General features: G+C 66.6%; 103 protein-coding genes and 3 pseudogenes (2 of these 106 running past the window's edge). 47 read left to right on the forward strand and 59 right to left on the reverse strand.

Translation table 11 applies throughout. The features are described from left to right. On the reverse strand, positions 1 to 715 hold the 5' portion of the coding sequence (locus tag CFB39_RS33180; protein ID WP_089476128.1) for a glycine betaine/L-proline ABC transporter ATP-binding protein. It extends 575 nt beyond the left edge of the window; 715 of the gene's 1,290 nt are visible here — the first part of the coding sequence; the start codon lies at positions 713 to 715; its stop codon lies beyond the left edge, outside the window. Positions 716 to 1,316: 601 nt separating this feature from the next. Between CFB39_RS33180 and CFB39_RS33185 the strand changes: the two genes are divergently transcribed. Further along, positions 1,317 to 1,907 carry a dimethylsulfonioproprionate lyase family protein gene (locus CFB39_RS33185; RefSeq protein ID WP_089476129.1) on the forward strand — a complete coding sequence of 197 codons (591 nt, stop codon included), beginning with the start codon at positions 1,317 to 1,319 and terminating at the stop codon, positions 1,905 to 1,907. Positions 1,908 to 1,924: 17 nt separating this feature from the next. Here the strand turns inward: CFB39_RS33185 and CFB39_RS33190 are convergent, their stop codons facing one another. The 3 genes from CFB39_RS33190 to CFB39_RS33200 are packed head-to-tail and all read right to left on the reverse strand — an operon-like array spanning position 1,925 to position 5,455. Continuing rightward, complete coding sequence (locus tag CFB39_RS33190) at positions 1,925 to 3,079, reverse strand: porin (RefSeq protein ID WP_089476130.1); 1,155 nt, start codon at positions 3,077 to 3,079, stop codon at positions 1,925 to 1,927. A 34-nt stretch (positions 3,080 to 3,113) separates the two neighbouring features. Then, positions 3,114 to 4,085, reverse strand: coding sequence for a sulfonate ABC transporter substrate-binding protein (locus CFB39_RS33195; protein ID WP_089476131.1), 972 nt, complete (start codon positions 4,083 to 4,085; stop codon positions 3,114 to 3,116). Positions 4,086 to 4,132: 47 nt separating this feature from the next. Next, entirely contained in the window at positions 4,133 to 5,455 is a 1,323-nt protein-coding gene (locus CFB39_RS33200) for an LLM class flavin-dependent oxidoreductase (protein WP_089476132.1), read from the reverse strand. A 143-nt stretch (positions 5,456 to 5,598) separates the two neighbouring features. Between CFB39_RS33200 and CFB39_RS33205 the strand changes: the two genes are divergently transcribed. Continuing rightward, entirely contained in the window at positions 5,599 to 6,651 is a 1,053-nt protein-coding gene (locus CFB39_RS33205; protein WP_089476133.1) for a LacI family DNA-binding transcriptional regulator, read from the forward strand. Positions 6,652 to 6,812: 161 nt separating this feature from the next. Here CFB39_RS33205 and CFB39_RS33210 read toward each other — a convergent pair whose 3' ends face one another. Further along, complete coding sequence (locus CFB39_RS33210) at positions 6,813 to 7,382, reverse strand: lipocalin family protein (protein ID WP_089476134.1); 570 nt, start codon at positions 7,380 to 7,382, stop codon at positions 6,813 to 6,815. Positions 7,383 to 7,631: 249 nt separating this feature from the next. Between CFB39_RS33210 and CFB39_RS33215 the strand changes: the two genes are divergently transcribed. From CFB39_RS33215 to CFB39_RS33275, 13 genes are all read left to right on the forward strand, one after another. Beyond that, positions 7,632 to 8,243, forward strand: coding sequence for a sigma-70 family RNA polymerase sigma factor (locus CFB39_RS33215; protein WP_089476135.1), 612 nt, complete (start codon positions 7,632 to 7,634; stop codon positions 8,241 to 8,243). After that, entirely contained in the window at positions 8,240 to 8,974 is a 735-nt protein-coding gene (locus tag CFB39_RS33220; RefSeq protein ID WP_089476136.1) for an anti-sigma factor domain-containing protein, read from the forward strand. The genes CFB39_RS33215 and CFB39_RS33220 overlap by 4 nt, the downstream gene beginning before the upstream one ends. A 151-nt stretch (positions 8,975 to 9,125) precedes the next feature. Next, the gene (locus CFB39_RS33225) at positions 9,126 to 9,959 is read left to right on the forward strand and encodes a DUF1295 domain-containing protein (protein WP_089476137.1); all 834 of its coding nucleotides are present in this window, start codon (positions 9,126 to 9,128) and stop codon (positions 9,957 to 9,959) included. Further along, a complete protein-coding gene (locus CFB39_RS33230) occupies positions 9,956 to 11,056 on the forward strand; it encodes a cyclopropane-fatty-acyl-phospholipid synthase family protein (protein WP_089476138.1) in 1,101 nt (366 codons plus the stop codon). Before CFB39_RS33225 ends, CFB39_RS33230 begins: the two co-directional genes overlap by 4 nt. After that, complete coding sequence (locus CFB39_RS33235; protein ID WP_089476139.1) at positions 11,053 to 11,673, forward strand: lipocalin family protein; 621 nt, start codon at positions 11,053 to 11,055, stop codon at positions 11,671 to 11,673. Before CFB39_RS33230 ends, CFB39_RS33235 begins: the two co-directional genes overlap by 4 nt. A 110-nt stretch (positions 11,674 to 11,783) precedes the next feature. Next, complete coding sequence (locus tag CFB39_RS33240; RefSeq protein ID WP_373452757.1) at positions 11,784 to 13,070, forward strand: NAD(P)/FAD-dependent oxidoreductase; 1,287 nt, start codon at positions 11,784 to 11,786, stop codon at positions 13,068 to 13,070. After that, entirely contained in the window at positions 13,067 to 13,921 is an 855-nt protein-coding gene (locus CFB39_RS33245) for a DUF1365 domain-containing protein (protein ID WP_089476141.1), read from the forward strand. Before CFB39_RS33240 ends, CFB39_RS33245 begins: the two co-directional genes overlap by 4 nt. Beyond that, positions 13,918 to 15,135 carry a cyclopropane-fatty-acyl-phospholipid synthase family protein gene (locus CFB39_RS33250; RefSeq protein ID WP_089476142.1) on the forward strand — a complete coding sequence of 406 codons (1,218 nt, stop codon included), beginning with the start codon at positions 13,918 to 13,920 and terminating at the stop codon, positions 15,133 to 15,135. The genes CFB39_RS33245 and CFB39_RS33250 overlap by 4 nt, the downstream gene beginning before the upstream one ends. A 1-nt stretch (position 15,136) precedes the next feature. After that, entirely contained in the window at positions 15,137 to 15,670 is a 534-nt protein-coding gene (locus tag CFB39_RS33255) for a chalcone isomerase family protein (RefSeq protein ID WP_089476143.1), read from the forward strand. A gap of 110 nt (positions 15,671 to 15,780) precedes the next feature. Further along, positions 15,781 to 15,939 carry a DUF2256 domain-containing protein gene (locus CFB39_RS33260; RefSeq protein ID WP_373452761.1) on the forward strand — a complete coding sequence of 53 codons (159 nt, stop codon included), beginning with the start codon at positions 15,781 to 15,783 and terminating at the stop codon, positions 15,937 to 15,939. Between the two features lie 519 nt (positions 15,940 to 16,458). Continuing rightward, positions 16,459 to 17,325, forward strand: coding sequence for a hypothetical protein (locus CFB39_RS33265; RefSeq protein WP_256991510.1), 867 nt, complete (start codon positions 16,459 to 16,461; stop codon positions 17,323 to 17,325). Positions 17,326 to 17,458: 133 nt separating this feature from the next. Continuing rightward, positions 17,459 to 18,190: a GTP cyclohydrolase I gene (folE, locus tag CFB39_RS33270; RefSeq protein WP_089444262.1), complete on the forward strand. Its 732-nt coding sequence runs from the start codon at positions 17,459 to 17,461 to the stop codon at positions 18,188 to 18,190. A 115-nt stretch (positions 18,191 to 18,305) separates the two neighbouring features. Further along, positions 18,306 to 19,010 carry a sigma-70 family RNA polymerase sigma factor gene (locus CFB39_RS33275; protein ID WP_089476146.1) on the forward strand — a complete coding sequence of 235 codons (705 nt, stop codon included), beginning with the start codon at positions 18,306 to 18,308 and terminating at the stop codon, positions 19,008 to 19,010. An 82-nt stretch (positions 19,011 to 19,092) separates the two neighbouring features. On the opposite strand, the pseudogene CFB39_RS40995 reads toward CFB39_RS33275, so the two are convergent. The 3 genes and pseudogenes from CFB39_RS40995 to CFB39_RS33285 all read right to left on the reverse strand — a co-directional run. Next, positions 19,093 to 19,176, reverse strand: a pseudogene (locus CFB39_RS40995) (succinate dehydrogenase, cytochrome b556 subunit); the annotation flags it as partial. Positions 19,177 to 19,231: 55 nt separating this feature from the next. Beyond that, positions 19,232 to 19,684 carry a DUF3429 domain-containing protein gene (locus CFB39_RS33280; protein ID WP_089476147.1) on the reverse strand — a complete coding sequence of 151 codons (453 nt, stop codon included), beginning with the start codon at positions 19,682 to 19,684 and terminating at the stop codon, positions 19,232 to 19,234. 1 nt (position 19,685) lies between these two features. Further along, positions 19,686 to 20,438, reverse strand: a complete 753-nt coding sequence (locus tag CFB39_RS33285; RefSeq protein ID WP_089444265.1) for an SDR family NAD(P)-dependent oxidoreductase — start codon at positions 20,436 to 20,438, stop codon at positions 19,686 to 19,688. A gap of 273 nt (positions 20,439 to 20,711) precedes the next feature. Between CFB39_RS33285 and CFB39_RS41205 the strand changes: the two are divergent. Further along, positions 20,712 to 20,876: pseudogene (locus tag CFB39_RS41205) on the forward strand (FAD-dependent oxidoreductase); the annotation flags it as partial. Positions 20,877 to 21,053: 177 nt separating this feature from the next. Then, positions 21,054 to 21,725 carry an NAD(P)/FAD-dependent oxidoreductase gene (locus CFB39_RS33290; RefSeq protein WP_306426947.1) on the forward strand — a complete coding sequence of 224 codons (672 nt, stop codon included), beginning with the start codon at positions 21,054 to 21,056 and terminating at the stop codon, positions 21,723 to 21,725. Positions 21,726 to 21,750: 25 nt separating this feature from the next. Here CFB39_RS33290 and CFB39_RS33295 read toward each other — a convergent pair whose 3' ends face one another. After that, on the reverse strand, positions 21,751 to 23,280 hold the full coding sequence (locus tag CFB39_RS33295; RefSeq protein WP_089476149.1) for a cryptochrome/photolyase family protein: 1,530 nt from the start codon (positions 23,278 to 23,280) through the stop codon (positions 21,751 to 21,753). A gap of 213 nt (positions 23,281 to 23,493) precedes the next feature. Between CFB39_RS33295 and CFB39_RS33300 the strand changes: the two genes are divergently transcribed. Beyond that, complete coding sequence (locus CFB39_RS33300; RefSeq protein WP_089444268.1) at positions 23,494 to 24,465, forward strand: MerR family transcriptional regulator; 972 nt, start codon at positions 23,494 to 23,496, stop codon at positions 24,463 to 24,465. An 84-nt stretch (positions 24,466 to 24,549) separates the two neighbouring features. Here CFB39_RS33300 and CFB39_RS33305 read toward each other — a convergent pair whose 3' ends face one another. Then, on the reverse strand, positions 24,550 to 25,509 hold the full coding sequence (locus tag CFB39_RS33305; protein ID WP_089476150.1) for an alpha/beta hydrolase: 960 nt from the start codon (positions 25,507 to 25,509) through the stop codon (positions 24,550 to 24,552). 354 nt (positions 25,510 to 25,863) lie between these two features. On the opposite strand from CFB39_RS33305, the gene CFB39_RS33310 reads away from it, so the two are divergent. Further along, positions 25,864 to 26,481 carry a DUF2878 domain-containing protein gene (locus CFB39_RS33310; RefSeq protein WP_089476151.1) on the forward strand — a complete coding sequence of 206 codons (618 nt, stop codon included), beginning with the start codon at positions 25,864 to 25,866 and terminating at the stop codon, positions 26,479 to 26,481. Between the two features lie 198 nt (positions 26,482 to 26,679). Here the strand turns inward: CFB39_RS33310 and CFB39_RS33315 are convergent, their stop codons facing one another. The 7 genes from CFB39_RS33315 to rhaM all read right to left on the reverse strand — a co-directional run bounded on the left by CFB39_RS33315 (position 26,680) and on the right by rhaM (position 35,358). Continuing rightward, a complete protein-coding gene (locus tag CFB39_RS33315) occupies positions 26,680 to 29,250 on the reverse strand; it encodes an alpha-L-rhamnosidase C-terminal domain-containing protein (RefSeq protein ID WP_089476152.1) in 2,571 nt (856 codons plus the stop codon). A gap of 149 nt (positions 29,251 to 29,399) precedes the next feature. Further along, on the reverse strand, positions 29,400 to 30,407 hold the full coding sequence (gene rhaS / locus CFB39_RS33320) for a rhamnose ABC transporter substrate-binding protein (RefSeq protein WP_089476153.1): 1,008 nt from the start codon (positions 30,405 to 30,407) through the stop codon (positions 29,400 to 29,402). An 81-nt stretch (positions 30,408 to 30,488) separates the two neighbouring features. Further along, entirely contained in the window at positions 30,489 to 31,490 is a 1,002-nt protein-coding gene (locus CFB39_RS33325; protein ID WP_089476154.1) for an ABC transporter permease, read from the reverse strand. Continuing rightward, positions 31,483 to 32,508, reverse strand: coding sequence for an ABC transporter permease (locus tag CFB39_RS33330; protein WP_241022725.1), 1,026 nt, complete (start codon positions 32,506 to 32,508; stop codon positions 31,483 to 31,485). Before CFB39_RS33330 ends, CFB39_RS33325 begins: the two co-directional genes overlap by 8 nt. Before the next feature lie 17 nt (positions 32,509 to 32,525). Then, positions 32,526 to 34,103 carry a sugar ABC transporter ATP-binding protein gene (locus tag CFB39_RS33335; protein WP_256991511.1) on the reverse strand — a complete coding sequence of 526 codons (1,578 nt, stop codon included), beginning with the start codon at positions 34,101 to 34,103 and terminating at the stop codon, positions 32,526 to 32,528. Between the two features lie 20 nt (positions 34,104 to 34,123). After that, on the reverse strand, positions 34,124 to 35,023 hold the full coding sequence (locus tag CFB39_RS33340; RefSeq protein WP_089476157.1) for an amidohydrolase: 900 nt from the start codon (positions 35,021 to 35,023) through the stop codon (positions 34,124 to 34,126). A 20-nt stretch (positions 35,024 to 35,043) separates the two neighbouring features. Further along, positions 35,044 to 35,358, reverse strand: a complete 315-nt coding sequence (rhaM, locus tag CFB39_RS33345) for an L-rhamnose mutarotase (protein WP_089476158.1) — start codon at positions 35,356 to 35,358, stop codon at positions 35,044 to 35,046. A 133-nt stretch (positions 35,359 to 35,491) separates the two neighbouring features. On the opposite strand from rhaM, the gene CFB39_RS33350 reads away from it, so the two are divergent. Further along, the gene (locus tag CFB39_RS33350) at positions 35,492 to 36,436 is read left to right on the forward strand and encodes a LysR family transcriptional regulator (RefSeq protein ID WP_089476159.1); all 945 of its coding nucleotides are present in this window, start codon (positions 35,492 to 35,494) and stop codon (positions 36,434 to 36,436) included. Positions 36,437 to 36,465: 29 nt separating this feature from the next. Here CFB39_RS33350 and CFB39_RS33355 read toward each other — a convergent pair whose 3' ends face one another. The 6 genes from CFB39_RS33355 to CFB39_RS33380 all read right to left on the reverse strand — a co-directional run bounded on the left by CFB39_RS33355 (position 36,466) and on the right by CFB39_RS33380 (position 41,897). Next, positions 36,466 to 37,248, reverse strand: a complete 783-nt coding sequence (locus CFB39_RS33355; protein WP_012363568.1) for an SDR family NAD(P)-dependent oxidoreductase — start codon at positions 37,246 to 37,248, stop codon at positions 36,466 to 36,468. A 20-nt stretch (positions 37,249 to 37,268) separates the two neighbouring features. Beyond that, a complete protein-coding gene (gene rhmD / locus CFB39_RS33360) occupies positions 37,269 to 38,447 on the reverse strand; it encodes an L-rhamnonate dehydratase (protein WP_089476160.1) in 1,179 nt (392 codons plus the stop codon). 30 nt (positions 38,448 to 38,477) lie between these two features. Next, a complete protein-coding gene (locus CFB39_RS33365; RefSeq protein ID WP_089476161.1) occupies positions 38,478 to 39,806 on the reverse strand; it encodes an MFS transporter in 1,329 nt (442 codons plus the stop codon). A 76-nt stretch (positions 39,807 to 39,882) separates the two neighbouring features. Continuing rightward, positions 39,883 to 40,635, reverse strand: coding sequence for an SDR family NAD(P)-dependent oxidoreductase (locus CFB39_RS33370; protein WP_089476162.1), 753 nt, complete (start codon positions 40,633 to 40,635; stop codon positions 39,883 to 39,885). Beyond that, positions 40,632 to 41,495, reverse strand: a complete 864-nt coding sequence (locus tag CFB39_RS33375) for a fumarylacetoacetate hydrolase family protein (protein WP_089476163.1) — start codon at positions 41,493 to 41,495, stop codon at positions 40,632 to 40,634. The genes CFB39_RS33370 and CFB39_RS33375 overlap by 4 nt, the downstream gene beginning before the upstream one ends. Before the next feature lie 240 nt (positions 41,496 to 41,735). Further along, positions 41,736 to 41,897: a hypothetical protein gene (locus CFB39_RS33380; protein WP_256991512.1), complete on the reverse strand. Its 162-nt coding sequence runs from the start codon at positions 41,895 to 41,897 to the stop codon at positions 41,736 to 41,738. Between the two features lie 200 nt (positions 41,898 to 42,097). On the opposite strand from CFB39_RS33380, the gene CFB39_RS33385 reads away from it, so the two are divergent. From CFB39_RS33385 to CFB39_RS41000, 4 genes and pseudogenes are all read left to right on the forward strand, one after another. Continuing rightward, complete coding sequence (locus CFB39_RS33385; protein ID WP_089476164.1) at positions 42,098 to 42,787, forward strand: hypothetical protein; 690 nt, start codon at positions 42,098 to 42,100, stop codon at positions 42,785 to 42,787. Further along, positions 42,775 to 43,476 carry a hypothetical protein gene (locus CFB39_RS33390; protein WP_089476165.1) on the forward strand — a complete coding sequence of 234 codons (702 nt, stop codon included), beginning with the start codon at positions 42,775 to 42,777 and terminating at the stop codon, positions 43,474 to 43,476. The genes CFB39_RS33385 and CFB39_RS33390 overlap by 13 nt, the downstream gene beginning before the upstream one ends. Before the next feature lie 180 nt (positions 43,477 to 43,656). Then, on the forward strand, positions 43,657 to 43,971 hold the full coding sequence (locus CFB39_RS33395; protein ID WP_046546935.1) for a hypothetical protein: 315 nt from the start codon (positions 43,657 to 43,659) through the stop codon (positions 43,969 to 43,971). Positions 43,972 to 44,047: 76 nt separating this feature from the next. After that, positions 44,048 to 44,253, forward strand: a pseudogene (locus CFB39_RS41000) (MFS transporter); the annotation flags it as partial. Between the two features lie 74 nt (positions 44,254 to 44,327). On the opposite strand, the gene CFB39_RS33405 reads toward CFB39_RS41000, so the two are convergent. The 3 genes from CFB39_RS33405 to CFB39_RS33415 all read right to left on the reverse strand — a co-directional run bounded on the left by CFB39_RS33405 (position 44,328) and on the right by CFB39_RS33415 (position 46,914). Next, the gene (locus tag CFB39_RS33405; RefSeq protein WP_256941368.1) at positions 44,328 to 44,567 is read right to left on the reverse strand and encodes a hypothetical protein; all 240 of its coding nucleotides are present in this window, start codon (positions 44,565 to 44,567) and stop codon (positions 44,328 to 44,330) included. 385 nt (positions 44,568 to 44,952) lie between these two features. Further along, positions 44,953 to 46,245: an NRAMP family divalent metal transporter gene (locus tag CFB39_RS33410; protein ID WP_089476515.1), complete on the reverse strand. Its 1,293-nt coding sequence runs from the start codon at positions 46,243 to 46,245 to the stop codon at positions 44,953 to 44,955. A 285-nt stretch (positions 46,246 to 46,530) separates the two neighbouring features. Continuing rightward, positions 46,531 to 46,914, reverse strand: a complete 384-nt coding sequence (locus CFB39_RS33415) for a hypothetical protein (protein WP_089429691.1) — start codon at positions 46,912 to 46,914, stop codon at positions 46,531 to 46,533. A gap of 255 nt (positions 46,915 to 47,169) precedes the next feature. On the opposite strand from CFB39_RS33415, the gene CFB39_RS33420 reads away from it, so the two are divergent. From CFB39_RS33420 to CFB39_RS33430, 3 genes are all read left to right on the forward strand, one after another. Then, complete coding sequence (locus CFB39_RS33420; RefSeq protein WP_089433695.1) at positions 47,170 to 47,610, forward strand: Hsp20/alpha crystallin family protein; 441 nt, start codon at positions 47,170 to 47,172, stop codon at positions 47,608 to 47,610. Between the two features lie 15 nt (positions 47,611 to 47,625). Next, positions 47,626 to 48,033 (forward strand): Hsp20/alpha crystallin family protein, encoded by a 408-nt coding sequence (locus tag CFB39_RS33425; RefSeq protein ID WP_089476166.1) that lies wholly within the window; start codon positions 47,626 to 47,628, stop codon positions 48,031 to 48,033. A 208-nt stretch (positions 48,034 to 48,241) separates the two neighbouring features. Next, positions 48,242 to 48,805 (forward strand): Hsp20/alpha crystallin family protein, encoded by a 564-nt coding sequence (locus CFB39_RS33430; protein ID WP_089476167.1) that lies wholly within the window; start codon positions 48,242 to 48,244, stop codon positions 48,803 to 48,805. A 101-nt stretch (positions 48,806 to 48,906) separates the two neighbouring features. Here CFB39_RS33430 and CFB39_RS33435 read toward each other — a convergent pair whose 3' ends face one another. The 7 genes from CFB39_RS33435 to CFB39_RS33460 all read right to left on the reverse strand — a co-directional run bounded on the left by CFB39_RS33435 (position 48,907) and on the right by CFB39_RS33460 (position 58,181). Beyond that, positions 48,907 to 49,161, reverse strand: a complete 255-nt coding sequence (locus tag CFB39_RS33435) for a hypothetical protein (RefSeq protein ID WP_089430122.1) — start codon at positions 49,159 to 49,161, stop codon at positions 48,907 to 48,909. 110 nt (positions 49,162 to 49,271) lie between these two features. Next, positions 49,272 to 50,894: a chaperonin GroEL gene (gene groL / locus CFB39_RS33440; protein WP_089476168.1), complete on the reverse strand. Its 1,623-nt coding sequence runs from the start codon at positions 50,892 to 50,894 to the stop codon at positions 49,272 to 49,274. A gap of 76 nt (positions 50,895 to 50,970) precedes the next feature. Next, entirely contained in the window at positions 50,971 to 51,288 is a 318-nt protein-coding gene (gene groES, locus CFB39_RS33445; protein WP_089476169.1) for a co-chaperone GroES, read from the reverse strand. 208 nt (positions 51,289 to 51,496) lie between these two features. After that, positions 51,497 to 53,827 (reverse strand): bifunctional diguanylate cyclase/phosphodiesterase, encoded by a 2,331-nt coding sequence (locus CFB39_RS33450; protein WP_089476170.1) that lies wholly within the window; start codon positions 53,825 to 53,827, stop codon positions 51,497 to 51,499. Positions 53,828 to 53,880: 53 nt separating this feature from the next. Then, a complete protein-coding gene (locus CFB39_RS33455) occupies positions 53,881 to 55,980 on the reverse strand; it encodes a bifunctional diguanylate cyclase/phosphodiesterase (protein ID WP_256991513.1) in 2,100 nt (699 codons plus the stop codon). A 78-nt stretch (positions 55,981 to 56,058) separates the two neighbouring features. After that, positions 56,059 to 56,370 (reverse strand): hypothetical protein, encoded by a 312-nt coding sequence (locus CFB39_RS39810; protein ID WP_144030352.1) that lies wholly within the window; start codon positions 56,368 to 56,370, stop codon positions 56,059 to 56,061. Between the two features lie 113 nt (positions 56,371 to 56,483). After that, positions 56,484 to 58,181, reverse strand: coding sequence for a M4 family metallopeptidase (locus CFB39_RS33460; protein ID WP_089476172.1), 1,698 nt, complete (start codon positions 58,179 to 58,181; stop codon positions 56,484 to 56,486). Positions 58,182 to 58,823: 642 nt separating this feature from the next. On the opposite strand from CFB39_RS33460, the gene CFB39_RS33465 reads away from it, so the two are divergent. Further along, a complete protein-coding gene (locus tag CFB39_RS33465) occupies positions 58,824 to 59,354 on the forward strand; it encodes a toxin (protein ID WP_089476173.1) in 531 nt (176 codons plus the stop codon). Between the two features lie 23 nt (positions 59,355 to 59,377). Here the strand turns inward: CFB39_RS33465 and CFB39_RS33470 are convergent, their stop codons facing one another. Both CFB39_RS33470 and CFB39_RS33475 read right to left on the reverse strand, forming a co-directional pair. Beyond that, positions 59,378 to 59,785, reverse strand: a complete 408-nt coding sequence (locus CFB39_RS33470; RefSeq protein ID WP_179257772.1) for a VOC family protein — start codon at positions 59,783 to 59,785, stop codon at positions 59,378 to 59,380. A 421-nt stretch (positions 59,786 to 60,206) separates the two neighbouring features. Beyond that, positions 60,207 to 63,821 carry a YadA family autotransporter adhesin gene (locus CFB39_RS33475; RefSeq protein WP_089476175.1) on the reverse strand — a complete coding sequence of 1,205 codons (3,615 nt, stop codon included), beginning with the start codon at positions 63,819 to 63,821 and terminating at the stop codon, positions 60,207 to 60,209. Between the two features lie 1,146 nt (positions 63,822 to 64,967). Between CFB39_RS33475 and CFB39_RS33480 the strand changes: the two genes are divergently transcribed. Further along, positions 64,968 to 65,774, forward strand: coding sequence for a response regulator (locus CFB39_RS33480; RefSeq protein WP_089476516.1), 807 nt, complete (start codon positions 64,968 to 64,970; stop codon positions 65,772 to 65,774). 21 nt (positions 65,775 to 65,795) lie between these two features. On the opposite strand, the gene CFB39_RS33485 is transcribed toward CFB39_RS33480, so the two are convergent. Next, positions 65,796 to 67,988, reverse strand: coding sequence for a TonB-dependent siderophore receptor (locus CFB39_RS33485; protein WP_089476176.1), 2,193 nt, complete (start codon positions 67,986 to 67,988; stop codon positions 65,796 to 65,798). 397 nt (positions 67,989 to 68,385) lie between these two features. On the opposite strand from CFB39_RS33485, the gene CFB39_RS33490 reads away from it, so the two are divergent. After that, positions 68,386 to 69,342 (forward strand): mannuronate-specific alginate lyase, encoded by a 957-nt coding sequence (locus CFB39_RS33490; protein ID WP_089476177.1) that lies wholly within the window; start codon positions 68,386 to 68,388, stop codon positions 69,340 to 69,342. 31 nt (positions 69,343 to 69,373) lie between these two features. Here the strand turns inward: CFB39_RS33490 and CFB39_RS33495 are convergent, their stop codons facing one another. Beyond that, a complete protein-coding gene (locus CFB39_RS33495; protein ID WP_089476178.1) occupies positions 69,374 to 70,399 on the reverse strand; it encodes an AraC family transcriptional regulator in 1,026 nt (341 codons plus the stop codon). A 353-nt stretch (positions 70,400 to 70,752) separates the two neighbouring features. Here CFB39_RS33495 and CFB39_RS33500 point away from each other — a divergent pair, with 353 nt between their 5' ends. The 5 genes from CFB39_RS33500 (at position 70,753) to CFB39_RS33520 (ending at position 75,665) form a co-directional block, all read left to right on the forward strand. Further along, positions 70,753 to 72,000, forward strand: a complete 1,248-nt coding sequence (locus tag CFB39_RS33500) for a dienelactone hydrolase family protein (RefSeq protein WP_089476179.1) — start codon at positions 70,753 to 70,755, stop codon at positions 71,998 to 72,000. A gap of 41 nt (positions 72,001 to 72,041) precedes the next feature. Then, positions 72,042 to 72,830: an SDR family oxidoreductase gene (locus CFB39_RS33505; RefSeq protein WP_089476180.1), complete on the forward strand. Its 789-nt coding sequence runs from the start codon at positions 72,042 to 72,044 to the stop codon at positions 72,828 to 72,830. A gap of 70 nt (positions 72,831 to 72,900) precedes the next feature. Continuing rightward, positions 72,901 to 74,139, forward strand: a complete 1,239-nt coding sequence (locus CFB39_RS33510) for a styrene monooxygenase/indole monooxygenase family protein (RefSeq protein ID WP_089476181.1) — start codon at positions 72,901 to 72,903, stop codon at positions 74,137 to 74,139. A 5-nt stretch (positions 74,140 to 74,144) separates the two neighbouring features. Next, positions 74,145 to 74,672, forward strand: a complete 528-nt coding sequence (locus CFB39_RS33515) for a flavin reductase family protein (protein ID WP_089476182.1) — start codon at positions 74,145 to 74,147, stop codon at positions 74,670 to 74,672. A 36-nt stretch (positions 74,673 to 74,708) separates the two neighbouring features. Further along, a complete protein-coding gene (locus CFB39_RS33520; protein WP_089476183.1) occupies positions 74,709 to 75,665 on the forward strand; it encodes a transporter in 957 nt (318 codons plus the stop codon). A gap of 49 nt (positions 75,666 to 75,714) precedes the next feature. Here CFB39_RS33520 and CFB39_RS33525 read toward each other — a convergent pair whose 3' ends face one another. The 18 genes from CFB39_RS33525 to CFB39_RS33615 form a co-directional block, all read right to left on the reverse strand. Further along, positions 75,715 to 76,689 (reverse strand): hypothetical protein, encoded by a 975-nt coding sequence (locus CFB39_RS33525; RefSeq protein WP_089476184.1) that lies wholly within the window; start codon positions 76,687 to 76,689, stop codon positions 75,715 to 75,717. Continuing rightward, complete coding sequence (locus tag CFB39_RS33530) at positions 76,686 to 77,204, reverse strand: (2Fe-2S)-binding protein (protein ID WP_089476185.1); 519 nt, start codon at positions 77,202 to 77,204, stop codon at positions 76,686 to 76,688. Before CFB39_RS33530 ends, CFB39_RS33525 begins: the two co-directional genes overlap by 4 nt. Beyond that, positions 77,201 to 79,936 carry a xanthine dehydrogenase family protein molybdopterin-binding subunit gene (locus CFB39_RS33535; protein ID WP_089476186.1) on the reverse strand — a complete coding sequence of 912 codons (2,736 nt, stop codon included), beginning with the start codon at positions 79,934 to 79,936 and terminating at the stop codon, positions 77,201 to 77,203. Before CFB39_RS33535 ends, CFB39_RS33530 begins: the two co-directional genes overlap by 4 nt. A gap of 833 nt (positions 79,937 to 80,769) precedes the next feature. Next, positions 80,770 to 81,750, reverse strand: a complete 981-nt coding sequence (locus CFB39_RS33545) for a type II secretion system F family protein (protein WP_089476188.1) — start codon at positions 81,748 to 81,750, stop codon at positions 80,770 to 80,772. Positions 81,751 to 81,786: 36 nt separating this feature from the next. Next, complete coding sequence (locus CFB39_RS33550; RefSeq protein WP_089476189.1) at positions 81,787 to 82,764, reverse strand: type II secretion system F family protein; 978 nt, start codon at positions 82,762 to 82,764, stop codon at positions 81,787 to 81,789. A gap of 33 nt (positions 82,765 to 82,797) precedes the next feature. Further along, positions 82,798 to 84,165, reverse strand: a complete 1,368-nt coding sequence (locus CFB39_RS33555) for a CpaF family protein (protein ID WP_089476190.1) — start codon at positions 84,163 to 84,165, stop codon at positions 82,798 to 82,800. A gap of 18 nt (positions 84,166 to 84,183) precedes the next feature. Beyond that, positions 84,184 to 85,392 carry an AAA family ATPase gene (locus tag CFB39_RS33560; RefSeq protein WP_089476191.1) on the reverse strand — a complete coding sequence of 403 codons (1,209 nt, stop codon included), beginning with the start codon at positions 85,390 to 85,392 and terminating at the stop codon, positions 84,184 to 84,186. A gap of 22 nt (positions 85,393 to 85,414) precedes the next feature. Next, positions 85,415 to 85,858, reverse strand: a complete 444-nt coding sequence (locus CFB39_RS33565) for a TadE/TadG family type IV pilus assembly protein (protein ID WP_089476192.1) — start codon at positions 85,856 to 85,858, stop codon at positions 85,415 to 85,417. After that, positions 85,855 to 86,388 carry a TadE/TadG family type IV pilus assembly protein gene (locus CFB39_RS33570; RefSeq protein ID WP_089476193.1) on the reverse strand — a complete coding sequence of 178 codons (534 nt, stop codon included), beginning with the start codon at positions 86,386 to 86,388 and terminating at the stop codon, positions 85,855 to 85,857. Before CFB39_RS33570 ends, CFB39_RS33565 begins: the two co-directional genes overlap by 4 nt. A gap of 13 nt (positions 86,389 to 86,401) precedes the next feature. After that, entirely contained in the window at positions 86,402 to 87,673 is a 1,272-nt protein-coding gene (locus tag CFB39_RS33575; protein ID WP_089476194.1) for a pilus assembly protein TadG-related protein, read from the reverse strand. A 25-nt stretch (positions 87,674 to 87,698) separates the two neighbouring features. Further along, entirely contained in the window at positions 87,699 to 88,001 is a 303-nt protein-coding gene (locus tag CFB39_RS33580; protein ID WP_089429724.1) for a hypothetical protein, read from the reverse strand. Positions 88,002 to 88,021: 20 nt separating this feature from the next. Beyond that, on the reverse strand, positions 88,022 to 89,950 hold the full coding sequence (locus CFB39_RS33585; protein ID WP_089476195.1) for a type II and III secretion system protein family protein: 1,929 nt from the start codon (positions 89,948 to 89,950) through the stop codon (positions 88,022 to 88,024). Positions 89,951 to 90,049: 99 nt separating this feature from the next. Next, positions 90,050 to 90,889 (reverse strand): Flp pilus assembly protein CpaB, encoded by an 840-nt coding sequence (gene cpaB, locus CFB39_RS33590; RefSeq protein WP_089476196.1) that lies wholly within the window; start codon positions 90,887 to 90,889, stop codon positions 90,050 to 90,052. 35 nt (positions 90,890 to 90,924) lie between these two features. After that, positions 90,925 to 92,325 carry an ATPase gene (locus CFB39_RS33595; protein WP_089476517.1) on the reverse strand — a complete coding sequence of 467 codons (1,401 nt, stop codon included), beginning with the start codon at positions 92,323 to 92,325 and terminating at the stop codon, positions 90,925 to 90,927. Positions 92,326 to 92,357: 32 nt separating this feature from the next. After that, positions 92,358 to 92,897 (reverse strand): prepilin peptidase, encoded by a 540-nt coding sequence (locus CFB39_RS33600; protein WP_089476197.1) that lies wholly within the window; start codon positions 92,895 to 92,897, stop codon positions 92,358 to 92,360. Between the two features lie 72 nt (positions 92,898 to 92,969). Further along, complete coding sequence (locus tag CFB39_RS33605; RefSeq protein WP_089429729.1) at positions 92,970 to 93,176, reverse strand: Flp family type IVb pilin; 207 nt, start codon at positions 93,174 to 93,176, stop codon at positions 92,970 to 92,972. A gap of 82 nt (positions 93,177 to 93,258) precedes the next feature. After that, entirely contained in the window at positions 93,259 to 93,450 is a 192-nt protein-coding gene (locus CFB39_RS33610) for a Flp family type IVb pilin (protein WP_089476198.1), read from the reverse strand. 141 nt (positions 93,451 to 93,591) lie between these two features. Beyond that, a complete protein-coding gene (locus CFB39_RS33615) occupies positions 93,592 to 93,783 on the reverse strand; it encodes a Flp family type IVb pilin (RefSeq protein WP_039355485.1) in 192 nt (63 codons plus the stop codon). Positions 93,784 to 94,835: 1,052 nt separating this feature from the next. Between CFB39_RS33615 and CFB39_RS33620 the strand changes: the two genes are divergently transcribed. From CFB39_RS33620 to CFB39_RS33645, 6 genes are all read left to right on the forward strand, one after another. Further along, on the forward strand, positions 94,836 to 96,074 hold the full coding sequence (locus CFB39_RS33620) for a glycosyltransferase family 87 protein (RefSeq protein ID WP_089476199.1): 1,239 nt from the start codon (positions 94,836 to 94,838) through the stop codon (positions 96,072 to 96,074). Then, positions 96,071 to 97,450, forward strand: a complete 1,380-nt coding sequence (locus tag CFB39_RS33625) for a glycosyltransferase family 87 protein (protein ID WP_089476200.1) — start codon at positions 96,071 to 96,073, stop codon at positions 97,448 to 97,450. Before CFB39_RS33620 ends, CFB39_RS33625 begins: the two co-directional genes overlap by 4 nt. A gap of 24 nt (positions 97,451 to 97,474) precedes the next feature. Beyond that, complete coding sequence (locus CFB39_RS33630) at positions 97,475 to 98,518, forward strand: glycosyltransferase family 2 protein (protein ID WP_089433738.1); 1,044 nt, start codon at positions 97,475 to 97,477, stop codon at positions 98,516 to 98,518. 15 nt (positions 98,519 to 98,533) lie between these two features. Beyond that, positions 98,534 to 98,917, forward strand: coding sequence for a GtrA family protein (locus CFB39_RS33635; protein WP_089476201.1), 384 nt, complete (start codon positions 98,534 to 98,536; stop codon positions 98,915 to 98,917). A gap of 301 nt (positions 98,918 to 99,218) precedes the next feature. Further along, the gene (locus tag CFB39_RS33640; protein ID WP_011349899.1) at positions 99,219 to 99,722 is read left to right on the forward strand and encodes an inclusion body family protein; all 504 of its coding nucleotides are present in this window, start codon (positions 99,219 to 99,221) and stop codon (positions 99,720 to 99,722) included. 65 nt (positions 99,723 to 99,787) lie between these two features. Further along, complete coding sequence (locus CFB39_RS33645; RefSeq protein WP_089476202.1) at positions 99,788 to 100,678, forward strand: AidA/PixA family protein; 891 nt, start codon at positions 99,788 to 99,790, stop codon at positions 100,676 to 100,678. A gap of 28 nt (positions 100,679 to 100,706) precedes the next feature. On the opposite strand, the gene CFB39_RS33650 is transcribed toward CFB39_RS33645, so the two are convergent. Further along, entirely contained in the window at positions 100,707 to 101,645 is a 939-nt protein-coding gene (locus CFB39_RS33650; RefSeq protein WP_089476203.1) for an ABC transporter substrate-binding protein, read from the reverse strand. Positions 101,646 to 101,744: 99 nt separating this feature from the next. Then, positions 101,745 to 102,863, reverse strand: coding sequence for a TauD/TfdA family dioxygenase (locus CFB39_RS33655; protein WP_089476204.1), 1,119 nt, complete (start codon positions 102,861 to 102,863; stop codon positions 101,745 to 101,747). A 435-nt stretch (positions 102,864 to 103,298) separates the two neighbouring features. Between CFB39_RS33655 and CFB39_RS33665 the strand changes: the two genes are divergently transcribed. Together CFB39_RS33665 and CFB39_RS33670 are read left to right on the forward strand one after the other, a co-directional pair. After that, on the forward strand, positions 103,299 to 104,744 hold the full coding sequence (locus CFB39_RS33665) for an MFS transporter (protein WP_089476205.1): 1,446 nt from the start codon (positions 103,299 to 103,301) through the stop codon (positions 104,742 to 104,744). A gap of 44 nt (positions 104,745 to 104,788) precedes the next feature. After that, a complete protein-coding gene (locus CFB39_RS33670; protein WP_089476206.1) occupies positions 104,789 to 106,057 on the forward strand; it encodes an ATP-grasp domain-containing protein in 1,269 nt (422 codons plus the stop codon). Between the two features lie 52 nt (positions 106,058 to 106,109). Here the strand turns inward: CFB39_RS33670 and CFB39_RS33675 are convergent, their stop codons facing one another. Then, positions 106,110 to 106,985: a LysR family transcriptional regulator gene (locus CFB39_RS33675; RefSeq protein ID WP_089476207.1), complete on the reverse strand. Its 876-nt coding sequence runs from the start codon at positions 106,983 to 106,985 to the stop codon at positions 106,110 to 106,112. Between the two features lie 167 nt (positions 106,986 to 107,152). Between CFB39_RS33675 and CFB39_RS33680 the strand changes: the two genes are divergently transcribed. Together CFB39_RS33680 and CFB39_RS33685 are read left to right on the forward strand one after the other, a co-directional pair. Next, positions 107,153 to 108,097, forward strand: coding sequence for a hypothetical protein (locus CFB39_RS33680; protein ID WP_089476208.1), 945 nt, complete (start codon positions 107,153 to 107,155; stop codon positions 108,095 to 108,097). A gap of 49 nt (positions 108,098 to 108,146) precedes the next feature. Beyond that, positions 108,147 to 109,370: an acetyl-CoA carboxylase biotin carboxylase subunit family protein gene (locus CFB39_RS33685; RefSeq protein WP_089476209.1), complete on the forward strand. Its 1,224-nt coding sequence runs from the start codon at positions 108,147 to 108,149 to the stop codon at positions 109,368 to 109,370. 67 nt (positions 109,371 to 109,437) lie between these two features. Here the strand turns inward: CFB39_RS33685 and CFB39_RS33690 are convergent, their stop codons facing one another. After that, the gene (locus CFB39_RS33690) at positions 109,438 to 109,962 is read right to left on the reverse strand and encodes a GNAT family N-acetyltransferase (RefSeq protein ID WP_089476518.1); all 525 of its coding nucleotides are present in this window, start codon (positions 109,960 to 109,962) and stop codon (positions 109,438 to 109,440) included. A 437-nt stretch (positions 109,963 to 110,399) separates the two neighbouring features. On the opposite strand from CFB39_RS33690, the gene CFB39_RS33695 reads away from it, so the two are divergent. Then, complete coding sequence (locus CFB39_RS33695; RefSeq protein WP_089476210.1) at positions 110,400 to 111,602, forward strand: AAA family ATPase; 1,203 nt, start codon at positions 110,400 to 110,402, stop codon at positions 111,600 to 111,602. A gap of 4 nt (positions 111,603 to 111,606) precedes the next feature. Beyond that, positions 111,607 to 113,272, forward strand: the 5' portion of a protein-coding gene (locus CFB39_RS33700; protein WP_089476211.1) for a cobalamin biosynthesis protein CobT. It continues 44 nt past the right edge of the window; the window shows 1,666 of its 1,710 coding nt (coding positions 1–1,666); its start codon is at positions 111,607 to 111,609; the stop codon falls past the right edge of the window.

The raw sequence follows: 113,272 nt of genomic DNA on the forward strand, positions 1-113,272 counted from the left end.
CGTTCTGCATTTCGAAGCGGATCAGCGGGTCGAGTGCGGAGAATGCCTCGTCCATCAGCAGCACCGACGGATTCACCGCCAGTGCGCGGGCGAGACCGACACGCTGCTGCATGCCGCCGGACAACTCGCTCGGCAGCAGTTTCTCGTACGAGCCGAGACCGACGCGCTCCAGCGCCGCGCGCGCGAGCTCGTAGCGCTGCGCCTTCCTGATCCCCGCGACTTCGAGCCCGTACGCGATGTTGTCGAGCACGGTGCGGTTCGGCAGCAGCGCGAACGACTGGAACACCATCGCCATCTTCTGGCGCCGGACGTCGCGCAGTTCCGGCGTCGACATCGGTGCGATGTCGCGGCCTTCGAGCACGACCTGCCCGGCCGTCGGCTCGATCAGCCGGTTCAGCAATCGGACGAGCGTCGACTTCCCCGAACCCGACAGCCCCATGATCACGAAGATCTCGCCGGCGCGCACGCTCAGGCTCACGTCGTTGACCGCGACCATGTTGCCGGTTTCCGCGAAGATCTCGTTGCGCCCGACGCCGCGCTTCATCATCTCGATCGCACGTTCGGGCTTCGGCCCGAAAATCTTCGACAGGTGCTTGACGGTCAGGATGTCCGCTCCGGTCGCGATACTTGACCGTGCAATCGACGGCGCATCGCCGGCGTGGATTGCTCCGGGGGGAAGTACGTCGCCCGGCGCAAACGTCATATTTGGAGCCATTCTGTCATCCCGACTGACTGGTAAGGGAAGCCGCGAACTTCGTCCGGGTCGTCATCGATCTCCCGCCTGGCGTGGGCCCGATGCCGCTCCTGCGTGGTTGACGGCGCTGATGCAGTGAATGCAGCGTATCAATCCAATTTCGTCGCTCCAGCTACATTTTCTGTGCGCTTTTCCATACCTTTGGTAATGCATCGTTTCGGGGCGAAAAGGCGTGATCGCCGCAAAACGGTGCGAAACAGGCGAAAAGCAATACCGGCGCGGCTGAGTGGCATTTTGCGGGGACGGCGGCCCAGCGGAGCGCGCAGCGCGCTCAAGCGTCCGCTAGGGGAAAATCCCGACGCGGGGACCTAAGGGAAACTACCGAGAAATCAGGCCAGCGACTTCGCGAGCCGCTTTGGATCATTCGTACATGACGAATTGCCCGCTGCCCCCTATCAGGGTGCCGGCGGCTGTCGATCGACTGCGCGCCTACCGCGCGGCAACCGCGGCACGCAGATGGCGGCCAATGCCAAGCCCGTCACGCTTTTTCGCTGCCCGCATCGACAGGTTTTGCCTAGACTTTCGCTGATTGGCCTACATCACTCAGGGAGCAGCAAGCAGCATGCATGAACGCCCGAAGCCCATCGCGGATTTCGTCCGGATCGCCGGCGAACTGTTCCAGTCGGAAAAGCTGCACGCCGCCGCGCGCGCGTTCGCGCCGCACGTCTTCACACGATTGCAGCAGCCGTCGGACAACGGCGTGCGCAACGCAGTGCGCTACCCCGCATGCGAATGGCTTGGCCCGGCGCTTCAGGCCGTCGCACGCGTGAACCCGACGTTCGCCGCCGTCGCGCGGCTGATCGTGTCGATGGAGCCGGTCGTCGGCTGGACGCGCCGTACATCAGGAAAGGACGGTAGCCCGAACTACATCGAAGGGCACGTGAACGGAATGATCTGCGGGCCCGGCGGCGCCGAAAGCCGCGACGACATTCAACTCGGCTTCTCGCTGATGATGCCCGGCGTGCGTTACCCCGATCACGGCCACGCGCCGGAGGAGGCCTACGTGCTGATGACCGCCGGCGAATTCCGGCAGCAGAACGGCGATTGGTTCGATCCCGGGATCGGCGGCGGCATCCACAACCCGCCCGGCGCGCTGCATGCGATGCGCTCCGGCGACGCGCCGCTCCTCGCGATCTGGTGCCTGCTGAATTGAACCGTCGATCGTCGCGATCAGAACGACGTTCGAATGCCAGCCGTCACCGCCCATGGGTCGAATCCCGGCGTCACAGTCGCCGCCGGGTTGTTCAGCAGCGCGAATCCTTGTGTCGAATGACTGTTGTTCAGGATCGTCGTCGCGAAACCGTACAGCTGCGTGCGCTTCGACAGGTAGTACACGTAGCCGACATCGCAAGCGATCGCGCGCGCATCGCCATTCTCGATACGCCGCGACACGCCGACGTTGATGTCGCCGAACCCGACGCGCACGCGGGCATTGAGCAACGCGGCGGACGCGAACCATCCCGTGCCGTCGGTACGCTTCGAATACACGTAATTCCCGCCCACCACCATGCGACCGAAATCGTATGCGGCGGTCAGTACATGCGTGAGCTGCGACGACGCGTCGGATGCCGTCGCGCTCGCGTAGTACTGGTAGCGGTTGAAGCCGTAGCCGACCAGCACGCCGTTCTTCGCGTACTGGAGGTTCGCGCCGACGTTGCGCGCGTTCAGCGTCTGCCCGGCAGGATCCTGCGCACCGAACGAATAGCCGATCTCGCTCGACCAGCCGCCGAGCGCTTCCGGCGTCCGGTAGCGCACCGCGTTCCGGTAGAACCCGCCGGTGCCGCTCGAACCGAGCGTCGTCGTGTGTTCGAGCGACATGATCGCGGCTGGATTCGCGAGCCCGTACGTGCCGACGTCGGAAGCGAGAAACACCCAGTAGATCGGCAGGTACAGATAGCCGGCGTCGACGCTGCCGAACGGCCCCGACAGCCCGACCGATGCGCCCCGATTGAACTCCGTCGCGCCGCCTCCCATCCCCGAGTCGATATTGAAGCCCGTCTCGAGCCGGAAATTCGCGCGATAGCCGCCGCCGAGATCTTCCTTGCCGAGCAGCCCGAAGCGCGATGCCTGCAGGTTGCCGCTGGCCGCCGACGCGGTCGTTCCAGTCGTGCTGTTGAAGCGGCCGTACTGCACGGCTGCATCGACGATGCCGTACATGACCAGCGTCGACTGCGCATGCCCGGCGTGGCTGGCGCAGGCGAGCGCGACGGCACCGGCGGTGCGCAGCCCGGTTTTCAGTCGGGGCGTGAAGCGAAGGCGCCAGCGCAATGCGGCGGCGCGGCGAACGGGACGGATGGCGGCGGTACGGGAAGCGAGTCGGTTCATGACAGCGGCTCTGCGAGGCGAGTGGAGTATCGAGTCAGCGGGTGAAGGAAACCGGGTGTGCAATATCAGCGACCTGGATCGCACGCGGAATGACGTTCGCTCGACGGAACGTATCCGCAACGCGTTGCTGTGCGCCGAGCACGGTCGAATTGACGGGCAGCAGCCCGAATGCGGATCGTGCGAGATAGCGCTCGACGACGGGCTGCGGCACCCCGATCTCGCGAGCAATCAACTGTGCGGCGTCGCTGCGATGAGCGGCCGTCCACGCGTCGCCTCGCGCGACCGCCGACAGCACGTCCGACAACACCTCGGGGTGGGCCTTCGCGAAATCCGGCGCACCGAGAAAGAAGCTGTACGGCTGCACGATGCCCGACGCATAGTCGGCGATCGTGCGCACGCCGAGCGTCTGCTGGACGACCGCGAGATACGGATCCCAGATGACCCACGCGTCAACCTTGCCGCCTTCGAAGGCCGCGCGTGCGTCGGCGGGCGACAAAAAGGCGGGCTTGATGTCCGCATAGGTCAGGCCGGCTTTTTCGAGCGCGGCGACGATCAGGTAGTTCGAACTCGACCCGCGGGCGAATGCCACCGTCCGCCCTTTCAGGTCGGCGACCGACTTGAGCGGCGAGCCGTCGAGCACGATGATGGCCTCGTTGTGCGGGCCGGCGGGTTCGGCCGCCAGGTAGACGATGCGGCTGCCCGCCGCCTGCGCGAAGATCGGCGGCGGCGAGCCCGTATAGCCGAGATCGATCGAGCCGGCATTCATCGCCTCGAGCAGCGGCGGCCCGGCCGGGAATTCGGTCCATGCGATGTCGAAGCCGCGCGCGGCGAGCGGCTTGTCGAGCGAGCGCTGCGCCTTCAGCAGCGTGAGCGGCGTGCCCTTCTGGTAGCCGATGCGCAGCGTGCGGCCGGTGTCGGCCTGCGCGCCGCCGGCGAATGGCCCAGCGAACGCGGCCACGGTTGCGGCCTGTGCGGTGCGGAGAAACGAACGTCGGGAAAACTTCATGATCGGAGATTCCTTATCGGATGGATTCGACGGGACGCATGGGTGCGCTACGCCCGCACCGGTCGCTGCAACCCCAGATGCTCGCGCAACGTGCGGCCGGTGTAGGCCGTGCGGAACAGCCCGCGCCGCTGCAACTCGGGCACGACGAGCGAACAGAACGCATCGAGGCCGCCCGGCAGTTCGGCCGGCATCACGTTGAAGCCGTCGGCCGCGTCGCGCTCGAACCACGTCTGCATCAGGTCGGCCACGGTTGTCGCACTGCCGACCACCGTCACGTGCCCGCGTCCCGCCGCGATGCGCAGCACCAGTTCGCGGATCGTCAGGCGCTCGTCGCCGGCCAGCGCGGTCAGGAGTGCCTGGCGGCTGCGCTGGCCGCTGTCCGTGAGCGGCAAATCCGGCAACGGACCGTCGAGCGGATAGCCGGACAGGTCGAAGTTGCCGAGCATCCGCGCCAGCATCGCGACGCCCGCGACCGGATCGACGAGCGCCTGCAGCGCGTCGAACCGCTCGCGCGCCTCGTCGTCGGTACGCGCGACGACGACCGACAGGCCCGGCATGATCTTCACGTCGCCCGGCGCGCGGCCCGCGGCAACCGCACGCGCCTTCATGTCGCGGTAGAACGCCTGCGCGGCATCCAGCCGTGCGTGCGCGGTGAACACGACGTCGGCCGTCTGCGCGGCGAGGTCGCGCCCCGCCTCCGACGAGCCCGCCTGCACGACGACGGGCCATCCCTGCACCGGGCGCGGCACGTTGAGCGGGCCCGCCACGGAGAAATGCGGGCCGCGATGATCGAGCACGCGCAGCGTGGACGCGTCGTAGTACACGCCGCTCGCCTTGTCGCGCACGAAGCTGTCGTCGGCCCAGCTGTCCCACAGGCCCGTCACGACGCGATGGAATTCCCGGGCGCGCGCATAGCGCTCGTCGTGACCGACGTGTTCGGCGCGGCCGAAGTTGTGCGCCTCCGCCGCGTTGTCGGACGTCACGAGATTCCAGCCGGCCCGCCCGCCGCTGATGTGGTCGAGCGACGCAAACTTGCGCGCGATGTGATACGGCTCGTTGTAGGTCGTCGTCGCCGTGGCGATCAGGCCGATGCGCTCCGTGACCGCCGCGAGCGCAGGCAGCAGCGTCAGCGGATCGAGCCGGTCGGAACGGGCCGATCGCGCGGCGCCGTCGCCCACGTTCGCGGCGACACTGTCCGCGACGAAGATCGCGTCGAAGCACGCGCGTTCCGCCGTGCTCGCCAGCGCCGCATACGCACGAAAATCCGTGCCGCCATCGGCCTGCACGTCCGGATGCCGCCACGCGGCTGCATGGTGTCCGGTCTCCATCAGAAAGGCCCCAAGGTGCATGAGGCGGGAAGCTGTCGTCATCCGATATCCTGTCGCGAAAGCAGCGCCTCACCACCGGGCCACGCATCGTTTCGTGCTGGCGACCGCGCTTGGTTAGCGCTAACATTGACAGGCAGTTTCCCGTGGCGAATGAGCCGCGTCAAATAACGAAATCAGCGGAACATATGTCCGATTCGACTAAAAGCGATGCGCGTCCCCGCCGCACGTCGGGACGCCTGACCCTGCGCGACGTGGCCGAGCACGTCGGCGTGTCGCAGATCAGCGTGTCGCGCTATTTCCAGGATCCGGCGCGGCTGTCCGCGCCGCTGCGCGAGCGGATCGCCGACGCGGTCGCTGAACTCGGCTACGTGCCGAATCTCGTCGCAGGCGGGCTCGCATCGGCGCGCAGCCGTGTCATCGGCATGGTGATTCCGAACATCTCGGGGCCCATCTTTGCGAACACGATCCAGAGCTTCAGCGACGAGGTCACGGCACACGGTTACCAGTTGCTGCTCGCATCGAGTTATTTCTCGACGGATCTCGAGGAGAATGCGGTGCGTGGATTGCTCGGGTGGTCGCCGGCGGCGCTCGTGCTCACGTCGCACTTCCATTCCCCGGGCACCGAGGAACTGATCGAACAGACGCAGGTGCCCGTGCTCGAAACGTGGGACTTCCAGCCACGGCGCAAACCGCTGCAGATCGGCTTCGTGCACCAGGAAGCCGGACGCATCGCGGCGCGTCATCTGGTGGAACGCGGCTATCGACGCATCGCGTTCGTGCTGAACAGCGCGGCGGGCGACGCAAGCGCGCGCGAGCGTTGCGATGGTTATACCGAGATCATGCGCGAGCATGGGCGTCAGCCGATCGTGTTTGCACCGACCGAAGCGCAACCGATGCACGCAGGGCGCGAGGCGCTGCTCGCGCTGTGTTCCGTACGCCGCACGGCCGACGCGATCATCTTCGCGAACGACAATCTCGCGTTCGGTGCGCTGCTGTCCGCGCCCGGCGCAGGCATTCGCGTTCCGGAGCAATGCGCGATCGTCGGCTTCGGCGACTATCCGATGGCGGAAATGCTGACGCCGGGCCTGACGACCGTGCGGCCACCCGCGCGTGAAATCGGCATCACGGCGGCCACGCGGATCTTCCAGCTTCTGCAGGCGGATCCGCCGGCGTTCGACACGCTTCGCAAAGGCCAGCGACCGATGTCGTGCCAACTGATTATCCGGGCGAGCAGTTAACTGCCGAAGGCAACGAACCGGATTTCGCGTTCAGCGACCGTAGGCCAAAGAGCATCATCCCGCCTTTCGCCGCCGCCATCAGCCACGGCCGCGCGCAACCGCGGCGCTCGGCTTTGCTCCCGGCCCGACGGCGCCGTACACGCATGCCGCACGCGGTCGCCCTAATGCACAGTGCGCCGCAACATCGTCGTGTCGTAACCGAGCGCCCGCACCCGTTCGACAAGCGCCGCGGCCTGTTCAGCGGAGGGCTTCGCATCGCGCGTCAGGATCCACAGGAACCGCCCCGACGGTTCACCGACGATCGACCATGCGTAGTCGTCGGCGCGATCGAGCACCCAGTAATCGCCGAAGAAGAACGGCCCGAAGAACGACACTTTCAGCTTTGCGCCGCCGCTGTCGGCCACGATCTTCGCGCGCCCGTCGGCGCTTCGCGCGCGGCCGTCCGGCCCGCCTTCGTGGCAAGTATTACGCACGCCGACAAGACCGTCTTCCCGCTTCGCATACTCGGCCGTCACGCCGTCGCATCCGCGCTCGAAGCGGTTTTCATACCGCGCGAACTCGTACCATCTGCCGACGTAGCGATCGAGATCGACGGATTTCGCGGGTTGCGGAACGTGTGCATTCCCGCTGGGCCCGCCGGCGAGGCCTGCACATCCCGCCAGCACCAGGGCGGCGCCCGCCACGATCACGCCCGCCGCCCACAGCGGTCGGCCCACGATACTTCGCTTCATTGAATCACGCTCCAGACACGAAACCCGGTCATTGTGCACTCAACGACGGTAGTCGGCCGCATTCGCCGCACGTTGCGGCTGCCTGCATCCGCGCGGACGCGTCGCTCGTATCTGGTTGAAGATTTCACGGCGGGCGTCGCGCTGCACAACGTGCAGCGGGCGCGCCGCCGATCGTTCGATCAGAGGCATCCGGGAGTGCTATATTTCGCTCGACATCCACATCATGGCGGTCCGCGCCATCCACTTCGCATGAGCGACACGCCAGGCGGTGCCAGCGGCTTCGATCAGTCAGCCCCTTCGCGCGATGCCGATGCGGATGCCGCGCGCCGCGAACATCTGAATCGGGTGATGCTTCAGGCAGCCGCCGGCGATCAGGCGGCTTTCGCGGAGTTGTATCAGCTGACCGCGTCGCGGGTGTTCGGGACAATCGTGCGCATGCTTCACGATCACGGCGAAGCCGAGGATATTCTCCAGGAGGTCTACACGACCGCATGGCGACGCATCGACACGTTCGACCCGGCGCGCGGCGGCGCGATGACGTGGCTGATCACGCTGGCACGCAACAAGGCGATCGACCGCTTGCGGCAGCATCGCGACGCGCAACTCGACGACGAACAGGCGCTTGAGCTTCCCGCCGATGATCCGACGCCCGCCGCGCTGGCGGAGGCCTCGCAGGAGCGCCAGCGCCTCGAGCGCTGCCTTGCGCAACTCGATCCGCAGCAGGGCCGCGCGGTGCGCGAGGCCTTCTTCAGCGGCGCGACCTACAGTGAGCTGGCAGCGCGACTGCGTGTGCCGCTCGGAACCATGAAGAGCTGGATCCGGCGCAGCCTGATGCAGCTGAAGGTGTGTCTGGAGCAATGAATACGCCGGCCGATCACGATCCCGAATTGCGCTGCGCGGAATACGCGCTCGGCGTGCTCGACGCAGACGCGCGCCGCGAGCTGGAGCAGTCCGCCGCTCGCGACCCGGCGTTGCAAGCCACGCTCGAGCGCTGGCAGCGCCGCCTCGCCCCGCTCGCGGACGACGTCACGCCCGTCGACCCGCCCGCGCGAACCTGGACGAGAATCCAGCACCAACTGGGCTTCATCCCGCCGCCGCGCACACGCGGCGCTGCGCCCTCCGCCGGATGGTGGAACAGCCTGCGACTGTGGCGCTGGGTCGGCATGGGCGCGAGCGTGGCAGCGCTCGGGCTGCTCACGGTCAACGTGATCCGGGTGGGCGAAGCGCCGCCGCGCCCCGCTGCCGAGGACAGCCACTACATGGCGGCCACGCTGGCACAAACGGATGGCGTCGCACGGTGGACCGCCACGGTCGACTTGCGGCGTGCCCGAATGGTCGTGGTGCCCGCGAACACGCCGCCGATCGCCGCGGACCGCTCGACGGAGCTCTGGCTGATTCCGCCGAATGCGAAGCCGATCTCGCTCGGCGTATTCGCGTCGAACGCCCCGGCGTCGATGACGCTGCCGCCAGCGATCGTCGCGCGACTCGATGCACGCGCGGTGCTCGCCGTATCGCTCGAGCCTCGCGGCGGCTCGCCGAGCGGTCAACCCACCGGGCCGGTGCTCGCCACCGGCGCGATGCACACCACTTGACGCGCGCAACGCGCGCTCGACCCGTCAAGCGCGGCGGCGTGCCGCCCGCCGCCGTCTCGCTCGACGGGATCACGCCGCATCTCGTCGCATCCGTCTGCATCCGTTCGGTCGCCGGCTCCGTATAAGGGGATATCGCGCCCTCGGAGCCCGTATGCCCGCCGTCGTCGTTGCCCTCCTCGCCTTCGTCGGACTGATCCTGTCCTTCACGGCGGTGTGGATTATCCAATTGCAATCCCGGAACGCCGGGATGATCGATCCGGTCTGGGCCGCGACGCTGGGCGGCGTAGCCGTGTTCGTCGCCGTGCTGGCGACCGGCCCGGAACTGAATCGTGCGCTCGTTGCCGCCGGCGGCGGCATCTGGGGGCTGCGACTCGCGCGGCACCTGTGGCGGCGCAATCGCGGGCAGCCGGAGGACCCGCGCTATCGAGAGTTCCGCCTGCAGTGGGGCGACGCCGCGCCGCGCAACATGTTCTGGCTGTTCCAGTTGCAGGCGCTGATCTCGATGCTGCTGTCGATCGCGTTCTTCATCCCCGCCTACAGCGCGGCAGCCCCGTCCCGGTTCGCGATTGCCGCGGCAGTCGCGATCTGGATCGCCGCCGTCGCCGGAGAGACGGCCTCCGACCGGCAACTCAAGCGGTTTCTCGCGGATCCCGACCACGGCGGCCAGGTCTGTCGCGCCGGCTGGTGGCGCTATTCGCGGCACCCCAACTATTTTTTCGAGTGCGTGCACTGGCTCGCCTACACGGCCCTGGCGATCGGCATGCCGTGGGGCTGGCTGACGCTGTTCCCGCCCGTCCTGATGGCATGGCTGCTGCTCAAGGTATCCGGCTTGCCGCTGCTCGAAGCGCGTCTGGTGCAAAACCGGCCGGGCTACCGCGAGTACATGCGCACGACCAGCGCCATCGTTCCGTGGCCTCCGAGGCCGGCGCCCGGCCCTTCCCCCACTCGATCCGATCACCCTGACGACCGGAGCACGCGATCATGACCGCTACCACCTCGCAACCGTCGCCGGCCTCGGCGGCGGCACCCCACGACACCTGGCTGATCCGCTGCTGCGAGCGCGGCTGGCTGCCGGACCGGCTGATCCGGGCCGGCATGCGCTCGCTCATGCGGCAACGCCTGCGCGCCGAACACGCGGATGACGGCGAGCAGCGCGCGGCGGCCCACGACACGCTGGTGCGCGAACTAAGCGCGAGCCCGATCGCAATCGAGACGCTCGCGGCGAACACGCAGCATTACGAAGTGCCCGGCAGCTTCTTCGAGGCCCATCTCGGCCCGCGGCTCAAATATTCGTGCGGCTATTACCCGCGTGGCGACGAAACGCTGTCGCAGGCGGAGGAGGCCATGCTGGCGTTGTACGCGCAGCGCGCAAGGCTGGCGGACGGCCAGCGCATGCTCGACCTCGGATGCGGCTGGGGTTCGCTGTCGCTCTGGCTCGCCGAGCGGTATCCGGCGGCGCAGATCGTCGGCCTGTCGAATTCGCACGGCCAACGCCACTTCATCGAGCGATGCGCGGCGCAGCGCGGGCTGACGAATCTGCACATCGTGACCGGCAACGTGGTGGAGTTCGACTTCGATCCCGCGGACGCCGGCTTCGACCGCGTGCTCTCGATCGAGATGTTCGAGCACATGAAGAACTACGGGCAATTGCTCGCCAAAATCGCGCGCTGGATGCACGACGACGGCAAGCTCTTCGTGCACATCTTCGCGCATAAGCTGCTCGCCTATCACTTCGCGGTGCGCGACGACACCGACTGGATGTCGCGCCATTTCTTCACGGGCGGGACGATGCCGTCGGCCGACCTGCTGCTGCGGTTCCAGGACGACGTGCGCATCGCGCGCCAATGGTGGCTCGACGGGACGCACTACGCCCGCACGGCCAATCAGTGGCTCGCGTCGCTCGATGCGGCGCGCCACCGGATCATGCCGATTTTCGAGACGGTCTACGGCGCCGACGCCCGCCTCTGGTTCCAGCGCTGGCGGATGTTCTACATGGCGGTCGCCGAGCTGTTCGGCTATGCCGACGGGCAGGAATGGGGCGTCGCCCACTACCTGTTCGACAAGCGCCCGGGTCTCGCGTGAGGGCCGCGATCCCGTACCGGGTTCTCCGCCGCGTCGCCGCCACGGTCGTGACGGCGCTCGCGATCGGGGCCGCCGGGTGCTCGGGCAGCCCGCCGAACCCGAATCCGCGCGCCGCCGTTCCGCTGTCGACCGTACCCGTCGACTTGCCGCGCTACATGGGCCGCTGGTACGTGATCGCGAACATCCCGTATTTCGCGGAACGCGGCTTCGTCGGCAGCCGCGCCGAGTGGCGCCTGCGTGACGACGGCCGGATCGACGACGCATTCGTCGGCCGCGACGGCGGCTTCGACCAGCCCGAGAAGCACTATCGGTTCGTCGACGCCGTCAAGCCCGGCAGCGGCGGTGGCGAATGGCGCGTGCGGCTGTTCTGGCCGGTATATGTCACGCAACTGACGCTCTACGTCGACCCCGACTACCGGTACACGATCCTCGGCTACCCGGGCAAGACGCTCGGCTGGATCTTCTCGCGCGCGCCGACGATGGACGAGGCCACCTATCGCTCGCTGCTCGCCCGGCTCGATGCAATGGGTTACGACACGTCGCGCTTCAGGCGGGTGCCGCAAACCCCGGACCAGCTCGGCAAGCCGGGCTTCGCGTCGCCCGGCGATCACGAATGACCACCGCCCCTGCATCCGCCGCGCGCGGTGCGTCGTATATCAGCACATGTGATTCCCGAACCTGCACTTGTGACTGACGGAGACCCTTCGCGATGCACCCGGAACTTTCAATGTCGCGGCCCGGCCGGCGGATCGCCGTCGTCGGCGCCGGCATCGCGGGCCTGGCCAGCGCGTACTTGCTGGCCCGCCGTCACCGCGTGACGCTGTTCGAGGCCGCCGACTATCTCGGCGGTCACACGCACACGGTCGACGTCGATCTCGACGGCGCGCGCCACCCCGTCGACACGGGCTTCCTCGTGTTCAACGACCGGACCTATCCGAACCTGGTCGCGCTGTTCGACGAACTGGGCGTGGCCGCCCATTCGACCGACATGTCGTTTTCGGTTTCGGTCGACGGCGGCCGGCTCGAATGGGCCGGCAGCAACCTGAACACGGTGTTCGCGCAACGCCGCAACCTGTTCTCGCCGACCTTTCTCGGGATGTTGCGCGACATCCTGCGCTTCAACGCGTCCGCGCACGATCACCTCGAATCGGCGAACCGGCAGCGCCTTTCGGTCGGGGAACTGCTCACGGCCGGCGGCTACGGCGCATCGTTCCAGCATCACTACCTGCTGCCGATGGCGGCCGCGATCTGGTCGAGCGCGGCCAACGACATCCTGCGGTTTCCGGCGGCGACGTTCCTGCGCTTCTGCCTGAATCACGCGTTGTTGCAGGTCAACAACCGGCCGACCTGGCGCACCGTCGCGGGCGGCGCGCGGCAGTACGTCGAGCGCATCGCCGCGACGCTCGACGACGTGCGGGTGAATACGCCGGTGCGCGCGATACGGCGCGACGACGCGGGCGTGACGGTGGCGACCGATGCAGCCGGTCCCGAGCGTTACGACGCGGTCGTGCTCGCGTGCCATGCGCCGACCAGCCTGCGGCTGCTCGCGGATGCGAGCAAGGCCGAGCGCGACGTGCTCGGCGCCGTGCGCTACCAGCACAACGTCGCGGTGCTTCATACCGATACGGCGTTGCTGCCGCGCCGGCGGCGCGTGTGGTCGGCGTGGAACTACCTGGGCGGTCGGCCGAGGCGCACGGGCGGCGAATCGCCCGTGTGCGTGAGCTACCTGCTCAACCAGTTGCAGCCGCTGCCGTTCCGCTCGCCGGTCGTCGTCACGTTGAATCCGGTCGACGAGCCCGCGCCCGACACCCTGCTCGGCCGCTACGATTACGCGCACCCGCTGCTCGACCTCGCGGCCGTGGATGCACAGCATCGTCTGCCGATGCTGCAGGGGCGGCGCAATACGTGGTATGCGGGAGCGTGGACAGGCTACGGGTTCCATGAGGATGGACTGAAATCGGCGTTGCGCGTCGCCCGCAGCTTCGGCGTCGCGCCGTCCTGGGCGCGCCCATGAACGCGCCCTTTGCCCGCGACGGCATGGCCGCCCGGCTGCTCGTCGGCACCGTGATGCATGAACGGTTGCGGCCGGTGCGCCATGCGTTCGCGTACCCGATATTCCAGGTCTGCTGCGACGTCGAGCGGCTGGACGAGATCGACACCGGCTGGTTCGGCATCGATCGCCGGGCCCCGCTCGCGCTCGCTTCCCGCGACTACGGCCCGCGCGACGGTCGCGCGCTCGGCCCGTGGATGCGCGAGGTCCTCGCGCGCGCCGGCATTCCCGCCGACGGCCCGATCTGGCTGCAGACGATCCCGCGCGTCTTCGGCTACGCATTCAATCCGGTGAGCTTCTGGTACTGCTACGACCGCGCGGGCCGGCTGCGCGCGCTGTACGCCGATGTGCGCAACACGTTCGGTGCGCACCACGGCTACCTGCTCAGCGCGATGCGTCATGCGCCGATCGACGCCGACACCGTGCTGGTCTGCCGCAAGACGTTTCATGTCTCGCCGTTTTGCGACATCGTCGGCGATTACGCGTTTCGCGTGCGTCAGTGCGGCGACCATCTGAGCGTGGCGATCGACTATCGCGACGACGACGGTCTGCTGCTGCGCACGGCGATCGGCATGCGGTCCGCGCCGCTGACGGCGGCACGCGCATGGCGCGCGCTGGCCCGGCAGCCGCTGAACGCGATCAACGTCGTCATTCGCATTCATTGGCAAGCGCTGCGGCTGTGGCTCGCGCGCGTGCCGTTCCACGGCAAGACGCCCCCCGGCCGTTCCGCCGCTGCCGATTCGCCATTGTCCCGTTCGCCGGGCGCGTCGCCACGCGGCCGCTCGGCGATGTCCGATCACGAGGCTCGACCATGACCTTGCTGCGCCTGCTGTCTTCCGCCTCGCAACCGGCGATGCCGCTCTCCGCCCGGTTGTTCATCGCGCTGCTCCGGCAAATCCACGACGGTCACCTGACGCTCGTGACGCCCGAAGGCGCGCAGCATGTGTTCGGCGATCCGCACCGCCAGCCGGCCGCGACTTTGCAAGTCCGCGACTGGCGAGCGTGCCGTGCGATCCTGCGCGCGGGCGACATCGGATTCGCGGAAGCGTATCGCGCCGGCTGGATCGACACGCCCGAGCTCGTCGCGCTGCTGCGCCTCGCGATCCGCAACCAGCCGGTGATCGCGAAGACGGTGACCGGCGGCCGCCTGGCACGCCTCTGGTACGCGCTGCGTCACCGGCTGAGGATGAATACGCGGGCCGGCAGCCGCCGCAACATCCACGCGCACTACGATCTCGGCAACGACTTTTACGGATTGTGGCTCGACGACACGTGGACGTATTCGAGCGCATGCTTCGACGGCGACGCGCAGCGTTCGCTCGCCGACGCGCAAACGGCGAAGTATCAGCGCATCGTCGATTCGCTCGGCCTGCGCGCCGGCATGCGCGTGCTCGAGATCGGCTGCGGCTGGGGCGGGTTCGCCGCGCATGCCGCACGGCAAGGCATCCGTGTGCATGGCGTCACCGTCTCGCAGGCGCAATACGCGCTGGCCCGCGAGCGCATGGCGCGCGACGGGCTGTCCGATCGCGTCACGCTCGAATTGCGCGACTATCGCGACGTCGACGGCCAATACGACGCGATCGTGTCGATCGAGATGTTCGAGGCCGTGGGCGAGACGTTCTGGCCGGTGTACTTCGATACGCTCAGGCAGCGCCTGAAGCCCGGTGCTCGCGCGCTGATTCAGTCGATCACGATCATCGAGTCGCTATTCGACGCGTATCGCACGTCGAGCGACTTCATTCGCGAGTTCATCTTTCCCGGCGGGATGCTGCCGAGCCCGGCGCGTTTCGTCGATGCCGCGCGGCGGGCCGGCCTGGCCGCCGAACCGGTGTTCGCGTTCGGTGACGACTACGCGCGCACGCTCCGCACCTGGCGCGCCGCGTTCGAGGCGCGCATCGACTCGGTGCGCGCGCAACGGTTCGACGAGACGTTCATTCGCACCTGGCGCCTCTATCTCGCCTATTGCGAAGCGGGATTTGCCGAGCGGCGGACCGACGTGATGCATTTCATCGTGTCGTCGGGCGGCTGACATGAGGTGCCGGCTTGCGATGCTCGCCGCGGCCGTGGCTGCCGCGCTGGCTGCCCCGTTGTCCGCCGGCGCGAGCTGCGTCGACGACATCGCATCGGCCCGACTGATCGGATCCGGCCGGTTCTGCATCCTGGGCATCTGTCTGTACGACGCCGAGCTGTGGGCGCCCCGGCCGCCGGGCGCGTTCGACACGCCGTTTGCGTTGTCGCTGGCCTACCGTCATGACGTGAAAGGCGAGCGGCTCGTCTCGACGGGCATGGACGAGATCGAGCGCCTCGCACCCGCGCCATTGCCGGCCGCGACGCTCGATGCATGGCGCCGCGATATCGAACGGGCGTTCACTGACGTATCGCGCGGCGACGTGCTGTGCGGCGTGTATGTGCCCGAGCACGGCGCACGTTTCTACACCAACGGCCGCCTCACGGCCGACGTGACCGACCCGGCGTTCGCGCGCGCCTTCTTCGCGATCTGGCTCGACCCGCGCACGCGGGCAAAGTCGTTGCGCCGTCAGTTGCTGGGCGACGATGCGCGCTGAGTCGACGGTGAGCGATGGCGACGGGTCCGGTGTATCGACGCGGCAACGTCGCTCGGCCGGGCAGTTCGTCAGAGATCCGTCTCGATGCGTGATTCGCCATGGTCGACAAGATGCACTTGCCTGAGAAGATCTGCGAGACCTGCGGCTTGCCTTTCAGCTGGAGAAAGAAATGGAAAGCCGCTTGGGACGAAGTCCGATATTGCTCGGAGCGTTGCCGTCGGAATCGGCGGCCGCCTGCCCGCATGAAGACAAACGCTGCGCGTCGTTGACTTCGCATTGGTGAGCCGGTCGCGAGCGGCGCGCGGGCCTGGATAGCGCTTCGCTTGAGCCGAGAACGGAATGCTCGCCCCTGTTTCGGGCAACCGGGATCGATCGGCACCGGTGCGCGCAGGCGCGCTCGCGAGAGAGCGCCCCCTTCCTCGCGGCCGTCTGGATTGCTGCATGCCCGGTTGCCTTCAGACGGCTCACTCCGCCCTGTCCAGTTGCCCGACGCCTGCGTAAACGCCCGGCCATGTTCGTTGGCGCGAACGGCCGCGGGCCGGATCCCATAGCATCGACTCACAAATGCGAGACACGATCGATTCATGCATCGAAATCGCACGCCTTCCGGCGTACTTCCCGGCCCATCTTGACCCACCCTGACCACCATCCCATTGACCCTGAAAGTCGTTTCGCATGCACCAAAGACACGCAAGACGCTTATAAAAATGAGCGTTTCCGTGCTGAAAACGCAATCTCCCGATACCGAAGCGGTAGTTGACGCATAAACTTCCGGTACAAATTATTTCATGAATCACTTTTCCGCTTCACTTTCCGGAAAATTTGCATACAATCCAGCTGTGACGCATGAATCGACCGAGGGAGGCCCCGTGCCAACACGCAATCACGACATCAAGCCGCGCCGGTTTCCGGCGTGTCCGGCTTCATTGGTGGTGCGCGTGTCCGTCGCCCCGGCACGCAGCCCGTCACACCACGCCGGTGCGGCGCCCGACCGGCCGATTGCAGCGCGCTTGCGGGTCGCCGCGCAACAGCGCGGCCAACGCTGCCGGCACCGCTCGCCACAGCTGACCGACCGGTGCGCAGGCGCCAGCCCGAATGGCGCACTGCCCGAACGGCAATCGAACCCCGTCGCGGCTCGTGCATGTCCGACGCTGCTCGTCACCGGCGGCCTGACCGCCTCCGACGAAACGATCGAGCAAGCCGGCCTGCACGTCAGCGAGCGCGTCGAATCGGTGTCGCGGGCGCTACGACAGCCCGGCCAGGCCGTCGACGCCTTGATCGCCGAGGTTTCGTCGTTGCAGATGAATCTGGCGATTCAATTCGTGTCGCTGGCACAGGCGCGCCGTGTCCGCGCGGCCGCGATCATCTATGAGTACGGCAGCGTGCAGGCCCTCGCGTTGATCCGCCTGGCAGGGTTCCACCTGTTTCGCTCGGTGGGCGGGCGCATCGACCACCCATTCGTCCTGACCACGTTGCAACAATCTGCCGCCGTCATGCTCGCAGCCACGCCGACAGCGAACGACCCCATGGCGCGGTTCCGCCGGGACGTCGGCGGCTGGGCCCCGGCAACGCCAGTGGGTCCGTCGTGCGGGATCCGGGCCGGATCTCCGGTGACGTTGCCGGACCGCCATGCACGCCCGCGCGCGCGCAGGTGAGCGTCATCCGGTCGACGCGTCGCCGAAATAGCGGCGGCGTTCGCCCGATTTTTACGCAACGAATACAGGCAAACCATCGCATCGCCTCAGTCGCGATCCATCGCATCCCCCTAACCTCGAGAAACGAACCGAAATGGGCAATCTGATCGACGCTCCCGAGCACACCTTGACTGCGATCGACGAGGGCATTCCTCTGTCGCACATCATCCGTCGTCGGCTCGAGAACGCGGGCGCGCGCTTCCATGCAAACGACAACATCGCCGCGCACCTGCGCGACGGGGAGCTGGATGCTCTGCAGAACGAAGTGGCGCAGGGAATGGAAGCCGTGCTGCGCTCGCTCGTGATCGATGTCGACAACGACCACAACACGCGGGAAACCGCGCGGCGCGTCGCGAAGATGTTCATCCGCGAAGTGTTCGCGGGCCGCTACGACGCGGCGCCGGCCGTCACCGAATTCCCGAACGTCGAGCGGCTGGACGAGCTGCTGATCGTCGGGCCGCTGCGCGTGCGCAGTGCCTGCTCGCATCATCTTTGCCCGATCATGGGCCGCATCTGGATTGGCGTGCTGCCGAGCGCCGCGTCGAATCTGATCGGCCTGTCGAAGTACGGAAGGCTGGTGAACTGGGTCATGACGCGCCCGCAGATCCAGGAAGAAGCGGTCAAGCAGATCGCCGACCTCCTCGAATCGCGTATCTCGCCCGATGGGCTTGCCGTCGTACTCGAGGCCGAGCACTTCTGCATGCATTGGCGCGGCACCAAGGACGACCAGGCAAAAATGACCAACAGCGTGATGCGCGGGAAATTTCTCGCGGATGCATCGCTTCGCCGGGAGTTTCTCGCGTTGTTGTCCGGAAAGCATGCGTAAAGCGCGCGACAGGCAATCGCGACGCATGGGCCGGCACCGTGCCCGGCCATGCGCCGCGCCGCTCGTCAGCGCGTGCGCGTAACAGCAGGAAGCGCAACGCCATACGGAGTTCCCGATGAACTGTTCGCACGACTCACTCCGCCCGTCTTCCGGCCAGGGTCGATCGACGCCGCCGCATTCAGGCAGGCAGCCGCGCCGGGGCGCGTCCCGCGCGCGGTCGCGCCCCGGCGGCAGAACCGAACTCACCGCCGATGCGGTCGTTCAGCACAACGAAGCACCCGACGCGCACGCGGAGCTCAACCAATTGCTGGCGCGCGTCGCCGCCGGCGACGAGCACGCGTTCGCGCAGCTGTATCGATTGACGGCGGCGCGGCTGTACGGCGCGATCGTCCGCATGATCCGCGACCGCCACGAAGCGGAAGACCTGCTTCAGGACGTGTTCACGACGGCGTGGCGTCGCGCCGATTCATTCGACGCCGGACGCGGCACGGCGATGACATGGCTGATGACGCTCGCACGCAATCGGACCATCGACCGGATCCGACAGCACCGCGAGCTTCCGCTCGACGACGAACTGGCGCTGTCGATCCCCGACGAAAACCCGACGCCCGATCTCGGTGCGCAGGCGAGCCAGGAGCACCTGCGTCTGGAGCGCGGGCTCGCACATCTGGGCGAGCGGCAGGCGTATGTGCTGCGGGAAGCGTTTCATGGCGGCGCGTCGTACGCGGAGCTGGCCGAACGCATGCAGGTGCCGCTCGGCACGATGAAGAGCTGGATTCGCCGCAGCCTGATGCGACTCAAGGTGTATCTCGAGCAATGAGCGCGCGAATCGCTTCGCGGTTCGATCGCGCTGCGCGGGTCGGTCCGCGCGGCCGTTGAATCGGCATGGGCTGCGGTGGCGGCAGCGCGCCGCCGGCTCGATGGAGAAGCGGCAGCATCGCGACCGCAGGCCCGCGATATTTCATCGTGACGTCGCCCAATCCGATGTTCCGGCACTCGGGTCGGCGAGCTGCTCGAAACGTCGTGACGGCAGAACCCGGATCACCCGATCATCGAAGGCGTGGCGGCGAGCAGCGAGAGACCTGCCACAGTCGTCAACAGGCACCGCAACGCGAAATACCAGGCCGGAATGAAATCCTTGCTCCACAGGACGCCGTCGACGGCCGCGCAGGCGACGAGCACGATCGCCATTCCCGTGAGCCGTGCGCCGACGCCCGGCATCATGAGCACGGCCCACGCCAACAATGCGGGAATCACGCTCCACCCGTAGAGAATTCGCTGGCGGGGCGGCGATTCGGGTGCGCGCAGCGCGACACCCCAATGCACGGCGCCGACGAACGACGCGATACACGCGGCGTAGTTCAGCAGCGCGCGCACGTAATCGTCATGGGCAGCCGACGCGTGGACACTCAGCCACGACAGCGCGACGAACGGCGCCAGCCCGGCCAGTGCCAACGCTGCGGGAACGCGATAACGATGCAGCGCCGCACGCATGTCATGACCTCGGCGGAACGATCAGCGCGCCCTGGCCGCCATCGACGCCGAATTGCTGGCCGGTCACCCATGACGCATCGGCGCTCAACAGGAACGCCGCAAGCGCGGCGGGATCGTCGCCGACGCCGAGTCGTCCGAGCGGATTGGCGTCCGCGAAGCGCTTCGCGACCTGCGGCGCACTCGTCAGACGCGCGGACATCGCCGAGACGATCAGGCCGGGATGAATGCAGTTGACGCGAATCCCGCGCGCCGCGTAGGTGGCGGCCGCCACCAGCGCGAGCGCGCCAACCGCGGCTTTCGCGCTGGCGATGGCTTCATGGTTCGGGAACCCGGTTCTCGACGCGACACTGCCGAACAGCACCGCACTGCCCCCGGCCTGAGCGGCGAGCAACACGCGCACGAACGCGCGCAATGCGTTCCATGCCGAGAAGTAATTCGCCGCGAACGCGTCGTATAGTTCGGAATCCGAAGTCGAATGCATCGGCTTGACGACGATCGAGCCGACGCAATGCGCGAGCCCGTCCGGCACGCCGAATCGCTCGATGCCTGCCTCGAGCGCCCGATCGAGCGCCACCGCGTCAGTCGCGTCGGCGGGCGCAACGACCACGCGCTCGCGCGACATCGTGTCGGCAAGGGCGCTGAGACTGTCGGCGTGTCGGGCGGTGAGCACCATTGAAACGCCCTTGGCGTCCAGCCGCCGCGCAAGTGCGCTGCCGACGGCCCCCGTTGCCCCGCAGATCCAGACAAAAGCCATGGTGACTCCTGTTTGCAAGCACCCTGCGCGCACCGCGCTTGACGACCGCCGCAAGATGCGCGGCGCGGGCCGCGCCGTGCCATTCGTTTATGAGTTCTATTCTATGCCATCCCTCACCATGATGAAGCGATATTTCGACTCATGTTTATAAAATGAGTCACGATATACGTGTCGCTCGGCTCAAATGTAGTCCTCATATGCCGAACATGACGTAGAATCCGATATAAGCGCGAGGAATTTGCGCAACATTCTGCATTTTTTAAGACGAATCAGATGACCTCATTTTCCGATTCACGCGCCCGCATCGCGATCGTCGGCGCGGGAATCGCCGGGCTGGCCTGCGCGCGCGTCCTTGCCGATGCGGGCCATCGAGTGACGGTGTACGAGAAAAGCCGTGGCGTCGGCGGGCGAATGAGTACGCGCCGCGCGGACGGCTGGCAAGCCGATCACGGCGCGCAGTATTTCACCGCGCAACATCCGGCATTCGTCGCCGAAATATCGCGATGGGTCGCCGGCGGCGCAGCCGCCCCGTGGGCCGCGCGCGTCGCATCGATCGGCTCGGCCTGGCCACGGGCACTGCTCGCGCCAGCTCAGCGATATGTCGGCGTGCCGGGCATGACTGCACCGGCTCGGCACCTGTCGGCGGGAATCGAAACGGTGCCCGAGACGACGATCACGGCGTTGATGCGAGACGAACATGGCTGGCGACTGATCTCGGCCGAGCATGGTGCGCTGGACGCGCATCACGACGTCGTCATCGTGGCGGTGCCGGCGCCGCAGGCCGTCCCGCTCCTGCGGCGCGCCGAGCCGGGTCTCGCTGTGATTGCCCAGCGTACCGGGATGCGCCCGGCCTGGGCCGTGATCGCGCAGTGCGGCCGTTTGCCGGACCCGGGATTCGACGCCGCATTCGTCAATTCCGGCCCGCTTGGCTGGATCGCCCACGACACGTCCAAGCCCGGGCGCACCGGCGCGAGCACGTGGGTGCTGCACGCGACGCCCGACTGGAGCCAGGCTCACCTCGAGGCGCCGCCCGAGCAGATAACGCGCACGCTGCTGGACGCCTTTCGAGACATCGTGGGCGCCACCGCCGACACGGCAACCGCCCATCGCTGGCGCTATGCCGAGCCGGCGCCGTCGTCGGTCGCGACGCCCGGCCGCTTTGCGTGGCGGGCAGGCCCGCGCATCGGACTGTGCGGCGACTGGCTGGGCGGCGGCAAGATCGAAGGCGCGTGGCTCAGCGGCACCGGCCTCGGCGGCGCGGTGGCCGACACCCTGATCACGCACTGAACGGCGGCGGCCGATGCGGAACGGCCTACAGCGAGTCGATATTCCGCACCACGCTGTCCGCCTGCATGCGAATCGCTTCGAGCGCCTCGTCATCAAAGCGCGCGAGCTGCCGATAGACCATCCCAAGCCGGTGGTTGTGCTGCAGCGCGCCGCGGTGCCGGTCGAAAAAGTCCCAATACAGCGCGTTGAACGGGCATGCGCGCGCGCCGGTTCGGGCATGGCGGTCGTACGCGCAACCCTTGCAGTAATTGCTCATCCGATGGATGTACGCGGCGCTGGAAACGTAGGGCTTGGTCGCCATTGCCCCGCCGTCGGCGTATTGACTCATGCCGAGCGTGTTCGGCATCTCGACCCATTCGAACGCATCGATATAGACACCGAGATACCATTCATGCACCTCGTGCGGATCCAGCCCGGCCAGCAGCGCAAAGTTGCCGATCACCATCAGCCGCTGGATATGGTGCGCATGCGCGTCTTCGAGCGACTGCCGCAGCGCATGCGACATGCAGGCCATGCGCGTACGGCCATCCCAGAACCAATGCGGCAACGGGCGGCGATGATCGAACGCATTGCTGTTTTCATAGCCCGGCATGCGTGCCCAGTACACGCCTCGCACGAACTCGCGCCAGCCCAGGATCTGCCGGATGAACCCTTCGACCGCGGCAAGCGGCGCCGCATCGCTGCGATACGCGTGCTCGGCTCGCGCGACGACTTCGCGCGGATTCAGCATTTTCACATTGAGCGCGAACGACAGCATCGAGTGGAACAGGCGCCGCGCGCTCCCGTGCATCGCGTCCTGGAACTGCCCGAAAAACGGTAGCGCATCCCGGATGAAGGCGTCGAGGCAGGCGAGCGCTTCGGCTCGATCGACGGGCCAGCGGAAGTCGCCGGCCGACGGCTCCCCGAAGCTGCGCACGCCCGCCGCAACGATCTGTTGCCACAGCGCGCGATGATCGTGATGCGGACGCCAGTCGGCCGGTTCCGCGGGCGAGCCGGACCACGCCTGGCGGTTCTCGGCATCGTAGTTCCACTGCCCGCCTGCCGGCCGCCCGTCCCCGTCGAGCAAGACGCGATGCCGCACGCGCATGCTCCGGTAGAAGCGATCCATGATCCATGATCGGCCCGCTCCGAGCACCTGCGCGACCTCGTCGCGCGTCGTATGGAAATGACCGGTATCGACCGCGCGTACCGGCACGCTCGCCGCGGCCGCATAGGCGCTCAGCTGCTGGTCGACCCGCCATTCGTCCGGCAGCAGATACTCGATGCACGCGGCGCCGTGAAGCTCGGCGACACTGTCGAGGTTGGCGGGAATGGCCTGACGATTGAGCGGGTCGTCGATCTCGATGTAGTGCACGCGATGGCCCGCATCGCGCAACAGCGTCGCGAAGCGGCGCATCGCCGCAAAGATGGCAATCAGCTTCTGAGCGTGATGGAGCGTGTAGTCGGTTTCCTGCCGAACTTCCATCAGCACGTAGATCGTTTCGGCCCGGACATCGGAAAACCAATGATGATTCGGGTCCAGCTGATCGCCGAGGACAAACCTTAAAGTCTTCATGGGACGCTTCGCGATTGATGATCGCCGCCTGGGTTGTCGAGACACCTGCATCGCCACTTCGCGGCACCGCTGCGAAGCATTCTAGCCGGCTCGCGCTTCACGAACCACCTTTTCGGACGAAAATCCGCAAATTGAATCACTTTCCTGCTTCGTACTTCACGCAAACTGCGTACAATCCTGAGACAACGGTACGTCAACTTCAGGAGAGCAACGATGCCCCCTCGCAAGGATCGCGATACGCCCCATCGCTATCGCAGCGGCGAGGCCGCGCGCCTGGCTCGCATGCCGGCAGCCACGCTGAGAATCTGGGAACGGCGCTATGGGGTGGTTGCTCCGCCCAAAACGCCGTCCGGCCAACGGATGTACTCGGACGACGACGTCCAGCGAATTCGTTTGCTGAAAACGCTCGTCAATCAGGGCCACGCGATCGGCTCGATCGCCAGCCTGAGCCACGAGGAACTCGAGGCGCTGTCGTTGACGAATACGCGTGACCCGGCGTTTCACGAGGCAAGCGTGAGCCTCGCGGTCGTCGGCGCGCTGTCGATTCCGGAATCCGCGATCGAGCGCATGGGAATCCGGATCGCCGCGCGAATCGACTCGCTCGACGGCGCGAGCGCGCACGCGGATACGCCGGTCGACGCCCTCATCGCGATGACCACGTCGCTCCACGAGGATGTCGTTTCGCAACTCGCTGCCCTGGCGCAACAGCTCAACGCGCACGCCGTGGCCGTCGTATACGGGTTCGGCACGGCAGAGGCGGTCGAGCTGGCGCGTCTGTCGGGGTTCGAGCTGTTCCGGTCGACGGAAGGCCAGACCAACCCGATCGCCATCATGTCGAAACTGGCACAAGCCGTCGTCAAGTCGCGCCAAGCGAATGACGCGGATCGCGGGCTCTGGCTGCGCACCCGGCGACGCTTCGACGATGCGACGCTCGCGTCGCTCAGCGGCCTGTCCACCACCGTCAAATGCGAGTGTCCGCGGCATCTGTCCGAATTGATCATGCAGCTCGGCGCATTCGAGCGATACAGCGACGAATGCGTGTCGCGATCGCCGGCCGATGCGCTGCTGCATCGCCACCTTGGCGACGCCGCGAATCGGGCAGCCGAATTGCTCGAGACGGCGCTGGCCGTCATTCTTCGCGAAGAGGGATTGGGCGGAACGACGCCGGAACTGAAGGCGCTGTAGCGCGGCAAGCGTCGCCGGCCGTTCCGGCCTGCCACGACGACAGGCGGCGATGCGCTTTCGCGTGCAATGCGGGGCTTGCCTCGATCACCGAGCCGAAACGGAAGCGCGAGCCACTGCGGCAGGCGATGTTGGCGGCGTGCTCGTGGTGTCGGCATTCGACGCATTCGCGACGCGATCCACGAACGCGGAGAGATCGTCGAGCACGGGCGCCACGCGTCGCAACGGCGCGCCCAGCACACCGACGATCGATGCATGGCTCACGTTCCCGTAACGCATGACCACGACGGTATCGCCCCTGTCTTGCAGCGCGCGCGCGAAGCGGGTGGTATTGCCGGGCTCGACCACCGTGTCGTTCTCCGCGACGGCCAGCCACATCGGCGGCTCCGTACCCTCGATGAATCGAATGGGCTGGCTCGCGGCGCGCGCTTCCTCCGGAAAGATCCTTTCAAGCGTCGCGTCACGCAGCGGCAGGAAATCATAAGCCCCGGCCAGGCCGATCACGCCAGCGATATCGCTCTTGCGCATCTCCCGTGCCGCAAGATAGTGGCCGTCGGTCGCAAGCAACACGGCAATCTGTGCGCCGGCAGAATGCCCCATCAGAAACAGGCGACGTGGATCGCCGCCGAACGCAACCGCGTGCTCGCGTGCCCACGCCACCGCCTGCGCCGCATCGTCGATGAAACCGGGAAAGGTGGTCGCCGGATACGTCCTGTAGTCGGGTAAGACGGCAACAAAGCCCCGCGACGCGAGCGCCTCGCCCACGAACAGATAGTCGTTGCGTTCGCCGGACTGCCAGCTTCCGCCGTAAAAGAACACGACCACCGGCGCGCCCGCGCTCGCATCGGCCGGCCAGTGACGCAAGACGCGCGTGGGCAAGTAGACGTCGAGCACGTGGCGTTCGCCGGATCCGTACGGGATACCGGCGAACAGGCTGAACGTGTAGCTCGGCGTCAGCGCATTCAGGAGCCGCACCGGGCTACACGCGGCGAGGAGACCGGCCGCGAGCAGCACCGACAGGACGACAAGTCCGGCTTTCATGTTCATGAATATCCCCATCCCCGACGATTCCGGCCGCATCCGCCGCCTTGTATGTCGTTTACGGGGCCTACGCGCAAACGGATGCATGCATCGCACGGCATCCGCCCCCTTAACGACAGCCCGATCTTCCCTGCGCAAGTGCATCCGTCCGCAATGGAGAGCCGTATGTGGAATGGATAAGTGAATCAACGCGGAACGCCGACTATCGCTCCCTGCGTAGCAATCGTGCGGTGGTGGATCCGCTCGTCGACGATAGTGAGAGCCGCCTGCCATGAACGTTCTACCTGCCGCTTTCCCCGCGATGCAACCTCGACCGGGCGGCATGGCGAGCATGCCGTTGCCGATCCCGCACGAACGGTCATGAGAAGCACTCCCAATCAACTGACGTCCAAAACGCAGAATTCTAATGCCGCTCGCCTGTCCATCTATCTCGCGACGACCCAAACAGGATGGCTGGTCTGCGTGATGACGGCCGCAGCGCATCACGCCGCGTGGGGCGTCACGTATGCGCTGATCGCGACAGCCGGCCATCTTCTCTTCGCGCGTCGACCCACATCCGAGGCGCGGATCGTGATCACGGTCACGGTGTTCGGGTGGTTATGGGACAGCGCCGTTGCCCATTCCGGCCTGCTCGTGTACCCGAACGGCGTTTTTCTCGAAGGGACAGCGCCGTACTGGCTCGCGGGGCTGTGGGCGCTGTTCGCGATTCAACTCAATACCGTGCTGCACTGGCTTCGAGCGCGACCGCTCATCTCGGCGCTCGTCGGCGCAATCGCAGGCCCGGCGTCCTTTCGCGCCGGTGCGGCGCTGGGCGCCGTTCATTTCAAGGATCCGGCTGCAGCGCTCGTCGTTATCGCAACCGGCTGGGCGTTCATCTTGCCGGCCGCGCTGGCGATTGCAAGCCATTGGGATGGCGTAGCGGACCATTCTCCTGCGCCAATCGGCGCAGACGACATGAACGACGCCCCTGCCGGATAGAGGCGGGAGCCCCGCAAGCCGGTTTTACCGCCGATCCCGTTCAAATCGCCCACGCACCTTCTCAGGCTACGCACATGACCCACTCCGAATTGCCGTATGAATCCCGCCCCGTCATCGTTTGGTTTCGGGATGACCAACGACTCGGCGACACGCGCGGCACTTTTTCGAAGCGTCACGCGTCCCTGAGCCGATTCCGGCTTAGCCAGGTTTGCCAACCGAAACCCGGTAGCGTCCGGCCGGCAAATTGCCGAGATAAGCGTAGCCGCTCCGACGATTGACGCCCTGCACGCCGCCAAACGACGCGTCGGCTTGCACGGTGCGCCCGTTGACGACCAGCGTACGACGCCCCTCTCCAACCGGAACGCCAATCGCCCCGGTCGTGCCAGGCGGCACGACGACCGTCAGGTCGAAGTCGACTCCCGAAATCCGCCACTCGACATCGATTGCGCCGCAAGGCGTCGGTACCCTCCCGCGCGCCCAGCGCAAGTCGCCCGGCTGGGGTTCGACGAGCCACGACCGGTACCCCGCCGAGAGTGGCCGCACGCCGAGTACGTATTTCGACAATGCCGACGTCGGCCCCGACGACCAGCCGTGCGCGAGGCTTGCGTAGGTATTGCCCGCGTCGGCAGGCGGAACGGGCGTGCCGTCGGGCGCAATCGCTTCCCAGGTCGCACCGCTGTAGTAGGGACTGCCCGAGCGCATATGCCCCCAGACGGTACGAACGATCGACAGTGCGCCCCCCGCATCGCCGGCTTCGAAACGCGCCGCAACGTCGAAACTGGAAACAAACGGGCTGATGAGCTGGCTGAGAAGCGGCGGCGTCCGGTAATCCGGCGAAAATGCGAGCGGCCCGTTGGCCGTGGAAAGCGCAGTGCCCATCTTGCCGAGAATCGGCGCCCACTTGTCCCGCGGCGCAATCCCATAAAGCACCGCCAACGCATTCGCGTCCTGGGCGACCGGACCGCGAATCTGGTCGCTGATGACGTACAGACCGCTACCGGAATCGTAGAGCGTCGCGTTGACCGCCCCGCGCACGCGGGCTGCCTGCGCGTCGTAGTCGCGCTGGGCGCCAAGGTCGCCCACGGCCGCAGCTAGCTTCGCCCCGCCACGGAGCGCACCGTAATACAGGGTGTTGAACTCCGTCACCGTGCCGGTCAATTTCGACGCATCATGCGGGTGCCAGTCCGCCGAATTCGACGCATCCGTCACGATCAGGCCATTCGCATTGGTCAGCCCGCGCAAGTAGTCGAACGAACGGCGAACGGCGGCCCAATGCTTGCGCACGAAATCGAGATCGCCCGTGTACAGGTAGTAGTCGGACAGGGTCGTCAGGAAATAGATCGAATAGGATAGCGAATAATAGTACGCATCGGGCATTGCATCCGCGCTCGCCACGCCGGCCGCAAGTTGCGGCGGAAGATCGCCGGGGAACATGCCATTCGAACGCTGATAGGCGGCAGCCAGCCCCAGGGAACCGGCAACGGCGTCGGTGGCACCGGTCGAGTAGTAAATCGCAGGCGCGCTCACGGCCAGGTCGCCACTCCAGACGTACCGGTCACGCTTCGCACCATCGAGAATTGCGGCAAAGCGGTTCGTTCCCGCGGCGAAGGCATCGAGGACAGCCGGATCCGTCAGCGTCGCATCGAGCAACGTACCCCCGCCCCCGGTAATCTTCAGGTTGCGGAACAGCCCTGCGCTGCCGTCGTATCCCGCGAAGCCGAACGAGCCCGGTGAAGGTATCGGTGCATCGAGCACGAGCCGGTCGTCGACGTAAACCTGCACGGCGCTTCCTGCTACGGTCTTCACGTGATGCCACGTGCCACGCTTGAGTTCGAACGGCAACGCGACCTGGGCCAGCGTGCCCGCCACGAACGGATGCGTGAGCCGAAGCGTATTCGGGGGACCGATTGCATCGTCACTCGCGGCAAGCACCAGCCGGAATCCACCGCTCGGGCTCGCGCCGACCATCCAGCCTGCCTCGTTCTCCAGCACCTGGACGTCGAACTCCGCGGTGTAGCCGGACCACTTCGTCCCGGCCTGGTAGATCGAGAATGTGCTGTCCTTGACGATCAGGCCTTGAGGCGTGACGGTCCAGGTAGACGGCAAGCTGCGTGCCGGAACCGTACCCAGCTCGACCGTGCGCGCACCCAGATCCCAGATCTCGTTCAACGCCGGATCGCTGGACGCGAAATAGCCGGCGCGCCTTTGGGGTGTGGGGACGAGCGGACGGATACCCACGCGAGACAGCGTCACGCTACCCGGCTGAGTCAGCCGAATGACCTGAAAGCGCTCGCCGCCCTGGACCAGGCGACTCACGATCAGCCCTGGGCCGCTCGGCCGATACGTGTTCACGCGCGACAGGCTCACTGCCCCGCCATTGCCGACGAAAGACACGTTGAACTCGGCGCCGTCCGGATAGGAGCCGTCTCCATTCGCGCCGAGGTACTGTTGGGCCTCCGCATAGACCGCCTGCAGCGCGGGACGCCCGGACACCGCGCTGACCGCGAACACCGGCAGACCACCGACTACGCGCCCGTAGTCCAACGTGATGGTCGGCGACGGGCCGCCCGGCGCCATCGTCAAAGTCGTCGAGCCGCCCGTGGTCAGCGCGTCGGCGTTGGCCACGTTACCCACCGTACTCACGACGCGAACCGGACGAATCAACTCGCCATCCGTGGTTTGCGCCATCACGCACGCGGTACCGAATACCCAGACCGACACGGCAACGACCCATCCGCGCACGCCTGGAAACAGCGCCTGTCTGTTCATATTTGCCTGATAGTTCGAAGAGGCTGCGTTGAACGCGCGACCGGCTCGCGACGTGCGCGGCGTAGCCGCGAATGCGCAAAACGGGATTCGCGAGCCGTGTCGCGCGAGACACCCCGCCCGGACATCAGGCGGGGGCCCGGAGCTGGGGATCAGAAGTTGAATTGGTCGATGTTGGACGCATCGAACGTCGTGGGCGGCCCGAGGATCACTTCTCCGCTCTTGCCGATCGTGCGCTTGCCGAGCTTGCCGGCCTCGAAACTCTCGCCTTCCTTGCCCGAGATCGCACCCGATGCGAGATTGGCGGCCGCATAGGCGGCGAGGTAGCCGAGTTGGCCCGGATCCCAGAGCTGGAACGCCTTGACCGTACCGTTCTTCACGAAGGCGCGCATCTGGTTCGGCGTGCCGAGCCCTGTCACCGCCACCTTGCCCTTGCTCGACGACGTCGAGATATAGCGCGCGGCGGCGGCGATACCGACGGAGGTCGGCGACACGATCGCCTTCAGGTTCGGATAGGCCTGCAGCAGACCCTGGGTTTCGACAAACGATTTCTGGTCGTCGTCATTGCCGTATGCGATCTTGACGAGCTTCATCTTCGCGTATTCCGGCTTCTTCAGTTCCTCCTGCATCCACTTGATCCAGGTGTTCTGGTTGGTGGCATTCGGCGTTGCCGACAGAATCGCGAACTCGCCCTCCCCGCCCATCAGCTTCGCGACGAGCTGGATCTGTCCGCGGCCGATGCTCTCGGCATTGGCCTGGTTCACGAAAACATTGCGGCCGTCCGCCGCCGTGTCGGAATCGAACGTGACGACCTTGATGCCCTGCGACATCGCGCGCTTCAGATACGGCACGACCGCGTTGGGATCGTTTGCCGCGATCACGATCGCATTCTGTCGCTGCGTAATCAGCGTATTGACATACTGCACCTGCGACGACGCGCCGGCGTCCGACGGGCCGACCACCTTTCCGTCGCCCTTGAACTCCTTGATGGCCGCCATCCCGCCTTCGTCGGCAATGACCTCGTACGGGTTGTTGATCTGCTTCGGCACGAACGCGATCTTCAGGCCGTCCTTCACACCGGTTGCACCGGCAGCACTCCCGATTCCGAACAACAGGCTGCAAACCGCGACGGTCGTCGCCATGCGCAGTGTCTTGATCATGCTACGTCTCCTATGAATCGCCGGGCCGCTCGGCCGGCGTTGTTGATATGCGTTGGGTTCACACTCGGTACACGGTGCCGTTCAATGCGCGATCGCGCGTCGCGCTCTGCGCGCCCGCCAGCCCGCGACAAGATTCGGGATCAGCACGGAAGACAGCAGCAACACGCCGGTGACGATCGTCAGGGTCTCGCTCGACACGTCGACGAGCGTGAGCGCGTTCTTCAGGACGCCGACGATCAGCAGCGACAGCAGCACGCCGTACAACGAACCGCGTCCGCCGAAGATGCTCACGCCGCCGAACAACACCGCGGCGATGACAGCCAACTCGAAACCCTCGCCGTTGTCGCCGCGCGCACTCGTGAAACGAAGCGTGTAGACGATGCCCGCGATCGCGCTCATCACGCCCGACAACACGAACAACTTCAGCTTCGTCTTCTTGACATCGATGCCCGAAAAAGCGGCCGCCTGGTTGTTGGACCCAATTGCATAGAGGCTGCGACCAAACGCCGTCGCCTGTAGCAAAACGGTAAACAGCACGGCAGCGACGATGACGATGACGAACGGCTCGGGAATGAACGTCGCACCTACCGTATTCATCCCGAACGACGTGTAAGCCGCCGGAAAATCCGCAATCGCCTGGTCGCCGAGCAGCACGTACGCGAGGCCGCGAAACAGCGCGAGCGTCCCGATGGTCACCGCGAGTGACGGGAGTTCGAAGCGAACGATCACCCAGCCATTGAAGAACCCCGCAAGCGCGCCGCCAGCGAGCACCAGAACGATGACGACCGGCATCGGCAAGCCGAGATGCCAGAGCGCGCCCATCAGCGCGCTCGATGCACCGAGGATCGACGCCACCGACAGGTCGATCTCGCCCGTCACGACGATCAGCGTCATCGTCATCGCCATCAACGAGATCTCGGCGATGTCGAGCAGGATGTTGGTCAGGTTGGCCGCGTCGAGAAAGACCGGCGACAGGACGCGCGCCATCACCAGCGACGCTGCGAGGATGACGGCCAGCAGGACTTCCCAGGTCAGGACAGCCGCGGATCGGTGGGCCGAAACCGGGGTGGATCGATTAACCATGGTCGCGTTTCCTCATCATGCGTTTTGCGATGGAGCGGGCGAGCAGCGTATCGGTGGCGACGGCCGCCACGATCAGCGCGCCCTGGATTGCCTGCTCCCAGAAGGGCGAAACGTGAAGCACCGCGAGCGCGATGCTGATGACACCGAGCACGACCGCGCCAAGCGTCGCGCCCAGGATCGTGCCGACGCCGCCATTGATGGCCACGCTGCCGACGACGGCTGCCGCAACCACCTGCAGTTCGATGCCCTTGCCCGTACTGGCATCGACCGTGCCGAAGCGTGCCAGCCAAAGTGCGCCGGCGAAGCCCGCGATCGCGCCGGAGATCATGAAGCCGGTCATGACGCGCCGATCGACCCGGATGCCGGCCAGCCGCGCCGCCTCCGGATTGGAACCGATCGCGTAATGTTCGCGCCCCGCACGAAACTGCTTCAGATAGACCGACAGCCCGGCGAGAACGACAGCGGCAACCAGCGCCAGGACCGGAATGCCCAGGACCGAACCGGTCGCAAGCCGCGAGAACGCGTCGGGCAGGCTCGTTGCGTTGATCTGTCCGCCGTGGACCCACGCGTAATCGGCGCCACGAAAGATGTAGAGCGTCGACAGCGTCGCGACCAACGACGGGACCCGGCCGATGGCGACCAGACTGGCATTGATCGCGCCTGCCGCCAACCCGATGGCGAGCCCCGCCGCCAGCGCGACGGGCACCGGCATGGCCGGATACGCGACATAGAGAGCGCCGACGCCATACGCGCTGATGCCGACCACCGAGCCGATCGACAGATCGATGTGCCGCATCAGCATCACGACCGTCATGCCTGCGGTCAGCAAGCCGACAATCGACACGTTGAGCAGCACATCCCGCAGATTCTGCATGCTGAGAAACTGCGGACGGGCAAGCGCCGTGCATGCGATCAGCGCCACCAGGACGACGAACAATGTCGCCTCGCGTCGCTTCACGACGGCAGACAATCCGCCAGCCAGTGTTCCACGCGTCGGGATGCGCTCGGTTCGATTCATCGCGTTCGTTCCGCTCGTCATGCCGCCCGTCCCAGTTCGATATCGTCTTGCCCGAGCGCGGCCCGCATGATTCGCTCCTCAGTCGCGAGCGCCCGCGGAATCTCCGCGCGGATGCGGCCTTCGTGCATCACGAGCACGCGGTCGGCCATGCCGAGCACTTCCGGCAGCTCGCTCGAAATCATCAGTACCGCCATGCCGTCCCTGACCAGCTCGGACAGCGCCCCATACACTTCCGCCTTCGCGCCGACATCGATGCCGCGCGTCGGCTCGTCGATGATCAGCACCTTCGGACCGGTCGCCAGCCACTTGCCGAGCACCACCTTCTGCTGATTGCCGCCAGACAATGTGCCGACCGGCAACGTCAGGTCGCTCGCTTTCAGGCGCAAGCGGGCGCCCCACTCGTGCGCAAGCACCGCTTCACGCGCTGCGGAAATCAAACCGAACCGTGTCAGGCGACCGAGCACCGTCATCGACGCGTTGCGCGCGATGCTGAGTTCCAGTGCGAGCCCCTGCTGGCGCCGGTCTTCCGGCACCATCGCGAGCCCGGCCTCGATCGCCCGCCCGGGCTGCCCGGCCGAGAGCACCTTGCCCGCCACGCGGATCTCGCCCGAATCGAGCGGGTCGATGCCGAAGATCGCCCGCGCCACCTCGCTGCGGCCAGCACCCACCAGACCAGCCAGCGCGACGATTTCACCGGCGCGGACATCGAACGTCACGTCCTTGAATACACCGATGCGCGTGAGCCCTCGAACCGCGAGCTTCACGTCGCCCGGCTCGACCTGCGCTTTCGGATAGAACGTCTCCAGGTCACGTCCCACCATCTTCGCGACGATGTCGGCCGTGGTCATGTCCGACGTGCGCGCGTCGAAAACCTTCGCGCCGTCCCGCATGATCGTCAGGTGCTGCGTCAACGCGAACACTTCCTCCAGACGGTGCGTGATGAATAGAATCGCCGCGCCCCGCTCGCGCAGCGTCCGCACGATCGCGAACAGCCGCTCGACTTCGGGCAGCGACAGCGCGGCGGTGGGCTCGTCCATGATCAGCACGTTCGCGTCGACCGACAGCGCCTTCGCGATCTCGATGACCTGCTGGTCCGCAATCGACAGGCCGCGCACCAACTGCTGCGGTTTCAGGTTCACGCCCAGCGATACGAGCAGCTCGGCCACTTCCCGATGCATCGTGTCGTAATCGATGCGCCCGAACCGGTCGACGGGCTGCCGTCCCATGTAGATGTTTTCCGCGATCGACAGATCGAAGAAAAGCGTCGGCTCCTGATAAATCACCGCGATGCCGGCATCGCGCGCATCGGCCGGCGACGAAAACCGCCGCTCGGTCCCGTCGATGGACAGCGTGCCCGTGTCGGGCGCATGGACGCCCGCGAGAATCTTCACGAGCGTCGATTTGCCTGCGCCGTTTTCGCCGAGCAGCGCGTGCACTTCGCCCGGCATCATCGTGAGGTTGCCGTCGATCAGCGCGCGCACCGCGCCGAACGACTTGCTGGCGCCGCTGAGCGCCAACCGCGGCACGGTCGTGCCGCTTGAGGATGTCTGCACTGTTGTCTCCGTCGATATTGTCGTTGTGCGGCCGCCAGCCATTGCCGCGGCCGCTGGCACCGCTAGATGCGATAGATGCACTCGGCGTTGGCGACGAACAGCTGCCGCCGCTCGTCATCGCTCGCGCCTGCGACGATGCGCGCATACGCTTGCCACAACGCGTCGTACGAGCCGAACAGCCTGTCGACCGGAAAGTTCGACGCGAACATCGCGCGCTCGACGCCGAAGGTATCCAGCGTCTCGAGCACATACGGACGCAGGCTTTCCACGGTCCAGTGATGATCGAACATCGCCAGCCCGCTGATCTTGACCGCCACGTTCGGGCACGCAGCCAGCGTTTTCAGGCCCTCGCGCCACGCGCGATAACCGGCGGGGCTGTCGCGATCGACGAACATTCCGGCGTGGTTCAGCACGATCTGGATGTCTGGATGCGCCCGCGCCAGCTGCGCCGCCTCGTCCATCTGCGATGGGTAGAGCTGCAAGTCGAACGACAGGCCGTATCGCGCAAGCAGTCCGAAGTTTTTCCGCCAGACCGGGTCGCGCAGGTAATGCCGCTGAACATAGCCGTACAGCGGGTTGTCATGCACGTTGAGGATCTGGCGAATGCCGCGTACGTTTGCGAACGCAGCATGTCCGGCCAGCGTTGCCTCGACATCCGGTACGCTCAGATCCGCCGCGGCGACGATGCCGTTCGGCCATCCGGCAGCCCGTCCGTCGCCTGCATCGGCGAGCGTCTGCAGCCAGCGCGTCTCCTCGACCGGGTCGGCCGGATCGTGATTGGCTTCGACGTGCACGATCTTCACGATCTCGATCTCGCCGGCATCGCTCAACAGATCACCGGGCAGGTAGTCGTGCTTCAACAGCAGCGCATCGCCGACGAACGACGTTTTCGGATGCTCGAGCCACGGGTAGTGGTGCGTACCCAGCGACCAGAAGTGCACATGGGGATCGATGACTTGCATGCGGTGTCTCCGTGTGCGGGTCAGGGAAGATAGAACATCGGGACCAGCGGCTTCTGTGCCGGCGCGCCGTCCGAACCGGTGGCCATGATGTCGGCCATGAAGCCCCACCATTTGCGCATGACGTCGTCGGTCACGAGTTGGTCCATCCGGTGATCGCGTTCGCGCTTCAGCACGGCAAACAGATGGTTGGTCGCGTCGTCGAGAAAAATCCAGTAATCGCGAATGCCGGCCTCGTGAAGCGTCTCGACCAGCTCGGGCCAGATCTCCCGGTGGCGGCGCCTGTACTCCTCGCTCTGCCCGGGATTCAGCACCATCCGGAAGGCGATCGTCTCCATGTTTGAATCTCCGTCGTGTCATGCCGTTTTTTGTGCGCCAGTGGCGTATGGCAGCGACTATAATTCCGCCACTGATAACAAACCAATCCGTATTCGTGATTGGGCGATCCACAAACCGAATCGCATTCCTCACATGAGTCCGCACGACGTCACCGTCTCGCTCGTCAACCGCCTGAAGTTCAAGCACCTCGGGCTCCTCGTGGCGCTCGACGATACGCGCAACCTCCATCAGGCCGCGGACGAAATCAACGTCGCGCAACCGAGCGCGAGCCGCATGCTGGGCGATATCGAGGACGCGTTCGGTTTCCGGCTGTTCGAGCGCAACGCCCGCGGCATGTCTCCTACCGCGCTGGGAGAGGTCGTGCTCACCTACGCTCGCCGCGCACTGTCCGACCTGACCCGCTTCGCCGAGGATCTCGATGCGAAGCGCCGCGGCGGGCACGGCCAGCTCACGGTCGGCGCGATCATGGGCGCCGCACCCGACGTACTGGCACTCGCCGTCGCCGCACTGAAAACCGAGCGCCCACTCCTCAGCATGCGGATCCTCGGCGAGACCAGCGATCAGATCGTTCAGCTCCTCTACCGACGCGACGTCGACCTTGCACTGGGCCGACTGACCGCATCGCTCCAGCACAACGACTTCAGCTTCGAACCGCTCGCACGCGAGACGCTCGTGCTCGTCGTACGTGCCCGACACCCGCTCGCCGGCGTGTCCCGCGTGTCGCTCGACGAACTCGTCGCATGGCCCTGGATCGCGCAACCGGTCACGAGCCCCGCGCGCGCGATCCTGGAAGAGGAGTTTGCCCGCGCAAACCTGTCGACGCCCGCCAACGTCACGGAATGCGGCTCGATCTTCGCGACGCTGCAACTGGTCGGAACGTACGACGCGGTCGCGATGCTTCCCGAATCGGTCGTGCGCGACCACGTGCGTGCGAAGCTGCTCGTCGCACTTCCGATCGAAATCGGCAAGAGCCTGCCCGGCTACGGGATCCTCACGCGCAAGGAGGAACCGCTGGCCGAGCCCGCGGTTCACTTCATCGCGCTGCTTCGCCGCTTCTCGCAACCGGTCGCGAACTGATCACGCGGGCCGCGAAGGCGGCCCCTCGCTCACTGCAGGTTCACGAACATCCCGCCATCGACCAGTAGCGCGGCCCCCGTCACGTAGCGCGCCCGGTCGGACGCGAGGAACACCACGCAATCGGCCACGTCCTCGGGCTGGCCCAGCCGGCCGAGCGGGATGCGCTTCTCGAAATAGCGCCGCTTGTCTTCGTCCTCGAGATCCGCTGCGTTCAGATCGGTCGCGATCGTCCCCGGCATCACGGAATTGCAGCGAATGCCGTACGGGCCGAGCGCGATCGCGCACGACTGCATCAACGAATGCACACCGGCCTTCGTCGGCGTGTAATGCGTCTGCATGCCGCCCCCCACGAGCGCGCTGATCGAACTGGTTGCGACGATCGCGCCCCCCGTTCCCTGTTCCTTCATCTGGCGTGCGACCGCCTGCGTCACATAGAACGCACCGTTCAGGTTGACGCCGATCGTGCGCTCCAGGACCGACGGAGGCATGTCGAGAAATGCGTGAAACGGACAGATGCCGGCGTTGCTGGCCAGCACGTCGACCTTGCCGAACGCGTCTACCGCATGGCGAACCAGGTCGATGCCGGTTTGCGGCAGCGCGACATTGCCCTCGATTGCAATCGCGCGACGACCCGCGCGCTCGACTTCGGCGACGACCTCGGCAATGGCGGAGCGCCGCCCATACGACGCGTCGTTGTCGCCCCAGTAATTGACGACCACGTCCGCGCCTTCACGCGCGCTGGCGACGGCGATAGCCCGGCCGATGCCGCGCGAGCCCCCAGTGACGATGACGACCTTGTCTTCGAGCAGCACCTTGTTTCTCCTCGTTGCGTTCAATGCGTGTACGGACGAACCAGCGCGCATTCGGGATTGAGCCGCACGCCGAATCCCGGCCGGTCCGGCACCTTCATCCGCCCGTTGACCGGGACCGGCTCATCGAGCAACAGCGGCGTGAACATCGGTACGACTTCGTCCGCCTTCGGTGCCATCATCAGGAATTCCGCGAACGGCGAATTGTGGCGCGTCACGACGAAATGGTAGCTGTACACCGATGAACCGTGCGGCACCACCATCACGTTGTGCGCGTCCGCCAGCGCCGAGATCTTGATGAGCTCGGTGATCCCGCCGCACCAGCCGACGTCAGGCTGGATCAGGTCGCAACATCCCATTTCGAGCAGCATGCGGAAGCCCCAACGGGTCGCCTCGTGCTCGCCCGTCGACACCATCATGCCGCGCGGCACGTTGCGCCGCAGTTCCGCATAGCCCCAGTAGTCGTCGGGCGGCAGGCATTCTTCGATCCACTTCAGGCCGTATTCATGAGCGGCGTTGGCGAGACGCGTCGCATAGCGCACGTCGAGGCTCATCCAGCAGTCGAACATCAGCCAGAAGTCGTCGCCGACGCGGTTGCGCATGTCGGCGAGTTTCTCCAGGTTCTTACGGAGCCCTTCCTCGTTCTCGGCCGGACCGTGCTGCAACGGCATCTTGCCGCCGATGAAGCCCATCTGCTTGGCGAGATCCGGACGCGCGCCGGTCGCGTAGAACACCAGCTCGTCGCGAACCGGGCCGCCAAGCAGCTGATAGACCGGTTCGCCACGCACCTTGCCGAGCAGATCCCACAACGCGAGATCGACGCCGGAGATCGTATTGAGCACGACGCCCTTGCGTCCGTAGTAGAGCGTCGCGTAATACATCTGGTCCCACATCGTCTCGATGTCGGTCACGCTCCGGCCTTCGAGGAAACGCGCGAGATGCTTTTCGACGATGAACGCACCGATTTCGCCGCCCGTCGTGACCGCGAAGCCCACGCTGCCGTCGCTCGCTTCGATCTCGACCACGAGCGTGCCGAGGACGTTGATGCCGAACGACCGTCGGCTCTCACGGTATTCCGGGTAACGCGACATCGGCGTGGCGATGTGGTCGTCGATCCAGTGTCCGTCGTCCTGATCGTGATAATCCGCGCCGCCGCCGCGAACGGTGAACGCACGCACATGCTTGATGGTGGGCATGGCCATGAAGAATAAGCTCCGAATGTTTTGGCTGGGTTACCGCATGCGCTGGACAGGCGGTTTGAATGGTTCGGCGGCAAGGCCGACGGATCGACGCGGCACGATGACCGCAATCAGCAACGCTGCCAGCAAGCTGGCAAGCGCGAGCACCTGCAGCCCGGCCGCGCCTGCACCGAACCAGCGGTCGGCCCATGCGCGCAGTGTCGGTGCGATGAATCCGCCCAGGCTGCCGAGTGAATTGATGAGCGCGATGCCGCCCGCGGCGGCCGCCCCGGTCAGGTCGCGCGCGGGAAACGTCCAGAACAGCGGCTGGGCGGCAATGAAACCGCTCGCGGCCGCGCACAGCCCGGCGAGCGCGACGAGCGGCGCAGGTGCAATGCCCGACAGCGCAATGCCGGCGGCGGCACACACGAGCATGACGATCGCCCACTTCCGATGTCCGCTCGAGCGTTCCGCCAGGCGCGGTATCCACCACGCGGCGCCGAGCGCGCACAGCCACGGCACTGCGGTGACCAGCCCGACTTCGAAGCCGACATGTCGGCCGAGCAATGCGCCGACTTGTTGCGGCAGGAAGAAGATCACGCCATACACGCTTATCTGGATCAACGCATAGATCGCCGCATAGGCCAGCACACGCGCATTCGTCACCGCAGCCATCACGCTGCGCGGGCCATGTTGCATCGCGACCTTCGCATCCTGTTCGATCGCGTCGACCAGCACGCGGCGAGCCGGCATACCGAGCCATTGCGCGTCGCCCGGCGCATCGTCGAGATAGCGAAGCGCCCATACGCCGACCAGCGACGCCAGCCCGCCCTCGACGATGAACATCCAGCGCCAACCGGCCAGGCCGAATGCGCCGTGCAGATCCAGCAACCACCCCGACAAGGGCGCGCCGAAGATGAACGCGAACGGCGCACCGAAATAGAACACGCCGATCGCGCGGGCCCGTGCCGATTGCGGAAACCAGTTCGTCAGGTAATAAATGATCCCCGGGAAGAACCCTGCTTCGGCAACGCCTAGCAGGAACCGCAATACGTAAAACGTGGTTGCGCTGTTCGTGAATGCCATTCCCGCCGACACGAGCCCCCACGTGACCATGATCCGGCACATCCAGATTCGTGCCCCGACCCGATGCATGATGAGGTTGCTCGGCACCTCGAGCAGCGCGTAGCCGACGAAGAACACGCCTGCGCCAAAAGCGAATGCCGCATCGGACAGGCCGGCATCGCGTTGCAGCGCGTGCTGGGCAAAGCCGACATTCGTCCGGTCGAGAAATGCGAGGACGTACATCAGCAACAGGAACGGCAGCAACCTCCGCATGACCCTGCCGACCGCCTGCTCGACAGCGGGTTGCGTCGCGTTCATCGTGGTGTCTCCTTGTCCGGGCGGTCGATCCGCCCTGTATCGTGCGACCCGCTTGGCGCGGGTCGGCTACCGTCGATCAATAGGTGGCGCGACCGCCCGACAGGTCGAACACGGCCCCGGTGCTGAACGCGCAATCCTCGGACGCGAGCCACAGGATCAGCGACGCGGCCTCGTCAGGCATCAGGAAGCGGTTCATCGGTATCTTCGACAGCATGTAGTCGATATGCTGCCGGGACATCGAGTCGAAGATCTCGGTCTTCGCTGCCGCGGGCGTGACCGCGTTCACGAGGATGCCGCGGGTCGCCAGTTCCTTGCCGAGGGATTTCGTGAGGCCGATCAGGCCAGCCTTCGAAGCGCTGTAGTGCGATGCGTTCGGATTGCCTTCCTTGCCGGCCACCGATGCGATGTTGACGATGCGGCCGTAGCCCTTCTCGAGCATGTGCGGCACCACGGCGCGGCACGTCAGATACGAGCCGATCAGGTTCACGTCGATCACGCGGCGCCAGACCTCGGGCGGCAGTTCCCACGTCAGGCCGTTGCCCCCCGTGATACCGGCGCTGTTGATCAGCACGTCGATCGCACCGTGCCGCTCGAACGTGGCCGCGGCCGCGGCGTCGACGGACGCTTCGTCGGTTAGTTCAACGACGACGGTCGATACGGTGCCGAGTTCCGACAGTTCATGCTGGCTGCGCGCGAGCCGCTCCGCGTCGACGTCCCACAACGACACCGCCGCGCCCGAGCGCAGTGCCCGCTGCGCGACCGCATAGCCGATGCCGCGCGCGCCGCCCGTGATCACGACCACTCGGCCGCTCAATTCGATCTGGTTCATCGTGCCTCCGGCAGACGTGCGGCAACCGTGCGTTGCTGCTGCTCGCCAAGTCCGTCGATACCGAGCCGCATGGTCTGGCCCGCGCGCAGAAAGACCGGCTCCGGCTTCTGACCCAACCCGACGCCGGGCGGCGTACCGGTGGAAATCACGTCCCCCGGCTGCAGGCTCATGAACTGGCTGATATAGGACACGAGCGTGGCGACGTCGAAGATCATCGTCCGCGTGCTGCCATCCTGGTAGCGCTTGCCATCGACCTCGAGCCACAGGCGCAGCGACTGGGGATCGGGAATCTCGTCGCGCGTGACAAGCCATGGGCCGAGCGGGCCGAACGTGTCGCATCCCTTGCCCTTGTCCCACTGCCCGCCGCGCTCCAGCTGGTACGCGCGCTCGGATACATCATTGACGACGCAGTAGCCGGCGACGTATTCCAGTGCGTGTTCGCGCGACACATAGCGCGCCTCGCGACCGATGACGACACCCAGTTCGACTTCCCAGTCGACCTTCTCCGCACCAGGGGGGATCTCGACTTCGTCATGCGCGCCGACGATCGCGCTCGTCGCCTTCATGAACAGTACCGGCTCCGTCGGGACGGCCATGTTCGATTCCGCGGCGTGATCCGAATAGTTCAGGCCGACGCAAATCATCTTGCCGACCCGGCCGACACACGGGCCGATCCGGGCGCTGGCCGGTGCGAGCGGAAGCGACGCCGCATCGAGCGCCGCGAGGCGGCGCAGGTTGTCGTCGGAGAGCGCGTCCGACGCGATGTCGTCCACGTGACCCGACAGATCGCGAATGCGACCGTCCCCGTCAATGACGCCGGGTCGCTCCTCGCCCGGCACACCAAAGCGCACCAACTTCATGCAATGTCTCCTCGTCTGGATTGAATGTCCTCTGCAGGGCCCATGTTGAAGCCCCGGCAATAGCGGAACAATCCGAAATTCGCATGAAGTGATAGCAAAACCGAATCGATCGGTCAGCGCAGCCTTTCGGCGTCAGCACCGACGTCTGGAATCAATCACGGCCGAGTCGCGGCTGATCAACGGACCGGTCGAGAACTGCTTGAAGTTTTTGCAGGCGCCGGTTTGTCCGGGGTCAACGCGTCAATCGCCCCGCCTCTTGATACCGTCGGTCAACAATGAGATCGAGGTACGCAGTAGATCGTCGATGTGATCGACATCCAGTCGAAGGCTGTCGGCGCGCCACATCAGGCTGATAACGCCATTCATCATTGCCCACAGCGCCGTCGGATGCATAGGTTCCATGCAGATGTACCGTTGCCCCCTTCATCGCGAACAGATCCGCGATCCAGGAAACGGCACGGGTGTCGAAAATCCTGCCCGTCTTCACCCGCCCCTGCATCCGCTCTCGCTCCGCCACCGTATCTGCGTATGTCATCCAGCCAAGGTGCTCGGTGTCCCACCTCGGGAAATGGCGTCGCGATGGCATCCAGAGGAGACAACTCATGAAGCTTTTCATCGGTATCGTCGTTGCCGCAGCGGCGCCGTTCGCGCTCAGTGCTTGCGGAGGCGGAGACGACATTGCGCCCGTGGCAGCCCAACATCCGGAGAATCTGGCCATCTGGACCGCGCTCGGCGGTGATTCGGCGGCCCCCGGCGTGGTGGCCGGCGTGGTTGATGCCGCGGTCGCAGGCCTGTTGGCCGACCCGGTCGAAGCGCCCTATTTTGCGGCCGTATCCGGTAATGCGAGCCACAGCAGTGCCGCCCATGACACCCCTGCGCGGCTTGAAGCCTGTCTCACGCTGCAGTTTGAAGCGCTCCTCGGCGGTCCGTACACCTACCCTGGCCCCGTCAAGGTGGCCGGCGACATCGACGCCCAGCCGGAGATGTGTCAGGACATGACGACGGCCCATAACGACGTCGGCGTTCCAGGCTGCGTGTTCGACCAGTTCATGGTGGATCTCGTCGCGACGTTGCAAAGCAAGCTCCCGGCCGCGGACTTTGCCGCACTGACGTCGACGACCAATGGAACGTACACGCTCACCGAGAAAAACTCGGCCGGCATCCCGGTCGGCACAAAATTCCAGTTCAGTGCGGTACCCACCCTCTTCAACCTGCGTAATACCATCATCAGCGCCACACCCGGCGGCCCCGTGTATCTTCCCCCGACGGTTGCAACATCATGTACGGGCTGACGGCGTTGCGAAGGACCCACGTGATCGCGTGGGTCGTTGCGGCACTCTCCGTGAGTGTTGCCGGGATCGGCGGGTTGCACACGACGCAAGGGCGACGGCTCCTCACCGAGCTGGGCGTGAAGTGTCCGGTGGATTCCGTCGACTCCCGAACGGTGCTGTCGATTCGCAACAAAGCGATTTTGCAGGAGAAAGGGGTATCGGCGGCCGCCCACCGTCCTGCGTTCGGCCTGCAGCTCGATCGCAGTACGGAGGCGGAAGTGTCGGAAAGAATGTTGCGATACAACGCGCAGTGCGTCGAATTGACCCGAGGCTTGCGTTACCTGCGCTGTCGAGGTGTGCCAGCTAAATCGCTCGGCTCGAATGGCCCACCCGTGAGCGAAATATGGTTCAGTTTCGCGCCGGATCATACGTTGATGGCCATCAATGTGTACCGTCGTGACATGTCCGTCGATGAAACGCGACGGAGCTGGCAGATCGCCGTGCGGAATCTGCACGATGTGCTCGGCGCACCCACATCCGTGTCGGGAGATACGACGCTGGAAACGCTGATAGGCAAACCCGTGGCGGTTGCACGGGTGAGCTACGCCTATTCGGATTACATAGCAACGATCACCGCGTCCCACCTGCCATACGGAGGGCTGGCCGTCCGCGAACAGTACATGTCTACCGCGGTCAGGCAAGCGGGATAAACCGGGCTCGTGAACGGGAGGCTCGATGTCACGCAGGTACAACGAGAAAAGGATCAAGATTTCGCGAGGGGCACTCGCCTCGGGCTGACGACACAAACCAGTCCAGGAATTCCGCCGCGCGACGCTCGGTGCATCCTCGCGCGGCGTTAGAATAGCGCCCCTTCTCACAGGAGACGAAAAATGTCCTGGTTCGTTTACGAAGTGCCCGAATACCACGAAGACGCTGCGCGCATCGAGCCCTTCAGTGACCTGCGTAGCCGTGTGCTGCAAATCAGTGGCCCGGCCATGGCCGACGAACTGGAAAGCGTTCGCGAGAACGCCGCGGCGACGGTCGACAGCCCCGAGCGCCCGCTGCGCACGCCGGAAAATCCGCATGTCTTTCCGATCCCTTACGCCGACTCCATGATCCTGGTCGGGTTCATCTTCGATCTGAAACGCGAATTCCGGCAACTGGTCGTGTCACCCGTCGAAATGCCCTGGTTGAAAGACGCATAAAGGGCGAGCAGGCCCGGTCGGCCCACCGTCGATCACCTCGGTCGCATGGCCGCTGACCGATGTGTTCCGACTTGCCGCAGCGATCGGCATCCAGGGCGCCGTTATCCCCACCGTATTGCGTTTCATCCAGGGCGTTGGCGTGGGCGGTGAATGGGGCGGCTCGGCCCCGATGTCGATGGAGCGGGCGGCACGGATGCGCATCGCGGTTTCGTTGCGTCGTGGCCGCGGTCCGGCTGGCCGGCGGGCTTGTTTATCGCCAACCTTGCCGCGCCGGCCATGAGCCGGTCTGACATTGAAAAAGCCGCCGGACGGCGAGATCGCCGCTATCGCGCGGCGGCTCGTCCGGCGTCACCGGATTATCGTTCGCTGACCTTCACGCGCGGCAGCCATTCGGCCTCGGCGCCCGGCGTGCCTTTCAGACGAGCAGGAGTCGCATCCTGCGTGTGCGCGTCGAAGCGGCGTGCCGCCTCGGTGTCGAGATGCCGGCCATCGAACGTCGACTGGCGACGAGTAATCATGTTGATGCGAAGGCGTTTTGCCGCCATGGTCGGTATTCCTTGAGAAAAACGGTACTTCGCCGACTGGCGAAATGCCATAGATTTACGCGAGAAAGATGTCGCTGCGATGACGCGGCGCGCGAGGCGAATCCGCCGCCATCGCATGGCTTGCCGCCTGCACCGCAGCGGCCGGTGCCCGGGCCGCCCGCTCCATCACCTCAAGGTAGCGATGGACGCAAGCCACTCGTGATGGACAAGCAGCAGCGCGTCGAGTTCAGTTTCCTCGGCGCTCGCCAAGGTCATGCGTCACCGCTCTGCGCCCCTTCGTCCTTTTGACGCTCCAGGCGAGGACCGGTGCCGAATGAATCGGCTATGTCGAATACCGAAACCGAACGGCACCGGCCACGCATCGGAGGCCGCCAGGCGGGAATAGACCGCCGAGCCAATCGAGCTTTTTGGCGACTCCCGAGCCGCCTGCCGGACTTCAGCCCGGCACAAAAATCCCCGCGGCTGCAATTGCCATTGCAAGTGTTGCAAGCCACCCTCCCCACGCAAGCGGTCCCGCAACGGCGAACTCCCCCATGACCCGCTTGCTCCGCGCCATCAGCATCATGACGACCATGATGGGAACTGCCGTTACCCCGTTGATCACCGCGCTCCAATACAACGCCCGGATCGGATCGAAATGCATGAACGTGATGGCAACGCCACCCACGGTTGCCAGTGCGATGACCGCATAGAATTCCCGCGCGAGCGTCAACTTTAGGGCGAGGCTATTGCGCCAGCGGAATGTGCCGGCCGCCGCGTATGCGGTCGATCCGGCGAGCACCGGCAGCGCCAGCAGGCCGGTGCCGACGATCCCGAGCGCGAACAGCATATAAGCGAAGCGGCCCGCGATCGGCGCAAGGGCCCGCGCGGCGTCAGCCGACGTCTTGACCTCGATGTGGTGCGCATGCAGCGTAGCCGCCGCGGTGAGCACGATGAAGAAGGCAATGACATTCGATACGCCCATCCCCAGCCAGGTATCGAAACTGATTCGGCGCAGTTGCGCCGGGGCCTGGTGGGGAACGCGGCGAAGCGGCCCCTCGCGCGGCGCGGACTCCAGCTCCTCGACTTCCTGCGAGGCCTGCCAGAAGAACAGGTACGGGCTGATGGTCGTACCGAGGACAGCGACGACCGTCGTGAGGTAGTCCGACGTCAGCGCGATATGCGGCCATACGATCGCACGGCCCACCTCGCTCCACCGGATCGGGACGATCAACGCCACCGCCACATAAGCGAGCAGGATCAGCGCCGTCCACTTGAGAAGGCGTGCGTACCGTTCATAGGGAACGAACACCTGAAGCACGACCGACAGGCCACCCAGCCCGACCACGTAGAGCTGGTGCGGCCCGGGGAACAGCAAGCCGGCCGCGGCGCCCATCGCCGACAGGTCGGCGGCGATGTTGATGACGTTGGCGATCATCAACAGCACGACCGCGCTATAGAGCAGCCACATCGGGTAGTGAGCCCGCATGTTCGATGCAAGCCCCTTGCCGGTCACTCGCCCGATCCGCGCGCTCACCAGTTGTATAGCCGTCATGAGCGGGTAGGTCAGGAAGAGAGTCCATAGCAATTCGAATCCGAACTGCGCGCCGGCTTGCGAATACGTACCAATGCCCGACGGATCGTCGTCGGCCGCGCCGGTAATCAAGCCGGGGCCAAGGCGACGTAGCCAGTTCGGGCCGGCGGCCTTAGGCGCGGTTTTCTCGAATTCGAGCGGTTCAGGGTCGTTCATGATGGCGGCCTCCCGATACGGCCTCAGCAATTCACATACCCGTCCAATACGGTCGCCATCCGATACGCGCGGTGGTTCGATCCTCGTGGATCACGCGAGGCTCCCCCTCACGCTTGTTTCTGCGTGATGTTTCGAGTCACGCTGGTCCGGCGGGACAGCTGCCTGTCGCGTGGTCCGCCTGCCCTCCATCGGGAGATCGATCCCGACCGGGTCGCTGCACGGTGACGCAACGGGCGATCCGGCTGGAGGCCACCGCATCGCCCCGCCCCGTGCAGGCCCGGCCGATCATTGGATCGGCGACGTCGTACCCAGCTTCTCCGACAGCATCCGCTCATACACGCCGAAGTGCAGATCGACCTCCTTTTGCGTGACGGGCGTAACCGTGATGTTGATCTGGTCAGGCAACAGGCCCAGCACCACCGCGACGGCCGCTTCGAGTTGCGGCGCACAAAACTTGTCCTCCGCCATCGTGGTGCCCACGACGACGTCGTAAGTCTTTTCCTGCCGGCAGACGACCTCGACGAGTCGAGCCCGCGCACTCATGTTGTTGTCGATCGCAAGTCGGACGACTTCCGCCACGGTGCGCATCGACTCGGTCGGAAACCCCCTCGTCGAACGCAGCCGAATACGGTGTCTGCCGAGCGTAATCCAGTCCGTGTCGAATTCCATGGCGCCCTCCGTAACGCAGTACCGATTCGCCGCGATGATAGGGTCCAGCGCGACAATTTCAAGGGCAAAAAATGGCGGTTTCCCCCTTGAAATTCTCCGCAGAATTCCTATCTTAAGTTTCGCTCAGGCAGACGCGCGGGGCGCTTCATTCCGCGCGCTGCGTGTTTCGATTTGTTTGCCATGCAGTCCGGCAGGCGAACTGGAGCGCGTAGGCCCGTTCGCCTCCATGCTGCGACAAGCCAGGAGGATAAGATCATGAGCGATCTCTATTTCGGAACCGACCTCTTCAGCGAGTTCGACCGCCTGCAGCAACAGATGGCGCAACGCTTCGGCGGTTTCCCGTCCAGCATTCGCGCGAGCCGTTTCGGCACGTTCCCTCAGATCAATATCGGTGCGACAGACGATTCAATCGAGATCGTCGCGTTCGCGCCCGGCGTCGACGCCGCCGCGCTCGATGTGTCGATCGACAAGGGACTGCTGACCATTGGCGGCGAACGCAAATCGGCACAACGCGACACCGGGGGTGAGCGGCGCACCTATGCGCAAGAGCGCTTTGCCGGAACGTTCCGGCGGGTCATCGAGCTGCCCGAGGCCGCTGATCCCGACAAGGTGCAGGCGCACTACGAAAACGGGTGTCTATCCATCAGCATTGGCAAGCGTGAATCGTCCCGGCCGCGTGCCATCGCTGTCCAGTAAGAGAAGGAGCCGATCATGAAAGACACTACCCAACTGGCGGAACGCGACTCGTCCGCCGTTGCGCGTCGCGATACCGAACAGGCCGTGCGCCGGATGACACTCGTGCCGGCCGTCGACGTATACGAGGACAGTCAAGGCGTCACGCTGTGGGCCGATTTGCCCGGCGTGACGAAGGACAAGCTGGACGTGAAGGTTCACGACAGCAGCCTCCTGATCGAGGCCGAGGCCGTGGTGCCGACGCCGGCCAATCTGCGGCTTCAGCATGCCGAGGTTCGGGAGCCGCATTTCGCCCGCACGTTTACGCTGTCCGCGGATCTCGACTCGTCCAGGATCGAGGCGAGCCTTCAGGACGGGGTGCTGAAGCTGACCATCCCGCGCCGCGACGAAGCGCGTCCACGACGCATCGAAATCAAGACCCGCTGACGCGTCATGAGCCAAGGCGCAGCACGCGCCCCTCCGTCGACGCAGAACAGGATCAGCGACGCTTCGCTGCCTGAGTCGACGCAGGCGTATGGGTGAGGACACGCGCTCCGGATCCGCACGATCCCCGTGACGCGAATCACGGCGCGCGTGTCCGCACCGGACGGCTACGCCAGGCTCAAAACAGACTGGAGATCAATCGGAGGACGCCATGAATGCCGATCCGAAAAAGTGGAACCCGTTCAAGTTCCTTCGCGGGGCCACCCGCAAGTCCGATCCGGAAGGCCCGGACAGTCCGCCGACAGGCGAGCCGGGGCGTGCGTCGTGGCCCGACATTTCGCGACTGTTTTCACGAGAACCATGGCGCGCCATGGAGGAATTCCTTCATGACCCGTTCGCCGGCAACGGCGCGCTCGAACGATGGTTTGGCGACTTCAGTTCATCGCGCTTCCAGCCGCGCATCGACGTCGTCGATGAAGGCCCGGTGCTGCGCGTGACCGCCGAGCTGCCCGGAATGGAGCGCGAAGATCTGAAGGTGAGCGTCGAGGATGGCGCAATCGTACTGCGCGGAGAGAAAAGGCAAGACGTGCGCAGTGAAGAAAACGGTTGCTACCGGCTGGAGCGCGCCCATGGAAGCTTCGTACGCACGATCCCGATGCCGGACAATGCCGACCCTGAGCACACCCTGGCGAAGTTCGACAACGGTGTTCTCACGTTGACCGTACCGAAATCGGAGCCGGCCAGGCCCACCAGTCGCACGATCGAAATCGGCTGAGCGGGTTTCCCGTGCCATCGACGCGGCCGGATCAGGAGGACAACTGATGGATGTCGACGCGCATCATGCCCCGCGTGCCGCTTGGAACCGGCGACGCCGATTCAGTCTTCCTCCATCAGATAGCGAATCACGAGTGCCGGATCGGCGATATCGAGGATCAGTCGCCGCAGAATCCGTCGGCGCATGTGGTCCGCGTCGAGGCTCCAGGGCGCCCCCTTCTCGTTGAGATAACGGGTGATGGCGTCCCGGTGATCGGCGTTTGCCGGCAAATCGAGCCGAACAGCCAGCAGTCCTGCCACGACGTCGTCAAGCTCGATGTCGAGCGGTTTCGAGTCGATGCAAAGTTCGAGTTTCATGTCGATCATCGGCAAAAAGGGGCGCCGCATGAGGTGAGGCAGCCCGCGGCGCCAAACGACTTGCACCGGCCGCGACTGTTGGCCGGTGCGTACACGACCCGCTGCCGGGGTCAGTGCTCGAACTCAGGTGCGACCGACTGCCCCGGTTTCGGGTCCTTCGGCGCTTCGGCGACCGTTGCGTCCGTCGTCAGGATGAGCCCGGCAATCGATGCGGCGTTCTGCAATGCCGTGCGCGTGACCTTGGTCGGATCGACCACTCCCGCCTCGACAAGATCGCCATATTCACCGGTGGCCGCGTTGTAGCCAAAGTTGCCCTTGCCTTCAAGCACTTTCGCCACGACGACCGACGGTTCATCCCCGGCATTCGCGGCGATCACGCGCAGCGGCGCTTCGAGCGCGCGCAGCACGATCTGAATGCCCGCGTCCTGATCGCCGTTGGCGCCCTTCAGGCCCGTCGCCGTGGAACGCGCGCGCAGCAGCGCCACGCCGCCACCCGGCACGATCCCCTCCTCGACCGCCGCACGGGTGGCATGCAGCGCATCGTCGACGCGATCCTTTTTCTCCTTCATTTCGACTTCGGTGGCGGCCCCGACCTTGATGACGGCCACCCCGCCGGCCAGCTTCGCCACGCGCTCCTGAAGCTTCTCGCGATCGTAGTCGCTCGTGGCTTCCTCGATCTGCGTACGGATGGACTTCACGCGCGCCTCGATGTGCTGCGCGTCGCCCGCGCCGTCAATGATGATCGTGTCGTCCTTTCGAACCTCGACGCGCTTCGCGCCGCCGAGGTCGTCGAGCGTGGCCTTCTGCAATTGCTTGCCGGTTTCTTCCGAGATGACGGTCGCGCCGGTGAGGATGGCGATGTCTTCCAGCATGGCCTTGCGCCGGTCACCGAAGCCGGGCGCCTTGACGGCCACGACCTTGAGGATGCCTCGCATCGCGTTGACCACGAGCGTGGCCAGCGCTTCGCCATCGACGTCTTCGGCAACGATCAGCAGCGGCTTGCCTGCCTTGGAGGCCGCCTCGAGGATCGGCAGCAGATCCCGGACGTTCGAGATCTTCTTGTCGTGCAACAGGATCAGCGCGTCGTCCAGATACGCCGCCTGCTTTTCCGGATCGTTGATGAAGTAGGGGCTGACGTAGCCGCGATCGAACTGCATCCCTTCAACGACATCCAGCTCGTTCTCGAGGGACTTGCCGTCCTCGACCGTGATGACCCCCTCCTTGCCGACCTTCTCCATGGCGTCCGCGATTATTTTGCCGATCGCCTCGTCGGAGTTGGCGGAGATCGAACCCACCTGCGCGATTTCCCGGTTCGTGGAAATCGGCTTGGACAGTTTGCGCAGTTCATCCAGCACGGCGGCCACGGCCTTGTCGATGCCGCGCTTGAGGTCCATCGGATTCATGCCGGCGGCAACGTGCTTCATGCCTTCCTGCACGATCGCCTGCGCGAGCACGGTGGCCGTGGTGGTGCCGTCGCCGGCCACGTCGGCGGTCTTCGATGCGACCTGCTTGACGATCTGCGCGCCCATGTTTTCGAAGCGGTCCTTCAGCTCGATTTCCTTCGCGACCGACACGCCGTCCTTCGTGATGGTGGGCGCGCCGAAGCTGCGCTCGATCACCACGTTGCGGCCTTTCGGCCCGAGCGTGACCTTCACGGCATCGGCCAGCACGTTCACGCCGTCGACGATACGGGCGCGGGCGCTGTCGTGGAATTTGACGTCTTTTGCACTCATCTTGTGGCTCTGGATAGAAGTCGTTGATGCGATGTGTCGCGAACACCCGGTGGGGTTCGCAATCTGCCGCGGAATCTCAGGCGGCCTGGCGGGACGCGCCGGTATCGGTTTCGAGGACGCCCATGACGTCTTCCTCGCGCATGACGAGGAGTTCCTCGCCATCGACCTTGACGGTCTGGCCCGCGTATTTGCCGAAGAGAACCTGGTCACCCGCTTTCAACTGGAGCGCGCGAAGCGTTCCATCCTGCAGCAGCCGGCCACTGCCGACCGCGACGACTTCACCCTGCTCGGGCTTTTCCGCGGCCGAATCGGGAATCACGATGCCCGAGGCCGTCGTCCGCTGCGTTTCGATTCGCTTGACGATAACCCGGTCGTAGAGGGGACGAATCTGCATTCTCATCTCCTGAGCGATTAAAGGTTCGAAAAAGGAATCCGCCTGCCGGGCATGGCGACGCAAGCGCCGCTGCCGGGCAGCCGTGCCACTGTCTGGCGGAAAGCGAAATAGAGGTGCTGGTCGCCCACTTCAAGGGGGGCGAAATCGGCTCTTTGTAACAAATTGTTTCAGCCCGCCAAGACGATGGCCGTGGCCGTCCCGCCGCCGCTCACGCCTGCCTGGCCGTAGCCTGCGCCGCCAGCGCGGCCCGCTCGATCCAGCGGATGGCCGGCGCATCCTGCTCGCCCGGCGCGGGCTTGCCGATCAGGAAGCCCTGCACCTCGCGGCAGCCGGCATCCGTGATGCACGCCAGCTGCTCCTCCGTCTCGACGCCTTCCGCGACGGTCGTCACGCCGAGGCGTTTGCCGAGATCGGCCACCGTGCGCACGACGGCCGCGCAGTCCGGGCGCGTGACCGCATCGCGCACGAAGCTGCCGTCGATCTTGATCTTGTCGAACGGGAACGCGCGCAGATGCGCGAGCGACGAGAAGCCGGTGCCGAAGTCATCGAGGGCGACGCGCACGCCCATCGAACGCAGTGCGCGCAGGTCCGCGATGGCCTTGCCCTCGTCGTGCAGCAGCGCGGTTTCCGTCACCTCGATTTCCAGCCGGTCGGGCGCGAGGCCCGCGCCGGCCAGCGCCGCCGCCAAGGTCGGCGCGATCGTGCCGTGGCCGAGCTGCCCCGCCGACACGTTGACGGCAACGCGCGCACCGTCGGGCCAGCGCGCCGCCTCCCGGCAGGCCTGCTCGAGCACGAAGCGGCCGAGCCGGTCGATCAGGCCGCCGCGCTCGGCCACCGGAATGAAGCAGCCCGGCGAAATCCAGCCGGTGCGCGGATGATGCCAGCGCAGCAGCGCCTCGCGCGCCGTGATCTGGCGGGTGAGGACATCGACGATCGGCTGGTAGAACACGTACAGCCCCTGGTTCTCGTCCAGCGCGACGCGCAGCTTCGATTCGAGCGCGACCCGCTCCTGCGCGCTCGATTCCATGTCCGGCGAGAACATCCGGTAGGTGCCCTTCCCGGCTTTCTTGGCCGCATAGAGCGCCATGTCCGCGCGGGACAGCAGCGCGCCGGCGTCGTTGCCGTGATGCGGCGCCAGCACGCAGCCGATCGACGCACCGATGCGGAACGGCCGGTCGGGCGACGGCGCATAGGGGGCGACGAGCGTGTCGACGAGCCGCGCGGCCGCGCCCATCGCGCGGTCCGCGTCGGTGTCGCGCAGCAGCACCGCGAATTCGTCGCCGCCGATGCGCCCCAGCATCATCCCCGGCTCGGGGCACTGCCCGCGCAGGCGTTCCGCGACCTGGCGCAGCACCGCGTCGCCCGCCGAATGCCCGCACGTGTCGTTGATCAGCTTGAAACCGTCGAGGTCGATGAAGAGCAGCGCGAGCAGCTTGTCCGAGCGGCGCAGGCTCGCGTCGAATTCGGCCAGGAAGGTCGCGCGGTTCGGCAGGCCGGTGAGCGAATCGTGATGCGCGAGCTGGTGAATGCGCGCCTCCGCCTCGGCCTGCTGCGTGACGATCGACCACGACAGCATCGGGCCGATGTAGCGCCCCTGCGCGTCGCGCACGGCCGAGACCTGGATGTCGAGCACTTCCGGCCCGAGCGGAATGCGGGCGCGATGCGGCAGGTTCGCCGGATCGGCGAGCAGGCGGCGCTGGTGCTGCGGGTGCGGGTGGAAGAAGTCGATCGACGCGCCGAGCGCGTCGTCCGCGCGGATCGGCAGCAGGTGCTCGATCGAGCGCAGCAGGTTGCGCGACGTCGCGTTCAGGTAGTTGATGCGGAACGTCTCCGGGTCGGCCGTCATCACGGCCACCGGCATGTCGTCGATCATCCGCATCAGCCGCGTCTGCGCCTGCTCGCGCAGACGCGATTCGTCCTGCGCGTCGACGGTGCGCAGGACGCTCCGGTAGTTGACGGAGATGACGGCGATCAGCGACGCCGACACGAAGGCCATGTTGACCGCGGTAGCGACGAGCGTCGGCTGGCCGGTCGAGATGAAGAACACGATGAACGCGACGTTGACGATCAAGGCCACGCTCAGCGCGGCCGTCCGCAGGTACATCAGGCTGAAGACGCAGCCGATCATCGTGATCGCCATGTAGAACGCCACCTGGGCCTTTTGCCACGCATCGCCGTACGGGAACAGCAGCAGCGCCCAGGTGGTGAACGTCACCGCGACCGGGATCACCAGCCAGTTCGTGACCGTGAGCGCACGCATCACGGTGTCCGGCGTCGGCTCCAGCAGCCGGGTGCGGTGCCAGTGCAGCAGCCGCGCGAGCGCGGCGAGCGTCATCGCGGCCGGCATCGCGACCGACAGCCACCACGGCGTGCTGCCGAGGTGCGTGACGGCAAGGCTCCAGGTGCTCGAGATGAGGATCAGGTACGACACCGGGATCTGGCCGGAGAATACCCGGTATTGCGCCGCGAGCAGGTCCGGGTTCCGGTCCGGCGCCGCGAGGCTTGCCAGTCTTGCCATCCGTGCGTAGAGGATTTTCATGTGAGCCTGCCGGCGGCAACCCGGGGGCGGGCTGCCGTGTCCGGCGTCGAGGGTTACCCGCGCGGGTCCGGGTCGAAATCGGCCGCGACGGCCGATTCGGACGCAGGAACCGCCGTGCGGACGCGGTTGCCGCCGGTCAGCGCAATCTGCCCGCTGCCGACGATCTCGTTGAGGGGGGCGGGCCTGCCGAGCAGGAAGCCCTGCGCTTCGTCGCAGCCTTCGTCGGCCAGCAGCGCCAGCTGGTCGTGCGTCTCGATGCCTTCGGCCAGGATCGGAATGCCCAGGCTCTTGCCGAGCGCGAGCACGGCGCGGATGATCGCGCGATCCTGCGGTTTCGCTTCCGCGTCCGCGACGAACGACTGGTCGAGCTTGATGCGGTCGAACGGGAACGAGCGCAGCGTGTCGAGCGACGAATAGCCGGTCCCGAAATCGTCGAGCGCGATGCTCACGCCCAGCGCCTTGATCTGCCGCAGCGTGTCCAGCGCACGCTCGCGGCTGGCGAAGATCGTCGATTCGGTCAGCTCCAGCTGCAGGCGCGACGCCGGCAGGCGGGTGGCTTCGAGCACGTCCGCCACGAGCGCCGTCAGGTCCGCGTGCATGAACTGCACGGCCGATACGTTCACCGCGACCGCATAGGGCGGCTCCCACGTGGCCGCCCGCGCGCAGGCCTCGCGCAGCACCCAGGCGCCGATGTCCAGGATCACGCCGTTTTCCTCGGCGAGCGGAATGAACTCGGCGGGCGGAATCGTGCCGAGCGTCGCGTGCTGCCAGCGCAGCAGCGCCTCGTAGCCGCGGATCTCGCCGGTCGCGAGCGACGTCTGCACCTGGTAGTGGATGCTCAGCTGGTTGTCGGCCACCGCGCGGCGCAGGTCGGCCGCGAGGCTGCGGCGCGCGCGGACGATCAGGTCCATCGCCGGCTCGTAGAAGCAGATCGATTGCGCGATGCTGCCCTTCGCGCGGTACATCGCGAGGTCCGCGTTGTTGATGAGGATGGCCTTGGTGGCGGCGTCGTCCGGGTAGATAGCGACGCCGAAGCTCGCGCCCGGCACGACCTCGTAGTCGTCCAGCCTGACCGGCTTGTAGAGCGCCGGCTCGAGCCGTTCGAGCAGATCCATCAGGCGCGTGTCGTCGTCCATCCGGCAGAGCGCCGCGAATTCGTCGCCGCCGATGCGGGCGACGAATTCGCCTTCGCGCAGCAGGTTCGCCATGCGGCGCGCGAGGATACGCAGCACCTCGTCGCCGGCGTGGTGGCCGCGCAGGTCGTTGATTTCCTTGAAGCGGTTCAGGTCGATGCCGATCAGCGCGAGCTTCGTGCGTTGTTCCTGCGCGAGCGCGATTTCGAGGTCGAGCCGCTCGTTGAAGCTGGCCCGGTTGGGCAGGCCGGTCAGCATGTCGCTCAGCGCCAGCCGGCGCAGGTGTTCGAGCGATTCGGCCCGTACGTTGCTGTCGATCACGTAACTCACGAGCCCCGTGCAGACGATCACGAGTGACGTGCCCGCGACCGCCAGCGCCAGCGGACGCATCTCGCTCATGTCGGTCCAGTTGCCGTCGAGCATCAGCGGCGTGATGCGCAGCGCGGACATCCCGGTGAAATGCAACGCGAGGATCGCGAGCGACAGCACGCCGGCCATCTGGTTGACGGCGTGCGGCGACGGCCGCATCGCGAGGTGCAGCGCCAGCGCGGCGAGCGTCATCGCCAGGACCACCGACGCGACCAGGTAGCCGACGTCCCACGACACGATCCCCTCGACCCGCCACGCGAGCATGCCGGTGTAGTGCATCAGCACGATCGCCACGCCGACGATCGCGCCGCCGAGCGCGGGCGCGACCTTGACGATGCGACAGGTCGTCAGCGCGAAGCCGATCGTGCTGCCCACGACCGCGATGAGCAGCGACACGAGCGTGAGCGGCAGGTTGAAGTGCACGGGCGCGCCGGCGTCGAAGCCGAGCATCGCGATGAAGTGCGTGCACCAGATCGCCACGCCGGCCGAAATGGCCGTCAGCACCTGCCAGCCGAGCCGCTGCGTGCCGGAGGTGTTCACCGTGCGCTGGAACAGGCGCGCGGTGACCCACGAGCCGCCTCCGCACAGCAGTGCGGCAAGCAACACCAGCCAGTGGTTGTGCCGATGAACGATGCACCCGAAAACTGTCACCAAAACCTTTGTTCCCCTATCCGTCGCATGGGCCGATGCCATGCCCGATCGACGCGGCGGGGGGCAATGCCGCTTCGATCAGGCGCGCCCTCCAGATATCGGCATGTGATGAATAAACTGAACGCCGCGCGGCCGGGCGCAAACGATTGCCCGGCAGATATTTTTTTGGGAAAAAGTGCCGGAACGAGGCAGGATGGGGGAAAGGAGATTCGGGCTGCGGCGGAGGCCGAGCACATCGCGCTCGAATGGCACGCCACCGGACAGGTGATCGATTGGACGGAACGCGCGCGTTCCGACGAACGGCGCGACGAGATCAGCAGGATAGACGGGGGGGGCGTGAAAGCCGGACGTCAAAAAATCGACCGCCTGCAATCGCAGGCGGTCGATCAACGGCTGCCCTTCATTCGCCCGGGCGTAACGTGGCTTCGACCGGTTCGCCCTTCGCCGAAGCGAAGGGTCCACCACACGCGCTCCGGGCGTTCAACGCACTCACACAACCGCCATCAATTCACCCCGACCGCACTCCACGCGCGAGCGACCGCCGCGCTTTCGGCCGAGTTCGTGCCATACAGGTCGTTCGCCGCCTGGATCGACGCACGACGCGCGTTCGGGTAGCTGGAGTTGGCGTTCAGATACACGGTCAGCGTCCGGTACCAGATCTTCCCGGCCTTCTCGCGGCCCACGCCGCTGAAGGTCGTGTCGCCGTTGCAGACCAGCTGCGCCTTCGTCAGGCCGGTATCGGTCGACGGCACCGTCGGGCCTTCCGCGAGCAGGTAGAACAGGCGGTTGCCGACGCCCGACGTGAAATGCGGATCGTGGCGCGGATTCGACCACGAGAATCCGCCGGACGGGTAGCAGCTGAACGACCGGCCGTCGAGATCCTGCTTGTACATCTTGCGCAGGCCGCCGCTCACCACGCGCGCACCGATCACGTAGTTGCCGGGATCGTTCGGGTTGTTGGCGTAGTACTTCACGAGCGTGCCGAAAATGTCGGACGTCGACTCGTTCAGGCCGCCCGCGTCGCCCGAGTAGTTCAGGTTGGCCGTGGCCTCGGTCACGCCGTGACTCATCTCGTGTCCGGCGACGTCCACCGACACGACCGGTTTCGGCAGGCTGGTGCCGGGTTGGCCGTCTCCATACACCATCACGTGCGAATCCAGCCATGCCGCATTCGCGCCGGTCGTGCCGCTGCCCGTGTTGAACACCACGTGTGCATAGCTCTTCACGCCGCGGCCGTCGTTGAAGATGCCGTTGCGGTTGTGCGTCGTCTTGTAGTAGTCCCAAGTCAGCGCGAGACCATAGTCGATGTCGGCGGCGACGGTCTGCCGGTCGGTGGTCGTATTGTTGCCCCACACGTTCGTGCTGCTCGTGAAGATCGGCAGGTCGGTCGCCCGCTCGACGTCGTCCGAGGTCAGCCCGCGGCCGTCGTAGACCGAGCCGGAGCCACGGCTCGGATCGAGCATCCGGTACGCGTTCGTGCCCGTCTGGTCCGTGGTGAGCGTCAGGTTGCCGTAGTACAACGAGCGGCCGGTGCCGGTCGCGGCCGCCGTCTTGATCAGGTCCTGCGCGTCGAGCACGGTGCCGGTGCGCGCATCGACGTAGTACAGCACCGCGTCGCCATGCACGTCGGTCGCCTTGCCGTACACGCGTACCGCGTAGGCCAGCGTCGGCGTGACGTCGCGTGCGAACACGACGAGTTCCGCGTCATCGACGCGGCGCACGTCCGAGTTGAAACGCGCGGCTGCGATGCGCTTGACCCGGGCAGCGCCGATGTCGGGTGCGTTGCGTACGACCGCGCGGTCGCCCACCTTGCCGATCGTGCCGGCAAGATTGATCGGCGCGAGCTGGGTCACGCTCGCCTGCTTCAACTGCCCCTTGCTCGAATGGACGACCACGTCGCCGCCGATCACGGGCAGGCCCGCGTAGAAGCGGTCGAAACGCACGTGCTCGGTGCCGTCGGGGTCGACGATCACGTCGCGCACCTGGAACTGATCGCCATCCGCCGGCGCGCTCGCCTGCGGCCCTGCGAACTTCAACGTGCGTGCTGCGCCGCCGGCTGCGAGGCTGAAGGCGGACGGGTTCTGCTGGATCAGTTGCAGTGCCTTGTCGACCGTAGCCGACTGGTCGCCGGCCTGGGCAAAAGCACTGAGACTCGCGACGGTAATCGCGGAGATGGACAGCAGACGAGACAGTTTCTTCATGTAATCCCCCGGCTTATAAGTGGGTGATGTTCGAGGAATGCATCAAGTACAGACTTTGATGTAAGACATGTCACGAACCGCAGAGGGATGCTAGAAGGTCATTTTTATAATTACAAGATATTTTCTGACAGTTTATTTTTTACTGTCATCGACGTTAATCGAGTCATTGTTTGGTGAGAAATTTGAAATGATCTCGTCGGCTGCGATGACGGGATCGACAAGGTTGCATCGGGGGAATGTGTCGGAGAGCCAAGTGCTGTCGGGGAAAGGCCGTACGTGGCGCGGGTCGGGCAGGAAGAATGAGGTCAAGCCGGGGGTAATGCGCCAGACACTAGTTGCTTTATTAAATATTTATTTTGATTGTTGCCATTCGCGGCGTGCCAATGCCATTTTTAATGATTATTCGACTCTCGCCTTCGATGGCGATTCCTTTGAATTCGTAGTGAAACTCTGTCGAGCGGCGCACGAGATAATGCTTTCTACGAATCGTTCGCTCGAGCGGCGCGGCGCAACCCATCGGATGTGCACGTCACACTTTCTCTTGCATCGGAAGGCTCATGCTCGGTCAGCGATTGCGCACGCGGTTGTCGCCGAGGTATGAGGCACAATACGCGGCTTCAAAACTCAACCGCGGTCAAACCCATGCGCTTCATCGTCGTTGGAACCAGCGGAGCGGGGAAATCCACCTTTTCCAGCGCGCTGGCGGCAGCCGCCGGCTGCCCTTGCATCGAGCTGGATCGACTCTACTGGGGCCCCGGCTGGACAGCCGTGCCGCCGGAACAGTTCGAGAGCGCCGTGCTGGCCGCGACGGCCGGCGACCGCTGGGTCGCCGACGGGAACTACAGCGCCGTACGCGACGTGCTCTGGTCGAGAGCCACGCACGTGATCTGGCTGAACTTCGGGCGACGGACGGTGTTCTCCCGGGTGCTCTGGCGCACGTTGAGCCGAGGGCTCATGCGCACGGAGCTTTCGCACGGCAACCGCGAGTCGCTGCGGATGGCGTTCTCCCGGGAGTCGGTGCTGCTGTGGTCGTACACCACGTTCGCCAGGAATCGCATCAAGTTCGCCGCCCTGCGTGACGACCCGACATTCGCACATCTGCACTGGACGGAAATCACCCGGCCTTCGCTCACCCGCGCGGTCATCGACAGGCTGGCCCGCGCCGGCGGCTGAGCGCGGCGCGACGCTTACCTGCGTCAGTCATCGAACGTGCCTTGATATGCCGGCGCGGCATCCGCGCGCGTGTTCAGTTCGAACATCACGCCGCCCGGTGCGCGGCAGAAGAAACGCGACCCGCGCCCGTTGTTGAAGACGTCCGTCACCATCTCTACGCCCTCCTCCCGGAAGCGCTCGAACAACGTGCGAACCTCATCGAGGCTCGGCAGTTCGAACCCGACGTGGAAATTCGCCGGCCATGCCGGCCTGTCGTCGCTGACGTGATCGATCACCACGTCGAAGCCCGGACGCTTGAGGATCCAGGATTGTTCCCAGCTTCCCGCGATCGTGAAACCGAGGTGCCGCTCGAAGAATCGGGCCGTCGCCCGTGTGTCGGCCGACGGGAAGCTCAGGTGGTTGAGCTTCATGGTTTGCGTAATGGCAGTCATTGCGAGTCCCTGTCATGCGTGGATCGGCGGAGGCCCCATGCCGTTCCGCCCGACGCATTCAGAATACGAGCCGGCGCTCACGTTCGACAACTCGCATTAGTCGCCCGTCCGGACCGCCCGCAAACCCGCATGAAACCGGGGGCCGGGGCGCCGTTGCAATCGTCGTGGATCGCGCTATTCGCATTCGGCCGCGATGGGCCTGCTCCCTCGTTTCGCTGTGTTTGCCGTGTGAGCCCCGGGCGCAAGGCAAGCGGCAGGGACTGCCGGGCGCGCTCGGCGCATCCCTGTCGCTTTGCGTGACGCATCAAGCGTCGATGGCCCGAGGGTGACAAACCCACCCCGGGCCACGGATTTCCCGCCAGTGCCGGGCATCACGACCGCTGCCCGGCACCACCAGTCAATCGATGTTGCACGGATGACGTCAGAACTGGTAGCCCGCGCCCACCACCGCGCCGAAGTCCGAACGCGTGTTGCCCGTCACCGACGCCTTGACGACCCAGCGGTTGCTTTCCGTCACGTACGAGTACCCGGCGGCGAAACCCTGCTGGCCGTGATAGTTCGACGTCGCCGCCGAGACCATCGAGCGACCCGCGCCCGTCGGTTGCGGCAGGCCGGCCACGGCCATTGCCGATGCCACGCCGCCGTACATGTCCTTCTTCAGGTCGTTGAACGAGTTGTACACCTGGCCGATGCGCTGGTCGGTGTAGCCCTTCGCCTGAGTCGACGCGGCCGACAGGTTGTCGTTCAGCTGCTGCACGTTCACCGCGTCGGTCGGCGCGGTGCCGGCCGCGACGTTCGTGACCTGGCGCTCGCTGCCCTTCGCGCCGACCGAGAACGAATTGTCGCGATCGGCGACGGAGCCCTGGCCGACCGCCACCGCGTTCTTGCCGGTTGCCGTCGCCGTCGACCCGATCGCACCCGCATCGGCTCGCGCGATCCACGTGGTGTTCGCATCGGTCGCCGCCGCGCGGATCTGGTCGTTGGCCGCCACGTTCTTCAGCGCATTGTTGAACTGGCCCATGTTGACCGCGTCGTTGTCCTTCACGCCCGCCGCGACGCCGGTCAGCACGCGGTCGCCCGACGTGCCGGAGAAGTTCACGCTGGTGCCGCCGGTGTCCTTCCCGACCGTGATCGCGCCGTTCGGATCCTGCTGCTGCACGAGGCCGGCCTTGCCGTTCGCGATGTTGGTCACGTTCCCCTGCAGGTTCGTGATGTCGGTCGTGTTCTTCGCGACCTGCTGGTTGGTCGCGTAGAGCTGCGAGCCGTTCACCGCGTCCGTGCTGGTTGCGCTGAGCGTCCCCGCCTGCACGTTGGTGATGCGCGTGCCGCCGGCGCCGCCGAGCGTGATCGAGCTTTTCGAGCTGTCGTCGTACTGCACCGCGAGCGCGCCGAGCTGGTTGAGACTCGACTGCACGCCCTTCAACTGCTTCACGTTCACCGCGTCGGTATCGTCGGTGCCCGCGGCGACGTTCTTCAGCACGACGGCCGCATTCGTGTCGCCGCCGATCAGCGATACCGAATTCAGCCGGTTGCCGTTCGTGTCGACATCGTACTTGACGACGTTCTTCACGGCCTCGCCCGCCTGGTTGGACACCTGCGTGATCTGCTGTTCGAGCGACGACTTCACGCCCGACAACTGGCCGCCGTTCACCGCGTCCGTGCTGCCCGCGGCGATGTTGCCGTCGGCCACGTTCGTCAGCTTCGTCGGTGCGCCGCCGCGCGCCGCGTTGTAGGCGCCGGCCTTCGGGTCGAACTGGAGCGCGTCCTGCTGCAGCCCGGCGATCGCGGCCGTGTTGCCGGCGATGTTCGTTTCGGCGTTGCCGATGCGCGTCTCGTGATTCTCGAGCGTCGTCGTGTTGCTGCCGACCCGGCCGTCGAGGTTCGTGAGTGCGTCGCCGACGTTGTTGAACGAGCCGCCGCCGACTTTATAGGCCGGCGCGCTGATCGAACCGTCCGGATTCGCCGTTGCACCGCCGCCCAGCGCGGCTGCGGTGCCGTCGGTCGCGCGGCGCAGTTGCGCGCCGTTCACCGCGTCCGTGCTGCCGGCCGCCACGTTGCCTGCCGCGATATTGGTCAGTCGCACCGGGCTCCCGCCGTTGCCTGCACCGAGCGAAACCTGCTTCTTGCTCGCGTCGTCGTACTTCACCGCGAGCGCATCGAGCTGGCTCGTGCCGTCCTGAATCGCCGCGTTCAACTGGTCGACGTTGACGGCGTCCGTGCCGTTCTTGCCGGCCGCGACGTTGCCGATGCGTTGCGGGCCGTTGCCGCCGTGGCTCGCATCGTATGCGCCGAGGTTCGTGTTCCACAGCAGCGCGTCCTGCTGGAGTGCCGCGATGTTGCCCGTATTCGTCGTCACCTGGTTGCCGAGCGTCGTGACGCTGTTGCCGACATTCGTGATCGACTGGTTCAGCGTGTCGGTGGCCTTGCCGAGCTGACCGACGTTCACGGCGTCGCCCGCGGCAATGCCGTCCGCCACGTTGTGCAGGCCGACCGGTGACTGCGCGCCCTTGCCGCCGAGCGTCACGCCGCCGTGCGCATCATCGTCGTACTGCACGGCGTTCTTCGTCGCGTTGCCGATCTGGTTCGTGATCGACGTGCTCAGGTTGCCCAGCGTCGTGCTGATGCTGTTCGTCACGCTCGTGCTGAGCGACGACAGGCCGCCGTTCAGTTGGCCGACGTTCACGGCGTCGGTATTCGCGACACCGGCCGCGACGTTGTGCAGCGTCGTGCCGTTCGTGCCGGCAAACGTCACCGAGTCGAAGCCGCTCTGGCCGTCGTACTTCACGTTGCGTGCATCGGCTGCCTGCAGGTTGCTGATGTTCGTGGTTGCCGTGCTCAGCGAGGTGTTGATGCCGGTGACGCTGGCCTGCAGGTTCGCGATGTTCGACGTGGCCGTCGAAATGGCCGTCTGCAGCGGCGCGACGCTGCCCTTCAGCTGGCCGACGTTGACCGCATCGGTGTCGGCGACGCCGGCCGCGACGCCGTTGATCGTCGTGCCGTTGGCGCCGTCGAGTGCGATCGCCGCATGCGAATCGTCGGTGTATTTCACGACGTTCTTCGTTGCGGTCACGATGCTGGTGCTGAGGCTGTTGCCCACGTTGGTCACGCGCTGGTCGACGTTCGAGATCGTGGTCGACAGCGAATTGCCGACCGACGTCACGCGCGCGTCGACCGTGGCGATGCTCGTGCTGAGCGTGCCGTTCACGTTCTTCAGCTGCTGGACGTTGACGGCGTCCGTATCGGCCGCGCCTGCCGCGACGTTCTTGAGCTGGCGCTCGTTGCCGATCGCGCCGAACGACACCGCGCCGCCAACCGGCGCGGCCGTGCCGCCGAACACCGGCGTGCCGCCATTGTTCGCACCGACGCTGCCCGAACCGATCGCCACCTGGTTGTTGTCGTTCGTCTGCGCGCCAGCACCGATCGCGACGGATTGCGTGCCGCCGGCGCGCGTCTGGGTGGCCGCGTCATACGACGCGCCGGCCGACACGCCGTCGCTCGATGTCGGGTTGGCGCCGCCGATCGCGACCGAACGATCGCCGCTGGCCAGCGCCGAGTGGCCCAGTGCGATCGAGCTCGTGCCGTGCGCATCGGCGACGTTGCCGAGCGCCATCGAGAAATCGCCGACCGCGGCCGACTGGCGACCGATGGCGAGCGCCGTGTTGCCTTGTGCGACGGCTACCGTGCCGATGGCCGTGGCCGAGTTCGCCAGCGCCTGCGCGCCGACGCCGACCGCGATCGCGCCGCCGCTGCTGGTGCCGCCATTGCTGCTTGCATTCGACTGGTCACCGATCGCGATGCCGCTGGTGCCGGCCTTGGCATTCGTGCCCATCTTGACGTTTGCCGTGCTTACCGCCACGTAGCTCCCGCTCTTGGTCGCGACACACAACGGGTTCGTGCCGTCGATGCATTGACCGCTCAGCGCGTTGTCCGGGTTGCCGCGATCGACGAAATTGTCCGCATGCGCGGCGCCCGAGATCAGCACACCTGCACCCGTGAACATGGCGGCGGCAAGCGCCGAAATCTGCTTCCTCTTCATGGTCTTCTGCTCCGTTTTGTAGCGTTTGGTTTGAATACGGACTACTTAGTTTTGTTGAAGACTTCAGCTGCGACTGCGATTGCGATTGCGATTACGACTTCAGTGCGGAACCCGATGCCCGTGCCCGACTCGAGCGTGCCGAAGGCGACACGCATCGTCCGCCCGTGGCGACGGGACGTTCGAAAGCGCGGGCCCGTCGTTCGTGTGACGGCCCGTTCCGTTAATCCAGGTGATGCATTAGGAATGCATATCGTTTTATATGGGCGAATTCGCCCAGCGACTGAATCCGGAGATTCAACCCGCCGTTATGGACACCCCTGATTTGATGTCGCGCTGACCGCGACCCACCCCGCTTCTTTTATTTCATCCACGGCAACCGGATTTTCGCTTGCGCTCAACGGACATGCGCTTGGAGTCACATCAATTGATGCCTCGGACCCGAATCGCACAACGTCCGTCACCACCCGCCGTGCCTTGCGTTGCTCGGTACAACCCTGCACTCAAAGTTCGGACGAATTATGGGACACGAATTAAAATTATTGAAGATGGCATTCTTTATAGATTGTAAAATTCAATATATTCAAATAGTTGCGCTAAAAACGCCCATCTCGCAAACGATTTCGCGCCATCCAAATTAATCGAGATGTTTTGTCGGGCGGATAAAATCTTTGCTGAGGCGGATTAAAGAAAAATTCCTCAAAAGATTTCCCCAAAAATATTTCCGAACTACGCGACCGCACGTAGCAGCGCCAAATGAAAATGGCGGAAATGGACAGGCACCGGTGTGCCGCACGCCAAACACGAATCACCATACAAGCTGAAGCAGCTGAAAAACGGATTGAAGCAGATAGAGTCAATGCGTCTGGCAAGAATTGAAATATGCCCCTACAATTCGGCTCGCATCGATATCGGCAGTCGCGCACTTTTCAGCGCGCGACGCCGGCAACGCTCCGCGCCTTTACCGTGTCAGTGATCAAAGCCCGCCATACAAGGCATTACGCCGACCGGTTTTCCGTCGTGTAGTAAGGCGAAATTCGAATGTCGATGCGCTTGTACGTCGCCATGGAGCAGCTTCCGACGATTGATCCGAACCGGGCCGGCCACCCGCAGGAACGCAGCCAGCAGTCATTCCAGAACAGGTGCACGATGCATCCATCGATCTCCGCATTGGGCGACGCCCATATCCTGATCGTCGACGATCAGCCCGACCAGCTTCGCTTGCTGATCGACATCCTGCGCGGCACGGGGTGCCGGATCAGCATTGCGTCCGACGGGCTGCAGGCGTGCCAGCGCGCGCAGGCGCTCATGCCCGACCTGATCCTGATGGATGTCCGCATGCCGCGCATGGACGGCTTCACCGCGTGCCGGCTGCTTGCCGCCGATCCGCTGACGTGCGCGATTCCGGTGATTTTCCTGACCGTGGCCGGCGCGTTGCACGAGCGCCTCGAGGGGTTCGACATCGGCTGCGTCGACTATGTGGTCAAGCCGTTCGAGCCCGCGGAGGTGCTCGCGCGGATTCGCGTGCAGCTCGCGCGCGAGAAGCGCGAGCGGCCCGTCGACACGGAAAGCCCGTTCGTGGCCGGCAAGGACGACGACATCATCGTGCGCGCGGCCACCCGCCACCTGGCACGGACGCTGAACGATCCGCCGACGGTCGAGCAGCTGGCCCGCGCGGTCGGCACGCACGAAAAGCGGCTGTCACGCGCGTTTCGCGACAATCTCGGCCAGACGGTGTTCGAGTATCTGCGGCACGAGCGGCTGCGGATCGCGCAGGACCTGCTGGATTCGACGTCGCTCAGCATTGCCAGCATCGCGAAGGAGATCGGCTTTTCCACGCCGGCGAATTTCGCGACCGCATTCCGCGAACGTTTCGGCCTCACGCCGACCGAGTGGCGGCGCCAGCGTCACGCCGGCGAACGCGCCGTGCGGCGGGAACCGCAACGCGACGCGTAGAGCCGCTGCGCGCGTTCGCGACTACCAGTTGTATTTCGCGGTGGCCAGCACGGTCCGCTCGTTGCCGAACACGCAGACGGCGTACGACTGGCAACCGCTCACATAGCTGCGATCGAACAGGTTCGCGACGTTCAGCGCGAACCGCCAGTGCGGCATCTCGTAGTGCAACGCCAGATCGACCAGCGTCACGCTCGGCACGGTCAGCGAGTTGTCGGGTGCGCCGGCCGACGCGCTCTGGTAGCGCACGCCGCCGCCGACCCCGAGGCCCGACAGGATACCCGTGCGCCAGGTCCAGTCGGCCCACATCGACGCCATCTGCCGCGGCAGCGGCACCGCCACCGGCCAGTGGTTCAACGACGCGTCGTTCGCCTGCACGTTCTTGACGTCCTGATACATATACGACGCGACGACCGACAGCTCGCGGGTGACCTTGCCGAGCGCGCTCAGCTCGATCCCGCGCGAGCGCACCTTGCCGGTCTGCACGGACGTCGTGCCGGTCGGGTCGAGACTCACCGGTGCCGGCGTCGCGACGTTGGTCTGGTCGATCTGGTAGACGGCCGCACTCAACAGCAGGTTCTTGCCGGGCGGCTGCCAGCGCAACCCGGCTTCCGTCTGCTTGCCGCGTGTCGGCTTCGGCAAGCCGCCGCCGACCATCCTCACGCCGATGACGGGATCGAACGACGTCGAATAGCTCACGTACGGCGACAGCCCGGCGTCGCCCTGATAGGTGAGCCCGACGCGTCCGGAGAACGCACTGACGTCCTGCCGCGCCTGCGTGCCGGCCGTCCGGTCGTCGAACCGCGCATTGACGAAATCCTCGCGGCCGCCGAGCGTCAGCGTCCAGCGCCGCCAGCGGATCTGGTCCTGCGCATACACGCCGAACGTGTTCATCGCCGTGTACTGGTCGACGTGGCCGAGCGACGTCGGGCCGGAGAAAATCGCGTCCGTGACGGGCCGGTAGACGGGGTGATACAGGTTGAGCGACGGCGCCAGCGCGAGCCACACGCTGTTGGTCGTCGTCTGCCGGTCATATTGCGCGCCGAGCAGCAGCGTATGTTCGAGCGGCCCCGTGCCGAAGCGCGCCTGCGCGTGGTTGTCGATGTCGAACCGGCTGTAGTTGAGCTGGAACAGCCCCGCATAACGCATCATGTTGGTGCTGCTGCGGGGCACGTAGCCGATACCGAACACCGTCGCGTCGTCGAGCGACAGGTGCGACCAGCGCACGTCCTGATGCAGCGACCAGATCGCATTCACGCGGTGCTCCAGCGCGTAGCCGAGCGACCACTGCTTCTTCCGGTAGTCGTTGAAGCCGGGGGCGCCCATGTAGATGTCCTGCGACAGCCGGCCATTCGGGTTCGGCAACACCGTGCCCGACGCGGGCAGGAAGTTCGACGAAATATCGCTGCTGTCCTGCAGGAACGTCGCCGAGAGCGTCAGCGACGTATCGGCGTTCGGCCGCCATCGGAACGACGGCGCCAGCGCGACGCGCCGGTCGCCGTTCGGGCCGGTGACCGCGTTGCCGTCGCGCGCCACGCCGACGAAGCGGTACGCATAGCGGCCGTCCGGATCGAGCGTATCGCCGACATCGAGCATGAATTGCTTGCGCGCGTCGTTGCCGATCTGCACGCCGGCTTCGCGGACGCGCTCGCCGTCGGCGAGCTTCGTGTGCGCGTCGACGATCGCGCCGGGTTCGCCCGCGCCGTACAGCACCGAGGTCGGCCCGCGCAGCACGGCGATCGAGTCGATCGTGTACGGGTCGACGCGCCAGTTCGCGATCACGGCCGTATTCGGCGCGGCGACGCCGTCGACGTACAGCGTCGGCGTGAAGCCGCGCAGCGCCGCATACCAGTCGGTGCGGCTGTCGGCGCCGAACGTCGCGAATCCCGGCACGTAGCGCAGCGCCTGGTTCAGGTCGGCCGCGCCGGTCATCTCGATCTGCTGCGCGGTCACGAGATTGACCGTTTGCGGGATCTCGACCACCGGCGTGTCGGTCTTCGTGCCGGCCGTGGTGCGCAGCCCGACGAGCCCGCTCGACGCGCCGTCGGCCTTCCCGGTCACGTCGATCGTCGGCAGCACGGCCGCCGCCGCGCCGGCCGGCGGCGTGACTGCCGCACCCGATGCCTGCGCGTGTGCGCCGCCCGCCGCCGCCACGACCCACGCGCTCCCGGCCGCGATCGCCCTCGCGCGTCGCGCCGCTCCCCTGCCCGTTGCCATCGTTCCTTGCTCCGTCGTGCTGGTGGCCGATTCGGCCCGATCGCGGCGCGACGCGCCGTCGGCGTCCGCCCTGTGTTGTCTTCTTGGCGATGCTGGTTGCGCGCGAGTCGGCATGCACTGGCCCATGGCGTCGGTCGCGAGCGCAGCGATGATACCGGGCGAATAGGGCGCAGTCTCAAAAAAATGCGTCGTCGGCTGCCGCCGGGCAAGGCGGATGAAAGACGGGGACGCTAGACTGCGTGCGCCACGGGAATGGGCCGCGGGCTGCACGGCCCGCGAGCAGCAACGGGGTTCGTCGTGCCTTGGCGGCCGCGCGCGTCCTGCATCGCGAGGTTGTCCGCCCCCGGTTCGGCTTCCGTGTTTGCCACGTCATCGTCACGTCACCACCGAGGACCGTATGCGCCGCCTGTCGACTCGCCCCCTGTTCGCCGCATGGCTCGCGGTGAGCGCACTTTGCTGGGCCGTGCCGCCGGCTCGCGCCTGTGACGTCCCGGCCGCCGTGACGACGATCGACCCGCCCGGCTACTATGACGACGCCGCCGGCTATGCGCGCGCGGTCAAGCCGATGCGCGATTTCATTTCACGGCTCAATGCGTCCGCGGACAAGGGTGACTGGTCATGCGCAGTGAGCCTGCTGGAAAGCTGGGCCCAGGCCGACGCGCTGATGGGCCGGATCACCGGTTACCAGGGCGATTACGAGCGTTCGTGGGCCGGCACCGACTTCGCGATGGTGATCCTGCGCATGCCGCATGACGTACGCGACGCGAACCGCGCGCGGTTCGACGCGATCGATCCGTGGCTCGAACGCATCGCGATCGCCACCCGCGATGCGCAAGCGATCAACCATCTGCACAACAACCTCGTGTACTGGGCCGGACTCGACCTGATCGCCATCGGCACCGTGACCGGCAACGCGAGCCTCGTCGATTCGGGGCTGCTGCGGGTACGCGAAGGCATCCGCGACATCGGCCCCGACGGTGCGCTGGCACGGGAAGTCAAACGCGGCAACCGCGCGCTGCACTATCACACGTTCGCGTTGCTCCCGCTCGTGTTCGCGGCGGAACTCGTGCAGCGGCGCCATATCGATCTCTATCGGGAAAACGACGGCGCGATTGGCCGCCTGGCGAACCTGGTCATCAACGCGGTCGACGATCCCGCCAGCTTCACGGCCATCACGCCGGTCAGGCAGGACCTGTTTCCGTGGACGTTCCGCGATGAACTGAGCTGGGTCGAGCCGTACTACGCGCGCTTTCACGACGCGCGGCTGCCGGCGATGATCGCACCGCGCCGCCCGTTCACCGAATGGCGGCTCGGCGGGGACGTGACGGCAGTCTGGGGCGTGCCGCTGCCGTAGCGGAACCGCGAGCGGGCTGCCGCGTGAGCCGCTAGGCGCGCCCGCGCCGCATCCTGAGCGTCGCCGACGGCGACTCGCCGAACGCCCGCTTGTACTCGATCGCGAACCGCCCGAGGTGTGCGAAACCCCATTTCAGCGCGACGTCCGTCACCGACGCGAGCCCCGGCGACGCGTCGGCCAGCAGTTCCTCGCGCACATGTTGCAGCCGCAACTGCCGCACGAAGCCCATCGGCGTGGTGCCGTGGCGATGACGAAAGCCGGCGAACAGCGTGCTCGGGCTGACGCCGGCGAGTTCGGCGAGCCGTTCGATCGTCAGCGGCTCGTCGAGATGCGCGCGGATGTAGTCCTCGACGCGCCGCACGTAGAACGGCGCAATCGCCACCGGCAGGTGCCGCGTGCCGTTGCGTGCGCTGTTCGGGTGGCCGTGCAGCAGCAGGTTGAGCAGCGTCGATTCGAGCTGCTCGAACGCGAGCGGATGACGCAGCGGGTGCGCGTCCGTCGCGATCGCGCCGGCGAGGATCGGCAGCATCTGCATCAGACACGCGCCCTGCGCCGACGACAGGCTGAACTCCGGCTCGAATTCGACCGGCGCGCGCCGGTCGTCGCCGAAATGCCGCTGTGCGTGGCGCTCCATCACTTCGCGCTCGATGCGCAGGATGACTTGCGGACACGCGTCGCCCCAGCGCATCTTCAGCGGCAGCGTCGGCGAGATCAGCGACGCGGTGCCGGGCGACGACACGAAACGCGCCGATCCGCACTCGATCTCCGCGTCGCCGCGCAACGGGATCTGCAACAGGAAGAAGTGCTCGAGCGGGCCGGGCTCGATGCTGACGCCGCCGCCATAATCGAGCAGGTTCAACGAGAGGTTGCCCCAGCGCGCGTGATGCATGCAGCTGTGCAGCGCGCGCGATTCGCCGGTCGGCGTGAGCCGGTGCGGCTTGAAGACGTCGGCGACGCGTGCGCGCACCTCGTCGACGTCGTTCGACTGCAGCAGCAGGTTGTCGTGATTGAAACAGGCCGTATCCGGCAGCCAGCCCGTTTCGGAAAATTGCGCCATCGAAGTTCTCCCGTCATGCTCCATTGCACTCGCGCCGTGCATGCATTCCCGATGTAGGGGCATCCGCCGCACGATCCGGATAGCGCCCGGAGTATCCGGACAGTCCGGCCGCCAAAGCACGCGAGTCCCGCCCACATGACGCAAGAAGCGGACCGTTCGCGCATCGTAGAAAACTGTGCGGGGCTTCCGCATCCGCACATACCCGCAGTCAGCCGCGCACCTGCCCACGCGCGGCGGCCGGTGCAACAGGTTTCCGGAATTCGCGGATACCGGCCGAAGAAAGCGGATAGAAGTGCCCATTTCGTCCGCCAATACTGGGCCCGTCGCAGCACAAAACTGGAATGGAGGGACACATGCAAGGACGTCACATCGAGATTCCGTCGCCGGACGGCGGCACGTTTCGCGCGTACCTGAGCACGCCGGCCGGCGGCACCGGGCCCGGCATCGTGCTGTGCCACGAGATCTTCGGCGCGAACGCGACGATGCGGGAAGCGGCCGACTACTACGCGGAGGAAGGCTATACGGTGCTGGTGCCCGACCTGTTCTGGCGCCAGGCGCCGGGGATCGAACTCGGTTATGCGGGAGCGGATGCCGAACGCGCGATGGCCCTTTACCACGAATACGACGAGAACAAGGGCGTCGAGGATGTCGGCGCTGCGCTGGACGCACTCAAGCAGTTACCGGAATGCACCGGCGAAGCCGGCGTGCTCGGCTATTGCCTCGGCGGCAAGCTCGCGTATCTCGCCGCGTGCCGGCTGCCGGGCGTGGCCGCGGCGGTCAGCTACTACGGCGTGGGCATCGAGCAGGCGCTCGACGAGGCGTCGCACCTGCACGGCCGGCTCGTGCTGCAGATCGCGGGGCAGGATCGCTTCTGCCCGCCCGACGCGCAGCAGCGCATCGCCGACGCGCTGGCCGGGCGCGACGGCGTCGAAGTGTACGTGTATCCCGGGGTCGATCACGCGTTCGCACGCGCCGGCGGCGATCATTTCGACAAGGCCGCCGCGAGCATGGCCCATCAGCGCGCGATCGCCGCGTTCCGTGCCGCGCTCGGCCCGCACTACGACCTGTCCACACTGTGGGAAGCGCATCTGCAACACGAGTTCGACACGCGCAACGTCGATGCCACGATGGCGACGATGGTTGCCGAGCCGTACGTCAACCATATTCCGACGCTGACGGGCGGCGTCGGCTACGACGAGCTCAAGCGCTTCTACACGCATCATTTCGTGCACGCGAATCCGCCGGACACGACGATCACGCCGATCTCGCGCACGGTCGGCGCGAGCCAGATCGTCGACGAGCTGCTGTTCTGCTTCACGCACACCACCGAGATCGACTGGATGCTGCCGGGCGTCGCGCCGACCGGCAAGCGCGTCGAGATTCCGCTCGTCGCGATCGTCAAGTTTCGCGGCGACAAGCTCTATCACGAGCACATCTACTGGGACCAGGCGAGCGTGCTCGTGCAGATCGGCCTGCTCGATCCGGCCGGCCTGCCGGTCGCGGGTGTCGAAACGGCCCGCAAGCTGCTCGACGAAACCGTGCCGTCGAACGGGCTGATGCGCCGCTGGCAGGACAGCGAGCCGTCGTCGGGCACGCATTGACGCAACACCTTCCCCCACCCAACGATTTCCGGAGACACCCCATGACTGCCCTTGCTGGCAAAGTCGCGATCGTCACCGGCGGCGCCACGCTGATCGGCGCCGCGGTCGCGCAGGACCTGAGCCACGCCGGTGCGTGCGTCGCGATCCTCGATCTCGATGCGGAGAACGGCGCGCGCGTGGCCGACTCGCTCGGCGAACGGGCGATGTTCGTCGCGCTCGACATCACCGACGATCGCGCGATCGAGCATGCGGTCGCGGCCATCGTCGAGCGGTTCGGCGCGATCGACGTGCTCGTCAACCTCGCGTGCAGCTACGTCGACAACGGCATCCAGGCGACCCGCAACGACTGGCTCGCCGCGATGGACGTCAACGTCGTGTCGGCGGCGATGCTCGCCAAGGCCGTGCATCCGCAGATGGTCCGGCGCGGCGGCGGCGCGATCGTGAACTTCAGCTCGATCTCGGCCCAGTGCGCGCAAACCGGCCGCTGGCTGTACCCGACGTCCAAGGCGGCGATCCGCCAGCTCACGCGCAGCATGGCGATGGATCTCGCGCCCGACCGCATTCGCGTCAATTCGGTGTCGCCGGGCTGGACCTGGTCGCGCGTGATGGACGAGCTGACGCACGGCGACCGCGCGAAGACCGATCGCGTCGCCGCGCCGTTCCACCTGCTCGGCCGGGTCGGCGATCCGTCCGAGGTCGCGCAGGTCGTGACGTTCCTGTGCAGCGACGCGGCGAGCTTCGTGACCGGCGCCGACTACGCGGTGGATGGCGGCTATGCCGCGATGGGCCCCGAACAGGCGGTGCCGGCCATTCCGCGTCTCGCGGAGTGACCGTTCCTCGCCGCCGCATCCCGCAACCATTTCGATTCCGGCCGGCATCCGGCCAACCAAGGACACATCCATGAGACGCATCGCCATCGTCGGCGCCGGTCAGTCCGGCCTGCAACTCGCCTTCGCCCTGCTCGACCAGGGTTATCACGTCACGCTCGCGACCAACCGCGACGCCGAGCAGATCCGCACCGGCAAGGTCATGTCGAGCCAGTGCATGTTCCACACGTCGTTGCAGATCGAGCGCGATCTCGGCCTGAACACCTGGGAGGAAGCGTGCCCGTCCGTCGAAGGGATCGGCATCGCGGTACCGCATCCGGACGGCAACGGCCGCAAGGTGATCGACTGGTCGTCGCGGCTGACGCGCTATGCGCAGTCGGTCGACCAGCGCGTGAAGATGGCCGACTGGCTCGACCGCGTGAAGCGCCGGGGCGCGGACGTGCGCATTGCCGACATCGGCGTGCCCGAACTCGAGGAGCTCGCACGCAGCCACGACCTCGTGCTGCTCGCGGCCGGCAAGGGCGAGATCGTCAACCTGCTCGGCCGCGACGACACGCGCAGCGCGTTCGACCGCCCGCAACGCGCGCTGGCCCTCACCTATGTGAAAGGGATGACGCCGAGCCAGCCGTATTCGCGCGTGCGCTTCAACCTGCTGCCGGGCATCGGCGAGTACTTCGTGTTTCCCGCGCTGACCACGACGGGCCCGTGCGAAATCATGGTGTTCGAAGGCATCCCGGGCGGCCCGCTCGACTGCTGGGCCGACGTGAAGACGCCCGACCAGCATCTGGACCGGAGCCTGTCGTTCCTGCAGCAGTACGTACCGTGGGAATTCGAGCGCTGCCGCGACGTCGAGCTCACCGATCCGAACGGCACGCTCGCCGGACGCTTCACGCCGACGGTGCGCAAGCCGTTCTTCCGGCTGCCGTCGGGCCGCACGGTGTTCGGGATGGCCGATGCGGTGGTCGTCAACGATCCGATCACCGGCCAGGGATCGAACAACGCCGCGAAATGCGCGAACGCGTATTTCGACGCGATCGTCGCACGCGATGCCGCGCCGTTCGGCGAAGACTGGATGCAGCAGACGTTCGAAGGGTACTGGGCGTATGCGCAGCACGTCGTGCGCTGGACCAACTCGCTGCTCACGCCGCCACCGCCGCACATCCTCGAACTGCTCGGCGCGGCCGGCCAGTTGCCGTCGCTCGCCGCGGCGATCGTCGACGGCTTCGACGATCCGCGCCGGTTCTCGCCGTGGTGGTTCGAGCCGTCGGCCTGCGCGGCGATGATCCGCGAACACAGCGCACGCACGGAGTGACCGGCATGGAAACGACCGCTACCGATCGCCCGGCCCTCGACCCGCTGCAGTTACGCGCCGCGTTCGGGCAATTCCCGACCGGCGTGACCGTGATCACCACCTGCGCGGCCGACGGACGCAAGGTGGGCCTCACCGCCAATTCGTTCTCGTCGCTGTCGCTCGATCCGCCGCTCGTGCTGTGGAGCCTGCGCAAGGTCGCGCCGAGCCGCCCGGATTTCGTCGCGGCCACCCATTTCGCGATCAACATCCTCGCGCACGACCAGATCGAGCTGTCGCGCCGCTTCGCGACGCCCAGCGCCGACAAGTTCGACGGCGTGCTTCACGTCGATTCGGAAACCGGTGGCGTGCCCTGTCTCGACGGCGCGAGCGCGCGCTTCGTGTGCCGCAACGTCGGCCATTACGAAGGCGGCGATCACCTGCTCTTCATCGGCCAGATCGAACAGTTCGACACGTTCGGCCATGCGCCGCTCGTGTTCCATGCGGGCCAGTATCGTGCGATCGCCGACCATCCCGATCTTTTTCGCGCCGTTTGATTAGTTGTACCAATAAATCAACAGGAGGTGGTGAACATGAAACTCGGCTCTCGCATGCTCGTCGTCGCAGGCCTCACGATCGCGGGCATGGCCGCAGGCGCGCCGGCCGGCGCAGCCGACCTGCCGGCGGTCAACCTCGGCATGACCAGCTTCCTCGACGGGATGCCGCCGGCCGGCTCCGGCTGGTACGGCACGCAGTACCTGCAGTACTACACGGCCGGCCGCGTCAACGACAATGCGGGCAACAAGGTCGGGCTGCCGAAACAGGACATCGACCTGTTCGCGGGGCTGAGCCAGCTCGTCTATCAGTCGCCGCTGACGTTCGCGGGCATGCATCCCGGCCTCGACGTGATCCTGCCGTGGATCGCGTCCGCGCGAACCGACGACGGCATCGGCAACGTCGCGCTGAATGCGCGCGCCGGTTTCGGCGACCTGCTGATCGGCCCGTTCATCCAGTTCGACCCGGTGATGGGCGCGCAAGGCCCGCGCTTCGCGCAGCGCGTGGAATTCCAGTTCATCGCGCCGACCGGCGCGTACGATCCGTCACGCGCGATCAATCCCGGCAGCCATGTCTGGTCGTTCGATCCGTACTGGGCGGCGACGCTGTGGCTCACGCCCAAGTGGACCGTGTCGTGGCGGCTGCATTATCTGTGGAACGCGACCAACCATCAGCCGGCCACGTCGCTCGGCCCGGACGTGACGTCGACGCAGGCCGGCCAGGCGATTCACGCAAACTTCGCGACCGAGTATGAAGTGCGCCCCGGCCTGCGGCTCGGGCTCAACGGCTACTGGCTGCGCCAGACCACCGACATGAAGGCAAACGGGCAGGACGTGCCGGGCACGCGGGAGGCCGTGTTCGCGATCGGCCCGGGGGCGATGTATAGCTTCTCGCCGCAGGATCATCTGATGTTCAACGCGTACTTCGAAACCTATGCGCGCAACCGGCCGCAGGGCACGCGGATGGTGCTGCGCTACGTGCATCACTTTCAGTGACGGCCGTAACAGGCTGAACGGGCACGACGTTCCGCCGCCCGGCGGCCCCCTACTTCGCCGCCTGCGCCGCCGGCGTGAACGAGCACTTCGGATCGTTCTCGCCCCGCGCCGAACAGCACTCGAGCAGGTCGCTCACCGACTTCACGTTGGCCGCGTTCCACTCGTCGCGGCTGCGGTTGTTGTCGATCGGCATCCAGTGCGTCAGCGGATAGCTGCTCGCCAGCGGGTTGCTGCCTTTCGGCGGCGGCAGCAACCCGGCGGCAAGCGGCACGTAGATCTTGCAACTGTTCTGGTCGCCGATCCGGTGGCAGCCGATGCAGGTGTTACCGGGCGTGCTGATCGCGTGCGACGTCCATGACGCGAAGTCGGCACCGAGATTGACGTACTTGCCCCACGGATCGGTCGGCACGCGGTTCCATACCTGCCCGATCCACGGGCTGTACATGACCGGGCTCGCATCGTGGCACGACACGCAGCGCTTCGTCGCGGTCGCAGCCGGTTTCCACCAGAATTCCGCGGCCGACGGACGACCGGGCGGCGGGGTCTTCTCGTTGGGCGGCGGCACGCGCGACGCGTCCATGCCGCCCGTGCCGCCCTTGTCCGCATGAAACCAGCAGGTCTTGCCGTTGCGCACGTGGTGCAGCACGATGTCGACTTCGTCGTAGTACGGGCTGCGGTTCTCGCGGATCTGCTTGCGACGGCAAAACGCCGAGATCTGCGTGTCGCCGTGAGACAGGTCGAGGATCTTCGAGTAAGGCGTGCATTGCCCGGAGGTCGGCGCGTCGTACGGCAACAGCGCCGGGCGATCGCAGGTCATGTGTGCCGTGTACCGCGCGGGCACGCTGCCGTTGACGGTGATCGGCACGTCCGTCCCGCTGTTGCAGTCGAACGCGGGAATCTCGCCGATTTCGTCGGTGCACTGCTGCGCGTATTCGTGCAGGGAGGCATCGGCGCCTTCCGCGGCAAACGACGCGGACGCGGCCAGCAGCAGCGCCAGCGCCGCGACGCAGGTCCTGATCGTCATGCCGCCTCCTTCGTGTAGCGCATCGCCACCTTGCGAATGGCCTCGATGTATTTGACGTAGCCGGTGCATCGGCACACGTTGCCGCCCACCCACGTTTCGATCATCGCGTCCAGCTCGGCGGCGGGCACCGGCTGCGCGCGCAGATGATCGAGCATCGCGGTCGCGGCCATCAGGAATCCCGACGCGCAGTAGCCGCACTGGAACGCGAACGATTCGAGAAAGCTCTGCTGCAGCGGCGACAGCGTGCCGTCCTGCGCGAGCCCTTCGATCGTGTACACGTGCATGCCGGCCATCGCGCTGACCGGCGTCGAGCACGACAGCGTCTTTTCCATCGGCGCGTCGGGCGTGTTGCGCACGCCGACCGTGCACGCCCGGCACACGCCGATGCCGCAGCACAGCTTCGTGCCGGTCAGGTCCTGTCGTTCATGCAGGAAGTCGATGAGGTTCATGTCGGCGTCGTCGGCGGGGGCCTCGACGGGCTGGCCGTTCACGACCATGCGGACCGGATCGCTCATTGCAGTGCCTCCCGAATCTTGTCCGGCGTGACCGGCGTGACCCTGAACCTTCGCCCCGTCGCCATCGCCAGCGCATTGAGCAGCGCCGGCGCGATCGGGCACATCACCGCTTCCGCGATGCCGCGCGCATTCGCGGGATCGTTGCCGGGCGGCGGCAGCGCGATCAGCTCCTGCTCGGGAATGTCGGGCAGGCGCGTCACCTCGTAGCGGTCGAGGTTCCATCGGCCGCCACCCGGGCCGTCGGGGCCGAGCGGGCACGTCTCCGTCAGCACGTTGCCGATCCCCATCGCGACCGCGCCCTGCGACTGTCCTTCGACGAGCTCCGGCGACAGTTGCCGCCCGACACTCACCGCCGACACCACGCGCTCGACCTTCACGCGCCCGTTCGCCGGATCGACGGACACGCCGACGAGCGACGCCGATGGCGCATAGGTCGTGCGCCCATAGAGGCTCGTGTCGACCGGCGGCGCCTGCAGCGTGCGGTACAGCGGCGTCAGGAAGTAAGGATCGAGGCCGACCGCCACGTAGTCGTAGTCGATTTGCGCACTGCCCGACGCGAACGGATAGGTGCCCTTCCAGAAGTAGCCGGCATAGCTCGCATGCACGGCCGCCACCGTCTGCAGGCCCAGCTTCGTGATGGTGTCGAGCAGCGTCGGCCACGAAATCGGCGCGAGGCCGTTCGCGACGAGCGCACCATTGGCCCAGCGCACGTCCTCGGCCCGCACGGACACGCCCCACCATGCACGGGCCGCCGGCAGCACGCTTTGCAGGAACAAGGCCTGGGCCGCCCCCTTCACCGCGTGGTACTGATGGAATGCGCCGAGACAGGCGCTCGACGAACCGTACGTGTAGCGCACCGTCTTCGGATTGGCCGACGGGTTGCTCGAACGCGTGAGCCCGAGTGCATTGAACGGCCCGATCTCGCTCATGGCGATCGTCTGCGCGTTCTGCCCGAGAAATTCGGACGGTGCGAGCCCCAGCGTCGTGGCCGCGCCGTTACCCATGTCGGTGTACGGCGTGACCACGCGCAGCCGGCTGTCGGGCAGGATCTGCACCATCCCGAACATGCCGTCACCGGAGGTGCCGTACGCCTCGTTCGCCATTGCCAGGCCCACGCCGTAGCGGAGATGGCGCGCAGCGCGTTCCGCGCGGGTGCGCTCGCGTTCGCGCCACAGCGGGTGCTGTTCGAGCCGGTCGAGCAGCGCGTCGAGCTGCAGGTCGAACAGGATCGGCGCACCCGTGATCGCGCGCCCCTTGCCGAGCCCGGGCGTGCCGCCGAGAAAATTGGCGCGACGGATCGCGAACGGCGAGAGCCCGAGCCGGTGCGCGGCCTCGTCCATCAGCGTCTCGACCGCCATGAACGCCTGGGGGCCGCCGAAGCCGCGCTGCGATCCGCCGAACACTTCCCGCGTGTAAGTCGAGGCCGCCTGCGCGCGTGCGCGCGGAATCTCGTAGCAGCTCATCGCGCTCAGCGCGGCAAGCTGCGCGACGTACGGCGACAGGTTCTTCTTGCCGCCGCCGTTCATCAGGAAATCGCACGTGATCGCTTCGAGCTTGCCGCGCCGGTTGAACCACAGCGATTCGGAAAACTGCGTTTCGCAGCGCTTCAACCCGACCTGGAACTGCTCGTAGCGCGACTGCTGCCAGCGTAGCGCGCCCGTCGCGAACGGCGCCGCGAGCCCGAGATAGAGCGGGAAATAGGACTTGTCGCGCCCGCCGAAACCGCCGCCCGGATAGCACGCGATGACGTGTGCCTCCTTGGCCGCGATGTCGCTGCCCTGGAACAGCGCGAGCGCGCCGGTCGCATCGTCGTTCGCCGACTGCGTACCGAGCACGAGGCTCATCGTCGCGCTGGACGCGTCGTACCAGGCGAGCCCCGCTTCGGGTTCCATGAACATCGGGTCCATCGCCGGCGTCTCGAATCCTTCGTTGCCGGTCGCACGCACGCCGATCCACGCGCCGGCGGCCGCGTTGCGGGCGATCGTCGCATCGATGTTGGCGACCGCCTCCTCGCGTTGCTTCAGGTATTCGGCGGTCGGCTTGCCGCTGCTGTCGGTCTGGTAGTTGTCGACGTAGTTGAAGCCGCGTTCGTCATCGCGCACGTAGATGGTCACGGGAGAAAACGGCACGGCCTGCGCGGCCGTCGGGCGCGTGACCGGCGCGCCGTAACGGATCACGCTGCGGTTGAAATCGAGCAGCTTCTTCGCTCGACGATAGACATCGAAGTTCTCGAAGATCAGCAGCGCGGCCGGTTGTCCGTAGCAATCCGCCGCGTGGCCGGTGCGCGCGAGCCAGTAGATGTCCTGGTTCGCGATCGGGTCGGCCTCGGGTGCCAGCGGAATCCGTCGCGCGCTCAGCAATGCGTTGTCGACGACGGCGATCGGCCGCAATTCGGCCGGCAGCACACCGAGGTCATAGCCTTCGTACACGGCGTCGACCCGATCGCACCGCAACGCATAGAGCCAGTTCTCCTGCTGCGGCCAGCCGACGAAGTCGCGCGACTTGAAGTCGCGTGCGTAGATCTTCTGGCCCGTGACCTTCGGGATGCCGTCGATGCGCCAGCGCGCCTTGCCGGGCACCGGCGCCCAGCCCGGCCCGGCCGCACCGTCGTCCGCCTGCCCGGCGGCGCCGAGCGCCAGCGCCGGCAAATGGGTGATCGAGATCGCGACGAGCGCGCCGCTCCCGGCCAGCTTCAGAAACGTCCGGCGTGTCACAGGCACATCGATGGCCATGCTGGGTCCCTCGTTCGAATGGTCGTGCCGGCACGGCCGACGCGCGACGCGACGCCGGCCGTGTACGGGCCGCTTCGGGTGTGCTTCGTCGTGCGGGATGTCGGTGCGGAAACGGTCTTGCGGACGCGGTCGCGTGCCGGCGGTCAGGAATCGGGGGGAAGCGGACCGGGGAACGTGCGCGGCGGATTCGCGCGGGCGCCACGGGCCCGCGGAGGTCTGCTGGATGAAGCGTCAGGCCACCTGCTTGCCATTGCTTGCTCGTTCATGTTTCCCCCGGCCTTGATCGTGCGTGACTGGCCTGTTTTCCGTATTGTCGGGCAGTCTCTTGATTTTCAAGTGTTGTTGTTCGGTATTTCCGGCACGTGCAACGTTTGCGTCGTCAGTACCGTGATGCAGACATGATTTTCAATAATGTAGAAATTCGGGCCGGGTATTTCAAGGAGATTTTCGGATGGCGCGCAGCGGTGCGCAAAAAACGAACGAGAAGCCATTGCAATGAACGACGGAGTCAACAATCCCGCGGATCATTGCCGTCTTTCAATATCAGGCGAGGTATCGCGTTGCCGTTTCATTCGAGCGCACAACGCGATGCCGGCAAACTTCGCCGGCATTCAGGTTAGCAGTAGGGGGCAGCCGCTGAGGCGGTGGACTACGGCTCGTTCCATGGCCGACCATGGGTCCAGGATGCCTTGACGCCGCTATGGTCAACCTGTCTCGCGGCGCCGCCTGGGGAGGGAGCCTCCATGAAGCCTGTTACCGTGCCGGCCGGTGGGGGTGGCCATCCGGCACGCAATACCTTGATCGACGCAACCGGCGCAACGCCGGCGCGTCACTCACTGCCCGATGCCCACGAACGTCGGCAGCAGCACGCGATAGACGTGGATCATCGCCGGCCCGAGCAGCACCATCATCAGTGCGGGGAAAATGCAGAAGATCAGCGGGAACAGCAGCTTCAGCGCGATCTTCGCGGCCCGCTCTTCCGCGCGCATCCGGCGCCGCGTGCGCAGCATGTCGGACAGCACGCGCAGCGATTCGCTGATGCTCGTGCCGAAGCGGTCGGCCTGGATCAGCATCGCGCAGAACGATTCGATGTCCTCCACGCCGGTACGCAGCGCGAGATTGCGCAGCGCCGTCTCCTTCGTGAAGCCGGAGCGCATCTCGAGCAGCAGCAGGTCGAGTTCGCTCGCGACCACCTCGCTGCTGAACCGCAGCTCCTCGCTCACCTTCATCAGCGCCGCATCGAGCCCGAGCCCCGCCTCGACGCACACCGTCAGCAGGTCGAGCGCATCCGGGAAATCCTCGAAGATCTTCCGCTGGCGCACCTTGACCCGCTGCGACAGCACGACGTTCGGGATGTAGTAGCCGATGCCGGCGAGCGCGACGAGGATGACCGACAGGATCGCACGCTCGTCGCCGAGCGACGTCGTGATCAGCACCAGCAGCGCCGCGCACGGCAACCCGAGCGCGAGCGCCGTCTTCGCGGTGAAATACAGCGCGGCCGCGCTCTGGTTGCGCCAGCCGGCATTCATGAGCCGGATGCGCAGCGGCGAATTCTCCCAGCCCTCCTTCGGCACCGACAACTTCGAGATCGGCGTGGACAGCTCGACCAGCTTCGCGACCCAGCGCGACGTCAGGTCGTCGCCGTCGCCCGTGCCCGCCACGCCCGCCGCGCCAGCCCCGGCCCCGCCGGCCTGCTGGACCCGGCGCTGGATGCTGCGTGGCGCGAACAGCAGCATCGCGACGAGCGCGCCGCCGGCCACGAAGAGAAACAAGCCGCCCAGCATCACGGCCTGGACTACGCTCAGGTTTTGCATGACAGCCTCGCAACGGTTCGTTATACGGCTCGCGCGTCAGACGCGAATGCGGACAATACGGCGGATCCAGAGCAGCCCGAACAGCATCGACACCAGCATCGTGCCGACCATCCTGATCCCCGCCGGGTCCTCCCAGAGCACGGACAGGAATTCGCGGTTCAGCAGCGCCATCACCGCGGCGGTGCCGAACGGCAGCAGCCCGAGAATCCATGCCGACAGCCGCCCTTCCGCCGACAGCACGCGCACCTTGTCGAACAGCTTGAAGCGCTCGCGGATCAGCGCGGCGATGCTGTCGAGCAGCTCGGCGAGGTTGCCGCCCGTCTCGCGCTGGATCAGCACCGCGATCACGAAGTAGCGCAGGTCCTGCACCGGCACGCGCGTGACCAGGTTCATCAGCGCATCGTGCAGCGACACGCCGTAGTTGACCTCGTCGAACGTGACGCGGAACTCGCCGCCCATCGGCTCGGGAAACTCGTCGCCGACCATCCCGAGCGTGCTCGTGAACGAGTGGCCGGACCGCAGCGCGCGCGCGATCATGTCGCAGATGTCCGGCAACTGCCGCTCGAGCTTGCGCATCCGCTTCCCGCGGCAGCGCATCACGTACATCATCGGCAGGCATCCGGCGAACAGCGCGACCGGCAGCGCGGCGAGCTGCGGCAACGTCGCGAAGCTCAGCGCAAGCCACGCGAACGCCGCGAACACCGTGCTGAGCATGATCAGCTTCGGCAGCGTCCAGTCGAGGCCCGATTGCTGGATCACGAGATCGAGCCGATGCACGCGCGGCATGCGCAGCAGCAGCCGGTCGAACGGCTTCGATTCGTCGAGCATCCGCTTCTTCAGGATCGACAGCCGTTCCTGCTGGACGTTGCCGCCGGCCGACATCGAGCGGATGCGCGATTCGATCCGGCGCGCGGCCGCGCCATGCCGCGCGTTCCACCATTGATAACCGCCTTCGATCGCGAGGACCACCGCGACGAAGGTGAGAATCACAAAACCGTAAAAGATCGTGTTCATGAAGCCTCCCCGGCAGCGAACGGCGCCCTGTCGTCAGTTCGTCTCGTACCGCTGAGACGGGTCGTACAGCGAATCCGGCAGGTTGATGCCGAATGCCTGCAGCCGCTCGACGAACTTCGGCCGCACGCCCGTCGCGCAGAAGTGGCCGCGTACCGAACCGTCGCGGTCCACGCCCGTTCGCTTGAACGTGAAGATCTCCTGCATGTTGATGATGTCGCCCTCCATCCCGGTCAGTTCCTGGATGCTGACGATCTTGCGCCTGCCGTCGGTCAGCCGCGCGGCCTGCACGACCACCGAGATCGCCGATGTGATCTGCTGGCGCATCGTCTTCGGCGGCAGCGTCAGGCCGGAGACGCTGATCATGTTCTCGAGCCGCGTCAGCGCGTCGCGCGGGGTGTTCGCGTGGATCGTCGCGAGCGAGCCTTCGTGGCCGGTGTTCATCGCGTTGAGCATGTCGAGCGCTTCCGCGCCGCGCACTTCGCCGAGGATGATCCGGTCCGGGCGCATCCGCAGCGCGTTGCGCACCAGCGTGCGCTGCGTGATCTCGCCCTTGCCTTCGATGTTCGGCGGGCGGGTTTCGAGCCGCAGCACGTGCGGCTGCTGCAGTTGCAGTTCGGCGGCATCCTCGATCGTCACGATCCGCTCGTTGCGCGGAATGAAGCCGGACAGGATGTTGAGCAGCGTCGTCTTGCCGCTGCCGGTGCCGCCCGACACCAGCACGTTCACCTTCGCGCGCGACAGCGCGTCGAGCAGCTCGGCCATCGGCGGCGTCAGGCTGTGGTAGCGCACGAGGTCGTCCATCTTCAGCGGATTGACCGCGAAACGCCGGATCGACATCAGCGGCCCGTCGATCGCGGACGGCGGGATGATCGCGTTCACGCGCGAGCCGTCGGGCAGCCGCGCGTCGACCATCGGGCTCGATTCGTCGATGCGGCGCCCGACGCGCGACACGATCTTCTCGATCACCTTCATCAGGTGCGCGTCGTCGTAGAACGTCACGTCGGTCAGTTCGAGCTGGCCGAAGCGTTCGACATAGACCTGCCGGTACGTGTTCACGAGGATGTCGGAAACGGTCGGGTCGCGCAGCAGCGCTTCGAGCGGGCCGAAACCGAACATCTCGTCGTACACGTCGATCGCCAGTTGCCGCCGCTCGATGTCGTTCGCCGGCAGCCGCTCCTCGTCGAGGATGCGCGTGATCAGCAGGCCGATCTCCATCCGGACCGATTCCTGCGGCATCCGCGACAGGCGCTCGAGCTCGACACGTTCGAGCACGGCCAGGTGGATTTCGCGGCGCAGCTTCTGGTATGCGTCGCGCACCGACGAATGGGCCGGGCCGGTCGGTTCGCTGCCCGTCGCCAGCGGCTGGGCCCGGTGCAAGGACATCTGTTCGCGCAATGACATGATGGTTCCCCGAAAGATTTACATGGATTTGAGCTTCGGCGTGGCCTTGCGGCCGAACAGCCGGGACATCAGCGGTTCGCTGTGCGTCGCGCCGTGCCCCGCGCGCACCTCCCCTTCGACGAGTTGCTTCGCATACCCTTGCAACGCACGGACGACCCCCGTGCCACGCGCGACCCGCGACACCGGATGGCCCTGGTTGAGCGCTTCGAGCACGGTGTCGGCATCGTCGGGAATCGTGCAGGCCGCATGCAGGCCGAGCACCTCCTCGAGCGCCGTGCGGGTGCGGTCGCTCGCGCGCGTCGCGCGGTTCACGATCAGCCGCATCTGGTCGGTCGAGTAGCCGAGCGACACGAGGATCTCCAGCAGCCGGCGCCCGGCGCGCACGTGTGGCATCGCGGGCTGCAGCACGAGCGCGATCTGGTCGCTGCGATCCAGCGCGACCATCGACAGCGGATTGATGCAGACGCCGACGTCGAAGATCACGAAGTCGTAACGCGGCGCGGCGACGCCCAGGATCCATTCGAGCGCGTCCTCGCGCATCTCGGCGGCCTTGACCGGGTCGCCGGCGCCCGCGAGCACGTGGAAGTTTTCCGTCACGTGCGCGACGCTCGCGTCGAGGAACGCGCTGTCGAGCCGTTCGATCTGCGCGCACAGCTGCGGCAGCGTCGACGGCGGGGTTTCGTCGCTGACGAGGAACGCCGCGTCGGCGAACTGCTGGTTCAGGTCGATCAGCAGCACGCGGCGCTTGTAGCCTTCCGCGATCTCGAATGCGAGGTTGCTGGCCGCGAAGCTCGTGCCGGCCCCGCCCTTGCACGACATGAACGACACGATCCGCGTGTCGTCCGTGTCGCGCCGCGTGCTTTGCGCGGCCGCCCGTTCGAGCGCGTGGCCGAGCGCCTGCGGGTCGAGCGGCCACTGCAGCACGTCGCGCGCGCCCGCCCGCATCGCGTCGAGCAGCACGTGCGGCGACGCGTCGGCCGTCACCAGAATGCAGGTCAGGCTCGCGTGCGCGCGGCAGATCCGTTCGATCGCAGACAGCTCGGACGGGTCGAGCGACGTGCCGTCGACCAGCAGGATGTCGAACGCGTCGAGCCCGTCGGTGCGATGTTCGATCTGCGACGGGCGGCCGGTCGCGCGTGTCGCGCGATAGTGTCCGCAGTCGGCCACGAGGCGCGCGATCTGCGAAAGACGCGCGGTGTCGTCGGAAGCTACGAGGATGTTGATCATGTCGTGTGCCTCGCCTGTTCGATTAATTACAGTTGGCGCCGCCGGTCGCGGAAGTGAGGCTTTCGCGCGGCAGTGTCGTCGTGAACGGCGGCATCGTCACCGTGATGTTCACGAACGGGATCATCGTCTTGACCGTGACGTTCGTGACGCTGACCGTCACGAACGCGCACGAATTCACGTCACAGCTCGCGGGCGAGTAGTTCACCGACACGTTCGCGTTCGACAGCAGCGGCAGCAGCCCTCTCACCCGCTTCACCACGCCGGCCGCATTCACGTCGCACACCACCGCCGTGCGCGCGCCCAGGCGCACGGCTTCGCTCGCGGTGCTCCAGTAGAACAGCACGCGGCCGAATTCGAAGATGCCGATCAGCAGCATGATCAGGATCCACGCGATCAGCGCGAACTCGACGATCGCCGAGCCGCGTTGGGCGCGCCGGCGTGACGGGGGGGCATGGCGCGCGTTCATGACACTTGCCTCATCACGGTGACGATGTTGTTGAAGGTGATCGACGGCAGCCCCGGGAACGCGGGGATCGGCTGGTACTTGTAGCCCGTGATCTTCACTTCGACGACGTTGATCGCGCCCGTCGCGGTGCCGCCCGACGCGTTGTTGTTCGAGTCGTAGGTCGGCAGGTTCGCGAACTGCGACGGGTCGGACGTGTCGCTGCAGCCGGTCGTGCGCTGCGCGTCGCAGATCGTCACCATCGACGTCGTGAGCCCCGGCACCAGCTCGGTGCCGGCGGCGCCGCACGTCGTGCTGCCGTAGACGACGAGGCACTGCGCCTGCGACGCCGGATACGCGCTGTCGGTCGGCAACCAGACCGACAGGTAGCGCGCCGCATCGCGCGTCGCCTTGGTCAGCGTCTCGAACTGGTAGATCGCGCGGCCGAACTCGGCCACGCCGGTCGCGAGCATGATCATCGGCATCAGCACGAGCGCGAACTCGACGGCGACGGCGCCGCGGGTGCGCGAACGGCGAAACGGGGGCTTTTTCATGATCCGCTCTCCGCTATTGAACGAGCATCGGGACCTGGGTCCCGGACGCGCTGCCGCTGCCCGGCAAGCCGTGCGTCGCGCACGGATTGTTGCCGGAGACCGACGAGCCGAGGTATTCGAGGTGCGCGACGATCGCGCCGCTGCCGGAGCTGAACGGCAGCGGATCGAGCATCAGCACGCAGTCCCATTGCGTGACGTGCACCTTGCCGCTGCTGCCCGACAGCGTCGAACAGTCGCCCTCCGGCGCGAGCGCGACGCGGCGGTCGCTGCCGAAAGTCTGGTAGTTGCTCGCCGTCGCGGTGCCGTTGGTGTTGATCCCGCTGCCGGTCGGCGGCGCGCCGTCGCCCTGGTAGGACTTGAAGGCTGCACGGTCGGCCACGAACTGCGTGTACGCATCGCCCTTGATGCCGGCCGTTCCGGGCGGCCCGTAGTTCGGGCCGACATACGCGTAGCCGGTGAAGTCGGGCTGGCCGCTCGAGCCGTTCGCGCCATTCGTGTAGATGCCGAAGCGCGTGTTCCAGGCGCGCAGCGACGCCGACTTCAGGCCCGTGGTGGCGAGATCCGGCGGGCTCTTGATGTTGCAGGTGTTGCCCGACAGCTCGCTGGAGAGCGTGGTTTCGCTCGTCGTGCCGTCGAGCGCCGCCCAGCCGAAGTTGCCCGGCCCGTAGGTCGACGACGACCCGGACGGCGACGAAATCCAGTCGCCGACCTTGTAGGCCGGGTCGGACGGGCCGCGGCACACGAACACCGGAATCGCACAGGTCGTCTGCCCGCCGCCGACGGTGGCGATCGCGCTGGCCGACACCTCCGCCGCGTTCGCGAGCTTCGTGCCCGGCAGCACGTTCAGTATCTCGATGAACCAGTGCGCGATGTTGCTCAACGTGGCGGTGCACTGCACGTACTTGATGTTCGCCGGCGTCGTGACCGAGTTCTTCGTCAGGAACGCGTTGGACAGCGAGTCGCTGAACGTGACGTTCGCGTTCGTCGACATCTGCACCGACTTGTTCTGGAAGAACACGAAGTTCAGGTGGCCGGCGGCGATGCCGTCCGCCTCGGCCACCGACAGGCTGATGGCCGAGGTCAGGTCACGCGCGGCCGACAGCGCGCAGGCATCGGCGCTGTTCTGCAGTTCGCTGCGCGTGACGTACAGCTTGCCGAGATCCAGCGCGAGGCCGACGAACCCGATCATCACCGCCAGTGCGAGACCGACGATGATCGCGACGGCACCGCGCTGGCGATGCAGGCTGCGACGCATGACTTTCGGATGGCGAGCTGCGCTGTTCATGGCGTTCTCCCTGAGCGTGCCGTCGTTACTGGGTGGACTTGCCGATGCCGATCACGAACGCATTGGCGGGCGGCACGGTCTGCTTGAACGACTTGTCGTAGTTGTCGAGCGCGGCCGCGGCGGCCGCGCCGTCGACCCCCGGCGCCGACACCGAGGCCGCGTGGTCGGCGGCATGCGGGTCGATGATCTGGGCCTGGGTCACGGCGCGGACCGAATCGCCGAAGCGGGTGTCCCACACCGGGGTCGACGACATGCAGCCGGCAAGCGCGAACGCGAGCGGTGCGGCGAGCGCCACGCGGCGCACGATGACGAGGTAGGCGGATTTCATGAGCGTCCCCTTGGATGGCTTCAACGATCGGTGGATTCGGGTGCCGCGCTCACGCGCACGACCTGCTGCGCATGGGCCGCCGCCGGTGTCCGGCGCTTCGGCTGCCCCGCGGGCTGGGCCGGCGTGTCGGAACCGGCCGCCGCAAGACGTGCGGCGGCGGCTTCGATACGCGCGATGCGGGCCGCGTTGGCGGATTCGTGCTGCGAGACGGCGGCGGCAACCGGTGCAGGCGTCTTCTGCGGCTCGGCCGGCGCCGGCGGCTGCGCGTCCGTCCCCTGCGGCGCGCGCGGCGCGGGCAGCGCGGCGGCCGGGCCGGCGGGCGCTTCCGATTGCGGTGCCGGCGCGGGGGCCGGTGCCTGGGCCGGGGTCTGCGGTGAGGCTGCCGCGCCGTTCGCCGGTTGGGCGCCGTGCTTGCGGAGGCCACCGCGGCCTTCCATGTTGCCCGTCGCATACACGTCGATTTCGTTCGGCTTCGTGAAGCTGTCGGTCGGCAGCGGCACGTCGGCGGTCTGCAGCGGCTTCACCAGGTGCGGCGTGATCACGAAGATCAACTCGGTGCGGTCCTGCTGGAACGAGGTACTGCGGAGCAGCGCGCCGAGCACGGGAATTTCGCCGACACCCGGGAGCGCCTTCAGCGCACCGGTCCCGTTGTCCTTGATCAGCCCGCCGATCGCGAACGTTTCGCCGTCGCCCATCTGCACCGTCGTCGATGCGCGCCGCGTCGTGATCAGCGGCAGGATCGACGTGCCGCCGATGTTGGTCGCGCTCAGCGTGACGCCCGTCTGCGACAGCTCCGACACTTCCGGCGCGACCTTCAGGCTGATCCGGCCGTTGCCCAGCACGGTCGGCGTGAACTTCAGCGCGACGCCGAACTCCTCTTCCTGCAGCGTGATCGACGACGTGCCGTTGCCGCTGCTCTGCGGGATCGGGATGAAGATCTTGCCGCCGGCGAGGAACGTCGCTTCCTGGCCGCTGATCGTCACGAGATTCGGCTCCGCGAGGATCTTGACCAGGTTGTCGGTGTTCTGCGCGTCGGCCGCGAGGTTGAACGGCCGGTTGTTCGCCTTGCTGAAGGCGATGCCGGTGGCGACACCCGCGAGCAGGTTGCTGACCAGCGCGCCGCTCCACGAACCGAAGCCGCCCTGGATGTTGAGCGCGCTGCCCATCTGGTTGATCAGCGTCTTCGACACCTCGGCCACCTTCACCTCGAGCATCACCTGCTGCGGCGACGTGACGTTCAGCATGTTGAGCACCCCGCCCGCCTTGCCGCCGCTCGCCGGATCGCCCGCGCTGTCGCCGTACGCCCGTGCGATCTGCATGGCCTGCTGCGCGGCCATCGAGCTCGACACGGTGCCGGCCAGCACGATCGTGCCGGCGGCGGTCGACACATGGATGTCGCGCTCGCTCGGCATCAGCTGCATCAGCGACGCCTGCAGGCCGCCGGCATCCGCGCCGACCGCGACGTCGATCACGCGGCATGCGCCGCTCTTGCCCTGCACGATCATGTTGGTCGTGCCGACCGCGAGCCCGAGGATGTACAGCGTCTGCGGCGACACCATCGTGGCCTGCGCGACGGCCGGATTGCCGATCGTCCGATTGCGGACCGGCTCCGGCATCGGCACCAGCAGCGACTTGCCGAGCGGCACACTGACGCTGGTCGATTCGCGCACCGCGCCGACGCAGTTCGGTCCGCGCAGCGGCCCCGCCGCCGCGGCGGGCGCGGCGGCCGCCACCGGCGCCATGCTGATCGTCATCTGCATCGGCCCCTTGCCGACCGCGGCCGGCGCGCTGGCGCCGCCCTTGGTCAGCGCGGCCGACTCGACGCCTTCCTGCGCGAGTGCGCCATAAACGGTCAGCCATCCCGAACAGAGGATCGCGGCCATCATCGTGCCCCGTGCGACGCGTGTCTGCAGCGGGCCGGTACCTGTGCGTTGCGGTTTGATCTTCATTTCGTCTGATCCCCCGAGAGACCGGCGCCGTGCCGGTTATCGACTTCCAGGGCCGCCGCGCGTTGCCGGCGGCCGTTTATGTGACTTCAATGAACCGATTCAGAAACACTCGACGCTGCCCTTCACGCCCGTCAGCACGCCGACGCAGTCGCGCCGCACTTCCGGCCCCGCGTGCGATGCGACGTGCACGCGGACCGTCTTCACGCGGGCCGGTGCCGGCGGCGCTTCGGGTGCGGGTTCCTTGCCGAGCAGCGTCAGCTTGGTCGCCCCGTCGGTGTTCAGCGTCTTCTGGTCGACCTGGTTGCGCAGCACGAGCGACAGCGTGCCGACGCTGCGCGCGAGGTCGAGCCGCTCGGCCTGGTCGGGCGTGACTTCCAGCGTCACCGCGTTGACGACTTTCGGCGCCGTGTCGTCGCGGCTGACCTGCTGTGCGACGGCGAGCACGAGGATGTGCTCGAGCACGATCTTCGAGATGCTCTGCCCGTCGGTCTTGCCCTGTTGTTCCTGCGTGTTGACGATCACGTCGACGTAGTTGCCCGGCAGCGCGAAGCCCGCGACGCCGACCACGTCGTTCACGCGCACCGTGATCGCGCGGCTGCCGTCGGCGATGACCGCGGACAGCCCGCCCTTCGTGCCGACCGGCGCGAGCTTCGACTCGATCACCGGCTCGCCGCGTGCGAGGCTGGTGCGCACGACGCGCCCTTCGAGCCCCTTCGTATCGGTGAACGCGCCGGTGGGCACGCTGCCCGACGGCCAGCTGACCATGTGGATCTGGTTCGGCCCGAGCGGTTCGCCCAGGTTCAGGTCGGTGGTGGCCACCGCGACCGGCGTGACCGAACTCGTGGATGTCTGCACCAGCCAGTGGGACGCGAACACGACCGCGGCAAGACCCGCGATCATCGCGACGACCAGCATCATGACCGCTCGACTGTTTTTCATGGCAATGCTCCTCGACGAATCGTGAAAGAAACGGCTCAACCGGTGACGTAGGTGCGCCCGCCGCGCTCGACGGGCGGCGGATGGCTGCCGTCCCGTTCGGGCACCGTGCCGAAATAGCTCGCCCATGCGTCGTACAGCGCGTCGTGCGTCACCTCGGGCGGATCGCCGCGGTATCGCGCGCCGGCGGCCACGAGACGCAGCAGGTCCGCCGGGAAACAGGCGAGAAACGCCTTGCCGGTCGGCAGGTGCAGCCGATGCAGCAGGTAGTCGAATGCATCGCTCGCGGATACGAGCCCGAGCGATGCGCAGGCCGCGTTGTACACCGCGCGGTAGTCGTCGATCGACATCGCGCCGACGTGCAGCTTCGAACCGAGGCGGCGCAGGAACGCGTCGTCGCCCAGTTGCTCCGGCGACAGGTTGCTCGAGAACACCGGCCAGACGTCGAACGGCATCACGAAGCGGTTGCCGGATTCGAGCGTCAGTAGATCGACGCCGCGATCGAGCGGGCGCAGCCAGCGATTGAGCAGGTCGCGCGGCTCGACGCGCTGGCGGCCGAGATCGTCGACGACGTACATGCCCAGGTTCGCCTTCATGTGCGGCGGCGCCTGGTAGAAGCCGGCGGCTTCGTCGCGGCGCAGGTCGAGCTCGTCGAGCGTCAGTTCGCCGCCCGACATCACGACCGGCCGTTGACACAGGCGCCAGCGGCGATCGACCGACAAGCCGCCGGACGGCCCTTCCGCGTCGACGTGCACGAGCGGGTCGTAGATCTGGATCACTTCGCCGGCCGCGCAGATCGCGTGCGGCACCGGCACGCGGCCGCGCATCAGCGAGCCGAGCCGCTCGGCAAGGAAGGTCTTGCCGCTGCCGGCCGGGCCGTGGATCAGCAGCGGACGGCCGGCGTTCAGCGCGGCCGCCGCCGCATCGAGCAGCGACGTGTCGATCACGATGCCTTCGAACGCCGCCCACACTTCGTTCTGGCTGATGTGCAGCTTGCGCACCGAATGCGCGTCCAGGCATTCGATATAGGCATCGAGCGTCACCGGGGCGGGGCCGCTGTAGCCGCTGCGCGAGCGTTCTTCCAGCGCGAGCACCCGGCCCGCGTCGGTCAGGCGAAACGTCACGTCGAGATCGGTCGCGCCGCGATGGGTGAGTTCGACGAGGTGCTCGCGCACCAGGAATGCGAAGACGTCGTCGAGCACCGCGAGCGACAGGCAGTGCCGTTCGACCAGGTCGCCGTATGACGGGCGGCCGAGCATCAGTGTCGACTTCAGCACGAGGCCGGCAACGAACGTCATGCTCAACCCGGTTTCCTCGAGCGAGCGCGGCGCCGCCGGCAACTGCGCGCCCAGCTTCGTATGCGCTTCCCGCGACGGCAACGGATCAGGCAGGCGTGCCACCTGTGCGTCGCGTCTCGGTTCGGTGTGATTCGTGTTCATGATCATTCCGTCCTCGTTGCGGATGCGTCGCGCTATGCGCACGACACGAACAGCATGCCCAGCGTGCCGGCCGCGATCGCCACGCCGTACGGCAGCGTGCCGACCGATGCGATTTCGACGGGGCCGCCGGCGGCCTCGGCGCTCGCGCCTTGCAAGCGCCGCGCGATCAATACGCGCACGTTCGCCCACATCTGGCGCATCCGCCCGCGCAACAGCGCAAAGGCGATGGCGCCGATCCCGCCGGCCAGGAAGGTGGCCAGCACGATATAAAACGTCATTTCCGCGCCGACCCAGGCGCCGATCGCGAGCATCAGCTTCACGTCGCCGGCCGCCATGCCGCGCAACAGGTAGAACGGCAGCAGCATGCCGAAGCCGGTCGCGGCGCCGGCGAGCCATTCGAGCGCACCTGCCACGACACCGTGCAACAGGCACTGGGCAACCAGCGCGCCGGCCAGGCCGAGCAGGACGAGACGGTTCGGAATGCGACGGGTCGCGATGTCCGTGCTGGCCGCGGCGACAGCGAGCAGCGTCACGCACAACGGAACCGGGTAAGGCGGCGCAACAGGGAGCATGGCGAACCTCGCAGTCGAATCGGTGGAATCCGTGGAATCAGTGGAATCGGTGGAATCCGTGGAATGGGCGGATCAGGAAACCATTGCCAGCGCGGTGGCCACGGCGGCCGTCACGGCCGTCGCGATCACCTCGTACGTATCGGCAAGCGAGCCTTTCAGCGTGACGACGCTGCCCAGCACCGCAACGGCGAACATCGCGCCGAGCAATGCATATTCGGTCGACGTCACACCCTGCTCGTCGCTGATCCAGCGACGTACGACGCGCATCGTGGCTTGCATGATGGTCTCCGGTTCCGGGTCGATCAGATGACCGGGGACGGCTCGAGCGCTGCACCGGCCGAGCCGTCCGCGGCACGATCCATCAGATGGCTGCGACCGCCGAATCGAGGTCGTCCGCGATCGTGGTGAACACGGTCTTGAGGTCCTTGCCGACCGTCGTCAGCGCGGCGATGATGCCGATGGCGATCAGTGCGGCGATCAGGCCGTATTCGATGGCCGTCACACCGTCTTCGTCGCGGATGAAACGGCTGGCTTGTTGAATGAACTTGGACATGATGATCTCCTTGCGTAGTCACTTTCAGATCCCTCGCGTGCCGGCAGGATCGATTGATCCGGCATCGATACGTCGAGGCATGGTGTTAATGCCGTGTGGTGCCAACGAACGAATCGGACGAGCCGTTCGCCGCACCGTCCATCAAATCGCAGCAACGATCGAATCCAGATCGTCGGCGACCGTGCTGAAGACGGTCTTCAGATCCGTACCGACCGTCGTCAACGCGGCGACGATGCCGATCGCGATCAGCGCGGCGATCAGGCCGTATTCAATGGCCGTCACGCCGCCCTGATCCTCGACGAGCCAGGCGATCTTCTCGATGATTCTTGACATGAGCATTCTCCTTTCGGACTGCTATGAAATACCCTTCGTCCGTCAGGACGTCGGGGGTGGGCACCACCGGCACTACTCGAAAAATCGGAATGCGTCGCTCAGCTGCGGGAGCGGGGATAGACACCCCTGTCCGTGCGAACGGGTATCAATGAGGCCGTGAGCGAGAGAGGCGTGTACGGTGCGACCGGCCGGATGAACCGGACGATCCGATCGACCCGAACGGCACGACTGCCGTTCGACGCGTGGAATCCTGTTGAACGGGAGACAAACTCCCGGAAAATCCGCAATGTGTCTTTAATGCGGTTTGCGATCCGCAATGTGCTGTGGTCTTTCATTTTTATTCCCCAAATGCTGCCATGCCGATTTCTTATTGCCCTGACGATACCGGGTCTCATGGGTCATTCGACGAAGTCTTGCTCGGTTGATCGACCTGGAGCTGCGTGTTCCCCGTCGCGCTCCGGCCCTCCTTTCCGCAGGTGATTCCGCAGCGGGTTCCGTCTGTCCTTTGCCGGAACCGCCCGGTCGTCACCTCGTCGACTGCCGTGCCAACGCTTACGCAAAGAGCAGGCCACCCCGAACGAAAACCAGGCGTATCAAGCGTTCCAGCGATGCCCGTCCTCCCCGGCCCGAAGCGGGATGCGCGAAATGTTTCAAAATTGATCGATCCGCCCGCGCACGCGTTGCACGCCTGAACGCCGGTCGCCGCGCTGCAACAAGGGTCTCAATTTTTTTCTCGGGACTTTCCCGAACGCATCCGGCCGCTCGGGCGCCGCGGTATCGGCGGCACGCAAACCCGGTAAAAAACGCGGAATGTTTCAAGCCAGATACATGAAATCCGGTCGCGCCGTTTTCTCATACGTGAAAACGCGGTTTTCACACGTATCGCTGAACAATTTAAATACCCGCCGTCCGTGCGCGGTTTGCATCGTGCGATTTTTTCTTCAACAATGAATTCACCGGACAACGCGATTTCAGCGCGATTCGATCCGCGGGCACGACAACATGAAAACGGCTGTGAAAGACCACGCAGCCTTCACTACAGACGGGGAATCATGTACACAGCCAACCGTGAAATGCGCGGGCGTGCAATACGCCGCATCCAATGGCTGACAGCCGACCGGATCATTCCGTACAGCTGCATCATGCTGATGCTCTTCACCGCATTGCTGATCCTGTGGGGGATCGTGACCGACGGCTTCACGTCGACCACCACGGTCCGCCCCGGCACCGACTTCTCCGTCTTCTGGACCGCATCGCATCTCGTGTTGCAAGGCCACGCCGCATCGGTCTACGACATTTCCTCATTCAAGCAGGCCGAGTTCGCGCACTTCGGTGCGTCTCTGCAGCACCAGCCGCTTCCCTGGCTCTATCCGCCGACGATGCTGCTGTTCATCGCGCCGCTTGCCCTTGTGCCTTTCCTGCCCGCGTATTTCCTCTTTTTGGCGGGCAGTCTTTTATGCTACGCGTTCGCAGTCTCGCGGTTGTCGGGATTGCGCGCGCATCTTCCCCACCCGCGCGCCGCCACGCTCGTCGTGGTCGCGTATTCGGGGGTGTGCCTGTCCGCACTGTTCGGCCAGAACAGCGTCCTGACCGCCGGCCTCGCCGCGCTCGCGCTGCATCTGTTGGGCAAGCGCCCGGTCGTGGCCGGCGTGGTGATCGGGTTGCTTGCGATCAAGCCGCAACTCGCCGTCGTGTTTCCGTTCGTGCTGATCGCGGCGCGGGCATGGCGCACGTTCGCGGCGGCCGCGCTGAGCGCGACGCTGTTCGCGGCGGCCGGGATTGCGCTGACCGGCCCTGGCGCGCTGCACGGTTTGAGCCAGGCCATGTCGACGGTACGCGACATGCATTTCATGCTCGCGTCGTACTGGTACGCGTCGCCGACGCCGTTCGCCGCGTTGCGCCTCGCGGGGGCACCGGTGGCCGCCGCGCTGGCCGCGCAAGCGGCGGTCGCACTGATCGCGATCGCCGCGGCTGTCGATGTATGGCGCCGTACGCCCGACATGCGCCTGCGCGGCGCGGTGCTGGCGGTCGCCACGCTGCTGACGACACCCTATCTGTGGCATTACGAACTGACGTGGCTCGGCATCGCGATCTTCTGCCTGATCGCGCACGGCCTCGACGAAGGCTGGCTGCCCGGCGACCAGGGCATCCTCGTGCTCGCGTGGCTGCTGCCGGTCTTCGAGATGTTCAACCGGTTGACGAAGCTGCCTCAGATCGGGCCGGTCGTGCTGCTCGCGGTGCTGCTCGTCGTCGTGCGTCGCGCGGCCGTCGCGTCACGGACCACGCCATGAAAGCGCCTTCGTTCGCCCGCCACGCGCATGCCGCCACCGATGTGCATCCGGAACTCCCGATCGCGGGCCCGCGCCGCTATCCGCACTGGCTCAATCGCGAACGCGTGCGCCTTTATGCGGCCGCCGTGCTGATGGCGGAACTGCTGTTCATCGGCATCTATTCGCTCCGCGTGGTCCTGTCGCACCACGGCGCACCGGAACCGCTGTCGCCGGATTTCTCGCCGATCTGGAGCGCGGCGTGGCTCGCCGCGCACGGGCACGCGGCCGATGCATGGCATTTCCCCGCGCTGCTCGCGATCCAGAAGCTCGCGATTCCGGCGATGAATCTCGCGGACGGCACGCTCCCGTGGCTCTATCCGCCGTCCATGCTGCTGCTCGTGCTGCCGCTCGGCTGGCTGCCGTACACGCTGGCGCTCGTGCTGTGGCTCGGGCTCACGTATGGGCTGTTCGCGGCAACGATCCGCGCGATCGTGCAGCGCGATGCCGCGTGGCTGTGCGCGCTCGCGTTTCCCGGCGCGTTCCTCACGGTGATCGCCGGGCAGACCAGCCTCTTCACCGCGTTGCTCGCCGGCGCCGGCCTGCTTGCGCTGAACCGCCGCCCGGTGTACGCCGGAATCTGCTTCGGTTTGCTGACGATGAAGCCGCAGCTCGCGGTGCTGTTCCCGCTCGCGCTGCTGTGCGCGGGTCAATGGCGCGCGCTGGCCGCGTGGGCCGTGACGATCGCGTGCAGCGTCGCGCTCTCGACCCTCGCGTTCGGGTTCGTCCCGTGGCTCACGTTCGCGCATGTGATCGACAACGTCTACGCGATCGTCGGCGCCGGCCAGGCCAAGCTCGTGCGCATGCCGTCGGTGTTCGCGCTCGCAACGATGGCAGGCTGGCCCGCCATCGTCGCGGACGGCCTCCAGTTGCTGTCGGCCGCGACCGCGGCCGTCGCCGTCATCTATGCATGGCGCGGCGCCTGCTCGTACGCGCTGCGCGCCGCGACCCTCGCCTGCGCCTGCCTGCTCGTCAGTCCCTATCTGTACGACTACGACCTGACCTGGTACGGCATCGTGATCGCGTGGTACGCGCGCTATGCGTGGACGCACGGCTGGCGCCGCTTCGATCGCGAATGGCTGATGCTGCTGTGGCTGATGCCGCTCGCGGGTCTCGCGGTCGTGCCGCATCTGTCGTTCCAGTTCATGCCGCTCGTCACGCTGGCGTCGCTCGGGCTGCTCGTCAGCCGGATCGCCCGGGAACGACACGACGTGCCGTTGATGCCGGACACACGCGACAACTCGACCGAAACCGCGTTCTCGCATCAGGCCCGAACGCACCACCGCCCGGCGTACGGAATGCGCCGCACCGGCCGACCGACCATCGGCGCGCAACGGTGAAACGACATCACAAGGGGAATCATCATGCGGGAACCACTCTATACACCGCTCATCTCGCTGGTCGTGCCGTTCTATAACGAAGGCGAGGCCGTTGAGCACTTCTTCGACGTCGTGATTCCGCTGATGACGTCCATCGACGCGATCCGTTTCGAGATCGTCTGCGTGAACGACGGCAGCCGCGACGACACGCTCGACCGGCTGATCCGGATCAGCACCGCCGAGCGGCGCGTGCGCGTGATCGACCTCACCCGCAACTTCGGCAAGGAAGCGGCGCTCACGGCCGGCCTCGACGAAGCGCTCGGCGACGCGGTGATCCCGCTCGACGCCGACCTGCAGGATCCGCCGAGCCTGATCCCCGTGATGATCGAGCACTGGCGCGACGGCGCGGAAGTCGTCGCGGCGAAGCGCAGCAACCGCGCGTGCGACTCGTTCGCGAAACGCACGGCGGCCGCGATCTACTATCGCGTGCACAACCTGCTGTCGGACGTGAAACTGCCGGAGAACGTCGGCGATTTCCGGCTGATGGACCGCAAGGTCGTGAACGCGCTGCGCAACCTGCCCGAGCGGCATCGCTTCATGAAGGGGCTGTTCGCGTGGGTCGGCTACCGCACCGTGATCGTCGAATACCAGCGCGACGCGCGCAGCGCCGGGCACTCTAAGTTCTCCGGCTGGAAGCTGTGGAATTTCGCGCTGGAAGGCATCACCAGCTTCAGCACCGTGCCGCTGCGCAGCTGGACCTACATCGGCGTCGGCATCGCCACGCTCGCGTTCCTGTACGGCGCGTTCATCATCTTCCGCACGCTGCTGTTCGGCAATCCGGTGCTCGGCTACGCATCGCTGATCTCGGTCACGCTGTTCATCGGCGGGATCGAGCTCATCGGGATCGGTGTCGTCGGCGAATACGTCGGGCGGATCTACGACGAGTCGAAGCAACGGCCCGTCTACCTGATCCGCCGCCGCTACCAGGCGCACGGCAAGGTGATCGAACTCCCGGTCGCGCGCGATGCGCGCCGCCAGATCGCCCGCCGGCGCGTGCAGCCGACCCGTGCGCGGATCGGCGCACGCTGACGCGCGCCAACGGCCATGATCGCCCTGCTCCATGCCGAGCGCACGCGGCTCGTGCGCTTCGGCGTGTCCGGGCTCGGCTCGACCGCGATCCACACGCTGGTGGCCGCGGCGCTGTTCGCGCGGTTCGACGCGACGCTGGTGACGGCGAACGCGATCGCCTTCCTCTGCGCGACGGCCTTCTCGTATCTCGCGAATACGCTGTGGAGCTTCTCGTCGACGGTGGGCACGCGCAACGCGGTGCGCTTTCTCGCGGTCACGCTGGCCGGCTTCGTCGAAACGATGCTGCTCGCGCGTGCGGCCGAAGCGCTCGAAGGTTCCCGTGCGATGAGCATCGTCGCGATCGCGCTGCTGGTTCCGCCGACCACGTTCGCGCTGCACCGGCTGTGGACCTACCGGTAAGCGATCCTTCCCCGCCCGCCGCTGCCGGACATCATCGGCCATTCGATTAACAGGTTCAATGTCGTTATATTTATGTAACGCATCGAGCCGATTGAAGCCGATTTTAAAATTACCGCCCGAAATAATATTAATACCCTGTTTACATTTACAGCTTCCGGAATTAACCGAACGGGATAATCTGCATTCGCCATCTCGCCTGCACGTGCCTTGATCGGCACGAAGCCTTGCAGGACAAGGCGATGGCGGCCGCACGAAGAAATTCGCGCAACAATAAGTCCCATTCATTCAAACGGGAGCTTCTATGTCACGCGTCACTGATGTGCTCGTCTCTTTCGATACCGAAACCATTCTCAAAAAATATCCGAATCCCAGCAAGAACCCGGCCGCACCGACGCTGATCGATTGGCGCTATGTCTATATGGTGACCAACCAGGACAACGTCATCTCCGGGCAGGCAGGCGGCGAACTCGACCTGAAGGCGCAGGTCGGCGACCTGATCCGCTGGCGTGAAACGAGCCTGTCGCTGGGCTTCGAGAACCAGGTCGTGTTCTACAAGTTCGTCGGCAACGTCGGCAACGAACTGATCTCGACGCCGACGCCGCGCGTCGCGGAAGCGTCCATTCCGGTGCCGAACACCAGCAAGCCCGAGGTGCCGACCTGCCAGAAGGTCGCGAACTACTACTGGTCGTCGGAATGCCTGAAAGTCGGCCGCGTGACGTACCACTTCCAGTTCCAGATCATCGATCGCAACTGCCAGAGCCAGGGCTGCTTCTCCTGGGATCCGTTCATCTCGATCCATAACTGATCGCGGCAGGCGGGCGGCCGCGCGGCGGCTGCCCGCATCATCCACTTGTTGCGGAGGAAGCGCTCATGTCTGGTCTTCGTTGCGATGTGCTGGTGATCGTCGACGCCGTCACGTTGCTGTCGGCCTACCCGGAGGCAAGCCGGGACCCGGCCGCGCCGACCGTGATCGACGGCCGGCACCTCTACGTGGTGAGCCCCGGCGACGCCGCGCAGCTCGGCCACAACGACAGCCGCCTCTTTACCGGCCTGTCGCCGGGCGACCAGCTGCGCCTGCGCGAAACCGCGCTGGCCTTGCGTGCCGAGGCAAGCGTGCTGTTCGTGCGGTTCACGTTGAAGGATGCGGGCATCGTCGCGCCGATCGAACCCGAAGTGCGCGATGCGGCCACGCCCGTGCCGAATGCCGACGACCTGCTGCATCCGCCGTGCCACCCGATGCAGGACCACTACTGGCGCAGCGACGTGCTGGCCGCGGGCGCCACCACGTGTACGGCCGATTTCGGCTTATACGACCGCGACGGCAACGTATCGGGCTATTTCCGCTGGGAAACGTCGATCGAGATCGGCGGGAGCCGGCCGGACACGAAGCAGCCCGGTTTCAAGCCGTCGTCGGATCGCAGTGGCCACTTCACGCTGCCGCCGAATACGGCGTTCAAGGCGATCTTCTACGCGAATGCCGCCGACCGGCAGGACCTGAAACTCTTCATCGACGATGCACCGGAACCGGCCGCATCGTTCGTCGGCAACAGCGAGGACGGCGTCAGGATGTTCACGCTGAACTCGAAAGGCGGCAAGATCCGGATCGACGCGTCGGCCAACGGCAGGCCATCCGCGACCGATGCGCGCCTCGCGCCGCTGTCCGCGGGCGACTCCGTCTGGCTCGGCTGGCTGGGTGCCGAGGACGGCGCCGATGCCGACTACAACGACGGGATCGTGATCCTGCAGTGGCCGATCACCTGAGCGTCGCGGCAATCGGCGCGCGGGCGGTTCAGGTACGCGGCAGCCCCGGCGGATTGGTCTGCGACCGCTCGATCGCTTCGGCGTCGAGGCTCCAGCGGCCGAGCACCTTCCGGTAGCTGCCGTTCGCGATCAGCGCATTGATCGCGACCGTCAGCGGATCGGCGAGGCCGCTGCCCTTGCGCGTCGTGATCGCGATGTCCGCGGTGCGCGGCCAGCCGCCGCTCACCGTGCCGATCAGCTTCGCATCGCCGCGCAGCGACGCCTGGTACGCGAGCATCGAATTCACGCTGAAGATCGTGTCGACGCGCCCCGACTGCAGCGCGACCCAGCGCTCGGCCGCATCCGCGTAATACTGGATCTCGACCGGCGCGAGGCCGCGCGCGACGTTCTGCCGGTTCCACTCGAGCAGGATCTTTTCCTGGTTCGTGCCCGAATCGGTCACGACGCGCAGCCCGGCAACATCTTTCGGCTCGCGAATCGCGGCGATCCGGCTGGCGTTCTTCACGTAGAAGCCGAGCTGATCCTTCCGGTAGGTCGAGAAGTCGAATTTCTCCTTGCGCTGTTCGGTCACCGTCACGTTCGAGATCACCGCATCGACCTTGCCGGACTGCAGCGCGAGCGGCCAGTCGGCCCACGAAAGCGGCACGATCTTCAGCTTGCGGCCGATGCTGTCCGCGACGAGCTGCGCGAGATCGGGATCGAAGCCGACCACCGTTCGCGCATCGGTCGCATAGGTGCTGAGCGGCGGCAGGTTCGGCGCGATACCGATCGTCAGCGTGTTCGCCTCGGCAAACCGGAAGCCGGCCGGCAACGCCTGCTCGACCGCCGGGTTCACGGTGCCGCGCTGCCGGCCGGGCTGCTCGGGGCTCAGGTCGAACGTCGCGGCCTGCGCGGCCACGCTGCCGCCGATCAGGACGGCGGCCAGTACGCGAACGACGCGCGCGACGGGAAATGCTGTTCTTTTCATGTCTTCCGGATTCCTTTGTTTTTTTGATGACGCGTGCGCGGAACGCGGGCGGGCCGAACGATGTTCACCGCCCGTCGCCGCCTGGCGTTCCCGGCCCGCTCAGGCCGGCGTCGCTTCGAGTTCGGCCGCGGCCGCGCGTTGTGTCACCGGCTGGGCGACCGGCGACGGGCGCGTTGCTTGCGACTCGCCCGCATACAGCGCTTTCGGATCGAACACGCGCGCCTGCAGCGGCGTGAACGCGCGGAAGTTCCACAGGCTGCGCGCGACGAACACGCGCTGCACCCAGCGGAATGCCCGGTCGTTCTCGTCGTATTGCGGATCGAAGCGGTCACGCGAATGCAGCGTGAAATGGTTGTTGATCAGCACCAGCTTGCCCGGTTGAACCTGTACGCCGAACGACACCTCGCGCACCGCGCGATACAGGTTGGCCAGCGCCTCCTGCGCGCGCGTGTTGACCGCCAGCACCATGTCCGGATAGAACGCGACCGTCACGCGCGGCGCATCGAGCGGCCCCGACAGCACCGCGCTCAGGTCGGTGTTGTCGCGCGGCGTCGGCGCGGCCCCGCGCCACCGGTACGGCACGCGGATGATGTAGTGCTCGCCATAGAGTTGCGCGATATCGTCCGGCGACAGCAGCCGCAGCGCACGACGCGCATCGGCGAGCCGCGTGTACGGGCCGCCGCCGGCCTCGCTGCGCACGCCGAGCAGCAGCAACGCGAACGGCGACGTATCGCCTTCCGGCATGTGCGCCTGCGCGGCGTTCTCGATATGGAAATCGAGTTCGACCTCGGAGCCCAGGCCCGTATAGTCGCGCGCGGTCGCCTTGTGCGGCGTGAGATTGTTCACGAGCTCGCGGCCTTCGTGCGCAATCGAGTACGGCTCGCCGGCCAGCGTGCTCAACGCGACCAGCACGTTCTCGCTCAACACGCCGGCCTTGAACGAGCGGCCGGTTTCCTCGAACCGCGGGCTGCCCTTTACGTCGTCGTCGATCGGCAGGTTGTCGATCTCGATCGAGCCGTGCGCATCGGCGGTCGGCGCCTTCGCGCGATCGAACGCGTCGACGACCCGGTCGGGAAACGCGGTGTAGGCGAGCTTGCGCACCGCGCTGATGTAGCCCGCACCGCCGGCCGGATCATAGGCCAGTGCGCCGAGCGTCGTCCGGATGTGACTCGATTCCGCTGCCGTCAAAACGATGCGTGCATCTGCGAGATAGGTCATAGGTCTCTCGTATAAAGATCGGAGGTCGATAAGCGGTATGGCTCTACCGCCGCGCGTGGCCGTCCTCGGGGCCCGGCGCTCGACAAGACTAGGAGACCGTCATTGCATTGCGAAATGATATTAATTCGATTGCAAACAAAAAATTTCGATATAAGTTCAGCAACGCGGCGAGCGGCGGGCCGCGTCGTTCGTACCGTGGCTTAACACGAATGGTTGTTAAAAAATCGCTGGTTATTATTTGTATTCGCTAACGGGTCGATGCTAGTTTTCTGTCGGATTCGACGATGCGCCGGCCGTCGATCGGCAGCCGGCGCCCATCCTCCGCCCCACGGAAACCCGTTAGATGAACCGATTCCATCTGCTGCGCAGTACGCCCGGAAACGACGTGCCGTTGGCTGCATGCCGCCCCACCCGCCACGCGGCGCGGAGGACACGATGAGCGATCGAGCGCCGGCACTCGAGCGCACGCTAGCCACCGGCGTGCCGCCGCATCGCACGTCGCTGCGCGCGATCTTCCCGACCGTCGCGGCCGCGAGCCTTGGCTTCGCGATCGTCCAGCTCGACGTGACCGTGGTCAACGTCGCGATTCCGAGCCTCGGCCATTCATTCGGATCGAGCGTCCACGGGCTGCAATGGATCGTCGATGCGTACACGCTGTCGTTCGCCGCGCTGCTGCTGACGTCCGGCACGCTGGCCGACCGCTTCGGCAGCCGCCGGCTGTTCGCGTACGGCCTCGTGCTGTTCCTGCTGGCATCGCTCGGCTGCGCGCTCGCGCCGTCGCTGGCCGCGCTGATCGCCGCGCGCGTCGCGCAGGGCGTGGGCGCCGCGATGATCCTGCCGACGTCGCTCGCGCTCATCACGCACGCGTGCGCCAACGATGCCGCCGCCCGTGTGCGGGCCGTCGCGTGGTGGAGCGCGACGGGCGGCGCGATCAGCGCGGCCGGGCCGACGCTCGGCGGCCTGCTGATCGATTCGCTCGGCTGGCGTGCGATCTTCTTCATCAATCTGCCGATCTGTGCGGCCGGCCTGTGGCTCACGCTGCGCCACGTGCGCGATTCGGCCGCCGCGCGCACGCGGCTGTTCGATCCGGCCGGCCAGATCGTCGCGGTGCTCGTGCTCGCGCTGCTGACGGGCGGGATCATCCGGGCCGGCGCGCAGGGGGTGGGCGATCCGTATGCGGCCGGTGCGCTGGCCGCGTCGGTCGTGCTCGGCGCGCTGTTCGTCGCGATCGAGCGGCGCGTGGCCGCGCCGATGCTGCAGCTCGCCTTCTTCCGGATCGCGCGCGTGCCGGGCGTGATCGCGATCGGCGCGGTCACGAATGCCGCGTTCTACGGGCTGATCTTCTCGCTGAGCCTCTATTTCCAGAACGCGCGCGGCTTCACCGCGACCGAGTCGGGGCTCGCGCTCGCGCCGCTCACGATCATCATGCTCGCCAACATCGCGAGCGCGCGTCTCGCCGTCCGCCATGGCTTCCGCGCGACCGTCATCGTCGGCCTCGCCGTGTCGCTCGCGGGCTACGTGTGGCTGTGGCAGACGCTCGGCGCGCACACGCCGTATGCGCTGCTGGCGCCCGGGCTCGCGGCGATGGCGATCGGCGGCGGGATCGCGATTCCCGCGCTGACCTCGACGATGCTCGGCAGCGTCGAGGCCGGCCGCGCGGCCACCGCGTCGGCGATCCTCAATACCGCGCGCCAGGTGGGCGCAGCCGTCGGCGTCGCGGCGCTCGGCGCGCTGGTCGCGGGCCAGGGCGCGGCGATCGTGGCCGGCGCGGCGCGCGGGTTCGCGGTCGCGGCCGTGCTCGTCGCCGTCTGCATCGTGCTGGCCGCGCGCTGGCCCGGCGATGCGCCCAGCGATGCGCCCGATAGCGGCCCGCGGGCCTGAGCCCGAACCCCCTTCAACCGATCCCACAGCCCAGCGAGGAATCCATGCCGCATCGTTTCATCGACACCGTCCTGATCGTCGACGGCGCGTCGACAGCCGCCTATCTGGCGCCCGCGTTCCGCGCCTACGGCATCCGTTGCGCGCACGTGATCAGCGACCCCGACCTGCCGGAAATCTACCGGAACCAGTTCGTCCCGTCCGACTATATCCGCCAGGTCCAGCATCACGGCGATATCGACGCGACGCTCGCGCAGTTGAGCGACCTGCGGATCGGCGCGGTGCTGCACGGCCTCGACGCGGCACTCGAACTGGCCGACACGCTCGCCGAACGGCTCGACGTGCCGACGCGCAATCCGCTCGCGACGTCGGCCGCGCGGCGCGACAAGTACGCGATGAACGAGCGGATTCGCCAGGCCGGCCTGCGTGCCCCGGCCCACTTCCACAGCACGTCGGTCGACGTCGCACTCGAATGGGCGCGCGCATACGGCACGCTGCCGCTCGTGGTGAAGCCGGCGCGCAGCGCGGGCGTGACCGGCGTGAAGATCTGCCGGACGCTCGACCAGGTCGAGGCCGCCGCGCGCGACGTGCTGGCCACCCGTTCGCTGTACAACCAGCCGAACGACGACATCGTGATCCAGAGCTATTCGGAGGGACAGGAATACATCGTCGATTCGGTGTCGTTCGAAGGCCGCCACCGGGTGGTCAGCCTGTGGGAAGTGCACCGCGACCGCACGCATGCGCCGCGGCTCGACAAGATGCTGGTGCTGAATCACGCCGATCCGCGCTACGCGCCGCTGCTCGACTACGCGGCCGCCGTGCTCGACGCGCTGGATGTGCGCTTCGGGCCGACCCATCTCGAACTGTTCGATACGGCCGACGGCCCGACGATCGTCGAGCTGAACGCGCGGTTGCACGGCAGCCTCGATCCGCGGCTGACGAGTGCGGTCAGCGGCGAGAATCATGTGTCGGCTGCCGTGGAAGCGGTGCTGCATCCGGAGCGGCTGTTCGGTGACGTCGCCGCGCCGACGGATTTTCGGGGTTACTGCGGGCACGTGCTGCTGCTGTCGTCGCGCAACGGCGTGCTGCGGCAGGACTTCACGTGGCAGGCGATCCAGGCGCTGCCGTCGTTCGTCGGGCTCAAGCAATGGGCCAGGGTGGGCGACACGCTGCGCGTGACGACCGACCTGCAGACGGCGCTCGGCACCGTCGGCCTGTACAGCCCGACGTTCGAGCGGCTGCTGGAGGATTGCCGGCGGATTCGCGAGATCGAGGCTGAATTCTTCGCGGATGAACGGGCGGTTGCGCCGGCGTAGCGCGATCGGCGCCGCGCGTGCGGCGCGGTGCGGCGCGCCGAGGTGCGCCCCGCTAGCGCCCGAGCAGCGCCCCCGCCTGCCGTCCGAGCACCGCACGCAATGTATCGAGCTCGGGCAGCTCAGGCGCTTCCTCGGACGTGACGAGATAGGTCGTCACACTGTCGAGATCGTCGAACGAATGCGCCCGCAGTTCCTTGCGCGCCACGTGCTCGGTCGTGATCCGCTTCGGCAGGATCGCTATGCCCATGCCGGCCGCCACGCAGCCGAGGATCGCGCCGAACGTCCCGAACGACGCCACCGACTCGATCGCGATGCCGCGCGCCTTCAGCCAGTGCTCCGCGACCGCGCGATACGGGCAGCCGTCGTGAAACGCGAGCAGCCGCACCGGGTGGTCGGCCAGCACCTGCCGCCGCGTGGCCGTGGTCGCGCTCACCAGCACCATCTCTTCGGCGAACGCCGGCTCGTAGCGCAACCCGGGGCGCACGACCGCGCGCGCGGTGAGCGCGGCGTCGATCCGGCCGCGCAGCAGTGCGTCGGCCAGATCCGGTTCGCTGCCGATCTGCACCGCAAGGCCGAGCGCCGGGTCGCGCGCCTTCAATGCAGCGGCGAGCGCCGGCAGCCGCGTGGCCGCCGTGCTTTCCATCGAGCCGAGCCGGAAGCTGCGCGCGACCGGTGCCTCGCGCACCACCTGCGTCGCTTCGTCGACGAGGCGCAGGATGCGATCGCAATACGGAATCAGCCGGCGCCCGGCGTCGTTCAGCACGAGCCGCTTGCCGTGCCGGTCGAACAGCGGCGCGTCGAGCGACGCTTCGAGCAGGCGCAGCCGCGCGGTGACGTTCGACTGCGTGCAGCCGAGCCGTTCGGCCGCGCGCAGCGCGCTGCCTTCCTGCACGACGGCCCGGAAGGTTTCGAGCAGAGGGATGTTCATATCACTTTCTCTTGTTATTGATCGCAGTTATATCATTTTACTTCGCCAAAAATCCGGATTAGCCTTGCGGATACCCGGTGCCCGACGGCCCGCTCCCGAGGAATCCGCATGCCCTTCTCCGCCTGCCCTGGTCGTACGACCGTCCGCCGTCGTCCCGAGGCTCGCCCGTGCGCACGCTGATCGCCGCGCTGGTGCGGCGCGGCCCGACCGTGCTCGCGTGCGGCGTCGGCCTCGGGCTGCTGGTGCCGCCGCTCGCGGCTCTCGCGCGGCCGCTGATGCCCGTCACCGTGTTCCTGTTCGTGCTCGGCACGCTGCTACGCGTCGAGCCCCGCGCGGTGCGCGCGGTCGCGCGGCGGCCGGCCGTGTCGCTGCTGCTGCCCGCCGCGACGATGATCGCGTGCCCGGTTGCGCTCGGCATCGCCGCGCGGCTCGCCGGCATGCCGTACGACTGGGTCGTCGCGCTGGTGATCGCGTACTGCGCGCCGCCGTCGAGCGGCACGTCGACGATCGCGCGGATGCTGTCGCTCGACGCCAGCGTCGCGCTCGTCGCGACCCTCGCGTCGATGGTGTTCGTCCCGCTCACCGCGCCGCTGCTGACGGCCTGGTTCAGCCACGATGCGGCCGTGTCGATTTCGCCTTTGACGCTCGCGTGGCGGCTCGCGCTGCTGATCGGCAGCGCCGAGGGCGTCGCGCTGCTCGTGCGGCGCTTCGCCGGCTCACGGCTCGACCGTTATGCAACGCCGATCGATGCAACCGTCGTCGTCGCGCTGCTGGTGTTCGCGCTCGGCACGATGGCCGGCATGCAGCAATCGATCATCGACGCGCCGCACCGCGCGCTGACGGCGATCGCCCTCGCGTTCGCCGTCAACGCGGGCTTCCAGATGATCGCGTACGGGCTCACGCCCGGCGACGTCCGTACGCGGCTCAATGTCGCGCTGATCGTCGCCAATCGCAACGTCGGCCTGATGTGGGCCGCGCTCGGGCTCGCCGCGACGCCCACCATGGCGCTCGTGTTCACCTGCGCGCAGTTGCCGATCTACACGCTGCCGCGCGTGGTCCAGCATCTGCTGCCGCGCCTCGAAGCTCAGCGCCTGCGCCGCCGTGCACGCTAGCCGGCACGCGATGCCGTTCCCCCCTTCCGCCTTCGATCAAGGATCCAGCATGAAGCGACTCATCGTGATCGGCGCCCGCGCCACCGGCAGCAGCCTCGCGCTCGTGCGTGGCGCGCTCGCGCGGCAAGTGGCCGTGACCGTGATCACCGCCCCCGGGCACCGTCTCGACGGCGTCTTTCCGGCGGGCGTCGAGACGATCAACCTCGAACCCGATGCCGGCCAGCTCGCCGGCTGGCTGCGCACACGCTATCCGGACGAGATCGACACGCTGCGCGTGACGACCGCGCACGACACCTATGCGCGCACCGCCGCGTGGGTCGCCGACGCCCTCGGCCTGCCCGGCCCCGATGCGCGCCACGTCGCGCACGCGGTGTCGAAGTCGAACCAGAAGGCGCTGCTCGCCGCGCACGGCATCCCGGCCGCGCAATTCGTCACGGGTACGCTGGCCGCGCCGGCGGCGCTCGCGGCCGCGGCCGCCCCGCTGCGTTTCCCGGTGGTCGTCAAGCCGTCGGAAGGCTCGGCGAGCGACGGCGTACGGCGCTGCGAGGACATCGCCGAGGTCCGTGCCCAGCTCGACGCCCTCGCCGCCGGGCAAGCCGACGCGCAAGCGCTCGCGACCGAGCGCGTCGTGATCGAGGAATTCCTGAGCGGCAGCGAATACTGCGTCGAGTATTTCGACGGCCGGTACGTCGGCGCGCTGCGCAAGCTGAAACGGCATGGGGCGGGCTTTCTCGAGCGCGGCTATACGTCCGAACTCGACCTCGATGCAAGCACGCTGCGCGCACTGATCGACGTCGGGACGCGCGCCACGGCGGCCGCCGGGCTGACCTGGGGGCCCGTGCACCTGGACTGCATCGTGCACGACGGCGTGCCGCACGTGATCGAACTGAATCCGCGCATCGCGGGCAGCTTCATCTGCGACATCGTGCGCGACGGCTATGGCTTCAACGTGGTCGAAGCGTTGCTCGACAAGCTCGACGGACGCCCGGTGGACATTCCCGCGCTGTTTGAACCGCATGCATATGCGCGCGCCGAATTCCTGCTCGACAGCGATCCCGGCGCGTGGCGTTTCGCGCAGGCGGGCGAGATTCACGACGGCACGGTCACGATCAGTTACGGACCGCAGGTGCTGCCCGATCGCGAGCGGCGTGCGTTTCTCTATGTGCGGGTGGCGCTGCCGGTCGCGCACGGTGTGGACGGTGCGGCCGCGCATCCCGGTTCGTCGGCCCACGGAAATGCCGTCGCGCAGCCCGCCGTTTCAGGCTCACCGTGAAACGATCGGAACACCTTCCCGGACTCGGCCGAACGCCGACGCACCGCGTGGCTTCGGTCAGGCACCGTCACAAACGACGCCCCAGCAACTGCCCCGGCCACCCTTCCACGTCGAAGGGTGAAATTCGCTCATAGCCGCACGACTCGTAGAAACGCACCAGCGCGCCGGTCCCGCCGCCATAGCAGTCCACCCGCAAGCGCGCCACCCCGGCCGCCCGGGCGCGCTCGTCCGCGAAGGCCATCAGGCGCCGGCCGACACCCCGCGCCCGCGCATCGCGCGACGCCACCAGCACGCGCACATAGATTTCCGGCTCGGTCGCGGGCGGCACGTAGGGCATGGACTCGCCGAGGATCAATGCGCCGAGGACGCGGCCGTCCTGATCCTCTGCGACCCACGCGTCGGGCAGCGCGCAGGCGTCGGTCACGAGCGCGATCCGCCGGGGTTGCGTCGACCAGGGCTCGCTGCCCCATTGCCCGTCGTTGCCGATGGCGACGAACCACGCAATCACGTCGTCGAAGATCGCCAGCACGGCCGGGGCATCGCGTGCGCTGGCACGACGGATTCTCACCTTGTCCACGCCTGTCGACGTCACGTTCAACACTCCTTCGCCTGCGTCATCGACCGGCGCGCAATGGGATGTCAAGCCGGGCTGCCCAGGGACACACGATGGAAGCCCGGCGATCAAGCCTGCTACGGTACTGACATTCCACCCGATTGATCAAGGTGTGACGGCCCGCGATTCGACGTGACGGGTTGTCTTCGTGAAAAACCCGGGCCAACGAGCCGCCACGCTGCCGGCGGATCAACACGGCAAGCGTGGTTCGAGGCGTAGCAAGGGAGCCGAAAGGTCCTGCTGCAGCGCATTGCCCACGACGCTCCGCCGATCCGGCGCAACGGCGCGCCGCGTGCTCCGCCCCGGATCGCAGCGAATCGCTTCCCGCGCGGATGTCGCCGTCCGCGGCAAAAATATACAATCGACGCGACACATCGCAGGCATGAAGCGCCAGCCGCCCACTCTCGCTCGCCACCATGAACGCACCCGCTGACTCCACCTCCTCCGCCCCGTCGGTACTCGGTGTCTATCGTCAACTGGCGGACCCGTCCGCCGGGCAATGGATCGTCAGCCGCTCCGAACGCGCGCACATGTACCGCATCCAGCATCACCGGCCTGACGGCAGCACCTCGGTCGACACGGTCGTCGATGCGGACAACCTCGATGCGAAGCTGCACAAGTGGATCCGGGAAGGTTTCGTCCGGCGTGAAGCCGGCGATCGCGCGGCGCCCGCTCATCGCGGCGCGTTCATGCAGGCGCTGCGAAGCGCGCACGCGGCGCGACCGGCGGCAACCGGCGACGCGGCGCACGTCGCGCAGGTGGGCGGCGTGCCGATGCCGCGCGGCCCGGGCGGGCCGCTCGTGCCGCCGCTGAACCCGGCTTACCTGTTCACCGCGCGCGTGACGAACGTGCTGGAAGACATCGTCGAGAACCGGCGCATCCTGCTGATCGGCCACACCGGCACGGGCAAGACGAGCCTCATCGAGCAGGCCGCCGCGCTGGCCGGCCATGGCGTGCTGCGCTCGAACATGAACGGGCAGACGACGGTCGGCGACTTCGTCGGGTTCTGGACCGTCAAGGGCGGCGAGACGATCTGGGTCGACGGCGTGCTGCCGACCGCGATGCGTGAAGGGCTGTGGCTCATCGTCGACGAAATCGACTTCGCGGAACCGGCGATCCTCGCGGTGCTGACCGCCGTGCTCGAACCGGCCGGCCGCTTGTTGCTGAAGGAGAAAGGCAACGAGATCGTCGTCCCGCATCCGTCGTTCCGCCTGTTCGCGACGGCCAATGCGGTGGGCGCGATGGGGCAGTTCCGCCATCTGTACCAGGGCGCCAACGTGATGAACGAGGCGTTTCTCGACCGCTGGCGCGTCTACCGCCTCGACTACCTGCCGCCGCCCGACGAGGCGCGCGTGCTCCAGCGCACGTTCGGCCCGGCCATGACCGCGGCGATGGCCGACACGCTCGCGGCCATCGCGGCCGACTGCCGCGCCGCGTTCGTCCGCGAGGATCTGGCCAGCGCGTTCTCGACGCGGCGCCTGATCGACTGGGCCGAGCTGATGCTGCGCACCGGCGATCCCGAATCGGCCGCTGGCCCGACGATCTATGCGAAGGTCGGCGCGGAAGACGCCGACCTGATCCGCAGCATCATCCGCCACTACATCGACGTCGAGGCCTGACGCGATGGACCGGGACGACGACGCGCGGTCGCTCCACCTGACCCGGCTGGCCCGCACGCTCACGCAACGGCACGGCATCGAGGTGCGGTTCGCGCGCCACGGGTCCAGCGCGCAGCGCGACCTGCTGGTGCTGCCCGACACGCTGCTTGCCGGCGACGACGACGTCGACGACGATGCGATCACCGGCCTCGTCGACCTCTACGCGGCGCGCGTCCGTTTCAGTGCGATCGATGACCTTGCCGCCCTGGCGTCGCCCGTGGTGCGCGCCATTGCGCAGGCGATCGACGACCGGCGCGCGGCCGGCCGCCTCGCCGCGCTCTATCCCGGCGCGATGACCTTCCTGCGGCGGATGCGCGCGGCGACGGCCGCCGACACGCTCCGCCGGTGGCCTCGCATGGCGTGGCGCGACAGGCTGGTGTGGCGCATCGAACGGGCGCTCTGGGACGAACCGCCGCCTGCCATCGAGCGCGTGCCGTCGCTCGACGCGACGATGGCCGCAGCGGGCGATCTCGTCGATGCAGCGCGTGCAGCCACCTCGACCGCCGACAGCATCCGCGCCGCGCACCGGATCGTCGAACGCGTGCGCGCGCTGGCGTCGGCCGGTGCGAACAACATGATGTTCACGGCCGATCCGGGCAGCACGATCGACAGCGACAGCATCGCCGCCGAATTCGAGTCGGACGGCCAGCACGCGCCGGACGACTCCCGTGCGCCCGTTTCCGCCGAATCGGGCGCCGGGGCGATCGCCGACACGGCATCGTCCACCGAAGCACCGACGCCGGCCGATGCGATGCCCGGCACGATCCGCCTGTCCGCGGACAACCGGCCGCTGCTGTCGGTCCCGCTGACCACCGCGTTCGACACGGTGACGGACTTCACCGGCAACGGCGAACCGGCGCGCTGGCACCGCCTGCGAAGCGCGGCCCGCGCGCAGACCGAGCCGCTCAAGCTACGACTCGAGCGCGCGTTGAAAGTGGACGAGCAGACGCGCTGGAAACGCGAACAGGAACGCGGCGAGCTCGACCGGATGTCGCTCGCCCGCCTCGTCACGTCGCCCGGCTATCGCACGCCATTCCGCGTCCGGCGCGCCGCACCCGGGCGCGACGCGGCCGTCAGCCTGCTGATCGATTGCAGCGGGTCGATGGCCGGCAGGAAGATCGAACTCGCCAGGCTGTGCGCGGCAGCGCTGTGCGATGCGCTGACGCAGCTCGGCTTCGCATGCGAAGTGCTCGGCTACAGCTCCGTCGAGGATGCGGCGATGCGCGCGCACTACCAGCGCTGGATCGACGCCGGCCGCGACACGTTCGGCTATAACCGGTTCGTCGAACGGCTCGACCTGCGCGTCTACAAGCGGTTCGATTCCGACAACCCGAGCGGCCTCGCGTGCATCGAATGCGGCCACGAGAATCCCGACGGCGAGGCGTTGAGCTGGGCCGCCGGGCGGCTGCTGGCGAAGCGGGCGCGGCGGCGAATCCTGATGGTGCTGTCGGACGGCTATCCAGCCACCGGTGACGGCAACCCGGCGATCCTGCGCACCGACCTGCGGGCCCGCGTCGATGCGCTGCGCGAGCGGCGCGTCGAGCTGATCGGTGTCGGAATACTCGACGATGCGGTGGAAACCTTCTATCCGGTCAGCAGCGTGGTCGAGCATCTGCACGAGTTGCCGGGCG

The organism is Burkholderia sp. AU6039, assembly GCF_002223365.1.
GTDB lineage: Bacteria > Pseudomonadota > Gammaproteobacteria > Burkholderiales > Burkholderiaceae > Burkholderia.

Bases quoted from the DNA above. Each gene is read 5' to 3' on its own strand.
- CFB39_RS33185 (WP_089476129.1), top strand. From the start codon at position 1,317: ATGCATGAACGCCCGAAGCCCATCGCGGATTTCGTCCGGATCGCCGGC.
- CFB39_RS33190 (WP_089476130.1), bottom strand. From the start codon at position 3,079: ATGAACCGACTCGCTTCCCGTACCGCCGCCATCCGTCCCGTTCGCCGC.
- CFB39_RS33195 (WP_089476131.1), bottom strand. From the start codon at position 4,085: ATGAAGTTTTCCCGACGTTCGTTTCTCCGCACCGCACAGGCCGCAACC.
- CFB39_RS33200 (WP_089476132.1), bottom strand. From the start codon at position 5,455: ATGACGACAGCTTCCCGCCTCATGCACCTTGGGGCCTTTCTGATGGAG.
- CFB39_RS33205 (WP_089476133.1), top strand. From the start codon at position 5,599: ATGTCCGATTCGACTAAAAGCGATGCGCGTCCCCGCCGCACGTCGGGA.
- CFB39_RS33210 (WP_089476134.1), bottom strand. From the start codon at position 7,382: ATGAAGCGAAGTATCGTGGGCCGACCGCTGTGGGCGGCGGGCGTGATC.
- CFB39_RS33215 (WP_089476135.1), top strand. From the start codon at position 7,632: ATGAGCGACACGCCAGGCGGTGCCAGCGGCTTCGATCAGTCAGCCCCT.
- CFB39_RS33220 (WP_089476136.1), top strand. From the start codon at position 8,240: ATGAATACGCCGGCCGATCACGATCCCGAATTGCGCTGCGCGGAATAC.
- CFB39_RS33225 (WP_089476137.1), top strand. From the start codon at position 9,126: ATGCCCGCCGTCGTCGTTGCCCTCCTCGCCTTCGTCGGACTGATCCTG.
- CFB39_RS33230 (WP_089476138.1), top strand. From the start codon at position 9,956: ATGACCGCTACCACCTCGCAACCGTCGCCGGCCTCGGCGGCGGCACCC.
- CFB39_RS33240 (WP_373452757.1), top strand. From the start codon at position 11,784: ATGTCGCGGCCCGGCCGGCGGATCGCCGTCGTCGGCGCCGGCATCGCG.
- CFB39_RS33245 (WP_089476141.1), top strand. From the start codon at position 13,067: ATGAACGCGCCCTTTGCCCGCGACGGCATGGCCGCCCGGCTGCTCGTC.
- CFB39_RS33250 (WP_089476142.1), top strand. From the start codon at position 13,918: ATGACCTTGCTGCGCCTGCTGTCTTCCGCCTCGCAACCGGCGATGCCG.
- CFB39_RS33255 (WP_089476143.1), top strand. From the start codon at position 15,137: ATGAGGTGCCGGCTTGCGATGCTCGCCGCGGCCGTGGCTGCCGCGCTG.
- CFB39_RS33260 (WP_373452761.1), top strand. From the start codon at position 15,781: ATGCACTTGCCTGAGAAGATCTGCGAGACCTGCGGCTTGCCTTTCAGC.
- CFB39_RS33265 (WP_256991510.1), top strand. From the start codon at position 16,459: ATGAATCACTTTTCCGCTTCACTTTCCGGAAAATTTGCATACAATCCA.
- folE (WP_089444262.1), top strand. From the start codon at position 17,459: ATGGGCAATCTGATCGACGCTCCCGAGCACACCTTGACTGCGATCGAC.
- CFB39_RS33275 (WP_089476146.1), top strand. From the start codon at position 18,306: ATGAACTGTTCGCACGACTCACTCCGCCCGTCTTCCGGCCAGGGTCGA.
- CFB39_RS33280 (WP_089476147.1), bottom strand. From the start codon at position 19,684: ATGCGTGCGGCGCTGCATCGTTATCGCGTTCCCGCAGCGTTGGCACTG.
- CFB39_RS33285 (WP_089444265.1), bottom strand. From the start codon at position 20,438: ATGGCTTTTGTCTGGATCTGCGGGGCAACGGGGGCCGTCGGCAGCGCA.
- CFB39_RS33290 (WP_306426947.1), top strand. From the start codon at position 21,054: ATGACTGCACCGGCTCGGCACCTGTCGGCGGGAATCGAAACGGTGCCC.
- CFB39_RS33295 (WP_089476149.1), bottom strand. From the start codon at position 23,280: ATGAAGACTTTAAGGTTTGTCCTCGGCGATCAGCTGGACCCGAATCAT.
- CFB39_RS33300 (WP_089444268.1), top strand. From the start codon at position 23,494: ATGCCCCCTCGCAAGGATCGCGATACGCCCCATCGCTATCGCAGCGGC.
- CFB39_RS33305 (WP_089476150.1), bottom strand. From the start codon at position 25,509: ATGAACATGAAAGCCGGACTTGTCGTCCTGTCGGTGCTGCTCGCGGCC.
- CFB39_RS33310 (WP_089476151.1), top strand. From the start codon at position 25,864: ATGAGAAGCACTCCCAATCAACTGACGTCCAAAACGCAGAATTCTAAT.
- CFB39_RS33315 (WP_089476152.1), bottom strand. From the start codon at position 29,250: ATGAACAGACAGGCGCTGTTTCCAGGCGTGCGCGGATGGGTCGTTGCC.
- rhaS (WP_089476153.1), bottom strand. From the start codon at position 30,407: ATGATCAAGACACTGCGCATGGCGACGACCGTCGCGGTTTGCAGCCTG.
- CFB39_RS33325 (WP_089476154.1), bottom strand. From the start codon at position 31,490: ATGGTTAATCGATCCACCCCGGTTTCGGCCCACCGATCCGCGGCTGTC.
- CFB39_RS33330 (WP_241022725.1), bottom strand. From the start codon at position 32,508: ATGAATCGAACCGAGCGCATCCCGACGCGTGGAACACTGGCTGGCGGA.
- CFB39_RS33335 (WP_256991511.1), bottom strand. From the start codon at position 34,103: ATGGCTGGCGGCCGCACAACGACAATATCGACGGAGACAACAGTGCAG.
- CFB39_RS33340 (WP_089476157.1), bottom strand. From the start codon at position 35,023: ATGCAAGTCATCGATCCCCATGTGCACTTCTGGTCGCTGGGTACGCAC.
- rhaM (WP_089476158.1), bottom strand. From the start codon at position 35,358: ATGGAGACGATCGCCTTCCGGATGGTGCTGAATCCCGGGCAGAGCGAG.
- CFB39_RS33350 (WP_089476159.1), top strand. From the start codon at position 35,492: ATGAGTCCGCACGACGTCACCGTCTCGCTCGTCAACCGCCTGAAGTTC.
- rhmD (WP_089476160.1), bottom strand. From the start codon at position 38,447: ATGGCCATGCCCACCATCAAGCATGTGCGTGCGTTCACCGTTCGCGGC.
- CFB39_RS33365 (WP_089476161.1), bottom strand. From the start codon at position 39,806: ATGAACGCGACGCAACCCGCTGTCGAGCAGGCGGTCGGCAGGGTCATG.
- CFB39_RS33370 (WP_089476162.1), bottom strand. From the start codon at position 40,635: ATGAACCAGATCGAATTGAGCGGCCGAGTGGTCGTGATCACGGGCGGC.
- CFB39_RS33375 (WP_089476163.1), bottom strand. From the start codon at position 41,495: ATGAAGTTGGTGCGCTTTGGTGTGCCGGGCGAGGAGCGACCCGGCGTC.
- CFB39_RS33380 (WP_256991512.1), bottom strand. From the start codon at position 41,897: ATGGAACCTATGCATCCGACGGCGCTGTGGGCAATGATGAATGGCGTT.
- CFB39_RS33385 (WP_089476164.1), top strand. From the start codon at position 42,098: ATGAAGCTTTTCATCGGTATCGTCGTTGCCGCAGCGGCGCCGTTCGCG.
- CFB39_RS33390 (WP_089476165.1), top strand. From the start codon at position 42,775: ATGTACGGGCTGACGGCGTTGCGAAGGACCCACGTGATCGCGTGGGTC.
- CFB39_RS33395 (WP_046546935.1), top strand. From the start codon at position 43,657: ATGTCCTGGTTCGTTTACGAAGTGCCCGAATACCACGAAGACGCTGCG.
- CFB39_RS33405 (WP_256941368.1), bottom strand. From the start codon at position 44,567: ATGGCATTTCGCCAGTCGGCGAAGTACCGTTTTTCTCAAGGAATACCG.
- CFB39_RS33410 (WP_089476515.1), bottom strand. From the start codon at position 46,245: ATGAACGACCCTGAACCGCTCGAATTCGAGAAAACCGCGCCTAAGGCC.
- CFB39_RS33415 (WP_089429691.1), bottom strand. From the start codon at position 46,914: ATGGAATTCGACACGGACTGGATTACGCTCGGCAGACACCGTATTCGG.
- CFB39_RS33420 (WP_089433695.1), top strand. From the start codon at position 47,170: ATGAGCGATCTCTATTTCGGAACCGACCTCTTCAGCGAGTTCGACCGC.
- CFB39_RS33425 (WP_089476166.1), top strand. From the start codon at position 47,626: ATGAAAGACACTACCCAACTGGCGGAACGCGACTCGTCCGCCGTTGCG.
- CFB39_RS33430 (WP_089476167.1), top strand. From the start codon at position 48,242: ATGAATGCCGATCCGAAAAAGTGGAACCCGTTCAAGTTCCTTCGCGGG.
- CFB39_RS33435 (WP_089430122.1), bottom strand. From the start codon at position 49,161: ATGAAACTCGAACTTTGCATCGACTCGAAACCGCTCGACATCGAGCTT.
- groL (WP_089476168.1), bottom strand. From the start codon at position 50,894: ATGAGTGCAAAAGACGTCAAATTCCACGACAGCGCCCGCGCCCGTATC.
- groES (WP_089476169.1), bottom strand. From the start codon at position 51,288: ATGCAGATTCGTCCCCTCTACGACCGGGTTATCGTCAAGCGAATCGAA.
- CFB39_RS33450 (WP_089476170.1), bottom strand. From the start codon at position 53,827: ATGAAAATCCTCTACGCACGGATGGCAAGACTGGCAAGCCTCGCGGCG.
- CFB39_RS33460 (WP_089476172.1), bottom strand. From the start codon at position 58,181: ATGAAGAAACTGTCTCGTCTGCTGTCCATCTCCGCGATTACCGTCGCG.
- CFB39_RS33465 (WP_089476173.1), top strand. From the start codon at position 58,824: ATGCGCTTCATCGTCGTTGGAACCAGCGGAGCGGGGAAATCCACCTTT.
- CFB39_RS33470 (WP_179257772.1), bottom strand. From the start codon at position 59,785: ATGACTGCCATTACGCAAACCATGAAGCTCAACCACCTGAGCTTCCCG.
- CFB39_RS33475 (WP_089476175.1), bottom strand. From the start codon at position 63,821: ATGAAGAGGAAGCAGATTTCGGCGCTTGCCGCCGCCATGTTCACGGGT.
- CFB39_RS33480 (WP_089476516.1), top strand. From the start codon at position 64,968: ATGCATCCATCGATCTCCGCATTGGGCGACGCCCATATCCTGATCGTC.
- CFB39_RS33485 (WP_089476176.1), bottom strand. From the start codon at position 67,988: ATGGCAACGGGCAGGGGAGCGGCGCGACGCGCGAGGGCGATCGCGGCC.
- CFB39_RS33490 (WP_089476177.1), top strand. From the start codon at position 68,386: ATGCGCCGCCTGTCGACTCGCCCCCTGTTCGCCGCATGGCTCGCGGTG.
- CFB39_RS33495 (WP_089476178.1), bottom strand. From the start codon at position 70,399: ATGGCGCAATTTTCCGAAACGGGCTGGCTGCCGGATACGGCCTGTTTC.
- CFB39_RS33500 (WP_089476179.1), top strand. From the start codon at position 70,753: ATGCAAGGACGTCACATCGAGATTCCGTCGCCGGACGGCGGCACGTTT.
- CFB39_RS33505 (WP_089476180.1), top strand. From the start codon at position 72,042: ATGACTGCCCTTGCTGGCAAAGTCGCGATCGTCACCGGCGGCGCCACG.
- CFB39_RS33510 (WP_089476181.1), top strand. From the start codon at position 72,901: ATGAGACGCATCGCCATCGTCGGCGCCGGTCAGTCCGGCCTGCAACTC.
- CFB39_RS33515 (WP_089476182.1), top strand. From the start codon at position 74,145: ATGGAAACGACCGCTACCGATCGCCCGGCCCTCGACCCGCTGCAGTTA.
- CFB39_RS33520 (WP_089476183.1), top strand. From the start codon at position 74,709: ATGAAACTCGGCTCTCGCATGCTCGTCGTCGCAGGCCTCACGATCGCG.
- CFB39_RS33525 (WP_089476184.1), bottom strand. From the start codon at position 76,689: ATGACGATCAGGACCTGCGTCGCGGCGCTGGCGCTGCTGCTGGCCGCG.
- CFB39_RS33530 (WP_089476185.1), bottom strand. From the start codon at position 77,204: ATGAGCGATCCGGTCCGCATGGTCGTGAACGGCCAGCCCGTCGAGGCC.
- CFB39_RS33535 (WP_089476186.1), bottom strand. From the start codon at position 79,936: ATGGCCATCGATGTGCCTGTGACACGCCGGACGTTTCTGAAGCTGGCC.
- CFB39_RS33545 (WP_089476188.1), bottom strand. From the start codon at position 81,750: ATGCAAAACCTGAGCGTAGTCCAGGCCGTGATGCTGGGCGGCTTGTTT.
- CFB39_RS33550 (WP_089476189.1), bottom strand. From the start codon at position 82,764: ATGAACACGATCTTTTACGGTTTTGTGATTCTCACCTTCGTCGCGGTG.
- CFB39_RS33555 (WP_089476190.1), bottom strand. From the start codon at position 84,165: ATGTCATTGCGCGAACAGATGTCCTTGCACCGGGCCCAGCCGCTGGCG.
- CFB39_RS33560 (WP_089476191.1), bottom strand. From the start codon at position 85,392: ATGATCAACATCCTCGTAGCTTCCGACGACACCGCGCGTCTTTCGCAG.
- CFB39_RS33565 (WP_089476192.1), bottom strand. From the start codon at position 85,858: ATGAACGCGCGCCATGCCCCCCCGTCACGCCGGCGCGCCCAACGCGGC.
- CFB39_RS33570 (WP_089476193.1), bottom strand. From the start codon at position 86,388: ATGAAAAAGCCCCCGTTTCGCCGTTCGCGCACCCGCGGCGCCGTCGCC.
- CFB39_RS33575 (WP_089476194.1), bottom strand. From the start codon at position 87,673: ATGAACAGCGCAGCTCGCCATCCGAAAGTCATGCGTCGCAGCCTGCAT.
- CFB39_RS33580 (WP_089429724.1), bottom strand. From the start codon at position 88,001: ATGAAATCCGCCTACCTCGTCATCGTGCGCCGCGTGGCGCTCGCCGCA.
- CFB39_RS33585 (WP_089476195.1), bottom strand. From the start codon at position 89,950: ATGAAGATCAAACCGCAACGCACAGGTACCGGCCCGCTGCAGACACGC.
- cpaB (WP_089476196.1), bottom strand. From the start codon at position 90,889: ATGAAAAACAGTCGAGCGGTCATGATGCTGGTCGTCGCGATGATCGCG.
- CFB39_RS33595 (WP_089476517.1), bottom strand. From the start codon at position 92,325: ATGAACACGAATCACACCGAACCGAGACGCGACGCACAGGTGGCACGC.
- CFB39_RS33600 (WP_089476197.1), bottom strand. From the start codon at position 92,897: ATGCTCCCTGTTGCGCCGCCTTACCCGGTTCCGTTGTGCGTGACGCTG.
- CFB39_RS33605 (WP_089429729.1), bottom strand. From the start codon at position 93,176: ATGCAAGCCACGATGCGCGTCGTACGTCGCTGGATCAGCGACGAGCAG.
- CFB39_RS33610 (WP_089476198.1), bottom strand. From the start codon at position 93,450: ATGTCCAAGTTCATTCAACAAGCCAGCCGTTTCATCCGCGACGAAGAC.
- CFB39_RS33615 (WP_039355485.1), bottom strand. From the start codon at position 93,783: ATGTCAAGAATCATCGAGAAGATCGCCTGGCTCGTCGAGGATCAGGGC.
- CFB39_RS33620 (WP_089476199.1), top strand. From the start codon at position 94,836: ATGTACACAGCCAACCGTGAAATGCGCGGGCGTGCAATACGCCGCATC.
- CFB39_RS33625 (WP_089476200.1), top strand. From the start codon at position 96,071: ATGAAAGCGCCTTCGTTCGCCCGCCACGCGCATGCCGCCACCGATGTG.
- CFB39_RS33630 (WP_089433738.1), top strand. From the start codon at position 97,475: ATGCGGGAACCACTCTATACACCGCTCATCTCGCTGGTCGTGCCGTTC.
- CFB39_RS33635 (WP_089476201.1), top strand. From the start codon at position 98,534: ATGATCGCCCTGCTCCATGCCGAGCGCACGCGGCTCGTGCGCTTCGGC.
- CFB39_RS33640 (WP_011349899.1), top strand. From the start codon at position 99,219: ATGTCACGCGTCACTGATGTGCTCGTCTCTTTCGATACCGAAACCATT.
- CFB39_RS33645 (WP_089476202.1), top strand. From the start codon at position 99,788: ATGTCTGGTCTTCGTTGCGATGTGCTGGTGATCGTCGACGCCGTCACG.
- CFB39_RS33650 (WP_089476203.1), bottom strand. From the start codon at position 101,645: ATGAAAAGAACAGCATTTCCCGTCGCGCGCGTCGTTCGCGTACTGGCC.
- CFB39_RS33655 (WP_089476204.1), bottom strand. From the start codon at position 102,863: ATGACCTATCTCGCAGATGCACGCATCGTTTTGACGGCAGCGGAATCG.
- CFB39_RS33665 (WP_089476205.1), top strand. From the start codon at position 103,299: ATGAGCGATCGAGCGCCGGCACTCGAGCGCACGCTAGCCACCGGCGTG.
- CFB39_RS33670 (WP_089476206.1), top strand. From the start codon at position 104,789: ATGCCGCATCGTTTCATCGACACCGTCCTGATCGTCGACGGCGCGTCG.
- CFB39_RS33675 (WP_089476207.1), bottom strand. From the start codon at position 106,985: ATGAACATCCCTCTGCTCGAAACCTTCCGGGCCGTCGTGCAGGAAGGC.
- CFB39_RS33685 (WP_089476209.1), top strand. From the start codon at position 108,147: ATGAAGCGACTCATCGTGATCGGCGCCCGCGCCACCGGCAGCAGCCTC.
- CFB39_RS33695 (WP_089476210.1), top strand. From the start codon at position 110,400: ATGAACGCACCCGCTGACTCCACCTCCTCCGCCCCGTCGGTACTCGGT.